We start from the raw sequence: 115,343 nt of genomic DNA, 5'->3' as shown, positions 1-115,343 counted from the left end.
AAGGCCGGCCCGACCGCGAGTGGTTCGCAGGCCGGCGGCATCGTGACGACCGAGGCCCCGGTCCACGTGAGCAACGTTCAGCTCGTCGTGGAGAAGGACGGCAACAAGGTCGTCACGCGTGTCGGTTACCGCTTCGACGACGAGGGCAACAAGATCCGCGTTGCCAAGCGGACGGGTGAGGACATCTGATGGCTACCACCACCACTCCGCGTCTCAAGACGAAGTACCGCGAGGAGATCGCGGGCAAGCTGCAGGAAGAGTTCTCCTACGAGAACGTCATGCAGACCCCGGGCCTCGTCAAGATCGTGGTCAACATGGGTGTCGGCGACGCCGCCCGTGACTCGAAGCTCATGGACGGTGCCGTCCGTGACCTGACCACGATCACCGGTCAGAAGCCGGCCATCACCAAGGCCCGCAAGTCCATCGCGCAGTTCAAGCTGCGCGAGGGTCAGCCGATCGGTGCCCACGTCACGCTCCGTGGCGACCGCATGTGGGAGTTCCTGGACCGCACCCTGTCGCTCGCGCTTCCGCGCATCCGCGACTTCCGTGGTCTGTCCCCCAAGCAGTTCGACGGCCGTGGCAACTACACCTTCGGTCTCACGGAGCAGGTCATGTTCCACGAGATCGACCAGGACAAGATCGACCGCACCCGGGGTATGGACATCACCGTGGTGACCACGGCGACCAACGACGCTGAGGGCCGTGCGCTCCTTCGTCACCTCGGCTTCCCCTTCAAGGAGGCGTAAGCGAGATGGCGAAGAAGGCTCTGATTGCCAAGGCTGCTCGTAAGCCCAAGTTCGGTGTGCGTGGCTACACGCGCTGCCAGCGCTGCGGTCGTCCGCACTCCGTGTACCGCAAGTTCGGCCTGTGCCGCGTCTGCCTTCGTGAGATGGCTCACCGTGGCGAGCTGCCGGGCGTGACCAAGAGCTCCTGGTAGTCCCTGTAGTTCAGGGATCCAGGACTCTCGGTAAGTAAAGGGCTCTGTCAGGTGCCCACCTCTCCATGGCTTAGGCTAGGAGGGTTGGGCGCCTGACGCTCAGACGACTTACTACGCCGTAGGTCCCCGCACCGCACCCGTCCCGCCCATGAGTGGGGAGAGGGATGGCGCATACAGGAAACCCCGGCGAGAGAGGCCGAAGGCCAATTCATGACCATGACTGATCCGATCGCAGACATGCTTACGCGTCTGCGTAACGCGAACTCGGCGTACCACGACACCGTGGGAATGCCGCACAGCAAGATCAAGTCGCACATCGCGGAGATCCTCCAGCAGGAGGGCTTCATCACGGGCTGGAAGGTCGAGGACGCCGAGGTCGGCAAGAACCTCGTTCTCGAGCTGAAGTTCGGCCCGAACCGTGAGCGCTCCATCGCGGGCATCAAGCGGATCTCCAAGCCCGGTCTCCGGGTGTACGCGAAGTCCACCAACCTGCCCAAGGTGCTGGGTGGCCTCGGCGTGGCGATCATCTCCACGTCCCACGGGCTCCTCACCGACAAGCAGGCCGGCAAGAAGGGCGTAGGCGGAGAAGTTCTCGCCTACGTCTGGTAGCGGAAGGGAACGGAGGAAACAGCTATGTCGCGCATTGGCAAGCTCCCCATCACGGTTCCCGCCGGCGTGGACGTCACCATCGATGGCCGTACGGTCCAGGTGAAGGGCCCCAAGGGCACCCTCTCCCACACCGTCGTCGCGCCGATCGAGATCGTCAAGGGTGAGGAAGGCGTTCTGAACGTCACCCGCCCCAACGACGAGCGTCAGAACAAGGCCCTGCACGGCCTGTCCCGCACGCTGGTGGCGAACATGATCACCGGCGTGACCCAGGGTTACGTGAAGAAGCTCGAGATCAGCGGTGTTGGTTACCGCGTCCTGGCGAAGGGCTCCAACCTGGAGTTCTCGCTCGGCTACAGCCACTCGATCACGGTCGAGGCGCCCGAGGGCATCTCGTTCAAGGTCGAGAACCCGACGCACTTCTCGGTCGAGGGCATCGACAAGCAGAAGGTCGGCGAGGTTGCGGCCAACATCCGCAAGCTGCGCAAGCCCGACCCGTACAAGGCCAAGGGCGTCAAGTACGAAGGCGAAGTCATCCGCCGCAAGGTCGGAAAGGCGGGTAAGTAAGCCATGGCATACGGTGTCAAGATTGCTAAGGGCGACGCTTACAAGCGTGCTGCCATCAAGCGTCGTCACATCCGGATCCGTAAGCACATCTCGGGTACGGCTGAGCGTCCGCGCCTGGTCGTGACGCGTTCCAACCGCCACATCGTGGCCCAGGTCATCGACGACGTTAAGGGTCACACCCTGGCGTCGGCGTCGACCCTGGACACCACGGTCCGTGGTGGCGAGGGCGACAAGTCGGCTCAGGCGAAGTCGGTCGGCGCTCTTGTCGCCGAGCGCGCCAAGGCCGCCGGTGTCGAGGCTGTCGTATTCGACCGTGGTGGAAACCAGTACGCCGGGCGCATCGCCGCCCTGGCGGACGCCGCCCGCGAAGCCGGACTCAAGTTCTGAGTCGGTTCCGTAGCTAGCGGAAACAGAGAGAGGTAATTCCAATGGCTGGACCCCAGCGCCGCGGTGGCGGTGCCGGTGGCGGCGAGCGGCGGGACCGGAAGGGCCGTGACGGCGGCGCAGCTGCCGCCGAGAAGACCGCGTACGTTGAGCGCGTTGTCGCGATCAACCGCGTCGCCAAGGTTGTGAAGGGTGGTCGTCGCTTCAGCTTCACCGCGCTGGTCGTGGTGGGCGATGGTGACGGCACCGTCGGTGTCGGTTACGGCAAGGCCAAGGAGGTGCCGGCCGCGATCGCCAAGGGTGTTGAAGAGGCCAAGAAGCACTTCTTCAAGGTCCCCCGTATCCAGGGCACCATCCCGCACCCGATCACGGGCGAGAAGGCCGCGGGCGTCGTCCTGCTCAAGCCTGCTTCCCCCGGTACCGGCGTCATCGCCGGTGGCCCGGTGCGTGCTGTGCTCGAGTGCGCCGGCGTTCACGACATCCTGTCGAAGTCGCTCGGCTCGTCCAACGCGATCAACATCGTGCACGCGACCGTGGCGGCCCTCAAGGGCCTGCAGCGTCCCGAGGAGATCGCGGCTCGCCGTGGTCTGCCCCTCGAGGACGTCGCCCCCGCGGCTCTGCTGCGTGCGCGTGCGGGAGCGGGTGCGTAATCATGGCTCAGCTCAGGATCACGCAGACGAAGTCGTACATCGGCAGCAAGCAGAACCACCGCGACACACTGCGTTCGCTCGGGCTCAAGCGCCTGAACGACGTGGTCGTCAAGGAGGACCGCCCCGAGTTCCGCGGAATGGTGCACACCGTCCGCCACCTCGTGACGGTTGAGGAGGTCGACTGATCATGGCGGAGAACAACCCGCTCAAGATCCACAACCTCCGTCCCGCCCCGGGCGCCAAGACCGCGAAGACCCGTGTGGGTCGTGGTGAGGCGTCGAAGGGTAAGACGGCCGGTCGTGGTACCAAGGGCACGAAGGCCCGCTACCAGGTTCCGGAGCGCTTCGAGGGCGGGCAGATGCCCCTCCACATGCGCCTCCCGAAGCTGAAGGGCTTCAAGAACCCGTTCAAGACCGAGTTCCAGGTCGTGAACCTCGACAAGCTGGCCGCGCTGTACCCGGAGGGTGGCGAGGTCACCGTCGAGGGTCTCGTCGCCAAGGGTGCCGTTCGCAAGAACAGCCTGGTCAAGGTCCTCGGCCAGGGCGAGGTCTCCGTGGCGCTGCAGGTGACGGTCGACGCCGTCTCCGGCTCCGCCAAGGAGAAGATCACCGCCGCCGGCGGTACCGTCACCGAGCTCGTCTGATCACTTCAGGCGCCTCGATGACTTGAGCGATCCCGACCGGGGATGCCCCAACAAATGGGGCATCCCCGGTTGGTCGTTCCAAGGGGGGCGGTGTCGCCGGTAAGGTGGCCTGCACTGCCGACTTTCGTCCGGTGTCCCGCTGGGCGGCAGTTGACCGATACCTATTCGTCGAACCTCAAGACCATCACCCTTGACGCAGTTGCGCGGGGGTCGCAGGAGGCACCGTGCTCACCGCGTTCGCCCGGGCGTTCAGGACGCCCGACCTGCGCAAGAAGCTGCTCTTCACGCTCGCCATCATCGTGGTCTACCGGGTCGGTACGCACATTCCGATCCCTGGCGTCGACTACAAGAACGTCCAGACCTGTATCGACGCGGCCTCGAAGGGCAACCAGGGGCTGTTCGGTCTCGTCAACCTGTTCAGTGGTGGCGCGCTGCTGCAGATCACGATCTTCGCGCTCGGCATCATGCCGTACATCACGGCGAGCATCATCCTGCAGCTGCTGACGGTGGTGATCCCGCGCCTCGAAGCCCTCAAGAAGGAGGGCTCGTCCGGCACCGCGAAGATCACGCAGTACACCCGTTATCTGACGGTGGCTCTCGCCATCCTGCAGGGCACCGGTCTGGTCGCGACCGCGCGCAGCGGCGCCCTGTTCAGCGGCTGCCAGGTGGCCAACCAGATCGTGCCGGACCAGTCGATCTTCCAGACCGTCGTCATGGTCGTCACCATGACCGCCGGTACCGGCGTCGTCATGTGGCTGGGCGAGCTCATCACGGACCGCGGCATCGGCAACGGCATGTCGATCCTGATGTTCATCTCGATCGCCGCCAGCTTCCCGTCCGCGCTGTGGGCCATCAAGAAGCAGGGCACGCTGGCCGGAGGCTGGATCGAGTTCGGCACGGTCATCCTCGTCGGCCTGGTCATGGTCGGCCTGGTGGTCTTCGTCGAGCAGGCCCAGCGGCGCGTTCCCGTCCAGTACGCGAAGCGCATGATCGGCCGCCGCTCCTACGGGGGTACGTCCACGTACATCCCGCTGAAGGTCAATCAGGCGGGTGTGATCCCCGTCATCTTCGCGTCGTCGCTGCTCTACATCCCGGCGCTGGTCGCCCAGTTCTCCAACGGAAACTCCGGCTGGAAGACCTGGATCACGCAGAACCTGACCAAGGGCGACCACCCGATCTACATCACGATGTACTTCCTCCTGATCGTTTTCTTCGCGTTCTTCTACGTGGCGATCTCCTTCAACCCCGAGGAAGTAGCCGACAACATGAAGAAGTATGGTGGCTTCATCCCGGGCATCCGGGCTGGCCGACCGACCGCTGAGTACCTCAGCTACGTACTCAACCGGATCACCTGGCCGGGGTCGCTGTATCTGGGTCTGATCGCTCTCGTACCGACGATGGCGTTGGTTGGCTTCGGGGCAAGCCAGAACTTCCCGTTCGGTGGTACCAGCATCCTGATCATCGTGGGTGTGGGTCTTGAGACGGTGAAGCAGATCGAGAGCCAGCTTCAGCAGCGCAATTACGAAGGGTTCCTCCGCTGATGCGAATCGTCCTCGTCGGGCCACCCGGTGCCGGGAAGGGAACGCAGGCCGCGTTCCTTGCCAAGAACCTGGGGATTCCGCACATCTCCACGGGCGACCTCTTCCGTGCCAACATCAGTCAGGGCACGGACCTCGGCAAGCAGGCGAAGGCGTACATGGACGCCGGCAACCTGGTGCCCGACGAGGTCACCATCGGGATGGCCAAGGACCGCATGGAGCAGGCCGACGCCGCGAACGGCTTCCTGCTGGACGGCTTCCCTCGTAACGTCTCGCAGGCCGAGGCGCTCGACGAGATGCTGAATGCCGAGAGCATGAAGCTGGACGCGGTGCTGGACCTGGAGGTCCCCGAGGACGAGGTGGTCAAGCGCATCGCGGGCCGCCGTATCTGCCGCAAGGACTCGAGCCACGTCTTCCACGTGGAGTACAAGAAGCCGCAGCAGGACGGTGTCTGCGACGTCTGCGGCGGTGAGCTGTACCAGCGCGACGACGACTCCGAGGAGACCGTCCGCACGCGGCTGGAGGTCTACCACACGCAGACCGAGCCGATCATCGACTACTACAAGGCCCAGGGCCTGGTCGTGACGATCTCGGCACTCGGCAAGGTGGAAGAGGTCACGGCGCGCGCCATGGAGGCGCTCAAGAGCAAGGCCGACGACAAGTAGTCGTCACGCTGCTTCGGCCGCGGTGCCCTCCGGGGTGTCGCGGCCGTAGTGTTGTACAGGTAGTCGTTCGTGTACGCAGTCGGTTGACGGAGAAGACGGAGAGCGCGGGCCGCCATGGTGCAGATCAAGACCCCCGAGCAGATCGCCAAGATGCGTGAGGCGGGCCTGGTCGTGGCCGCCGTGCACGCGGCCACACGCGAGGCGGCGGTGCCCGGCGCGACGACGCGGGACCTCGACGAGGTGGCGCGCAAGGTGCTCGCGGAGCACGGCGCGAAATCGAACTTCCTTGGGTACGGCGGTTTCCCCGCGACCATCTGCACCTCGGCCAACGAGGTCGTCGTGCACGGCATCCCGGACGACAAGACCGTCCTGAAGGACGGCGACGTCATCTCCATCGACGCGGGCGCGATCGTGGACGGCTGGCACGGGGACGCGGCGTACACCGCGTTCGTGGGATCCGGCCACGCTCCCGAGCTGATCGAGCTCTCCCGGGTGACCGAGGAGTCGATGTGGGCGGGCATCGCGGCGATGAGGTCGGGGAACCGGCTCGTCGACGTCTCCCGCGCGATCGAGACGTACATCCGCCGCCAGCCGAAGCCCGGCGGCGGCCGGTACGGGATCATCGAGGACTACGGCGGCCACGGCATCGGCACCGAGATGCACATGGACCCGCACCTGCTGAACTACGTGGAGCGCCGGCGCGGCAAGGGCCCGAAGCTCGTCCCCGGCATCTGCCTGGCCGTCGAGCCGATGGTGTCCCTCGGCACACCGAAGACCGAGGTGCTGGAGGACGACTGGACCGTCATCACGACGGACGGCACGTGGTCCTCGCACTGGGAGCACTCGGTGGCGGTGACGGAGGAGGGCCCGCTGGTCCTGACGGCTCCGGACTGCGGCAGGGCGAAGCTGGCGGAGTACGGAGTGACGGCGGCGCCGGACCCGCTGGCGTAGCCGGGCGGGCCGGGTGCCGGGAGAGCTCCGGTACCGGTTCCCGGCGGACCGGCGGCGTCGGCCCCGGCGCCTTCTCGTTCCACCTGTTCGCGTTCCGGCGGTTCGCTTCCGTCGCGCCGGCCGTTTTCGTGCCCAATCACCGGAGGGGTCCCGGTTAAGGATCTCCCTGATGGGGCATTCTTCCTCGATTCGTCTTTCCGGGTGCCCTGACGTAGACTGACTCGTCGGCTCTCGTGTACCCGCATGTCTGCATGCGCTTGGACGGAGTCGATCAAGGTAGTCGATTCGAAGGGCGAAGCGTGGCCAAGAAGCAAGGTGCCATCGAGATCGAGGGCACTGTCGTCGAGTCTCTTCCGAACGCAATGTTCAAGGTAGAGCTCCAGAACGGCCACCAGGTTCTGGCACACATCAGCGGCAAGATGCGTATGCACTACATCCGCATCCTCCCTGACGACCGGGTCGTGGTGGAGCTGTCTCCGTACGACCTGACGCGTGGCCGGATCGTCTACCGATACAAGTAGATCTTGCCTTTACTCCGTGTCCCCGGTTCCGGGGCGCGGGTGGTGGCACTGACCCGGAGAACCTCACCTAATGAAGGTCAAGCCGAGCGTCAAGAAGATCTGCGACAAGTGCAGGGTGATCCGCCGTCACGGCCGGGTCATGGTCATCTGCGAAAACCCGCGCCACAAGCAGCGCCAGGGCTGACGCACGACCGCACCTTCTGCACCCGCAGATACTTCGCGCGACGCAAGCAGTACATGTTCATACGCAGAATCCAGGGCTGAGTCTCATCAGGCCTGACACCCCCGGTCGGAGGCCGGGGACCCCTTCGTACCGAATCTTCATGAGAGAAGAGGACGGCGGGCGGGATCCGGTTCTGCGGAAGACCTCCGAACGACAACTGGAGCCATTGAATGGCACGCGTTTCCGGTGTTGACATCCCGCGCGAAAAGCGTGTGGAGGTCGCCCTGACCTACGTGTTCGGCATCGGCCGGACCCTTTCCCAGCAGACGCTGGCCGAGACCGGCGTGAACCCGAACACCCGCGTTCGTGACCTCTCCGAGGAGGAGCTGGTCAAGATCCGCGAGTACGTGGACGCCAACCTGAAGACCGAGGGTGACCTCCGTCGCGAGGTTCAGGCCGACATCCGCCGCAAGGTCGAGATCGGCTGCTACCAGGGTCTGCGCCACCGTCGTGGCCTGCCCGTCCACGGTCAGCGCACCAGCACGAACGCTCGTACCCGCAAGGGCCCGCGTCGCGCCATCGCCGGTAAGAAGAAGCCGGGCAAGAAGTAGTCCTCAGCGGACGCTTATCAGCGGTCTTCGCTGTAGGACCGACCACCTCCCGTAGGAGTAATAGATGCCCCCCAAGGGTCGTCAGGGCGCTGCCAAGAAGGTGCGCCGCAAGGAAAAGAAGAACGTCGCTCACGGGCACGCTCACATCAAGAGCACGTTCAACAACACGATCGTCTCGATCACGGACCCCTCGGGCAACGTGATCTCCTGGGCCTCCGCCGGCCACGTCGGCTTCAAGGGCTCGCGCAAGTCCACCCCCTTCGCCGCGCAGATGGCCGCCGAGTCGGCCGCCCGCCGCGCGCAGGAGCACGGCATGCGCAAGGTCGACGTCTTCGTCAAGGGCCCGGGCTCGGGCCGCGAGACGGCGATCCGTTCGCTGCAGGCGACCGGTCTCGAGGTCGGCTCCATCCAGGACGTCACGCCGACCCCGCACAACGGCTGCCGTCCGCCCAAGCGCCGCCGCGTCTGACGCACGGCCGCTTGTCGGCTTGAGGTTTCCGGGCGGTACGGCTCCGTAAAAGGGCCGTATCGCCCGTATCCTTGCAGTACCCGTACGGTGAAAACGTACGGTTCCGTCGGGCGTCAAATAGCGGGCGTCCACGAAAGAAGGATCTGATCCACACATGCTGATCGCTCAGCGTCCCTCGTTGACCGAAGAGGTCGTCGACGAATTCCGCTCCCGGTTCGTGATCGAGCCGCTGGAGCCGGGCTTCGGTTACACCCTCGGCAACTCCCTGCGTCGGACCCTCCTCTCCTCGATCCCGGGTGCGGCGGTCACGTCCATCCGCATCGACGGCGTTCTGCACGAGTTCACCACCGTGCCGGGCGTCAAGGAGGACGTCACCGACCTGATCCTCAACATCAAGCAGCTCGTCGTCTCCTCGGAGCACGACGAGCCGGTCGTGATGTACCTGCGCAAGCAGGGTCCGGGTCTGGTCACCGCCGCCGACATCGCGCCCCCGGCCGGTGTCGAGGTGCACAACCCCGACCTCGTCCTCGCCACGCTCAACGGCAAGGGCAAGCTGGAGATGGAGCTGACCGTCGAGCGCGGTCGCGGCTACGTCTCCGCCGTTCAGAACAAGCAGGTGGGCCAGGAGATCGGCCGTATCCCGGTCGACTCCATCTACTCGCCCGTTCTGAAGGTCACCTACAAGGTCGAGGCGACCCGTGTCGAGCAGCGCACCGACTTCGACAAGCTGATCGTCGACGTCGAGACCAAGCAGGCCATGCGTCCCCGTGACGCCATGGCGTCGGCCGGTAAGACCCTGGTCGAGCTGTTCGGTCTGGCCCGTGAGCTCAACATCGACGCCGAGGGCATCGACATGGGCCCGTCCCCCACGGACGCCGCCCTCGCCGCTGATCTCGCCCTGCCGATCGAGGAGCTCGAGCTCACCGTTCGGTCGTACAACTGCCTCAAGCGTGAGGGCATCCACTCCGTGGGTGAGCTCGTCGCCCGCTCCGAGGCCGACCTCCTGGACATCCGTAACTTCGGTGCGAAGTCCATCGACGAGGTCAAGGCGAAGCTGGCCGGCATGGGCCTGGCCCTCAAGGACAGCCCGCCCGGATTCGACCCGACCGCCGCCGCCGACGCCTTCGGCGCCGACGACGACGCGGACGCGGGCTTCGTGGAGACCGAGCAGTACTGAGCTCTCCGCGGAGAACACGGTTCTGCGGCCGCGGGCCCGCTTCGGCTGGTCCCGCGGCTTCCCGCGCCCCCTCGGGGGCTCGGACCCTCCGGACACCGCGAAAGAGGCGTCCGGATCTCCGACAGGCGACCGCCTGCTCGGATACTGACCCTGGTACCTGATACGGCCGGGGCAGACACCTAGGAGAAAGACCATGCCGAAGCCTGCCAAGGGTGCCCGTCTGGGCGGCAGCGCCGCGCACGAGAAGCTGCTCCTCGCGAACCTCGCGAAGTCGCTCTTCGAGCACGGCCGCATTACCACCACCGAGGCGAAGGCCCGTCGCCTGCGCCCGTACGCGGAGCGTCTGGTCACCAAGGCGAAGAAGGGTGACCTTCACAACCGCCGTCAGGTGCTCTCGGTGATCACGGACAAGAGCATCGTGCACACGCTCTTCACCGAGATCGGCCCGCGCTACGAGAACCGCCCGGGTGGCTACACCCGTATCACCAAGATCGGTAACCGCCGTGGCGACAACGCGCCCATGGCCGTCATCGAGCTGGTGGAGGCCCTGACCGTGGCCCAGCAGGCCACCGGTGAGGCCGAGGCGGCCACCAAGCGTGCCGTCAAGGAAGACACCCTCAAGAAGGACGAGGCCGTCGAGGCCAAGTCCGACGAGGTCGTCGAGGACGCCAAGCCGGCCGACGAGGCCGCCGCCGAGGAGTCCAAGGACGCCTGAGGCACTGCCTGGCTGTGAGAGCGGGTCCGTCCCTTCGGGGGCGGGCCCGCTTCCGCGTTCCTGGGAGTTTCCGGCCTTGAGAGGATCTGGGTGTGAGTGACGAAGCAGAAGACGGGTTCGTACGGGTGCGGCTCGACCTGTCGTACGACGGGAGCGAGTTCTCCGGATGGGCCAAGCAGGCCGGGGGCCGGCGGACCGTGCAGGGGGAGATCGAGGACGCGCTGCGTACGGTGACGCGCTCCCACGGGACCGGGTACGAGCTGACGGTCGCCGGGCGCACCGACGCCGGGGTGCACGCGCGCGGGCAGGTGGCGCACGTCGACCTGCCGGCGGAGCTGTGGGCCGAACACCGGGAGAAGCTGCTGAAGCGGCTGGCGGGGCGGCTGTCGAAGGACGTGCGGGTGTGGTCCCTGACCGAGGCGCCCGCCGGGTTCAACGCGCGTTTCTCGGCCGTCTGGCGGCGCTACGCGTACCGCGTCACCGACAACGCCGGAGGCGTGGATCCGCTGTTGCGCAATCACGTCCTGTGGCACGACTGGCCGTTGGACGTCGACGCGATGAACCAGGCCGCGGCCGGGCTCGTGGGCGAGCACGACTTCGCCGCCTACTGCAAGAAGCGCGAGGGCGCGACGACCATCCGCACGCTCCAGGAGCTGAGCCTGGTGCGCGGGGACGACGGGATCATCACCGCGACCGTCCGCGCGGACGCGTTCTGCCACAACATGGTGCGGTCGCTGATCGGGGCGCTGCTGTTCGTGGGGGACGGGCACCGCGGGCCCGAGTGGCCGGGCAAGGTGCTGGCCGCCGGCGTGCGGGACTCGGCCGTCCATGTCGTACGGCCGCACGGGCTGACGCTGGAGGAGGTCGGCTATCCCGCCGACGAGTTGCTGGCCGCGCGCAGCAAGGAGGCGCGCAACAAGCGCACCCTGCCCGGCGTGCCCGCGTGCGACACCTGCTGAGTGGCTCCCGCGCGCGAACGGCGCGGGGGAGGGGCGCCGGGTGCGCCTTTGGGCGCGGCCCCGGCGAGGAGCGTGGCCGGTGCGCCGCGCGGGCGTCCGGCCGCCGGTGCGCGGTGGCCGGGGGCGGCCCGGTCCACCCGCGCCGGCCGGTGACTACCGGTTGGCCGCCGACGACGCCTGCGCCTCGCCGCGGCGGCGGATCTGGCGGAAGGTGAACTCGCCCAGGTCGTCGCCGGCGGTGAAGACCTCGGCGCTCTTGGTCGTCGCGTCCTTGCCGTTGGTGAAGCCGGCCAGCGTGAAGTACACGTAGCGGCCGTAGAAGTTGGTGGTCGAGCGGCAGACCGACTTGCGGCAGAAGGTCGCGACGCCCTGGCCGGGCAGCGAGATGATGATGCTCTTGGTGTCCGCCTGGGCCCTGGCCTTGGCCGCCTGGGCCGAGGTGTCGAAGACCGCGACGCCCACGGTCACCGCGACGCCGTCCTTGCTGTACGTGACGCGCATCAGCCGGGTGCAGCCGTTGTCGGTGAGGGCCTTGGGGAGCGTCTTCTGCGCGCCCGTCGCGCATTTCGTCGTCGAGTCGGTCGGACCCTTGCGGTAGACGCGGTCACCCATGGTCAGCTGCGAACCGGGGAAGAGGATGTCCGGGCTGAGCGGAGCGGTGTCCTTCTTGGCGCTGGATATGAAGTCCTTCGGATCCAGCGGCGGGGGCGCCGACGTCGGCGCGAACGAGGGCGCCGACGCGCTGGTGTCGCTCGGGACGGCCGCGGTGCCGGGCCCCTTGCCGGACTGGTTCGACGCCGTGTTGCCGTTGTCGCCGTTCGCGGAGACGACGGCCATGGCGACGGCCGCGCCGACGGCGAGCGTCGCGATCGCCGAGCCGCCGATCACCAGCAGCCTGCGGCGCCTGTTGCGCGTCTCGGACGCCTCGGCGAGTGCCGCCCAGTCCGGAGTCCTGGTTCCGCTGCCCCAGTCGGGTTGCTGAGAACCAGGCTTCCACGGATCCCACGGGGGCTCCCCCTGCCCACCCTGCCCATAGCTCATGGGGCGCATCTTAGACGGGCGTTGGGGGGTGCCGTTCCGCACCGGGGGACAGCTGAGCCCCTAGCGTGACCTGACCGCGCACGGGCAAAAGTGACATCTCCGGGTGGTTGGTACGTCACGCCTCCCGGCGGGGCCGTCCGTTCTGTGGTGACATCCGCGCGGCTGTCATGGGGACGGTGACCTCGTGCGCGCGGGCGGCGGCGCACGGGGACGGGTGCGGCGCGCGGAGGCGGGATGCCGTGGGTTTCCTCACATGGGCGCCGGGCCGGCGATGCGGCATGTCTTTCGGGACTGGCTTACCCTGGTTCCGCAGGCTGCAGCGGCGGCCGTGCGGCCGGGAGCTGCCCCGGGGCGTTCGACGCCGAGGGGCGTGAGCCGTCCGTCCGGACGACTGCCCGCGGCGCCCGCCGCAAGAGCGCGTTTTGACCCGTCCGGGGAAGCGCGGGTACTCTTGCAGTTCGTTATGTGTATTGGCTTGCTCATTCTCACGTGAGGGGCCCTTACACCGGTCCACCGGGGCCGATGACCAGCGACCAGCACTCGGTATGCGTCACCGAGGTGCGGTCAGGGCTGTCGTGATCGTCCGTGGTGGCCATGTCAGGACCCACTCACTGAAGAAGCGAAGGCTACGACCGTGCGTACGTACAGCCCCAAGCCCGGCGACATCACTCGCCAGTGGTACGTCATCGACGCCCAGGATGTCGTCCTGGGTCGTCTGGCGACCACTGCTGCGAACATTCTGCGCGGCAAGCACAAGCCGATCTACGCCCCCCACGTCGACGCTGGTGACTTCGTCATCATCATCAACGCGGACAAGGTGCACCTCTCCGGCAACAAGAAGACCCAGAAGCTGGCGTACCGCCACTCGGGTTACCCGGGTGGTCTGCGCTCCGTCCGTTACGACGAGCTGCTGGCGAAGAACCCCGAGAAGGCCATCGAGAAGGCCATCAAGGGCATGGTTCCCAAGAACACCCTGGGCCGTCAGGTGCTCTCGAAGCTGAAGGTCTACGCGGGCGAGAACCACCCGCACGCTGCGCAGCAGCCGGTCCCGTTCGAGATCACCCAGGTCGCGCAGTAGTTCCGGCCACCCCCTAAGACGAAAAAGAATCTGAGGAGAATCGTGGCCGAGACCACCGTTGAGCAGCCGGTCGAAGAGACTGAGACCGAGCTTGTCGACATCGAGAGCTACACCAGCGAGTCCGAGGTCCCCGTCGAGGGCGAGTACACCTCCGAGTCGCTCGCGGGCCGCTTCGGCGACCCGCAGCCGGCCGCCGGCCTGGGCCGTCGCAAGAACGCCATCGCCCGCGTCCGTATCGTCCCGGGCACCGGTAAGTGGAAGATCAACGGTCGCACCCTTGAGGACTACTTCCCCAACAAGGTGCACCAGCAGGAAGTCAACGAGCCCTTCAAGGTGCTCGAGCTCGACAACCGCTACGACGTCATCGCCCGCATCTCGGGTGGCGGCGTCTCCGGTCAGGCCGGTGCGCTCCGTCTCGGTGTCGCCCGCGCGCTGAACGAGGCCGACGTCGACAACAACCGCCCGGCGCTGAAGAAGGCCGGCTTCCTCAAGCGCGACGACCGTGCGGTCGAGCGCAAGAAGGCCGGTCTCAAGAAGGCCCGTAAGGCCCCGCAGTACAGCAAGCGTTAATCACCGCCTGCTGGTAGTCGTACGACCGTTCGCCCCGGCGGCACGCTGTGTGCCGTCGGGGCGTTCGTTTATCACCAGCCCAGGGCGTATAACGGCACAAGGCGCTCAAAGGCTTGCATGATCGGATGACTTCCGAATACTGAGCATCATCAGGAGGACACCAGTGGGACGACTCTTCGGCACGGACGGCGTGCGCGGTGTCGCCAACGCGGATCTGACGGCCGAGCTGGCGCTCGGTCTCTCCGTAGCGGCGGCGCATGTGCTGGCCGAGGCGGGTACGTTCGAGGGCCACCGGCCGGTGGCAGTGGTCGGGCGGGACCCGCGCGCGTCCGGGGAGTTCCTGGAGGCCGCCGTGGTCGCCGGGCTGGCCAGCGCCGGCGTGGACGTCCTGCGCGTCGGTGTGCTGCCCACCCCCGCGGTGGCGTACCTCACCGGTGTGCTGGGTGCCGACCTCGGTGTGATGCTCTCGGCCAGTCACAACGCCATGCCGGACAACGGCGTCAAGTTCTTCGCCCGCGGCGGGCACAAGCTCGCCGACGAGCTGGAGGACCGGATCGAGGCCGTGTACGACGAGCACCGCACCGGCGCGCCGTGGGACCGGCCGACGGGTTCGGGCGTCGGGCGCGTGCGCTCGTACGACGAGGGCTTCGACCAGTACGTCGCCCATCTGATCGGTGTGCTCCCGAACCGTCTGGACGGTCTCAAGGTCGTCCTCGACGAGGCGCACGGCGCCGCCGCCCGGGTGTCCCCGGAGGCCTTCGCGCGGGCCGGCGCGGAGATCATCACGATCGGTACCGCCCCGAACGGCCTGAACATCAACGACGGTTGCGGTTCCACGCACCTCGACCTGCTCAAGGCCGCCGTGGTCGAGCACGGCGCCGATCTCGGCATCGCGCACGACGGTGACGCCGACCGCTGCCTCGCCGTGGACCACACGGGCGCCGAGGTGGACGGCGACCAGATCCTGGCCGTACTCGCGCTGGCGATGCGGGAGCGTTCCGCACTGCGCTCCGACACCGTTGTCGCGACGGTCATGTCCAATCTGGGCTTCAAGCTCGCCATGGAACGCGAGGGCGTCTCGCTCATCCAGACCGCGGTCGGTGACCGCTACGTCCTGGAGGAGATGAAGGAGCACGGCTACGCGCTCGGCGGCGAGCAGTCCGGCCACGTGATCATCCTCGACCACGCCACGACCGGCGACGGCACGCTGACCGGCCTGATGCTGGCCGCGCGCATCACCCAGACGGGCCGTACGCTCCAGGACCTCGCGTCCGTCATGGTGCGGCTGCCGCAGGTCCTCGTCAACGTCCCCGACGTCGACCGCTCACGGGTGAACAGCTCCGCCGAGCTGGCCGCCGCGGTCGTCGAGGCCGAGCGTGAACTCGGCACCACCGGCCGGGTGCTGCTGCGTCCGTCCGGCACCGAGCCGCTGGTCCGGGTCATGGTCGAGGCCGCCGACATCGACCACGCCCGGTCGGTGGCCGGGCGGCTCGCGGACGCCGTGAAGTCCGCGCTCGGCTAACCGGGAGCGGGTGTCACCCCACGCTGCCTCGCCCAGAACCACTTCTGGGCGAGCAGGGTGAGGGTCCCCGAGAGCACGATGCCGCCCAGGTTGGCGAGCAACTGCCAGGTGGAGCCCCAGGTCTGGGAGTAGTCCGTGTAACTGAGGGCGACCGCCGCGTTCGCCGCCGCCGGGACCGTGGTCACCGAGATCGCGACGCCGATCAGCGCGCCCGACTTCGCGGAGGTCAGGGACAGGGTGCCCGCGATCCCCGCGAGGAAGGCCACGACGAAGGACATCCAGTCGGGCTTCCAGATGAAGGCCGTGTTCGGGCGCGGTGCCTCCACCATCGCCCGCTCGAACAGGCCCAGGCCGTCGAGGAGCAGGCTGAAGCCAGCGGTCAGCACCATGGCGAGGGCGAATCCCGCGAGCAGCGCCCACAGTGACCGCCAGACCAGGTGCGGGGCGCGCCGCACCAGCGCCGTCGAGATCCCGGCGAGCGGTCCGAACTCCGGTCCCACGGCCATCGCGCCGACGATCAGGATCGCGTTGTCCAGCATCACACCGCAGGCCGCGAGCATCGTCGCGACCGCCAGCAGCGCCACGTAGGTGACACTGAGCGTCGACTCCTCGTGCGAGGCGTCCGCCAGTTGTTCCCACAGCACCGCGTCGGCGCCCTCGCCCGGCGCCGCCTCCTCGGCCCGGTCGGCGCGGCTGGAGAGCGACAGATCGATGTTCTCGACGGCGATCGAGCCGGTCCGGTCGAGGTCGAACTCCCGGAGCGCGCCGATCAGTTCGTCGCCCGCCTCGCGGGCGACGTCGCACATCACGACGTCGCCGGCGGGGTCGCGCGCGGCGCCCGGCAGCACGACGAGATGAGTGGTGCCGACCGTATCCCCGATCAGGCGCACCACCTCGTCGGTCCGTGCGGCCGGTGTGATCAGGCGAAGATGCAGCATGCCGGGCAGGGTAGCCCCACCGAACAGCCGCCGGTGGTACGGGACTACAGCTTGCGCAGGCTGAGACGCTGCACCTTGTGGTCCGGGCCCTTGCGGACGACGAGGGCTGCGCGGCCGCGGGTGGGGGCCACGTTCTCCATCAGGTTGGGCTTGTTGATGGTCCGCCAGGTCGTGCGGGCGTAGTCGAGCGCCTCCTCCTCGGAGACCTGGGTGTACTTGCGGAAGTACGAGGACGGGTTCTGGAAGGCGGTGGCGCGCAGCTTGCGGAAGCGGTTGAGGTACCAGGCCTCGATGTCCTCGGCGCGGGCGTCGACGTACACGCTGAAGTCGAAGTAGTCGGCGAGGCCGACGCGGGTGCGGCCGTCCTTGCCCGGCAGGGCGGGCTGCAGCACGTTCAGGCCTTCGACGATGAGGATGTCGGGGCGCCGGACCGTGAGCTTCTGGCCGGGGACGATGTCGTAGATGAGGTGGGAGTAGACGGGGGCGGTGACCTCGTCCTTGCCCGCCTTGATGTCGGCGACGAACCGGGTGAGCGCGCGGCGGTCGTACGACTCGGGGAAGCCCTTCCGCGACATCAGGCCGCGTGCCTCCAGCTCCTTGGTGGGGAGCAGGAAGCCGTCCGTGGTCACGAGTTCGACGTGCGGGTGTTCGGGCCAGCGTGAGAGCAGGGCCTGGAGGAGGCGGGCGACGGTGGACTTCCCGACGGCGACCGAACCCGCCACGCCTATCACGAACGGGGTGCCGGACTGTGAGCCCTTCTCGCCGAGGAAGGTGTTCAGCGCCCCTCTCAGCCCGTCCGTGGCACCGACGTACAGATTCAGCAGTCTGGACAGCGGCAGGTAGATGTCCCGCACCTCGTCGAGGTCGATGACATCGCCCAGACCGCGCAGCTTCTCGACCTCCTCGGCGTTCAGCGGCAGCGGCGTCTTTTCGCGCAGCGCGCTCCACTCGGCACGGGTGAGGTCGACGTAGGGAGTCGCCTCCGGCTTGTGCCGGTGGGCGCTCCGGGGCATCGGGGAGACCGGAGAGATCACAGTCCATTGTTACGGGAGTGTGGACGGGGTGGGGCGTGGGGTCCGTCACGCGGGGCCTGGTGACCTCGCCGGCGGGCCGCGGGGCCGTGGGGCCGGTGGGGAAGGCGGCTGGAATTTCCGATATCGGGCACGAGATGCCGAGATGCGGCGGGTGTCGGCCCTTAGGCTGCGCGCATGTGCGGAATCGTGGGATACGTGGGGTCGCAGTCGGCGCTTGACGTGGTGATGGCCGGACTGAAGCGACTGGAGTACCGGGGGTACGACTCGGCCGGCGTCGCCGTACCGGCGGACGGCGGACTGGCCGCGGCGAAAAGAGCCGGGAAACTGGTCAACCTGGAGAAGGAACTGGTCGACCGGCCGCTGCCGACCGGGACGACCGGGATCGGGCACACCCGCTGGGCCACCCATGGCGGCCCCACGGACGCGAACGCGCATCCGCACCTCGACAACGCGGGCCGGGTCGCCGTCGTCCACAACGGGATCATCGAGAACTTCGCCGAGCTCCGCGCCGAACTGGCCGAGCGCGGCCACGAGCTGGCCTCCGAGACCGACACCGAGGTGGTCGCGCACCTGCTCGCCGAGGAGTTCTCGGTCTGTGCCGACCTGGCGGAGGCGATGCGGCTGGTGTGCCGGCGCCTGGAGGGCGCGTTCACGCTGGTCGCGGTGCACGCCGACATGCCCGACGTGGTCGTGGGCGCGCGCCGCAACTCGCCGCTCGTGGTGGGCGTGGGCGAGGGCGAGGCCTTCCTCGCCTCGGACGTCACCGCGTTCATCGACCACACGCGCTCGGCCATCGAGCTGGGCCAGGACCAGGTGGTGGAGCTGCGCCGGGACGGGGTGACGGTCACCGGTTTCGACGGGCGGCCCGCCGACGTGCGCTCGTACCACGTGGACTGGGACGCGGCGGCGGCCGAGAAGGGCGGCTACGACTACTTCATGCTCAAGGAGATCGCCGAGCAGCCCAAGGCGGTCGCCGACACGCTGCTGGGCCGTATCGACGCGGGCGGCTCGCTCCGGCTGGACGAGGTGCGGATTCCCGTGCGCGAGCTGCGGGAGGTCGACAAGGTCGTCATCGTGGCCTGCGGTACGGCCTTCCACGCCGGGCTGATCGCCAAGTACGCGATCGAGCACTGGACGCGGATCCCGTGCGAGGTGGAGCTGGCCAGCGAGTTCCGCTACCGGGACCCCATCCTCGGCGCGCGTGCGCTGGTCATCGCGATCTCCCAGTCGGGCGAGACGATGGACACCCTGATGGCGCTGCGGCACGCGCGTGAACAGGGCTCGAAGGTGCTGGCGATCTGCAACACGAACGGCTCGACGATCCCGCGCGAGTCGGACGCGGTGCTCTACACGCACGCGGGCCCGGAGGTCGCGGTCGCCTCGACCAAGGCGTTCCTCACCCAGCTGGTCGCCTGCTACCTGGTCGCCCTCTACCTCGGCCAGGTGCGCGGCACCAAGTGGGGCGACGAGATCCAGGCCGTGATCCGGGACCTGTCCCACATCTCCGGCGAGGTCGAGCGGGTCCTGGAGACCATGGAACCGGTGCGGGAACTGGCACGGACGCTCGCGGACAAGCGGACCGTCCTGTTCCTCGGCCGGCATGTCGGCTACCCGGTCGCGCTGGAGGGCGCCCTCAAGCTCAAGGAGCTGGCGTACATGCACGCCGAGGGCTTCGCGGCGGGCGAGCTGAAACACGGGCCGATCGCGCTGATCGAGGAGGACCTGCCGGTCGTGGTGGTCGTGCCCTCGCCGCGCGGCCGGTCCGTCCTGCACGACAAGATCGTGTCCAACATCCAGGAGATCCGGGCCCGGGGCGCGCGCACGATCGTGATCGCGGAGGAGGGCGACGAGACGGTGGTGCCGTACGCCGACCACCTGATCCGCATTCCGGTGACCCCGACCCTGCTGCAACCGCTGGTGGCCACGGTTCCCCTCCAGGTGTTCGCCTGTGAACTGGCGACGGCGCGGGGCAACGAGGTGGACCAGCCGCGCAACCTGGCGAAGTCGGTGACGGTGGAGTAGAGCCCCCGGTGGTCGGGGCCCGGGGGGCACCCTGGTGAGGGTGCCCCCACGGGTCAGCCGCGGGCGCCTCTGTGGCGGGTGTACAGCCGGCGGGTGAAGTGGGTCAGCAGGAGGGCCGGCAGGAAGGCGCGGGCGATCCGGCTCCACTGGGGTTCGGCCGCGGTGGCCTCGTGGAAGACGGCGAACAGCACGCCCACGCCGAAGACCACGTCCACCGTCACCATCAGGACGAGCGGCAGGGGCAGGCCCCGTACCGCTGCCTTCCAGCCGCCCGCGTTCCCGGTCTCGCCGTCCAAGGCCTTCCGCTCGGACGGCCGTGGGATCTGTTCCGGGTCCCGGGCGGGCAGGCGCACCAGTGCGGAGGCGGGCACTCCCGCGTCCACCCTCGCGGTTTCCGCCGGTGTGACGCCGCGGTAGAGGGTCGGCTCGATCGACACCCGGAAGCCGTCGAGCCCGGTCAGGGTGCGCGCCCCGTCGGGCCGGACGGTCATCGCCGCGACCGCGTCGTAACGTACGGTCACCGGGCCGCCCGGTGTCCTCAGGCTCACCCCTTCGGCGCCGATGACCAGCGTGAACCGGTCGTCATCCAGGGACTGGTGCCGGGTGCCGGTGACGGCCGACGACGAATACCGCGGGGCCGGCGTGCACCCCGCCCAGTCGGCATCCCGGCCCGGCACCTGGAGCAGCCCGTCGGCCCAGGCCGCGCGGGCGACCTCGCGCAGGTCGGCGACCGTCACCGCGGCCAGCTCGGCCCGGTGCTCCTCGGGGGAGAGGAGTGGGTGGCCGGTCAGCAGGTTCAGCGCGTACGAGGGCAGCATGGCGGCGCCGAGGTCGGGGGCGTCGTACACCTTGAGCATCTTGCCGCGCGCGGAGTCGAGTTCGGCCTGTTCGATGCGGCCCGCGCGCAATCGGGCGAAGGCGTCGACGAATCCGCCGACCACGGCGTCCTGCTTCTTCGGCAGCGCGTCGGCGTACGCCGTGAGGGTGGCGAAGCCGGCGTCGCGCGGGGAGTAGTCGGCCTGCGCGGTGTACGAGTAGCCGCCCTCCTGCCGCAGATCCCGGAAGAGGGCGCGGCTGAGGACGTCGGCGAAGACGGCGGCGGCGGTGGAGCGGGGCAGGACCGCGTCGAAGACGACGTGGCCGTCGTCGCCCAGGATGAAGGCGGGCGTGACGGGCAGCGCGCTGGACGCGGCGGGTGCCGGGACGCGGGTACCGGCGGGCAGCGTGAGGTCCAGGCCGTCCGGCACACCGTCGCCGGTGATCCACAGCACGGCGTTGTCCCTGGTGAAGCGGGTCCTTGCCCAGTCGCGCACCTGGTCGGAGGTCAGGTTCCAGGTGCCGAGCTGGCTGTAGCTGGACAGGCCGTATCCCTGGGCGCCGTAGCGCCACAGCGGCAGCTGGGTGCCGGGGCCGTTCCCGCGGCCGGCCGCCTCCGTGCGCAGGATCTCCTTCTCCGTCTCCAGCCGCTCCAGCGGGAGATCGCGCAGGGCCGCGCAGACGGCGTTGAGGTAGGTGACGACCTCCGGCTGGGTGCCGGTGACGTGGAAGTGGGTGTACGTGTTCGACGTGGCGCCGTTGTAGTGCAGGTCGGACCGGCCCAGTTCGTGCAGTGCGAGGTGTTCGACGAGATGGGTGATCCCGGACGTCGTCAGCGTCTCGTCGGCGCGGCCCACCCGGAAGAAGAGACCGGCGGTGATCTCGCCCGGTCGGGGGGCGCAGAGGGTGGGGATGCCCTGGGTGGTGGTGTGGGAGATCAGGGGTGCCAGAGCGGTGAGGCCGGTTGCGTCGGCCGGCGGGGCGGGAGCCGGCGGCTTCGTGGTGCTGGCGGTGCTCGTGGTGCTCGTGGTCGTACCCGTGGCGTCGGCCTCGGTCTCGGGCTCCCGCACCGCGGGGGTGTCCCTCTCGCGTTCCGTGGTCATGGTGTCCCGGCCCCCTCAGAGCGTTTCGAGCGCGGACGCGCGGAAGGTCGTGAACAGGCCGCGCCAGTCCGCCAGGTACTCCCACGGGAACTCCGAGGCCCTGTCGCCCAGTACGGTGAAGTGCCGGGCGGCGTCCCCGTGGTGACCGCCGAGGGAGAACGCCATCGCGAAGGCGCTGTGCGCGGCGACCGAGTCCCAGCCGGGCCGGTGGGCGGGGTGCAGCACCGAGCGCTCGGCGGCGGCGCGCAGGTCGTTGCGGACCGATATGTTCCGCAGGTAGGTGTCGGCCTCGACGCCTTGCAGTTCCATCCGGTGTTCGATGTGGGCGAGGGCGACCAGCGAGCCGGCGTCGGAGCCGTCCGACGCGGCGCTCGCGCACTCCTGGGCGAAGCCGTGCGCGGCGTCCCAGGAACCGCCCCACTTGGGGCACAGCTGCTGGAGCAGCAGGGTCTGGGCGCGATGGGTGTGCGCGGTGCCGGCCGACATCCGGTCGTACCGGCGGCGGGCCTCGGACTGGCCCAGCTCCAGACCGCGGGCGGTGAGCAGGCGGGTGGTCCAGGCGGGGGCGTACGCGGGGTGCTCCGCGCACACCTCGATGAGGAGCCGCTCGGCCCTGCGGAGCCACTCGTGGAACTGGTCGAACCGGTCGCGCGAGACGTCCCTGGCCAGGGCTCTGCTGCGAATGGCCCAGCCGACGCGGACGTACCGCTCGGCGAGAAGGGTGCGGGGCAACGGGTCGGCGGGCCGGGCCGCCACGGCCCGTTCCAGACACTTCTCCACATCAGGGACATCGGCGAGGTGATGGGAGGCGAAACAGACCTCGTCGGCGGAGCCGAGCCCGGCGAAGAAGGCGAGGACCGCCGCACCGTCGCCCTCCCGGGCGGCGGTGCGCAGCGGGACGAGTTCCGGGAACGCGTCGAAGGGGTCGGTCACCGGCCCGGAGGCGGTGACGGGTCTTCCTCCGTCCCTGTCGGTGCCCTTGGTGGTGCTGCTCATGTGTCCGCCCCCTGGCGATGGCGATGTGGGGCGCGCCGGCTGGCCCCCCAGGGCGCGCGAGAACGTGTGATCGACGCGTGGTCAATGCGAGGTTGACGTGTGGCGTGATCGAGTTGCCGCAGGCTAACAGGGAGCTGTGACAGGACGGGAGCGAGATATCGGGGCGCAGCCCCGGTCGGGGGACCTGACCGGCCGCGGTTCGGTGGTACGCCGAGGGGGGCGGGCCGGTCGTAGGGTGCTCGGCATGAGCATCATCGGGGTCGGTATCGACGTGGCCGAGATCGACCGGTTCCGCGCGTCGCTGGAGCGAACGCCGGGGCTGGCCCAACGGCTCTTCCTGGAACAGGAGTTGCACCTGCCGAGCGGGGAGCGCCGGGGTATCGCGTCGCTCGCCGTGCGGTTCGCCGCGAAGGAGGCGGTCGCCAAGGCACTGGGCGCTCCGGCCGGAATGCACTGGACGGACGCCGAGGTCTATGTGGAGGACAGCGGCCGGCCGCGGCTGCGGGTGCGCGGGACCGTGGCGGCACGCGCGGCCGAACTGGGCGTCATGTCGTGGCACGTGTCGCTCAGCCATGACGCGGGGGTCGCCTCGGCGGTGGTGATCGCGGAAGGCTGAGGGCCGTCCCGCGACGTCCGGCGGGCTGGCGTCGGCAGCTACGGCCCTCGCCGCGTCGCCCGATCGACCGAACACGCCGTCTACGGGGGCGGCCCCGCGCGGTGCGACGCACGGCGTCCGAGGCCGCGCGCCGATCCACCGGGGACCACGCGACGGCCCGGGCCCCGCCGCCGAGGCCGGAGCGGCACGCAGGGGCTCCGTACGGGAGACTCGGTGCCATGCGTACTGCGTACAGCGTGGAGACCGTGAGGACCGCCGAACGGGAGCTGATGGCACGGCTCCCCGAGGGGGCGTTGATGCAGCGGGCGGCCGCCGGACTCGCCGCCGCCTGCGCGGACGTACTGGGGCGGGTGTACGGCAGCCGGGTCGTGCTGCTGGTCGGCAGCGGGGACAACGGCGGGGACGCGCTGTACGCGGGCGCGCGTCTGGCCCGGCGCGGCGCGGGTGTCACCGCGCTGCTGCTCGCGCCCGAACGCACCCATGCCGGGGGGCTGGCCGCGCTGCGGGGGGCGGGCGGGAACACGGTCACGGGCGGGGACGGCTTCCTGGGCACCGCGCAGGAATTGATCGGGCGGGCCGACCTCGTCGTCGACGGCATCGTGGGGATCGGGGGCAAGGGCGGTCTGCGGCCCGACGCGGCGACGCTGGCGGGGTTCGCGGCGGGATCCCGTGCGGTGGTGGTCGCCGTGGACCTGCCGAGCGGTGTCGAGGCGGACACCGGAGAGGTCCTCGGCCCGGCGGTCCACGCCGATCTGACGGTGACCTTCGGGACCCACAAGCCGGGGCTGCTGATCGATCCGGCGCGCGAGTACGCCGGTTCCGTGCGCCTGGTCGACATCGGGCTCGATCTGCCCGAACGGGCCGAACTGGAGGCCCTGCAGCACGCGGACGTGGCGGCGCGGCTGCCCGCGCCGGGGGCGGAGAGCGACAAGTACCGGCGGGGCGTGGTGGGGATCGCGGCCGGGTCCGCCCGGTATCCCGGGGCCGCCGTGCTGGCCGTTTCCGGGGCGCTGCGCGGCGGCGCGGGGGCGGTGCGCTACGTCGGGCCCGCGGCGGACGCCGTGATCTCCCGTTTTCCCGAGACGCTGGTGTCGGACCTGGGGCCCGCGCGGGCCGGTCGAGTGCAGGCGTGGGTGGTGGGGCCCGGTGCCGGGGACGACGCGTCGGCGGTGGCCGAGGTGCTGGAGGCGGAGGTGCCGGTGCTCGTCGACGCGGACGGGCTGCGGCTGGCGGATCGCGCGACGGTGCGCGGACGTACCGCGCCGACGCTGCTGACCCCGCACGCCGGTGAGGCGGCGGCGTTGCTCGGAGTGTCGCGGGAGTCGGTGGAGGGGGCCCGGCTGGCGTCCGTGCGGGAGCTGGCGGCGCGGTACGGGGCGACGGTGCTGCTGAAGGGGTCGACGACGCTGATCGCCGATCCGGGGGGCGGGGTCGTGCGGGTGAATCCGACGGGGACCGCGTGGCTGGCGACGGCGGGGAGCGGGGACGTGCTGTCGGGGCTGGCCGGGTCGTTGCTCGCGTCGGGGTTGTCGGCGTCGGACGCGGGGAGTGTGGGGGCGTATCTCCACGGGCTCGCGGGGCGGTTCGCGGCGGACGGGGCGCCGGTGGGGGCGCATGACGTGGCGGAGGCGGTACGGGACGCTTGGCGCGACGTGATGGGGTGACCCGGTGACCCGGTGACCCGGTGACGTGTTGACGCCGGGGGTGAAATCCCCGGGGGCGTTGCCCATTACGGGGGACACCTTCCGCGCGGCTCACCCCCTCCCGCCCCCACGTTGCGTATCGCTGAGCGCATGATGATGAGCAGACGAACGACCTGCCGAAGCGCGGCGGTGATGCTGGCGCTGCTGACCGTACTGCCCGCGCAGACAGCCCTGGCCGACACGCACGGCCCCTTGACCCCCGGCCCGGAAAGCCCGCTGCCCGCCTCGGCGCCCCGGTTGGTGCCCGCGGTGGGCGGCCTGGTGCCCGGTGTGGCGCCCGGCCCGCGCCAGTCGTGGCAGGTCCCGGCCGACATGCCGGACCTGATGCTCCCGCCGGTGGTGTACACCCCGAGCGCCCGCGAGGACGCCGTCGAGCCGCGGGACGCCACCGCCGGGGAGGACGCCCTGATCGAGTACGTTCCGCCGGGCGACGCCGCCGACAAGACCCTGTCGTGCAGCAGGCGTACCGGCCCCTATCAGCGCCAGGTCGAGCGCTGGCTGAAGCTGAGGGTGGACGGGAAGCAGTCCGGCGGCGACTGCCGCGCGATCCGGGCGTTCCAGACCCGGCACGCGATCAGGCCGGCCACCGGATTCGCGGGACCCGTGACCTGGGCCCACATGCGGTTGCTCTCCGCGCGCAAGAACCCGAACGCGGCCGGGAAGTGCCCCGTCCGGGCCTCCCGGGTGGCCTGCGTGGACCTGGCCCGCCAGCTCACCTGGGTGCAGAAGGGGAAGAAGGTGCTGTGGGGACCGGTGCCGATGCGCAGCGGACGGGCCGGGTACCGGACCAGGACCGGCCAGTTCAAGATCTACTGGAAGCACAAGAACCACTGGTCGACGCTGTACAACAGCCCCATGCCGTACAGCCAGTTCTTCAGCGGCGGCCAGGCCTTCCACGCCGTCTACGGCAGCGTCTACGACCCGCACGGCTCGTGGGGCTGCGTCAATCTGCGCCTCGCCGACGCCCGTACGCTCTGGAACGTGCTCAGGACGGGCGACCGGGTGTCCGTGTGGGGGCGCAGGGCCGGTACCTGACCGTCCGGCGTCGTCCGGGGCCGCCGGAGCCGGAGATCGTCCGAGACCGTCCGGGCCGCCCGAAGGGCACCGGCACAGGGGGGCGGTCGGACCCCTCTGAGACACTGGGGGCGCGATGAACGAGACAGCACCGCTGCGCGCCCGCGCAGAGATCGACCTGGCCGCCCTGCGGGCCAACGTGCGGACCCTGCGCGCCCACGCGCCGTCCGCGGCCCTGATGGCCGTGGTCAAGTCCGACGCGTACGGCCACGGAGCCGTCCCGTGCGCCCGCGCGGCGCTGGAGGCCGGCGCCACCTGGCTCGGCACCGCGACCCCCGAGGAAGCCCTCGCCCTGCGGGCGGCGGGCATCCCGGGGCGCGTCATGTGCTGGCTGTGGACCCCGGGCGGTCCCTGGCGTGAGGCCGTGGAGGCCGACCTCGACGTGTCGGTCAGCGGGATGTGGGCACTGCGGGAGGTCGTCGCGGCGGCCGCGGCCGCCGGTGTCCCGGCCCGCGTCCAGCTCAAGGCCGACACCGGACTCGGACGCAGCGGCTGCCAGCCCGCCGACTGGCCCGAGCTGGTCGCGGAGGCCCTGCGCGCCGAGGCCGGGGGCCGGATCCGGATCACCGGCCTCTGGTCGCACTTCGCCTGCGCCGACGAGCCCGGCCACCCTTCCGTGCGGGCCCAACTGACACTGTTCCGCGAGATGGTGGCGTACGCCGAGGAGCAGGGCGTGCGTCCCGAGGTGCGGCACATCGCCAACTCGCCGGCCACGCTGACCCTGCCCGAGAGCCACTTCGACCTCGTCCGTACGGGGATCGCCGTCTACGGCATCTCGCCCAGCCCCGAGATCGGCACCCCGGCCGACTTCGGACTGCGTCCGGTGATGACGCTGAGCGCGTCGCTGGCGCTGGTCAAGCACGTACCGGGCGGTCACGGCGTCAGTTACGGGCACCACTACGTCACTCCGGGCCCCACCACCCTCGGCCTGATCCCCGTCGGCTACGCGGACGGCATCCCCCGGCACGCCTCCGGGACCGGCCCGGTGCTGGTCGGCGGCAAATGGCGGACGGTCGCGGGCCGGGTCGCGATGGACCAGTTCGTCGTCGACCTCGGCGGGGACGAGCCGGCGCCCGGCTCGGAGGCGGTCCTCTTCGGTCCGGGCGATCGCGGTGAGCCGACCGCCGAGGACTGGGCGCGGGCGGCGGGCACGATCGCGTACGAAATCGTCACCCGGATCGGAACCCGGGTGCCGCGCGTACACGTGAACAGGGAACAGGACGGGTAACCGCACAGGGTGTCCCGGGCAGGACAACAGGACATGCCGACACGAGCGGCGGCGGCTTCAGCCGCACCAGCACCATCATCAGTACCACCAGTACCACCAGCGACACTGGCCATGACAGCACCACCGATACCAACGGACACATCAGTGGACGAGATCCCGGCGAAGAGGAGCGGTACGTGAGCGAGAGCAGCGCGGAGGCCGTGACGGATGTCGCCGCGGCGGCCGTCGCCTCCGCCGCCGGGAACTGGCGCAAGGCCGGTATCGCCGGTGTCGCCATAGGCGTGGTCGCCGCCGGCGCGGCGGCCGGAGTCGCCATAGAGAGGCTCACGGTCGGCCGCGGCATGCGGAGCAAGGCGCGCCTCGCGCTCGACTCGACCGGCCCGTACGGCTCACTGCGCGGCACCCCGGGCAAGGCGTACGCGGACGACGGCACCGAGCTGTACTACGAGGTGGACGACATCGAGCAGGACGTCACGTTCACCCCGCGCCGCCGCAGGCTCTTCGGCCGCAAGGCCCCGGCACCCGTCACCGTCGTCTTCAGCCACGGCTACTGCCTCAACCAGGACTCCTGGCACTTCCAGCGGGCCGCGCTGCGCGGCGTGGTGCGCACGGTGCACTGGGACCAGCGCAGTCACGGCCGCTCCGGGCGCGGGGTCGACCAGTCGAAGGACGGCACGCCGGTCACCATCGACCAGCTCGGCCGCGACCTGAAGGCCGTCATCGACGCCGCCGCGCCCGAGGGGTCGGTCGTGCTGGTCGGGCACTCCATGGGCGGCATGACCGTCATGGCCCTCGCTGACCAGTACCCCGAGCTGATCAGGGACCGGGTCGTCGCCGTCGCCCTCGTCGGCACCTCGTCGGGACGGCTCGGCGAGGTCAACTTCGGGCTGCCCGTCGCGGGCGTCAACGCGGTACGGCGGGTGCTGCCCGGGGTGCTGAAGGCGCTCGGTCAGCAGGCCGCCCTCGTGGAGCGCGGGCGGCGTGCCACGGCCGACCTGTTCGCGGGGATCATCAAGCGGTACTCGTTCGCCTCCCGGGACGTCGACCCGGCCATCGCGCGGTTCGCCGAGCGGATGATCGAGGGCACACCTATCGACGTGGTCGCGGAGTTCTACCCGGCCTTCACGGACCACGACAAGACGGAGGCGCTGGCGCGCTTCGCCGACCTGCCGGTGCTGGTGCTGGCCGGGGTCGGCGACATGGTGACGCCCAGCGAGCACAGCGAGGCGATCGCCGACCTGCTGCCCGACGCCGAACTGGTGCTCGTACCGGACGCCGGACACCTGGTCATGCTGGAGCGCCCCGAGGTGGTCATGGACCGCCTCGCCGACCTTCTGATGCGCGCGGGCGCCGTTCCCGCAGGGGCTACCGTGGGTGGCTATGGAAGCACCAGCAGCACCGCACAACCCGGCTGAGCCCGCCGCCGCGCGGGCCGGCACCGACGCCGGCGTGAACATCACCGTCAACTCGCCCGACCAGATGCGGGAGCTGGGCCTTCGGCTCGCCGAGCTGCTGCGCGCGGGTGATCTGGTGATGCTCAACGGTGAACTCGGCGCGGGCAAGACGACCCTGACCCGCGGACTCGGCGAGGGGCTGGGCGTACGGGGCGCCGTCACGTCGCCGACGTTCGTCATCGCCCGTGTGCACCCCTCCCTCGCCGACGGTCCGCCGCTCGTGCACGTGGACGCGTACCGGCTGGGCGGCGGGCTCGACGAGATGGAGGACCTCGACCTCGACGTGTCGCTCTCCGACTCGGTCATCGTCGTGGAGTGGGGCGAGGGCAAGGTCGAGGAGCTGACCGACGACCGCCTGCACGTCGTCATCCACCGGGCGGTGGGCGACACCACGGACGAGGTACGGCACGTCACGCTGACCGGACTGGGCGCGCGCTGGGCGAGTGCCGACCTGAACCTCCTCACGGCGTAGCCCCGGATCTCCTCACGGCGTAGCCCCGGGGCCCCGGGCTCCGCCACGGCGCCGCGCGTTCTCCGTCCGGGTTCCGACAAGTCGTCGGCAAGATGTTGCGTTCGGCGTCCCGGCCGTGGTCACATGGAGATCAGGCCGTAGTTAGGTGTACCTAACCACGCTAGCCCCCCGAGGCCCAGGAGGCGTCCATGTCGGCATCAGAACGTGACGTGCGCGACCTGCCGACGCAGCAGCCGCGAGCGGTGGCCGGGGTGTCGATGCGGGATCTGCTGGCGTCGTGCGCCGCGGCCGAGGCCGTGTCGAGGCCGCCGCGGGCGCCTCGGGCGCCGTTGTCGGAGGCCGGTCGGGGGGACGAGCGGTCCCGCGACGCGGCGTAGGGCTTCGCCGGGGCGGCGGTGGGAGTCGGTCCCGGGGTGGGTTTCCTCGGTTCCGTAGGTCTTCTTGATTCCCTCGGGTCCGTTGAATCCCTTGGTTCCGTGAGGCCCGGGTGGGTTCCGTGGGTTCTTCCGGTGCGGGTGGGGTGTGGCCGGGCGCGCAGTTCCCCGCGTCCCTGAGGGGCGCTCCTGCCGGGGCGGCGGGGCAGGTGCGGCGAGTCGGGCCTCGTGCGCGGGCGTTGCCGTCGCGCGGGGGATCGCTCGGTGTCGGCCGGACCGCGTCAGGTGTCGGCCGGCCCGTGTGAGGGAGTCGGCCCGAGTGGTCGTCGGGCGTCGGGCGGGGTGGTCACTGGATGACGACGACCTTGACGCCGACGGTCGCGAAGGTCCACATGGCGTCGCCGTCGGCGCGTGACTCCCGGATGCCGCCGAGTTTCTTCCCGGGGTCGGGGGCGGACGTGGAGCCGTCCCGCGCCGCGCTGAAGCCGATCACGATGCCGTCGACCACGGTGAACCGCACGACGTGCTCGATCTGCGCGCCGTCCGATCCGGTGACGATCCGGCCGCGTGAGGTGACGTCGTACGTACCCACGACCGGGTCCACCGTGCCGGGCGTGACCGCGAAGGTGCGCTGGGTCCTGTCGTCGTCCCCGACCAGCCACACGCGGTCGTCGTCGATCGAGTAGACGACCCGCTCGCCGTCGCCCGAGTCGCCGGGCAGCGCCGCCGGGTTCTTCCGGTCCCGGGGCGCCTTCGTGGTGGAGAGGTCGGTGGACGCGCCCACGCGGGGCCCGGCCAGCTGGTCCGGCGCGTTCGCCGACGCCTGGTAGGCGAGGAAGCCGACCACGGCGACGGCCGCGGCGGTCAGCCCGGCCACGAATCCCGAGCTGCTGCTGGCCACCCTGTGCCGCCTCTCGTACCTTGATCGCGTCCTGTATGTCCTGTGTGGTGACGGTAGCAGCACGGGTCCGGCGGACCATGGCGGCCGTGCTCCGGGCCGCCGGACACCCCCCGGGCGCCGTACGCTGTTTGCGTGCTCTTGCTCGCTCTGGATACCGCCACCCCCGCCGTGACCGTCGCCCTGCACGACGGCACGTCCGTCATCGCCTCGTCGAGCCAGGTGGACGCGCGCCGGCACGGAGAGCTGCTGCTGCCGGCTGTCGACCGTGTGCTCACCGAGGCCGGCCTGCGGCTCGACGCCGTCACCGGCATCGTCGTCGGCGTCGGCCCCGGCCCGTACACGGGGCTGCGCGTCGGCCTCATGACCGCCGACACCTTCGGTCTCGCGCTCGGCGTCCCGGTGCACGGCCTGTGCACCCTCGACGGGCTCGCCTACGCCGCCGACATCGACGGCCCCTTCGTCGTCGCGACGGACGCGCGGCGCAAGGAGGTGTACTGGGCCCGGTACACCGACTCGCGCACCCGCGTCTCCGAGCCCGCCGTCGACCGGCCCGGCGACCTCGCGCTGGACGGCCTGCCCGCCGTCGGCGCGGGCGCCCTGCTCTATCCGGACACCTTCCCGGACGCCCGCGCGCCCGAGCACGTGTCGGCGGCCGCCCTCGCGTCCCTGGCGGCCGAACGGCTGGCCGCGGGTGAGGAACTGGAGCCGGCCCGGCCGCTGTATCTGCGCCGCCCGGACGCCCAGGTGCCCAAGAACTACAAGGTGGTCACCCCCAAGTGACCGCCGTGCTGCGCGAGATGCGCTGGTGGGACATCGATCCCGTCCTGGAGCTGGAGAAGGACCTCTTCCCCGAGGACGCCTGGTCGCGGGGGATGTTCTGGTCCGAACTGGCCCACGCCCGCGGGTCGGAGGCGACGCGCCGGTACGTGGTCGCCCTCGACGGCGACCGGCTCGTCGGGTACGCGGGGCTCGCCGCCGCCGGTGACCTCGGCGACGTGCAGACGATCGCCGTCCGCCGTGACCAGTGGGGCACCGGCCTCGGCGCGCGGCTGCTGGCCGAGCTGTTGCGGGCGGCGACCGCGTTCGAGTGCGCGGAGGTGATGCTCGAGTGCCGCGTCGACAACGTACGGGCGCAGAAGCTGTACGAGCGCTTCGGCTTCGAACCCATCGGCTTCCGGCGCGGCTACTACCAGCCGGGGAACGTCGACGCCCTGGTGATGCGCCTCAACGACCCTTCCACCTCAGTAAACGGCGTACAAGGAACCGAGATCAATGGCTGACGAACCGCTCGTCCTCGGCATCGAGACCTCCTGCGACGAGACCGGCGTCGGCATCGTCCGCGGCACCACGCTGCTCGCGGACGCCATCGCCTCCAGCGTCGACGAGCACGCCCGCTTCGGCGGGGTCGTGCCGGAGGTCGCCTCCCGCGCGCACCTGGAGGCGATGGTGCCGACCATCGAACGCGCCCTGAAGGACGCGGGGGTGAGCGCCCGTGACCTCGACGGGATCGCGGTGACCGCCGGCCCCGGACTCGCCGGCGCGCTGCTCGTCGGGGTCTCGGCGGCGAAGGCGTACGCCTACGCCCTGGGCAAGCCGCTGTACGGCGTCAACCACCTCGCCTCGCACATCTGCGTGGACCAGCTGGAGCACGGCGCGCTGCCGGAGCCGACGATGGCGCTGCTGGTCTCGGGCGGCCACTCGTCACTGCTCCTGTCCACCGACATCACCTCGGACGTCCGTCCGCTGGGCGCGACCATCGACGACGCGGCGGGCGAGGCCTTCGACAAGATCGCACGTGTGCTGAACCTCGGCTTCCCCGGCGGTCCGGTCATCGACCGGTACGCCAAGGAGGGCGACCCGAGGGCCATCGCCTTCCCGCGCGGGCTCACCGGGCCGCGCGACCCGGCGTACGACTTCTCGTTCTCCGGCCTGAAGACCGCCGTGGCCCGCTGGATCGAGGCGAAGCGGGCGGCGGGTGAGGAGGTGCCCGTGCGCGACGTGTCCGCGTCCTTCCAGGAGGCGGTGGTGGACGTCCTGACCCGCAAGGCCGTACGGGCCTGCAAGGACGAGGGCGTCGACCATCTGATGATCGGCGGCGGTGTGGCGGCGAACTCCCGGCTGCGCGCCCTGGCCCAGGAGCGCTGCGAGGCCGCCGGGATCCGGCTGCGGGTGCCCCGGCCGAAGCTGTGCACGGACAACGGGGCGATGGTCGCGGCGCTGGGCGCGGAGATGGTCGCGCGGGGGCGCGCGGCCTCCGACTGGGACCTCTCCGCGGACTCGTCCCTCCCGGTGACCGACCCGCACGTGCCGGGCCGCTCGCACACGCACGATCACGTGCACGAGGTCAGCAAGGAGAACCTCTACTCGTGAGCGTCGCGCTGATGTGGGAGGCGCGGGCGGTCGACGGGCGGGGCGACGAGCTGCTCGCCTGGGTGCGCGAGCGGGAACGGGAGCTGCCGGACCGGCCGCTGCGCGGCGAGATCCTGCGGGCACCTCAGGACCGGGTCCTCGTCATCACCTGGTGGAACGCGGCCTACGACGCCGAGCTCCCGGAACTGCCCGAACCGGACGGCGAGTTGGTGACCCGGACGGTGCACCGGTGGCGGTTCGAGTCGGTCGGCGGGCTCTGACCGCCCCGCGCTTCCCGCGCCGTCGACCGGCGCTGGGACGGGCGGTGCTCCTGAGGCGGATGGTGCTCCTGTGGCGGACGACGGGACGGCGCCGCGGCCGGCCGTGCGCACCACGGGGGAGAGGGCCGGTACCGAGGTGAGTACGGCCTGAGAAAAGTGAGATTTTCCGAAAAAAACGCGAACAGGTGTTTCCGCTCGTAACAATTCGGACTTACGTTCTACACCGTGATCGGAGCAGACGGGCAGAGGGACGAGAACGAGGGGGCCCCGGGACCCGGTGGCCGTCGGCGGGGGCTGCTGAAGGCCGCGGGTGTAGCGCTCGCCGGCGTCCTCGTGCTCTCCGCGGTGGGGGCGGGCTGGGTCTACTGGCACCTGAACCACAACATCAAGAGCGTCGACATCAACGGCGCGCTCGGCGACGACCGCCCCCCGAAGCCCGTGGCGACCCCGTCCGCCTCCGCCTCCCCGCTGCCGAGCGGGTCCCTGAACATCCTGGTCCTCGGCTCCGACTCGCGCAGCGGGAAGGCGAACGCCGCACTCGGCGGCGGCGACAGCACGGGTGCCCGTTCGGACACGGCGATGGTCGTCCACATCGACGAGGGCCGCGCCGAGGCGACCGTGGTGAGCATCCCCCGGGACACCCTGGTGACCCGTCCGTCCTGCCCGACCCCGTCCGGCGGGACCAGCTCGGTGGCGTACGGCACGATGTTCAACAGCGCGTACTCGCTCGGCGGGCCGGTCTGCGCCGTGAAGACCGTCGAGTCCCTGACGGGTGTCCGCATGGACCACTACCTGGAGATCGACTTCTCGGGCTTCGCGAAACTGGTGAACGCGGTCGGCGGGGTCACGGTGACCACGGACGAGGACATCGACGACGACCAGAGCCATCTGCACCTGAAGGCCGGCACCCATCTCCTGGACGGCACCCACGCCCTGGCCCTGGCCCGTACCCGGCACGGCATAGGCGACGGCAGCGACCTCGGCCGCATCGGGCTCCAGCAGAAGCTGGTCAAGGCGCTGCTGGAACAGATCTCCTCGACGTCCCTGCTGACCAGCCCCGCCAAGCTCTACCAGGTCGCCGACGCGGTCACCGGCAGCCTCACCACGGACACCGGCCTCGACTCCCTCGGTGAACTGACGAAGCTCGGCCAGAGCCTCAGGTCCCTGTCCGCCGACCACGTCAGGACGGTCATGATGCCGGTGGTGACGGCTCCCTCGGACGCCAACCGGGTGGTGGCGCGCGAGCCGGCGGCGGGCGAGCTGTGGGCGTTGCTCAAGTGACCCTGTACGTCAGCAGATAACGCCAGTAGAGAAGCTGCCGGACGCGGGCGCCCGGCAGCAGACGGCTCGCCTCGCCACGGACGGCGGTCAGCGACATCCGCGGCGCGCGCACCGGGGCCGGGACCACCGTGGGCCCGCTCCCGCGCAGCCGTTCGCCCGCCGACACCCCGGCCCGTGCCACCGCGTTGGCGGGCACCGCCGCGAGATCCCACCAGGTGTGTCCCGCGTAGCAGCCCAGCACCAGCAGCGTCCCGCCGGGCGCCAGCGCGTCGCGGAACCTGGTCACCGTGCGGAAGGGCATGTGATGCAGGCTCGCGAGGCAGGTGATGACGTCGTAGTGCGCCTTCGGCAGCGCCGCGGAGGCGGCGTCCGTCCGCCGGAACCGGGGCCCGCCGCCGATCCGTTCGGCCTCGGCGATCACCTTCGCGGACGGGTCGACGGCGTCCACCGTGTAGCCGCGCGCGGCGAGCCGCCGCGCGAAGCGGCCGGTGCCGCAGCCGACGTCCAGCGCGGTCCGCCCGTGCGTGGGCAGTTTCCGCAGCAGGAGCCGGTGGTAGTGGTCGTTGTGGTCGAAGGGCATACGGGAAACCTCGCACACCGCCCCCAGGGGCGGTAGTGCTCCCCGGACAGCTGCCCTTCGGCCGTCCTCCGGCTGTCCGCTGTCCGCCGACCGTCGTTCAGTCGTCCGCCGGCCGCCCGGGAAGCCTTCGGGAAGCCGTCCGGCGGCACTCCGAAAGAATCTTCGAGGAATTCCGGGGACCGTGTCGAAACCGCCGCCGCCCGATCGACGCAGGGGTGAGAGGCGAGGAGAAGCCCCGCCCTCCGCACCGAAGGAGCCACGATGCCCCGCTACCTGTCCCTGGTCCGTATCGACGAGAACAACGCCCCCGCCGAGGGCCCGAGCCCCGAGCTGATGCAGCGGATGGGCGAGCTGATCGAGGAGATCACCAAGGCGGGGGTCATGCTCGACACCGCCGGACTGACGCCGTCCGCGCAGGGCAGGCGGGTGCACTGGGAGGGCGGACAGCTGTCCGTCACCGACGGGCCCTTCACCGAGTCCAAGGAGGTCGTCGGCGGCTACGCGCTCATGCAGTGCAAGGACATGGCCGAGGCGATCGAGTGGACCAAGCGGTTCCTGAAGACGCACGAGGAGCACTGGACGGTGACCTGCGAGGTGCGGGAGATCGCCGAGGGCTGAGCGGCGGCTTGGCCCGGCCGGTCCGCTGGTGTCTGATGGTGGGCTGTGGAACACCAGCCCGCCGTCACCCCGTCCGGCGCCGACGGGATCGTGGAGACGATCTTCCGGATCGAGTCGCCCCGGATCATCGCCGGCGTCACCCGAGTCGTCCGGGACGTCGGCATCGCCGAGGAACTGGCCCAGGACGCCCTGGTCGCGGCGCTGGAGCAGTGGCCGCGTGACGGGGTCCCGGACAACCCCGGCGCCTGGCTCATGGCCACGGCCAAGCACCGCGCGATCGACCTCGTACGCCGCCGCGAGCGATACGCGCGCAAACTGGAGGAGATCGGGCGCGATCTGGAGACGACCGTCCCCTTCGAGGAACCCTCCGACCCCGACGACATCGACGACGACCTGCTCCGGCTCGTGTTCACCGCCTGCCATCCCGTGCTGTCGGCGGAGGCCCGCATCGCCCTCACGCTGCGCCTGCTCGGCGGACTGACCACGCCGGAGATCGCCCGCGCCTTCCTCGCGCCGGAGCCGACGATCGCCCAGCGCATCGTGCGCGCCAAACGGACGCTGGCGACGAAGGGGGTCCCCTTCGAGGTCCCCTACGGCCCGGACCGCGAGGCCAGGCTCGGCTCGGTCCTGGAGGTCATCTACCTCGTCTTCAACGAGGGGTACGCGGCCACGGCGGGCGACGACCTGCTGCGCCCCGCGCTGTGCGAGGAAGCGCTCCGGCTGGGCCGCGTCCTCGCCGAGCTGATGCCCAAGGAGCCCGAGGTGCACGGGCTCGTCGCGCTGCTGGAGCTCCAGGAGTCCCGCGCGGCCGCCCGCACCGGCCCCTCGGGCGTGCCGGTCCTCCTCCGGGACCAGAACCGCCGCCGCTGGAACCGCCTGCTGATCCGCCGCGGTTTCGCCGCCCTGGCCCGCGCCAACGCCGTCAGCACCGGCGCCCCGGGCCCGTACGCCCTCCAGGCGGCCATCGCCGCCAGCCACGCCCAGGCGTACACGTACGAGGACACGGACTGGCGGCAGATCGCCACCCTGTACGGGCTCCTCGCGGCACGCTCCCCGTCGCCCGTCGTCGAACTCAACCGCGCCGTCGCCGTGTCGATGACGGACGGTCCGGGCCCCGCCCTGGCCATCGTGGACACGCTCGCGGCCGAACCCGCCCTGCGCGACTACCACCTGCTGCCCAGCGTCCGCGGGGACCTGCTGGCCCGGCTCGGGCGTACGCGGGAGGCGCGGGCGGAGTTCGAACGGGCCGCGGACCTGGCCCGCAACGAACGCGAGCGGGACCTGCTCCGGGCGCGCGCGGAAGAGTGCCGTTAGACGCCCGCGGTGCCGTCAGGCGTGTGTGGTGCCGTCGGACGCGTGCGGTGCCGTCAGGCGGGGTGCCGCGGGGCCGGGTGGCCGATCAGCATCGTGGGCGCTCCCGCGACCCTGGTCAGAAAGACGGTGGCCGCGTGCGGACCCTGTGGTTTGACCTTCCTGCGCAGTTCCTCCGGCTCGACCGCCGAGCCGCGCTTCTTCACCGTCAGCACCCCGACCTCCCGCTCCCTCAGCAGTGCCCGCAGCTTCTTCACGTTGAAGGGAAGCCGGTCGGTGATCTCGTACGCGGTGGCGTACGGGGTCGGGCGCAGCGAGTCCGCCGTGATGTACGCGATGGTCTCGTCGAGGAGCCCGCCGTCGAGTTCCGCGGCCGCCTCGGCGACCAGATGGGCGCGGATCACGGCGCCGTCGGGCTCGTAGAGATAGCGCCCCACCGGCCGCACCGGGGGATCGGGCAGACCGCGGCCGCGCAGGACGCGCGGGCCGGGCAGCAGGGTGGCCCGCACCAGACCCGGCTCCGTGCCGAACCACAGCACGGCCTCCTTCACGTCCCCGCCGTCCGAGATCCACTCGGCCTCCGCCTCGGCGGGGACCGTCTCGTGCGGGATGCCCGGAGCGATCTTCAGCGCGGCGACGGCCGCTTTCCGGGCGGCCCCGACCGCCCAGGAGAGCGGCGGTGAGTACGCCTCGGGGTCGAAGATCCTTCCGCCCGCCCTGCCGCCCCGCCGTGCCGGGTCCACGAAGACGGCGTCGTACGGGGCCGTGTCGATCTCCGTGACATCGGCCTCGCGCACCTCGATCAGACCGGAGAGTCCGAGCGCGTCGGCGTTCGCGCGGGCGGCGGCCGCCGTCAGGGGGTCCCGGTCGACGGCGAGGACGCGTATCCCGGCGCGGGCCAGCGCGATCGCGTCGCCGCCGATGCCGGAACAGAGGTCGGCGACCGAGCGCACACCGAGGGCACGCAGACGCTCCGCTCGGTGTGCGGCGACCGTCGTGCGGGTGGACTGCTCGACCCCGTTCGGAGTGAAGAACATCCGCTCCGCGTCCTCGGTGCCGAACTTCGCCGCCGCCCGCCGGCGCAGCCGCGCCTGCCCGAGCGCCGCCGAGACCAGCTCGGCCGGATGGGTGCGGCGCAACCGGGTGGCGACGGCCAGTTCCTGGGCCGGTTCGGTGCCGCGCACCTCGTCGAGCAGCGCGTGGCCCTCGGGGGTGAGCAGGGAGGCGAAGGAGACGTCGTTCACCGGCCCATTGTCGGTCAGTGTGGGCCAGTCGGTGGACGGTGCGCGTCCGGTCGCGGTGTCGGGGCCGCGCACGGGCCGTGGCCTGGGAGTATCCGACACCATGCGATCAGTACGACAAGCCGATAAAAATGACGCGAAGGGGACGGTTGCCCTGAGCGGGATCACCGCCCTCACCGTCATCGGACTCGTGTCCGGCCGTGCCGGCGGCGGGTCCGCGGAGGTGAGGCCCGCGCCCGGCCGGCAGCAGGGGCCGCACGCGCCCGCGGCCGGCCCCCTCGGCTCGTACGCCACCAGGCTCCTCATCCGCCTGCGGGGCACGAAGGACCGGCGGGCCGCCATGCCGGACATGATCCGCCGGTTCCTGGACGAGGTCACGGGCGAGGGCTACGCGGTCGCGCGGCTGGGGGACCACCTGTGAGAGGTGGTTCGCCCGCCGCGGGCACCCGGACGCGCGCGTGGGCGGGCGCCGCGCTGGCCGCGGTGCTCGCCACCGTCCTGCTGGCCGGCTGCGCGCAGTCCGTCGACCCGATCGAGCGCCTGGGCAAGAAGGCCGCGCAGGAGGTGCGCAGGACCCGCCCGCACGGCCCGGCGGCGGCGACGTACCGGCGCTGGGGGCTGTCCGCCCCGCTCGCGCCGGCACCGCGCCCGCCCGCCCGCAGCGGCGTCCGCCGCGACCGGACGGGACTGGTCCCGGTCGTCGGCCGTGTGCCCACCCACGACAAGGTGGTCTTCCTGACGTACGACGACGGCGCCGAGCGCGATCCGCGCTTCGTCGACATGGTCCGCGAACTCAGGCTGCCCGTCAGCATGTTCCTCACGGACAGTGTCGTCGGGCCCGGCTACGGGCACTTCGCGCGGCTGCGGGAGGTCGGCGCCAGCGTGCAGAACCACACCCTCGACCACGCCTCGCTGCGCGGACTGCCGTACGCGGGCCAGCGGGCCGAGATCTGCGGCCAGCAGGAGAAGCTCAAGGCCCGCTTCGGCATCCGCCCCCGGCTCTTCCGGCCCCCCTACGGCACCTACGACACCACCACCCTGCGCGCCGCCGCCGACTGCGGGGTCACGGCCGTCGTCCTGGGCAGGGAGGCCGACTCCCACCGGCTGCGCCCCGGCGACATCCTGTCCGGCTTCGAGGAGCCGAACCTCACCGCGGCGACCACCAGACTCCTGCGCCGCATCCAGGCGGAGGGCTTCACCCCGGCGCGCCTGGAGAACTACCTCTGACCCACGCCCCGACGCCCCGGCCCGGACCACCGCCTCCGGCCCGTCCGGCGCTCGGGGACGAGGCCGTTCGGGCCGGAACGGGGTCCGCGGGCGGAGCTTCCTGCGGCGCGCCGACACCGGCGAACGCCGACCCGAACCCCACGCCACGCCGACGGCCTTTGGCACTCCGCTTGACCGAGTGCTAATCGCGGTCATAGTGTCAGGCCTGGCACTCCCCACTGGAGAGTGCCAATAGCGACGGGCAGGTCCGGCACCCGCGACGACGGATCGACCTGGTCGCCACCTCAGACAGTTAACCCCGTGAGATCTCCGAAGGGGGAGGTCGGATCGTGACGACCACCAGCTCCAAGGTTGCCATCAAGCCGCTCGAGGACCGTGTCGTGGTCCAGCCGCTGGACGCCGAACAGACCACGGCCTCTGGCCTGGTCATCCCGGACACCGCGAAGGAGAAGCCCCAGGAGGGCGTCGTCCTCGCCGTGGGCCCGGGCCGCTTCGAGAACGGCGAGCGCCTGCCGCTCGACGTCAGCACCGGCGACATCGTGCTGTACAGCAAGTACGGCGGCACCGAGGTGAAGTACAACGGCGAGGAGTACCTCGTCCTCTCGGCCCGCGACGTGCTCGCGATCATCGAGAAGTAATTCACCACAGTTCTGCAGTGAACTGCGCCCCTGGCCCCCGCGACCTTATGAAGCCGGGCGCTGGGGGCGCGGTTCGTTTTCACCCACGTTTTCCGAGAGGGCTGAACCGCTCCCATGGCGAAGATCCTGAAGTTCGACGAGGACGCCCGTCGCGCCCTTGAGCGCGGCGTCAACAAGCTTGCCGACACCGTCAAGGTGACGATCGGCCCCAAGGGCCGCAACGTCGTCATCGACAAGAAGTTCGGCGCCCCCACCATCACCAACGACGGCGTCACCATCGCCCGCGAGGTCGAGCTCGACGACCCGTACGAGAACCTCGGCGCCCAGCTGGTGAAGGAGGTGGCGACCAAGACCAACGACATCGCGGGTGACGGTACGACCACCGCCACCGTGCTGGCCCAGGCGCTCGTCCGCGAGGGCCTGAAGAACGTCGCCGCGGGTGCTTCCCCGGCGCTGCTCAAGAAGGGCATCGACGCCGCGGTCAAGGCCGTGTGCGAGGAGCTCCTCGCGACCGCCCGACCGATCGACGAGAAGTCCGACATCGCCGCCGTCGCCGCCCTGTCCGCGCAGGACAGCCAGGTCGGCGAGCTCATCGCCGAGGCGATGGACAAGGTCGGCAAGGACGGTGTCATCACCGTCGAGGAGTCCAACACCTTCGGTCTGGAGCTGGACTTCACCGAGGGCATGGCCTTCGACAAGGGCTACCTGTCGCCGTACTTCGTGACGGACCAGGAGCGCATGGAGGCCGTCCTCGAGGACCCGTACATCCTCATCCACCAGGGCAAGATCTCCTCCATCCAGGACCTGCTGCCGCTGCTGGAGAAGGTCATCCAGGCCAACGCCTCCAAGCCGCTGCTGATCATCGCCGAGGACGTCGACGGCGAGGCGCTGTCGACCCTGGTCGTCAACAAGATCCGCGGCACGTTCAACGCCGTCGCCGTGAAGGCCCCCGGCTTCGGTGACCGCCGCAAGGCCATGCTGGGCGACCTCGCCACCCTCACCGGCGGTCAGGTCATCGCCGAGGAGGTCGGCCTCAAGCTCGACCAGGTCGGTCTGGACGTGCTGGGCACCGCCCGCCGCGTGACGGTCACCAAGGACGACACCACCGTCGTCGACGGTGGCGGCGACCACGACGCCGTCGTGGGCCGCGTCAACCAGATCAAGGCCGAGATCGAGAACACGGACTCCGACTGGGACCGCGAGAAGCTCCAGGAGCGCCTCGCGAAGCTGGCCGGCGGCGTGTGCGTGATCAAGGTCGGCGCCGCCACCGAGGTGGAGCTCAAGGAGAAGAAGCACCGTCTGGAGGACGCCATCTCCGCGACCCGCGCCGCGGTCGAGGAGGGCATCGTCTCCGGTGGTGGCTCCGCGCTCGTCCACGCCGTGAAGGTCCTCGAGGGCAACCTCGGCAAGACCGGCGACGAGGCCACGGGTGTCGCGGTCGTCCGCCGCGCCGCCGTCGAGCCGCTGCGCTGGATCGCCGAGAACGCCGGCCTGGAGGGCTACGTCATCACCTCCAAGGTCGCCGAGCTCGACAAGGGCCAGGGCTTCAACGCCGCGACCGGCGAGTACGGCGACCTGGTCAAGTCCGGTGTCATCGACCCGGTCAAGGTCACCCGCTCCGCTCTGGAGAACGCCGCCTCCATCGCCTCCCTGCTCCTCACGACCGAGACCCTGGTCGTCGAGAAGCCGGCCGAGGAAGAGGCCGACGCGGGCCACGGCCACGGCCACGGGCACTCCCACTGAGACACGTCGTGGGACGTCCGCACCGGTAGACGTCCGCATCGACAGGCAGTACTGAGGCCCAGCTCCCCCCGGGGACGCTGGGCCTCAGTACTGCGGGCGCCGCGGCGGGCCCGTACCGCTGCCCCCGCCCCGCCGCCGTGCCGCTCCAGTGCCCTGCCGCCGTGCCGTTCTGCCGTTCTGCCGTTCTGCCGTCGTGCGGTTCTGCCGCTCGGCCGGCTCTGTCGCCGCGTGCCGTTCTACTGCGGCCCGTACTTGCGCCCCGTCTTCGACGTGATCCCGCCCAGCAGCCCGCGCGGCGCCACCTTCACCACACCCATGAGCGCCTTGTACCGCGGGTCGGGGATCGACAGCGTCTTGCCGCGGGCCAGGTCCGCGAGTGCCGCCGCGACCAGCTTGTCCGCGTCGAGCCACATCCAGTTCGGGATGTTGTCCGTGCCCATCCCGGCGCGCTGGTGGAACTCGGTGCGCACGAAGCCCGGGGCCAGCGCCATCAGCCGTACGCCGCTGCCCGCCAGGTCCTTCGCCGCGCCCTGCGTGAACTGCACGACCCACGCCTTGGACGCCCCGTACGTACCCCGCGGGACGAACGCGGCCACCGACGCCACATTGACGACCCCGCCCCGGCCGCGCTCGCGCATGGCCGCGGTCGCGGCCGACGTCAGCCGCAGCACCGCCTCGCAGTGCACCTTGAGCATGGTCAGCTCGTCGGCCATCGACACTTCCAGATAGCGGCCCTTGTTGCCGAACCCGGCGTTGTTGATCAGCAGGTCGACCGGGTTCCTGCGGTCGCTCAGGCGCCTGGCCACCGTCTCGATGCCGTCGTCCGTCGCCAGGTCCGCCGTCAGCACCTCCGCCTCGATGCCGTGCCGGTCGTGCAGTTCCGTCGCCTGTTCGGCCAGCCGCTCGGTGTCGCGCGCCACCAGCACGAGGTTGTGGCCGTCAGCCGCGAGGCGGCGCGCGAAGGCGGCGCCGATGCCCGCGGTCGATCCCGTAATCAGAGCCGTTGTCATGGCCCAAGGCTAGTGACCTGACCAGGTGCGCCGCGCCCCCCGCCGTCAGGTCCCCGGTGCCGTTACACGCGTCCCGCGCCCGCGGTGCCGACGTTGTCGCCGGCCGCGCCCCCCGCGTGCTGTGCCGACAACTGTCCGCCCTGTCGCGCCACGTACTTCTCGGCCGCCGCCGACGCCTCCGGATGCAGCGCCGGGCCCGCGGCCAACAGCCTTGGCAACAGCTCGCGTTCGGTCGTCATGGCGCGGAACTCGACCGCGACCGTCACCTCGTGCTCAGGCCGGTGCACGACCTCGATCGGGTCGCCCGCGCGGATCTCGCCCGGCTCGATCACCCGCAGATACGCGCCGGGCGCGGCCTTGCGGGTGAAACGCTTCACCCAGCCCCGCTCCCCGAGGTGCTCCTGGAACGTACGGCAGGGGATGCGTCCGGAGGTGACCTCCAGGACCAGCTCGGAACCGACGCGCCAGCGCTCACCGATCCGCGCGCCGGACACGTCGAGCCCCCGCGTCGTGAGGTTCTCGCCGAAGGCGCCGTTCACCAGCGGCCGGCCGAGCTCGCGCTCCCAGTCGTCGAGATCCTCGCGGGCGACCGCGTAGACCGCCTGGTCGTCCCCGCCGTGGTGGCGCAGGTCGCACACGGTGTCCCCGGCCAGACCGCTCGCACCGACCCCCTTGGGGCCGGGCGCCGTCACCCGCACCGGCCCGGCCACCGGCCGCTTGTCGATACCGGTCACCCCCACGGCCGGGTCCGTGTGAGGGACGGCGAGCGGACGGCCCACGTTCAGAGACAGAAGCTGCATGACAGCACGCTAAGGGCTGTCCGGTGATCCCCGGCGTGCGCGCGACGACCGTCACAGCACCTCGCCGCGTCGTCGGATCGACCGGACACGCCGCGTACGAGGGGAAGCCTCCGCCTCGCGGCGCACCCCGCCCGGCACCGCGCCGCCGGTCCACCGGGGATCAGGGGACGGCCCCGGGGCGATGCGGGCCAAAGCACCGACGCGATATTCGCCACCGTACCCAAGTAGCGCTTATGCTCGAACGGTGATCGAGGCTCGTCATCTCCGTGTACTGCGCGCCGTCGCCGCCACCGGTTCCTTCTCCGCGGCGGGACGCGAACTGGGCTGCACCCAGCCGGCCGTCAGTCAGCAGATGAAGGCGCTCGAATCGTCCGTCGGCACGCCGCTGCTGATCCGCACGGGCCGTGAGATGCGCCTGACCCAGGCGGGCGAGGCGCTGGCCCGGCACGCCGCCGGCATCATCGCGGGGCTGACCGCCGCCGAGGAGGAGGTCGCCGCGATCGCGGGCCTGCGCGCGGGCCGGGTCCGGCTCGTCTCCTTCCCCAGCGGCAGTTCGACCCTCGTCCCCACGGCCCTGGCCGCCCTGCGCGCCGCGCATCCCGGCACCCGGGTCTCCCTGGAGGAGGCCGAGCCGCCCGAGTCCGTCGACAAGCTGCGCGACGGCGACTGCGACATCGCGCTCGCGTTCCGCTACGAGGGGGCGGCGGGCGTCGAGGAGTGGGACGACCTGGTCGTACGGCCGCTGCTGCGCGACCGGCTGGTCGGGCTGGTCCCGGAGGGGCACCGGCTCGCCCGCGCGGGGTCGGTCACGATAGGCGAACTCGCCGGGGAGCCGTGGATCGCGGGCTGCCCGCGGTGCCGGGGTCAACTCGTGGAGGTCTGCCGCCGCGAGGGCTTCGTGCCCCGCATCGACTTCGCCACCGACGACTATCCCGCGGTGGTCGGGCTGGTCGGCGCGGGTCTCGGCGTCGCGGTGCTGCCGGAGCTCGCGATCGAGTCCGTACGCCCCAAGGGCGCCTGCGCCGTGACCGTGGAGCCGGCGGTACGGCGGGAGATCGTCGCGCTGACGCTGCCGGACCTCGCCCAGGTACCGGCGGTGGCGGCGACGCTGGACCAGTTGGCCCGGGCCGCGGCCCGCTGACGGCGGCGGAGGGCCACAGGCGGCCGCGCACACGTCAGGGACGCGCGTGCGCGCGCCCGTTCGAGGGCATGCCAACGCGCGCCCGAGTCAGAGGCACGCCTGTGCGCCCGGCTGCGGACTCATCAATGCAGAAACGTTCCTTCAAGTGTTCGAAGCGGAGCCGCTCCCGGTGGCCGACGCCGTCACCAGGCGATTCCGTGCCCGTCCCATGAGTTCTTCGCGCTCGTCCTCGGTCAGGCCGCCCCACACCCCGTACGGCTCGCGCACCGCCAGCGCGTGAGCGGCGCACTGAGCGCGTACCGGGCATCGCATACAGACCTCTTTGGCCGAGTTCTCGCGAGCGCTCCGTGCCGCACCGCGCTCGCCCTCCGGATGGAAGAAGAGCGAGCTGTCGACCCCACGGCATGCCGCGAGGAGCTGCCAGTCCCAGAGATCCGCGTTCGGACCGGGAAGGCGGGAGAAATCTGCCATTGCGTGTCCCCTTGTTGCCGTTCTGGGATGCTCTGTGCCCACCGACCGTACATCTACGATCTAAGGAGATGAAAATATGACTCATTGCGAATCTAGCCGCAGACACCAGTAAATGGGAAGAAAACAGGCTGAATGGGGCATAGGTTGTGTTGAAAGATTGAGGGTCCGTTGCGCATGTCTGCACCGTGTCCGTGCCCTCACGTAGAGTGCCGAAGATGACCGGCTGCCCCGTAACTCTTTCGAGTGACCATCGTTGAGAGTGACGAGGCGGTTGAAGGAACAAGCGCTCGGGCAGACGGCAGTTTCCGTCGGCGAGTGTCGACCGCACAGGTGACGATTCGTACCAGCCTGGAGGCTCAAGGTGACGCGCATCAGCTGCGGAGGGCGGCCATGACATCCGTCCTCGTCTGCGACGACTCCCCGCTTGCCCGAGAGGCGCTCCGCCGTGCGGTGGCGACCGTGCCCGGCGTCGAGCGCGTGACGACTGCGGCCAACGGAGAAGAGGTGCTCCGCCGATGGGGCGCCGACCGTTCGGACCTGATTCTGATGGACGTACGCATGCCCGGTCTGGGCGGCGTCGAGACCGTTCGGCGGCTGCTGTCCGCCGACCCCGGTGCGCGCATCATCATGCTCACCGTGGCCGAGGACCTGGACGGTGTGGCGCTCGCCGTCGCCGCCGGGGCCCGCGGCTATCTGCACAAGGACGCCTCCCGGGCGGAGCTGCGCGCGACCGTGACCCAGGCGCTCGCCGACCCGACCTGGCGGCTCGCCCCGCGCAGACTGCGCTCGGCCGAGATGGGTGCCGCGCCCACGCTCACCGCGCGTGAGATCCAGGTGCTCGAAGGCATGAGTCACGGCCGCTCCAACGCGGAGATCGGCCGCGAGCTGTTCCTCTCCGAGGACACCGTGAAGACGCACGCCCGGCGGCTCTTCAAGAAGCTCGGCGCCTCGGACCGCGCGCACGCCGTGGCGCTCGGTTTCCGGTGGGGTCTGGTCCGCTAGGTGAGCCGTCCCGGGGGTACGACGCACCCCGCCTGCCGTGTGGCGGGCGGGGCCGACAAGGGGGCGCGCCGGGTGCCCGCTGCTCGTTTCGCCGCCGATGCCGCATCCTTGAGGTGTGGAGTTCCTCGGGGACGAGTCGGTCGAGCGGAAGGGGAGGGCGCAGGAGATGAGTTCCGGCGCACCTGCTCATAACGCTTCGGTGCACAACTACGGACGCGGTGCCACGGACAGAACGACGCCAAGGCACCATGGACCGATGCGTGACGACGAGACGACGGTGATCGGTGCGCTCGTCCATCGCGCGGTCGACGGCGACGAGCAGGCCACACACGACCTGCTCGCTCATGTTCATCCTCTGGCATTGCGCTACTGCCGCACGCGTCTGTCCCGGCTGCCGGGCGACGCGCGGCACTTCGTGGAGGACCTGGCGCAGGAGGTCTGCGTCGCGGTGCTCCTCGCCCTGCCGCGTTACAAGGACACCGGGCGGCCCTTCGAAGCCTTCGTCTTCGCCATCGCCGCGCACAAGGTCGCTGACCTGCAGCGCGCCGCGATGCGTCATCCCGGGTCGACGGCGGTTCCCTCGGACGAGATGCCCGAGCGCCCCGACGACTCCCTCGGTCCCGAGGAGCGCGCGCTGCTCAGCAGCGACGCCGAATGGGCCAAGAAACTGATGGCCAACCTCCCCGAGAACCAGCGCGAGCTGCTTCTGCTGCGTATCGCGGTGGGCCTCACGGCCGAGGAGACGGGCCAGATGCTGGGGATGTCCCCGGGAGCGGTCCGGGTGGCTCAGCACCGGGCGCTGAGCCGGCTGCGGGCGCTGGCGGAGCAGTAGACACGGTCGCCGGAGGGTGCGCCGTGTGCCGGCGCGCGCGAGGGCGGCCGAAGGCGCGGAGGTGCGGGCCGGAGCGCGGCTGCGAACGGGCGCTCCGTGACGTTCCGCCGCGTCGGGGCTCCGTCACGTCGATGTCGCGCCGAGCCGAGCCCGGTGTCGCGCCGGTGCGGTGTCGCGTCGCGCGCGGTGTCACGCCGTGTGGTGCCCGGTGTTCAGCTGTGCCGCTGCCGCTGCCGCTGTGCCGTTCGGCCGGTGCCGGTTTCTTGCCGCAAAGGTGAGAACGGACACGGTGGGGTCCGCAATCGTCGGGAGAAACCCCGTCCGGGAGCCCCGCGGCACCGCGGCGCCGGGGAGCCGGACCCCGGGGACCAGGCTGCCGGACCGGCGGATGAACGGTCCCGGCCCGCCACCCGTACGAACCTACGAAGCCCGAGGGCGATCCGAACCGTGGAATGGGAGACCCTTGCTTCCCGTTAGCATGGACATCCGCACCGATCAAGGCCATTTGGGGAAGGTGTCATGACTGCCAACGTCGACGGAGTGCCCGCCAAATTCGCGACACTCGGGCTGACCTACGACGACGTGCTGCTGCTGCCGGGCGCGTCGGACATGGCGCCCGACGAGATCGACACCGCCTCGCACATCTCGAAGAACGTGCGGGTCAACATCCCGCTGCTCTCCGCGGCCATGGACAAGGTGACCGAGTCCCGCATGGCCATCGCGATGGCCCGCCAGGGCGGTGTCGGCGTGCTGCACCGCAACCTGTCCATCGAGGACCAGGCCAACCAGGTCGACCTGGTGAAGCGCTCCGAGTCCGGCATGGTGACCGACCCGATCACGGTCCACCCGGACGCGACGCTCGGCGAGGCCGACGCGATCTGCGCCAAGTTCCGCATCTCCGGCGTGCCGGTGACCGACGGCGGCGGCAAGCTCCTCGGCATCGTCACCAACCGCGACATGGCCTTCGAGACCGACCGTTCGCGCCAGGTGCGCGAGGTCATGACGCCGATGCCGCTGGTCACCGGCAAGGTCGGCATCTCCGGCTCCGACGCCATGGAGCTGCTGCGCCGCCACAAGATCGAGAAGCTTCCGCTGGTCGACGACGCGGGTGTTCTCAAGGGCCTCATCACGGTCAAGGACTTCGTGAAGGCCGAGAAGTACCCGAACGCCGCGAAGGACGCCGAGGGGCGCCTGCTGGTCGGCGCGGCCGTCGGTGTGGCCGGGGACGCTTTCGAGCGCGCCCAGGCCCTCATCGAGGCGGGCGTCGACTTCATCGTCGTCGACACCGCGCACGGCCACTCCCGCCTGGTCGGCGACATGGTCGCCAAGATCAAGTCGAACTCCGCGGGCGTCGACGTCATCGGCGGCAACATCGCCACCCGTGACGGCGCGCAGGCCCTCATCGACGCGGGCGTCGACGGCATCAAGGTCGGTGTCGGCCCCGGCTCCATCTGCACGACCCGCGTGGTCGCCGGCATCGGCGTACCGCAGGTCACCGCCATCTACGAAGCCTCCCTCGCCGCCAAGGCGGCCGGTGTGCCGGTCATCGGCGACGGCGGCCTGCAGTACTCCGGCGACATCGCCAAGGCCCTGGTCGCCGGCGCCGACACGGTGATGCTGGGTTCGCTCCTGGCGGGCTGCGAGGAGTCCCCGGGCGAGCTGCTCTTCATCAACGGCAAGCAGTTCAAGTCGTACCGCGGCATGGGCTCCCTGGGTGCCATGCAGTCCCGTGGTGAGCAGCGTTCCTTCTCCAAGGACCGCTACTTCCAGGAGGGCGTCGCCTCCGACGAGAAGCTGGTGCCCGAGGGCATCGAGGGCCAGGTGCCCTACCGCGGTCCGCTGTCCGCGGTCGTGCACCAGCTGGTCGGCGGTCTGCGCCAGTCGATGTTCTACGTCGGCGGACGTACGGTTCCCGAGCTCCAGGACAACGGCCGGTTCGTCCGGATCACCTCGGCGGGCCTCAAGGAGAGCCACCCGCACGACATCCAGATGACGGTCGAGGCACCGAACTACAGCCGCAACAAGTAGCGGTCACCAAGCAGCCGTACAGAGCTCCACGCGTGCGTGAAGCCCGAACAAGGGCGGTCCCGGAGGTTCCGGGACCGCTCTCGTCGTAGGCGTCGGGGATACTGGAAGGCGCAGAACCGAAGAGGGAAAGGCCACACACGTGACTGAGATCGAGATCGGGCGCGGCAAGCGCGGCCGGCGGGCGTACGCCTTCGACGACATCGCCGTCGTCCCGAGCCGCCGTACGCGGGACCCGAAGGAGGTCTCGATCGCCTGGCAGATCGACGCCTACCGCTTCGAGCTGCCGTTCCTGGCCGCCCCGATGGACTCGGTCGTCTCCCCGGCCACCGCGATCCGTATCGGCGAGCTGGGCGGCCTGGGCGTCCTCAACCTCGAAGGCCTGTGGACGAGGTACGAGGACCCGCAGCCGCTGCTCGACGAGATCGCCGCGCTGGACGCGGAGACCGCGACCCGTCGTCTGCAGGAGATCTACGCGGCTCCCATCAAGGAGGAGCTGATCGGGCAGCGCATCAAGGAGGTGCGCGACTCGGGAGTCGTCACCGCCGCCGCGCTGTCCCCGCAGCGCACGGCGCAGTTCTCCAAGGCCGTCGTCGACGCGGGTGTGGACATCTTCGTCATCCGCGGTACGACCGTGTCGGCGGAGCACGTCTCGGGCGCCGCCGAGCCGCTGAACCTCAAGCAGTTCATCTACGAGCTGGATGTCCCCGTCATCGTCGGCGGCTGCGCCACGTACACCGCGGCCCTGCACCTGATGCGCACCGGCGCGGCGGGTGTCCTGGTGGGCTTCGGCGGCGGCGCGGCGCACACCACGCGCAACGTGCTGGGCATCCAGGTCCCGATGGCCACCGCCGTCGCCGACGTGGCCGCGGCCCGCCGCGACTACATGGACGAGTCCGGCGGCCGGTACGTGCACGTGATCGCCGACGGCGGCGTCGGCTGGTCCGGCGACCTCCCCAAGGCCATCGCGTGCGGCGCCGACTCGGTGATGATGGGCTCCCCGCTCGCCCGTGCCACGGACGCGCCCGGCAAGGGCCACCACTGGGGCATGGAGGCGGTCAACGAGGAGCTGCCGCGCGGCAAGAAGGTCGACCTCGGCACCGTCGGCACCATCGAGGAGATCCTCACCGGCCCGTCGCACATCCCGGACGGCTCCATGAACATCTTCGGTGCCCTGCGCCGTGCCATGGCCACCACCGGCTACAGCGAGCTCAAGGAGTTCCAGCGCGTCGAGGTGACGGTCGCGGACTCGCAGCACAAGCGGTAGCCGGGCGGGCCCGCCGGGCCCGCACCGGTCTGTACGGGTGAAGGGGCCGTCCACCAGCTGGTGGACGGCCCCTTCACCCGTACAGACCGGTGCGTCAGCCGGCTGACGGCAGCTCGGCGACGCCCACGGGGACCAGACCGTGCCGGCGGGACCGGTGACGGCTCGGGACGCCCAGAAACCGGAGGCGGTGACCCAGTCGCCCGGGGGTGTGAGGCCGTCGGCCGCGGCGGCGCGCGGGCCGTGGCCGAGTCGCTGGGAGGCCCGCGCCGCCGTGGTGGCGCCCCGGGCGCCGAAGGCCGTCCAGGCCCTCCCCGCGCGGCGCGGACGGCAGGCCCGGCGGCATCGGGAAGAGGCGGACGGGCAGTGTCAGAGTCCGGCCTTGCGGGCGGACTGGAACGCCACGTACGCCGCGACCGCGAAGAAGACGAAGGTCAGCGGGTCCGCGTCGGCCTTCCAGGAGTCCTGGACGAAGCCGAGGTGGTCGAAGAAGACCTCGTTGAAGCCGACGCCGACCTGTTTGGCGATGATCATGGCCTCGCCGATCAGCTGGCCGAGATAGATCGCGGCGACGGAGAAGATCACTCCGGCGACCGGCAGGCTCTGGCTGCGGCCGCCGGCGCGGCCCGCGGCGATGCCGACGAGGAAGCCGACACCGACGGCGGCATAGCCGATCTCGTGCTTGGTCAGGCCGATGACGATGCCGTACAGGACGGCGGAGACCAGGCCGGCACCGAGGGCGGCGGCGAGACCGAGCGCGAAGTTGCCGCGCGCCGGGGCGGCCGGGGCGAAGGGTGCGACAGGGAAGCCCGGCTGGGGCGCGCCCTGCGGGGCGGCCGGGGCATCTTGCTGCGGGACGCCCTGCTGCGGGACGGGCGGCCGGTCGGCGGGCTCGCCCGCGTACGGGTTGCCGGCCGGTGGGACGGGCGGCGGTGTCGGCTGACTCATGTGGTTCCCCCCGGGGACGTGAGCGCACACCTGAGAGCGCCCGGGACGCGGGCGTACGTGTGTGCGAGAGCTGACGCACATTAACAGGGGGCACTGACATCTCGTCGGGGATTTCGGCCGGGTCAGAGTCGGTGCGCCGCCCCCGTGGGAGTCGCACCGCGCGTGTCCAGGAGGAGCTGGGCCTTCACGGACAGGCCCTGGAGGTCGTACGTCCGGTGCTGCTGGAGCAGGATCGTGAGGTCGGCGTCGGCGGCGGCCTCGTAGAGCGAGTCGGCGCGGGGGACGGGGTGGCCGAGGACGCTCCAGGCGGGGACGAGCGGGTCGTGGTAACTGACGGACGCGCCGAGTTCCATCAGGCGCAGGGCGATCTCGTGGGCGGGCGTGCCCTGTTGGTCCGCGAGATCGGCCTTGTAGGTGACCCCGAGCAGGAGCACGCGTGCGGCACGGGCCGATTTGCCGTGCTCGTTGAGGAGGGCGGCGGCGCGCTGGATGACGTACTGCGGCATGTGGCTGTTGACCTGCTGGGCCAGTTCGACCATGCGCAGGGAGCGGGGCGCGCGGCCGGTCAGGTCCTGGGGGATGCCGTGCCCGCCGACGCCGGGGCCCGGCCGGAACGCCTGGAAGCCGAACGGCTTGGTCTCGGCGCAGCGGATGACGTCCCACAGGTCGACGCCCAGGTCGTGGCAGAGCACGGCCATCTCGTTGACCAGGGCGATGTTCACGTGCCGGTAGTTGGTCTCCAGAAGCTGCACGGTCTCCGCCTCGCGTGGTCCCCGCGCGCGGACGACCTTGTCCGTGAGGCGGCCGTAGAAGGCGGCGGCCGACTCGGTGCAGGCCGGAGTGAGGCCGCCGATGATCTTGGGGGTGTTCGCCGGGCCGAAGTCACGGTTGCCGGGGTCGACCCGGCTGGGCGAGTACGCGAGGTGGAAGTCGCGTCCCGCGCGCAGCCCCGAGCCGTCTTCGAGGAGGGGGAGCAGGAAGTCGTCCGTGGTCCCGGGGTGCACCGGCGACTCCAGGATCACCGTGGTGTGCGGCCGCAGGTGCGCGGCCAGGGTGCGGGCGGCGGAGGCCACCTGGGCCAGGTCGTGCGCGCCGTCGGGTCCCGGTGGGGTCGGGGCGCAGATGACGGCGGTGCGGACACGGCCGAGTTCGGCCGCGTCGGTGGTCGGCCGGAAGCCCCCCGAGAGCATCCGGCGCAGTTCGGCGGGGGTGAGTGAGCCGCCTTCCGGCCCGGTCTTGTAGCCGAGTGTGGAGACGCCGGCGGCGACGGCGGCCTGGGCCAGGGGCAGGCCGAGATGACCGAGTCCGATGACGGCGAGATCTGCGGGCATGGCGTGGGCCGTCCTTCCCAGTAACCGAAGCGGGACAGGTGCGCAAGTCCTGTGGACAGGATGGACGAGCGCAATGTCAGACTAGGAGTAAATATGACCGATTTGTGGGATTGGTCGGGCGAGTTTCCGCGAGTGTTGTCCACAGGCTGGGGGTGCGTGGTGGCCGAAGAAGGGCAAGACGGTCAGACTTTGGGCAGGGGGCATGTGAGCAGGGCGTCGCCGGACAGGTGCGGCCAGCGCGACAGACAGCGGGAGGCAGCGGTGAGGACAGCGAGACTGGGGCCGGCGGAGCGTGTCGAGTCCCTGGCGGGAATGGCCGAGCGCGAGCTGGACGTGCTGGTCGTGGGCGCGGGCGTGGTCGGTGCGGGCACCGCGCTCGACGCCGTGACACGCGGGCTGTCCACGGGGCTGGTCGAGGCCCGTGACTGGGCGTCGGGCACGTCGAGCAGGTCCAGCAAGCTGATCCACGGCGGTCTGCGCTACCTGGAGATGCTCGACTTCGCCCTGGTGCGCGAAGCCCTGAAGGAGCGCGGGCTCCTGCTGGAGCGGCTCGCACCGCACCTGGTGAAGCCCGTGCCCTTCCTCTACCCCCTCCAGCACAAGGGCTGGGAGCGGCTGTACGCGGGATCGGGCGTCGCCCTCTACGACGCCATGTCGATGACGAGCGGCCACGGACGCGGACTGCCCACCCACCGCCATCTGAGCCGCGGCAAGGCGCTGCGTGTCGCCCCCGCGTTGAAGAAGGACGCGCTGGTGGGCGCGCTGCAGTACTACGACGCGCAGATGGACGACGCCCGCTATGTGGCGACCCTGGTGCGCACGGCGGCGGCGTACGGGGCGAAGGTCGCCAACCGCGCCCGCGTGACCGGCTTCCTGCGCGAGGGCGAGCGCGTGGTCGGCGCCCGGGTGCGGGACGTCGAGGGCGGCGGGGAGTACGAGATCCACGCCAAGCAGGTCGTCAACGCCACGGGAGTGTGGACCGACGACACCCAGGCCATGGTCGGCGAGAGGGGCCAGTTCCACGTACGGGCCTCCAAGGGCATCCACCTGGTCGTCCCCAAGGACCGGATCCACTCCTCGACCGGCCTGATCCTGCGCACCGAGAAGTCCGTCCTCTTCGTCATCCCCTGGGGGCGGCACTGGATCATCGGCACCACGGACACCGACTGGGACCTCGACAAGGCCCACCCGGCGGCGTCCAGCGCGGACATCGACTATCTGCTGGAGCACGTGAACTCGGTGCTCTCGGTACCGCTGACCCGCGACGACGTCCAGGGGGTGTACGCGGGACTGCGGCCGCTGCTCGCCGGTGAGTCGGACGCCACCAGCAAGCTGTCGCGCGAGCACACCGTGGCCCATCCGGTGCCGGGACTCGTGGTCGTCGCGGGCGGCAAGTACACGACCTACCGGGTGATGGCGAAGGACGCGGTCGACGAGGCGGTGCACGGACTCGACCAGCGCGTCGCCGAGTGCGTCACCGAGGACACCCCGCTGCTGGGCGCCGAGGGGTACCGGGCGCTGTGGAACGCGCGGGCGCGCATCGCGCAGCGCACCGGGCTCCATGTGGTGCGCGTGGAACACCTGTTGAACCGCTACGGCGTGCTCGCCGAGGAGGTCATGGACCTCATCGCCACCGACCCGGCGCTGGGTGAGCCGCTGCCGGCGGCGGAGGACTATCTCAAGGCCGAGATCGTCTACGCGGCCTCGCACGAGGGCGCCCGGCACCTGGACGACGTGCTGACCCGGCGGACCCGCATCTCGATAGAGACCTTCGACCGCGGTACGCGCAGCGCCCGCGAGGCCGCCGAGTTGATGGCGCCGGTCCTCGGCTGGGACAAGGACCAGATCGAGCGCGAGGTGGAGCACTACGAGAAGCGGGTCGAGGCCGAGCGGGAGTCCCAGCGCCAGCCGGACGACCTGACGGCCGACGCGGCGCGGCTCGGGGCCCCGGACATCGTGCCCCTCTGACCTGCGGTTCCCGGCACATCACTCGAACGGGTGTAGTGATCCGGGATCTCTGCCCGGGTCCGCTCCGTTCCACCAGGTGCGGGGGCAGAACTCGGTTCGGGGCGGGGCGGGTTCGAGACCGGGTCGGAAGATGGGCGTCGAGGGAGCCGGACGGTGACAGCCGCTGCCCGGCGGCCAGTTGAAGCACCACGGTCGCGATGGACGCCCTGGTGACGCGGTCCGCGCGGAAGCGGTCGGTACGGGCGATTGCCCGGCCGGCGGCCGCGGAGCGCGAGCCGGTGCCGTTGGAGGGGAGCAGGGCGGCGGCCGGTGACGAGACGGGCGAGGGCGGCACCGGTGGTCGGGGAGACGGAGGTTGACGAGTCGGCGGGTGCGACGGAGCGGAGGGGGCGGGAGGTGACCGGCGTCGAAGACCCGGGGGTCCGCGAGGCGTTCGGCTTCGCGGGGCGGGTGACGGCGAGTCCGTCGTCGAGGGCGGCGGACATGTTCCCGGCACCCCCGGACGGGGCGTTTTCGGAGGCCGGGAGTCCGCCGAAGGCGGGGAGAGGGAAGACCGGGAGAGGGGCGGATTCAGGCCGGACAGGCCGACCGAGGCCAGTACCACGAGCGTCAGGGACAGTGGTATGACCAGGAGTGTCCGAGGTGTCCGGCGCGATGGCACCGGCGGTCCCTCCTTCGTGCCGTCCATCATGCGGGACGCCGCGGCTCCGGCACCGGGCGGACCTCTTCCGTGAGGCACCCTGGGCGCTGAGCGCTTGTCGGGTGAGGGACAATGAAGGCTCTGTCAGGGCGGGTTGCATGAGGGGACGCATGTCGGACGCGGAGCGGGCGGGAGCATCCCGTCAGGACAAGAGCGAACGTCTCCTCGCCGGGCGGTACCGGCTGGGGGATGTTCTCGGCCGCGGCGGCATGGGCACGGTCTGGCGGGCCCAGGACGAAACGCTGGGCCGCACGGTCGCCGTCAAGGAGCTGAGGTTCCCATCGAGCATCGACGAGGACGAGAAGCGGCGGCTGATCACGCGCACCCTGCGTGAGGCCAAGGCGATCGCGCGTATTCGCAACAACGGCGCGGTGACGGTCTTCGACGTGGTCGACGAGGACAACAGGCCGTGGATCGTGATGGAACTCGTCGAGGGCAAGTCGCTCGCCGAGGTCATCCGTGAGGACGGCGTCCTCACACCGAAGCGCGCCGCCGAGGTGGGGCTCGCGATACTCGACGTCCTGCGGTCGGCGCACCGCGAGGGCATCCTGCACCGCGACGTGAAGCCGTCGAACGTGCTGATCTCCGACGACGGCCGGGTCGTGCTGACCGACTTCGGCATCGCCCAGGTGGAGGGCGACCCGTCGATCACCTCGACCGGCATGCTCGTCGGCGCGCCCTCCTACATCTCCCCCGAGCGGGCGCGCGGCCACAAGCCCGGCCCCGCGGCCGACCTCTGGTCGCTGGGCGGACTGCTGTACGCGTCGGTCGAGGGCGTCCCGCCGTACGACCGGGGCTCCGCGATCGCGACGCTCACCGCGGTCATGACCGAACCGGTGGAACAGCCGAAGAACGCGGGTCCGCTGGAGAACGTGATCTACGGGCTGCTCGCCAAGGATCCCGAACAGCGGCTCGACAACGAACGTGCGCGCGCGATGCTCAGCGAGGTGGTCCGCGCCCCCGAGCCCCGGGCGGCCGTGCCCGAGCCGGTGGACGCGACGAAAGTCGTGTCGCTGCCGCCGCTGCCGGACGACGAGTCCCGCGGGGGGCGTTCGGGCGGCAGCGGTGCCAAGCGGGGCGAGGAGGCCGGGGAGCGGTTCCGCGGTGCGCTGCGTTCCGTGCGCAAGGCCGCTTCCGCGGCCGGCGCGGCCACCGCGGCGGCGACGGCGCGCGCCAAGTCCACCGGTACGGCGGGCACGGGCGCGGTGGGCGCCGAGGGCGCGGCCGCCAAGACGCCCACGGTCCCCGGACCGGCGGCTCCGGCGGGCACGACCCCGTCGAAGCCCGCGGACGGGAAGGCCGCGGCGGCCGGAGCGGGCGCGGTCACGCCGGGCCCGCGCACCGCAGGGGCGGACGTCTCCCGCGAGCCGGGCGCCCGCGGCGGCGCGACGGTGGGGCTGAACTCCGGCCCGGTCGGCGGACCCGGTGCCAAGGACACGGCGGGCTCGGCGGATTCGACACGCGTGGTGGAGGCGGCCGGCTCGACGGGTTCGACCGGTGCGGGTGGGGCCGCGGGCGGCTCGGGCGCGGGGCGTTCCCCGGGTTCGGGATGGCCGGTGGCCCCCGAGCGGCCGGCGCGGCCCGCGCCGAGGGCGTCGCTCACCGATGTGGTGCCGCGGCGCACCCTGGTCGTCATCGCGGTGGTCCTGGCGCTCGTCGTGATCGGGACGGTACTGGCGCTCACGCTCGGCGGCGGTGACGACAGCGACGCGAAGGGCGGCAAGAGCGGCGACACCAAGACGTCCGCGTCCAGCGGGGCGAACGCCGGCAGCGGCGGCAAGGACGCGAACAAGGGCGCGCAGACCGACAACGGCGGCAAGAAGGACGACTCCTCCGCACCGGACGGCGGCGGCACGGCGGGCGCCACGCCCGGCACGGACGCCTCGGGTGACGCGAGCGGCTCGGACGACGCCGGCGGTTCGGGCGGCGGCGGCAAGGAGTCCGGCTCCGAGGGCTCGGCCGTGGAGTCGACGTACCACGGAGACCAGGGGTTCTCGATCGGACTGCCCAAGGGCTGGAAGTACCTGTCCACGGACTTGGCGGGCGCCCGGTTCACCGGCCCCGACGGACAGAAGCTGCTCGTCGGCTGGACGACGACGCCCAAGAACGACCCGGTGGCGGACTGGAAGAACCAGGAGCGGGACATGGTGCGCTCGCAGTACCAGAAGGTCCGCATAGAGAAGGTGGACTACCGCGGCTGGAACACCGCCGACTGGGAGTTCACCTACCAGGAAGGGGGCACGAAGTTCCGGTCGATCGACCGCGGATTCGTTGTCAACGACCATCAGGGGTACGCGTTGATGTACACGGCGAAGGCCTCCGCCTGGGACAGCGATCTGCGCAAGGACACCTGGCAGACGCTGACGAAGACGTTCCAGCCGAAGCCGTGAGACGCGGGTCCGAGCCCGAGTCGTGAGGTTCGGGCCGGTTCGCCCGGGGTGTCTGATGTAGGGCTCGGTCACGGGCTGGTGACATCTCGCATCCTCACATTGCGGGTTGCCTCCGGCACGTATCGTGAGTGGTTGCGGACCGTACCAAGCCGTAACGGGGCGCAAGGCGAACGGAATTGACCACCGGGCGGCCGGGGGAGGCATCGTGGACGAGTACGCGGGTCGGGTACTGGCCGACCGCTATCGCCTGCCGCTGCCGCCCCCCGATGAGGACGAGTTCGCCGAGAGCCGCGCCTTCGACACCTACAGCGGACAGGAAGTGCATGTCCGGCAGGTGCCGTTGCCGGAGGTCGTCGAGGCCGAGGTGCTCGACGCGGACGGGCTGCCCGAGGGTTTCGTGGCGCGGGACGGCGGGGTGCGCCGCGCCACCGCGCGCACCACACGCCGGCCCGCCGAACCCGCGGTGCGCCGGGCGATCGAGGCCGCGCAGGCCGCCGCCCAGATTCCCGACCATCCCCGGCTCGACCAGGTCTTCGACGTGTTCGCCGAAGGCGGGTCCCTGTGGATAGTGAGCGAACTGGTGCCGGCGAAGCCGCTGGCCGCGCTGCTCGCCGAGAAACCGCTGAGCCCCTATCGCGCCGCCGAGGTCGCCGCCGACGTCCTCACCGCGCTGCGGGTGCTGCACGCGCACGGGTGGGTGCACCGCAACATCACCGAGCGCACGGTGCTCGTCTGCGACGACGGCCGGGTGATGCTGACCGGGCTGGCCGTCGGCGCCGCGGAGGAGGCGCTGTGCGGGTACGACCCGGTGCCGGTGAGGGACTTCGAGGGTCCGGCGGGTGCGGAGGGTGCGCCCGGAGGACCGGGTGCGCCCGGAGCACCGGGGGCCCCGGGGCCGGCCGGGACGCGGACTTCCCGGGTGGCGCGGGCCCCTCAGGCCCCGCAGATTCCGCGGGGTTCGTGGGCTTCCGGGGGTGAGAGCGCCGGGCAGCCGCGGAACGCCGGTTCGCCCGGCGCGGATTCCGGCACGGGTCACGGGCCGGGCGTCTCGCGCGGCGTGGGCGGAGCTCCGGGGGCCACGAGTCCGGGCGGCACGTTCGGTGCCGTGGTCGCCGGCGCCCAGGGGAGCGACGCGGAAGCCGCGCGGCGGGCCGCGATAGAGGCACGCGCCGAGAACGGTACGCCCGTGGCGGAACCGCCCGCCGCGGGCAGCGCGGCCCTGGCCCGGAGGGCGCTGGAGGCCGGCGGCGACGCCCGGGCGGCGCGGGCCGGAGCCATCGCCGCGTACCGTGCCGGAGCGCGCGCCGCCGCCCGCGTGCACGAGCAGCAGCGAGGCGGCCCCGCCGCGCTGCCCGCGCCCCGCCCCGCCTCGCCCGCCGACTCCTCCGCACCGCCCGCCCAGGCCTCCGGGCACATCGTCGAACAGCGGCCGGAGACACCGCCGCCCGGTCAGATCGCCGACCCGTACGGAGTGGCGCACACCCGGGCCTGGCACGGCGCCCAACCCCGCCCCGGCACCGTGGGACCCGGCCAGGGTGTCGCCCCCGACACCGGCCAGGGTTCTGGCCAGAGCCAAGGCCACGACACCGGCCATGGCTTCGGTCAGGGCAGGGACACCGGCGACCGCTTCGGTCAAGGCACCGACACCGGCCGTGGCTTTGCTCAAGACGCCGATCGCGGCCGGGGTTTCGGCCAGGGCACCGATCCCGGCGGCACCCGGGGTCACGGCCACGACATCGGTCAGACGGCCGGAAACCCCATCGCACAAGGACCGGGACAAGGACCGGGACAAGGACAGGGGCAGGGACAAGGACTCGGCCGGGGCGGCGACCAGGCGCGCACGGCACTCCCGGGCGGCGCGGCCGGACACGGCCCCCCTGAGCTTTCCCGCGCCGGCGCGTCCGCGCTGGTGCCCGGACAGCAGCGGTCCGCGGTTCCCGTCCCCCCGAGCGGCCGTTGGGACGAGCTCGTCGCCGGTACGCCGCCGCGCCGCGGACCCGCCACGGCGCTCGCCGCGGAGCGGGCCCGGCAGGCGCGGATGGCGGTCGTCGGCCCGGTGACCGAACGCTGGGCGCCCGAGCAGGCCGGCCCGGTGCACGAGAACTGGCAGCTGGCGGCCCCGATCGGTCCCGCGACCGACCTGTGGGCCCTGGGCGCGCTCCTCTTCCGGGCCGTGCAGGGCCACGCGCCCTACCCGGAGGAGAACACCGCCGAGCTGGTGCAGCTGGTGTGCGCCGAGCCGCCCGCGTACGCGGAGGAGTGCGGTCCGCTGCGGCCCGTCGTGGAGTCGCTGCTGCGTCAGGACCCGACGGAGCGGCTCGACTTCGAGGAGCTGCGCGGCTGGCTGCGCTCGCTGGTACGGTCCGCGCCCGAGCCCGAGGCGGGCGCGCACGTCGTCGCGGCGCCCCCGGTCGACCCCAGGCGGCTCCCGATCGTGCGCAGGAGGGGCGAACTGGTCCGCCGGCGCCGCGCCGGGCTGCCCGCGACCAGCCCGCACGCCCGTCACAAACGGGCCAGGAACGACCGCCCGGTCCGCCCGGCGGGCCGGGCCGTGCGGGAAGGGCCCCGACGCCTCGGACGGAACCTGGTCCTGCTGGTCCTGCTTCTGCTGGCCGCGGCGGTCGCGTACGCGATGGTCTTCATGCCGAAGAACGACCGGACGAACGGTTCCGACGGCAGTCCGGCCGACTCCGCGGGACAGCTGAGCCCCGCACCGCGCAACTCCTCGGGCACCGGCGCCGACGGAAGCGCGAGCAGCGAGCCGCGGCCCGACCAGACCTCCCCGGGCGATGACAGGAGTCCCTCCGGACAGGCCGGTTCGCCGGGCACCGGGAGCAAGGCCCCGGGCGTCCCGGCGGGCTTCACGCTGCGCAAGGACTCCGCGGGCTTCCAGGTCGCGGTGGCCGACGGCTGGGACCGCTCGCCCAAGAACGGCCGCGGGCAGGTCGTCTACTCCCACGGCGACTTCGAACTCATCGTCGTACCCGGGCGGGACAGCACCGCGACCTACGGCAGTGATCCGCTGACGTACCAGCGCGAACGGGAGAGCGAGTTGCAGCCGTTCCGCGACTCGACCTGGGCGACGTCCAGCGGGATGCGACGGATCGACGTCGGCGGACGGACCATGGCCGAGGGGCAGTTCACCTGGCAGAACTCCGCTGGTCAGGAGCTGTACGTCCGCAACCTCGTGATCGTCTCGGGTGGGCGTTACCACATCGTCCAGGTGCGTGGCCCGGAGGCCGAGACGGACGAGGTGACCCGGCTGTACGAACAGGCGTCGGCGACGTACCAAGTCACCGGTTGAGCGGGCCGCCTGGCGACGGCGCACGCTGAACGCGCGATGGTTGCCTCCCGTACCGGGAAGGGAGAACCGTCACAGTGGTGTCTCCGTACGACCCCGCCGGTTCCCTGCGGCGTGACCGCTCTTTAGTCTGACCCTGTCAAGACCATTGCGGGGAAACGTGAATCAGATGCAGGGCCTGCTCCTCGCGGGCCGCTACCGACTTGTCGAATCCATCGGCAGCGGTGGCATGGGCCGCGTGTGGCGCGCGCACGACGAGGTGTTGCACCGCGCGGTCGCGGTCAAGGAGCTGACGGCCGCGCTGTACGTCACGGAGAGCGACCGGGCGGTGCTTCTGGCCCGTACCCACGCGGAGGCGCGGGCCGCGGCCCGGATCAACCACTCGGCCGTCGTCACCGTGCACGACGTGCTGGACCACGACAGCCGGCCGTGGATCGTCATGGAGCTGGTCGAGGGCAACTCGCTGGCCGACGCGGTCAACGAGCAGGGGCGGATCGAGTCGGCCGAGGCGGCGCGGATAGGTCTGTGGGTGCTGCGCGCCCTGCGCGCCGCGCACGAGGCCGGGGTGCTGCACCGGGACGTGAAGCCGGGCAATGTCCTGCTGTCCTCCGACCGGCGCGTGCTGCTCACGGACTTCGGGATCGCGCAGGTCGAGGGCGACACGACCATCACGCGCACGGGTGAGATAGTCGGCTCGGTCGACTACCTCGCCCCGGAGCGGGTGCGCGGCCACGACCCGGGCCCGGCGTCCGACCTGTGGGCGCTCGGCGCCACGCTGTACACGGCGGTGGAGGGCAGGTCGCCGTTCCGCCGCACCTCGCCCATCGGCACCATGCAGGCCGTCGTCGAGGAGGAACCCGCCGAACCGGTCAACGCGGGTGCGCTGGGACCCGTCCTCGCCGCGCTGCTGCGCAAGGATCCGGCCGACCGGCCCAGCGCGGCGCAGGCCGAGCAGATGCTGGCCGAGGCGGCGGGAGGACCGCCGGACACGACGCGGTCCCATGGGCAGACGGGGCAGACGGGGTACGACACCACGAGGACGGGCACCGGCAGCGGTACCCGCGCGCAGACGGCCCCCGCCACGCCGTTTCCGGCGGTGACGAACGAGACCGTCCCCGCGCCGCCGAAGCGGCACCGGCTGCGTACGGTCGCTCTGGTCGTCGCCCTCGCGGCGATCGTCGGTGGGGGTGGCGCGGTCGCGGTGCAGCACTTCGGGAAGGGCGGACCCGGCGGCTCAGCCTCCGGGCCGTCGGCTCCAGGTGCCAGTACCCGTACGAGTGCCACGCCGAGCGACAAGGGTGGTCAGGCGGATGGTCCCACCGGTTGGGAGCGGCGTCACGACCCGGTCGGCTTCAGCGTCTCCCTGCCCAAGGGGTGGCAGCGGTCCGTCTCCATAGACGAGGACGGCCTGCGGCAGGTCGACTACACGCCCGACAAGGGCAAGCACCTCGTGCGGGTCGCCGTCGACACCGCGCCGGACTTCAGCACCTCGTACGACCACATGAAGTACCTGGATCGGCGGATCTCGGGGCGGCTGCAGAACTACGAGCAACTGCGCCTCAAGGAAGAGCTGTTCCGCGACCAGCCGGGTGTCCGCTGGGAGTACACGTGGAACGCGCTGGCCAAGGACGCCCCGCACCACTTCCCGGGGCCCTACCACGCGATCGACGTCGGGTACATGGCCAGTGACGGCATCGAGTACGCCATCTACGAGGCCTCCCCGGCCGACGACTGGGACACCACCAAAAAGGAGTTCGACCGGATCCTGCGGAGCTTCCAGGAGGGTTGATCCCTGCTGGAGCAGAAGGTTCCGCTGCCGGGTGGTCGCGGTCGTCGTCCCGGAGCGGGGGGCGGGGGAAGCGGCCGGCGCCGGGGCGGTGGAAAACTCGGCCGATCGCCGCCACGGAAGGCGTCCATCCGGTGCGGCATGATGGGGCGTATGGGGACCCAGGGGGAGAACGTCCGCGTGATCGCCGGCCGTTACCGGCTGGAGGCCAGGATCGGGCGGGGCGGCATGGGTGTCGTCTGGCGGGCCGCCGACCAACTGCTCGGCCGTCAGGTCGCGGTGAAGGAGGTCGCCCTCGACGACTCGCTCTCCGCGGACGAGGCCCGGCAGCAGCGCGATCGCACCCTGCGCGAGGCCCGCGCGGTCGCCCAGCTCCACCACCCGCACATCATCGTCGTGCACGACGTGGTGGAGGAGGCCGAACGCCCTTACATCGTCATGGAGTTGATCGACGGCGGCTCGCTCGCCGAGCGGATCTCGGCGGACGGCCCGGTCGACGCCCGCGAGGCCGCCCGGATCGGTATCGCCCTCCTCGGCGCGCTGCGCCGCGCGCACGACGCGGGGATCCTGCACCGTGACCTCAAGCCCGCGAACGTCCTGATGGAGGCGGGCACCGACCGGGTCGTCCTCACCGACTTCGGCATCGCCCAGGTCGCGGGGGCGACGACGCTCACCGAGAGCGGCTCCTTCGTCGGCTCGCCCGAGTACACCGCGCCCGAGCGGATGTCCGGCGCCCGTACCGGCCCGGAGTCCGACCTGTGGTCGCTCGGCGCGCTGCTGTGCACGGTGCTGAGCGGCGAGTCGCCGTTCCGCCGCGACTCCCTGGGCGGCATCCTCCACGCGGTCGTCATGGACGAGATCAGACCGCCGGCCCAGGCCGCGCCGTTGCTGCCCGTCGTCCGGGGTCTGCTGGAGCGCGATCCGGACCGGCGGCTCGACGCGGTGGAGGCGGAGCGGCTGCTGCTGGCGTTCCGGCAGACCGGCCGCACACCGCGCCCAGCGCCGCCCGGGTACACGCCCACGCAGCGCAACGTACCCAGGCGCAGGCCCGTGCCGCCGGACGCCGCGCCTCCGGTGCCGTCCGCCGGCACACCCGTCACTGCCGTGTCGGAGCGCTCCACGAAAGGCTCCGCGCGGGGCCTGCTCGTCGCCGCGCTGGTCGCCGCGCTGGTGGGTGCGGGGGTGTCGGCGGCCGCACTGCTGGCGCACGACGGCGGGGACAGGGGCGGCGGGGGAGGCAGGGCCGGTACGCCTGCCGCGTCGACGAGTCCGGCACGGGGGGCCTCGGCGAGCGCGTCGGCGTCCGTGAGCCACGAGGTGTCCCCGGCGACTGCGCACCCCACGGTCACCGTCACCCGGGAGCGGACACCGAGCGCCGCCGGCCGCACCGCGCCGGCCGGCTACCGGACGGTGCACGATCCGGACGGGTACGCGCTCGCCGTTCCCGACGGCTTCACCCGTGATCCGCAGGGCGAGCGGATCTTCTACATGTCGCCGGGACAGACCTTCCGGATCGGCATCAAGGTGTCGGATCCCGTGGTGGGCGGCCCGCTCGTGGTGATGCGGAGCGCGGACGCCGACGGTCCGTCCACGAACCCGGGGTACCACGACGGCACGGTCACCCCCACCACACACGCCGGACGGTCCGCCGCGCTGTGGGAGTTCACCTGGGAGGGCTTCACCGAGGCGGAGGGGGCGCGGCACACGTACGACCTGTGCTGGGAGGAGGGCGGCCGGATGTACGACGTGTGGGTCTCGGCGCCGGTCGGCAGGGTGACGGAGGCGAAGAAGTACTTCGACGTGGCGGTGGACACCTTCGCCGCCTCGTGAACCGCGCACGGGCGGTGGATGTCGCGCCGGCGTTGGATATGCGGCATTTCGGCGGTGCGGTGCGTCACGGGTCTGTGACCGGTACGCGACGGGTCTGGATGCCGGTGCGTGGGCCGCGATAGGGATGGACCCATGAGCAGCGACGGGGGAGTCACGCAAGGCGCCGACGAGCCGACCAGTTTCGCCCTGCGACCACCGCGGCCGGTCACGCCCGCGGAGCAGCAGGGCGTTCCCCACCCGGGCAATCCGTACGCCGACCCGGCCAGGTCCGCCCCACGGACGCAGGCCGGCCCGCCACCGCCGGCGCAGTCCGCACAGCCGCAGCCGCAGCCGGGGCCGCGGTCCGGGCCGCCACAGCCGCATCCACATGCACAGTCGGAGCCGCACGCGCAGTCCGCGCACGCGCAGTCCGCGCACGCCGAGTCCGCGCACCAGCCCTCCCAGCACCCTCCCCGTTCCGGGACCGCGCATCCGCGGCCGCCCCGGCCCCCGGAGTCCGCGCCTCCACGCTCCCCGCAGGGCTCGCCCGCTCAGGACCCCGGCACCGGGCGGCTGGTCGCGGGCCGCTACCGGCTGCTGGCCAAGCTGGGCCACGGCGGCATGGGGACGGTCTGGCGGGCCGAGGACGAGACGGTGGACCGCGAGGTCGCCGTCAAGGAACCCAGGCTCCCGGACCACCTGCCCGAACGTGAACGCGCCAACGCCTTCGAGCGGATGCGCCGTGAGGCGCGTGCCGCGGCCCGGCTCGACCACCCGGCGGTGGTGAACGTCCACGACGTCGCGGTCGTGGACGGCCGGCCCTGGATCGTCATGGAGCTGGTGCGGGGCCGTTCGCTGGGCGCCGCCCTCGAAGAGGGCACGCTCGGTGCGCGGGAGGCGGCGCGGATCGGTCTGGAGGTGCTCGGCGCTCTGGAGGCCGCGCACGCGGCGGGCATCCTGCACCGTGACGTCAAGCCCGACAACGTCCTGCTCGGCCCGCACGGGCGGGTGGTTCTGACCGACTTCGGCATCGCCCGGATCGAGGGTGAGACCAGTCTGACGGACACCGGCGGCTTCGTCGGCTCGCCCGAGTACATCGCTCCCGAACGGGTGCTGGGTCAGCGCCCCGGCCCGTCCTGCGACCTGTGGTCGCTCGGCGTCGTCCTCTACGCGGCGACGGAGGGCGTGTCGCCCTTCCGCCGCAGCAACACCCCGGCCACCCTGCAGTCCGTGCTCAACTCCACGCCGGCGGCGCCCGCTTCGGCGAAGGGGCCGCTGGCGGAGGCGATCAACGGGCTGCTGGACAAGGACCCGTCCCGCCGCCTGCGGGCCGACCGGGTGCGCCGGCTCCTGACGGAGGCCGCCGAGCCGCCGGCCCGGACGCCCACGGAGACCGCCCGGACGCCCACGGAGACCGTGCGGGTTCCCGAGGACGGGGGGACCGGCGGGGCGACGCGGACCGGCGGGACGGGGCGCGGCGGTGTCCGGGTTCCCCGCGCGGCCCTGTTCGGGCTGGGCGCGGCCGTCGTCGCGGCGGCCGTGGCGGCGTACCTGGTGATCGCGAATCCGTTCGCGGGGCCGCTGCCCGACGGCTGGGGGAAGCACCACGAGAAGGACATCACCGCGACGCTGGCGGTGCCCGCCGGCTACCAGAGATCGACGCCGGACCGGACGTCGGACAAGGGCCACTGGGTCACGTACACCGACTGGAGCGGCGGGATCTGGATCGGCCTCGGCGTCTCCCGCGCGTCCGAGGACGCGTCCCATCAGATCAAGGACTCCTCGGCCGCCCAGATGTACGCCGACAACGGCGACTTCAAGCAGAGCGGCGCGTACGCCCTCGACATGCCCGAGGGGCCGAGGACGGTGCCGAGGGAGACCACGTACCGCGGCGGGCGGTCCGCGGAGAACACGGTGGTCTACATGACGAACGACAGCCAGGACCCGCGCCCGCGCGAGCTGCGCATGTTCTATTACAAGTCGTCCGCGGGGGACATGTACAAGCTCACGGTCAGCTATCCGGGCAAGGGTGACTTCACGGCCCGCGGCCGTGAGGTCGCGCGAGCGGCGATCGCGAACCTGGACATCGACAAGCGGTAGAGAACAGACGAGCCGTCAGAAAGACCTCACCGGCCGCGCTTTCGCCCGTCCGCGGGGACGCTCCGGTCCCGGCGGTCGGACCCCTGACGGCCGTGATCGCCGGCGGGTCACGGCCTGACGCGGCCCGCGACCGTCTTGACGAGGCCGGTCTTCCCCACCCGCAGGGCGAACCGCTCGGACCCGCCGGACAGCGGCTTGGCGTACCAGGGCGTGCCCCGGCGGCGCCACTTGGCCGCGGTCAGGTTCTCCGGGAGCGGCGGAAGGGTCACGGACCAGCCGGAGAGCCGCAGTTCGCCGCTCCAGACTCCGGCCGGCAGGTCGGCGGCCGGCACCCGGGCGGTGAAGGTGTCGCCGTGCGGGGTGCGGGTGGCGGGGAAGACGGCCGTCGCACCGCCGTCGCCGCTGAGCACCAGTTCCAGCGGGCCGTCCGGGTAGGCGCCCAGCGTCCACCGGCCGGAGACCAGCAGCTCGGTGGGGGTACTGGCGTTCCAGCGGGCCGGGGCGAGCTTCAGGTGCGACAGTACCCGGTGCTTCCTCTCGCCCAGGTCCAGCGTGAAGTTGCCGTGCGGCTTGGTGGTGTAGAGAGTGACGGCGCGGACGTCGCGCGGGGTGTCCACGACCCGGGTGTCGGCCACGCCGGACACGTCCTCGCCCCGCTTGCCGCCGATCCGTACCTCACGCGAGAGGCCCTGGGCCCCGACCGCCAGGGAGATGTCCCACAGTCCGTCGTCGAGCGGTGCCGCGCCCGCGGCGGTCTCGATGTCGACGCGGGCCTCGAACCCCGCCGTGTCGTACGTGTACCGGCCCTCGTCCTCGTACGCGCCGAGCCCCGGGGTGGCGGTGTGCGTCACCGGGAGGCGGTGCTCGGTCCCGCTCTCCCGTTCGCGCAGCACCAGTTCGGTGGTGACGTCCTGCGTCGCCACACGGTGCAGGTACGCGTAGCCGGCCAGGCGCAGTACGGTGCCGCGCAGTTCGGCGCGGGAGACGTGGTGGCGGGTGCCGACCTGGCCGGTGACGTCGTAGCAGTCGTCGGGGACGGCGCGCGCCGGGTCCCGGAAGAAGGGGTAGCGCGCGTAGGCGCGGCCCCTGTCGACGACCAGCGGGGTGGCCACGCCCGACTCCTTCGACTCGTCCTCGAAACGGTCGAGTTCGAGGAGTTCCCCGGGCATGTCGTGACGTACGAGGTGAAGGCGCAGCCACGCCATCGCGGAGAGTTCCCCGCGCAGGCCGTCGTGGAGCAGCGGGGTGATGACGCGGGTGAGACGGGCCAGGGTCTCGCGCTGCCGCTCGCGGGTCTCCAGTGCGAGGTGGCTGTGGACGAGCGACCGCACCTCGACCGTGAGGTGCCGGTGCGCCAGGCGGTCGCGGCCGGGGCCGGGCGGAACGTTGTCGGTGATGAGGTCGACCATGCGGGCGAGGTAGCGCAGGCGGGGCTCGGAACCCGAGGTGGTCGCCGTGATGTTGGTGCCGTCGTCGCGCAGGACCCAGTGGACGCAGTCGTAGTCGGCGACCACGGAGATCCCCGACGCGTGCAGGTAGGCGGAGGCCACGAACGGCTGGTCCTCGCCGGTGGGCAGGTCGGTGGGGAAGCGCAGTCCGTGCCGTTCCAGCAGGTCGCGGCGGAACAGCTTCATCGGGCTGAGGGTCCAGTAGACGCGGGAGGTGAACACGTCGGTCTTCGGTTCGTTGCGCCGGAACATCGACGTGGGTGCCTCGCGTCCGCCGCCGCCGACCATCTTGCCGAGGACGACATCGGTGCCGTTCTCCTCGGCCATGGCGACCATCCGTTCCAGGGCCTCGGGTCCCAGGCGGTCGTCGGCGTCCAGGAAGAAGACGAACTCGCCGCGGGCGAGGTCGAGTCCGGCGTTTCGGGGTGCCGCGGGGCCGCCGGAGTTCTCCTGGCGGACGACGCGCAGCAGGCCGGGGTGCACGTCCGTCAGGCGGTCGAGTTCGGCCGCGGTGCCGTCGGTCGAACCGTCGTCGACGACGATGACCTCCAGCCGTTCCGTGCCGATGGTCTGCTCGGCGACCGAGGAAATGGTGCGCGTCACGTAGGGCATCGCGTTGTATGCCGCAATGATCACCGAAACGGTGGGCGTGGCCATCTTCGCGCTCTCCAAGCAGGGCGGGGCACCCCCGTTCCGTCTGGCATGGCGTTCGCCATATGCGGAGGTGCGCGCCATTTTCGGGAATATGTGCCGACTGTCCCGTGAAGATACCGTGAGCCGCCTATGCCTTCAAGGCAAGAGCAAGGTCAGGGAATGGCTCGCCGGGCGCGACGAATAATGCCCCGATGTCTATTTTGCAATCCGATCCGCCGAGGTGGGGCATTTCTCTTCGCCGGTGGAGGAAAGGGCGGAGGGGCCGGCCGTCGCGGGAATGTCCGGGACGTGCGCGGCTCCTGGTCGGAGGCCGCGCATCCTTCTCCCGGCGGGCAACCGGTATGAAGCGGGCGCGCCCCCGAACAACGCCCTGATCAGCGCATTCGCTGCCAGTGCTCACTGGCGCGGTGTGTGCACCCCGTGAAAGCGGGTTACCAACGGGTACCCAAAGCTCTCGCGCCGTCATACCCTGCGCTTCATGACGGACTCGCAGGCCCCGGAAATCATCGGTACGGACCAGCCGGAAAAGACCGGCACCAACCCTTTCGCCCCCGCCCCCGCGGGCGCCCGCACCGCTGCCGACGTGGTCACGCCCGAGCTGGTCGCGCAGCTCACCAAGGGCGTCGTCGGCTCCGGACGGACGGCCAACCACACGCCGTTCACCGGCGAGAAGCTGGCCGACCTGCCCGAGTCCACCCCCGAGGACGTCGCCACGGCCTTCGAGCGGGCCCGCGTGGCGCAGACGGTCTGGGGTGCCACCCCGGTACGGCGGCGCGCCGCCGTCCTGCTGCGCTTCCACGACCTGGTGCTCGCGCGGCAGGCGGAGGTGCTGGACCTCATCCAGCTGGAGACGGGCAAGGCCCGCCTGCACGCGCACGAGGAGGTGCAGGCCGTCGTCGTGGCCGCGCGCCACTACGGCCGCAAGGCCCCGGCGTACCTCAGTCCCAAGCGGCACGCCGGCGCGATGCCCACCCTCACCAAGGTCACCGAACTGCGCCACCCGCGCGGTGTCGTCGGCCAGATCGCGCCCTGGAACTACCCGCTCGAACTCTCCGTCGGCGACGCGCTTCCCGCGTTCGTCGCGGGCAACGCGGTCGTCATGAAGCCCGACACCGAGACCTGCCTCACCGCGCTCTGGGCGCGCGACCTGCTGATCGAGGCGGGACTGCCCGCCGAGGTCTTCCAGGTGGTCATCGGGGACGGCCCGGTCGTCGGTCCCGAGGTCGTCAAGCACGCCGACTACGTCTCCTTCACCGGGTCCACCCGCACCGGCCGCGAGGTCGCCCAGGGCGCCGCGGCCCGTCTCGTGGGCGTCTCGCTCGAACTCGGCGGCAAGAACGCCATGGTGGTCCTGGAGGACGCCGACATCGACAAGGCCGCCGCGGGTGCCGTCCGCGCCTGCTTCTCCTCCGCCGGCCAACTCTGCATCTCCATCGAGCGGTTGTACGTCCATGAGTCCGTCGCCGACGCGTTCGCGGAGCGCTTCGCCGCCCGCACCAGGGCCATGCGGCTCGGTACCTCCCTCGCCTACGGGGCCGACATGGGCTCGCTGGTCGGGGAGCGGCAGCTGGAGACCGTGACGCGGCACGTGGAGGAGGCGGTCGCGAAGGGGGCGAGGGTCCTCGCCGGAGGCGTCGCCCGTCCCGACATCGGCCCCTACTTCTACGAGCCGACCATCCTCGACGGCGTCGAGGCGCCCATGGCCGTCTGCAACGAGGAGACCTTCGGACCGGTGGTCTCGCTGTACCGCTTCAGGACGGAGGACGAGGTGGTCGAACTCGCCAACTCCACCGCGTACGGCCTCAACTCCTCCGTCTGGACGAAGGACGGGCGGCGCGGACGCGCGGTCGCGGCCCGGCTGCGCACCGGCACCGTGAACGTCAACGAGGGCTACGCGCCCGCGTACGGCAGTGTCCAGTCGCCGATGGGCGGGATGAAGGACTCGGGACTCGGCCGGCGCCACGGCTCCGAGGGCATCCTCAAGTACACCGAGGCGCAGACCGTCGCCCAGCAGCGACTGCTGCCGATGGCACCGTCGCTCGGCATGGACGACGAGAAGTACGCGGCGTTCATGAGCCGGAGCCTTCAGGTCATGAAGGCGCTGCGGCTGCGCTAGGGCCTGCCGCGACAGGCACCGGCCCAGGCGTTCTTGCAGGCCCGCACCCGTTCTCGACGAGGAGAGCAGCACGTGTCACAGGAGAACTCCGTCCAGGAGCAGCACGACGACTCCGCGTACGACTACGACGTCCTGGTGGTCGGCTCCGGCTTCGGCGGTTCCGTCACGGCCCTGCGCCTGACGGAGAAGGGCTACCGCGTGGGGGTGCTGGAGGCCGGCCGCCGTTTCACCCGCGACACGCTGCCGAAGAACTCCTGGGACATCAAGAACTACCTGTGGGCCCCACCGCTCGGCATGTACGGCATCCAGCGCATCCATCTGCTGGGCAACGTCATGGTGCTGGCGGGCGCGGGGGTCGGCGGCGGCTCCCTCAACTACGCCAACACCCTCTACGTACCGCCGAAGGCGTTCTTCGACGACCCGCAGTGGAAGGACATCACCGACTGGCAGGAGGAGTTGGAGCCGTACTACGACCAGGCCCGGCGCATGCTCGGCGTACGGCTCAACCCGACGATGACCCCGTCCGACGTCCACCTCAAGGCCGCCGCGCAGCGGATGGGTGTCGGCGACACCTTCCACATGGCGCCGGTCGGTGTCTTCTTCGGGGACGGGCGGGACGCGGACGGCGCGGCCGAGGCCGGGCCCGGCGGCGAGGTGGCGGACCCCTACTTCGGCGGCGCCGGACCCGGCCGCAAGGCGTGCACGGAGTGCGGTGAGTGCATGACGGGCTGCCGGCACGGCGCGAAGAACACCCTCAACGAGAACTACCTGTACCTGGCCGAGAAGGCGGGCGCGGCCGTGCACCCGATGACGACCGTCGTGTCCGTCACCGACGACTCGCGTGGCGGGTACGCCGTCGCCACCCTGCCCACGGACCGGAAACGCAAGGGCGCCGGGCGGATGTTCACGGCGCGCCGGGTCGTGATCGCCGCCGGTACGTACGGCACGCAGACCCTGCTGCACCGTATGAAGGCGGGCGGTCAACTGCCCCGCCTCTCGCCGAGGCTGGGCGAGCTGACGCGCACCAACTCCGAGGCGCTGGTGGGCGCGCAGACGGACAACCGCCGGTACCGCAGGGCGACCGGGGAGCCGAAGGTCGACTTCACCCGGGGCGTCGCCATCACGTCCTCGATCCATCCCGACGAGAACACCCACATCGAACCGGTCCGCTACGGCCGGGGGTCGAACTCGATGGGCAGCCTCTCCATCCTCCAGGTCCCGTACGCGGAGGGCTCGTCGAGGGCTCTGGGCTGGCTGGCCAACGCCGTGCGGCACCCGCTGCTGGTGGCCCGCTCGCTCTCCAACCGGCACTGGTCGGAGCGGACCATCATCGGTCTGGTGATGCAGTCGCTCGACAACTCGCTGACCACCTACCTGAAGCCGAAGGGCGCGGGCAAGGGACTGCTGACCGCCCGTCAGGGGCACGGGGCGCCCAACCCCAAGCAGATCAGGGCGGCTTCGCAGGCCGCCTCCACCCTCGCCGCCGAGATCAACGGCTTCGCCGGCAGCAATGTGGGCGAGCTGATGGGCACACCGCTCACCGCGCACTTCCTCGGTGGCTGCCCGATCGGCGCGAGCGCCGACGAAGGCGTCATCGACCCCTACCACCGGCTGTACGGCCACCCGGGGATCTCGGTGGTGGACGGCGCCGCCGTCTCCGCGAACCTGGGCGTCAACCCGTCGCTCACCATCACGGCCCAGGCCGAGCGCGCGATGTCGTACTGGCCCAACAGGGGCGAGGCGGACCCGCGCCCGGCGCCGGGCGCCGCGTACGAGCGGCTGACGCCGGTCGAGCCCCTCCGGCCCGCCGTCCCCGCGGACGCCTTCGGCGCACTGAGGCTGCCGTTCCTCGGGATGCCGACGGTGCCGCCGAAGAAGTAGGCCGGAGCCGGCGGGCGCGGGTGGCGCACAGCGGCGGCGCGAGGCGGGCCGGCCCGGGGGCGCGCAGGCCCGCGCGCCGGCCCGGGTGGGAGGACACCGAACGTGAAGAGGGACCTGTGCCCCCCTCCGAGCTCAGGTCCCTCTTCTTGCACGTGTACGAGTTCTTGTACGAGTTCCTGTACCGAGTTCTTGTACGTGTACGGCTACGGGACGGGCCGCCAGGCGGGCCCGTCCCGGGCGCGACGCCTTACGCGGCCGCGCCACCCGACTTGCGGCGACGCACCGTGAACACCGCACCGGCGCCCGCGACGACGGCGATACCGCCCACGAGGGCGATCGTCGGCAGGGCGGACGAGGAACCGGTCGAGGCGAGGCTGCCGGTGGCCGGGATCTCGTCGGCGCCACCCTGCGGCTTCGTGCCGCCGGACGGCGTGTCGCCCTTGCCCGGCGTGGCCTCGCCCGGGTCTTCGTTGCTGCTGCCGGCCGCGAGGACGGTGAGCTCGTAGAACGCGAAGGAGCTGTGGACGCAGTCCTTCTCCTGGTCGACGTAACCGCCCAGGCCGAGGGCGTAGCCGTCTCCGGCGGGCGCCTTCGAGCCGATGTTGACGCGCAGCTTGATGGCGACCGTCTGCTTGCCGCCCAGCGTGGTCTCACCGAAGTAGATGCCGTTGCCGACCTCGTCCGCGATGGACTCCCACGACTTGGTCGTGGGGTTGAAGTACTCGAGCTGGGCGTACGTGCTCAGCCAGTCGCCCTCGTCGTCGCTGTCCGAGTAGTTGTCGACCGTGGCGAGCCACTGGACCTGGCCGAGGTCCTGGTCGCTGTGGTTGGCGGCGGAGAGCGTGAAGTTGTGCCAGCCGCTGCCCGCGACGATCTTGCCGGGCAGTCCGGAGACGGCCAGCGACAGCTGGGAACCGGCGTCCACACCGTCGTCGTCGACGGGGCAGTCCTCCGTCGGCCACGCCGACGGCTCCGAGGACTGCGACGGGCTGGCGGACGTCGACGGCTTTCCGGACGCGCTGGCGCTGGCACTGGCGCTGGTGCTCGCGCTGCCGCTCGGAGCCGGCGCGGATTCGCTCGCGGACCCGGAGGCGCTCGGCGCGGGAGCGGAGTCGCTCGGCGACGCGGACGTCGGCTCGCCGGCGGACTCGGACGCTGACGCTGACGCGGCCGGGGGAGTGGTGTTGTCGTCCGACGCGAACGCGGCCGGCGCCGAAAGCAGCGCCAGTGGGGCTATGGCTGCCGTCGCGGCCGCGACGGCCATGGCACGGCGAAGCTTCATGAAGACCTCGGAGAGTCCGGTGCACCGCGTGACCGCGGTACGCGAATGGGTGAGGCCTCCGCGTGTGGGGCGCGGGTGTGGCCGTTGGTTCAGCAGGTGTGACCCGTGGACCTCATCAAGGGTTGTGCGGTCCTTCACGTAATTCTTATGTGTGCTGGGTCACACACGGATACGACTTGTGGATGCCTGTTCCATCCGCCTAGAACTGACCCTCGTGTCTGAGAAGCAGCCCGGAAGGGCAGGTGGGGAGCGGCCGGAGGAACCCTCCGTTCCCGACGAGGTGTGGGACCGGTTCATCCGCGACTCCGAGCGGGACATCCGGGCCTCGGCCCCCAAGGAGCCCTCCGCGCGCGCCCGCATGGTGACCGAACGGCTGCGGCAGCAGGAGGCCCGGGGCATCGAACCGGAGGGGTGGCGGACCGGGCCCGCGTGGCAGGAGATGCGGAAGGCGGAGAACCGCACGGCCCGGCGCCGGCGGCTGTGGGCGATCATCGGCGTCCCCCTGGCGGCCGCCGTCGCGCTGGTGGCCGTACGGCCGTCGCTGCTGCCCGGCGATCTCCTCGGCACGTCTTCCGGGAGCTCCTCCGCGGGCGGCGCGTCGCCCGGCGACGTGAGGTCCGCCGCTCCCTTGCCCGCCGAGACCGCGGCCCCGACCGCGGCACCCTCGGCGGCGCCCGGTACCCCCACCCTCGACCGGCCGTTCGCCGGCTCACCCGCCGAGCGGTACGCCGACGGCGCGGCCGGCATCGTCGTGCCGGAGGCGAAGCCCGTCGGTCCGCTCGGCAAGGAGCAGGTCGCCCGGGCACTGCGGCTGACCAGGAAACTGCTCGTCGGCGCGAACATCGACCGAGGGACCCTGCTCGGCGGCCGTCCGAAGAGCGCGCTCGCCCTCCTCGACCCCCAGCAGCCGAAGATGCTCGACGACGTGAACAGCTGGCTGCGCGAACCGGACGCGAAGCACGATCCGCTCCGGCTCTTCAGCCGGTTCGACCCGCACGAGGTGCGGCTCGTCGGGGACGTGGTGAAGACCCGCGGCCGGATGACGTTCAAGGCGGGCACCCGCGCGTCCGTCGTCATCCACGCCGACTACACCTTCGTCTACCCGCTGGCACGGGCGGACGGGAAGTCGGACGAGGTGGCCCGCACCATCGTGCGCCGGGTCCTCGACGTCGAGGTCTCCGACCCCACGAAGTACCGGGTCACGCCCGGCAGGCTGGCGCTCCTCGCGTACGACGAGAACCTCTCCAACTCCGCCTGTTTCGTCTACGACGGTTTCCTGCACCCACGGTTCGACTCGGCGGCCCCGACCGCCTCGGCCGGGGCGACGCCCAGCGGACCCGCGATCGATCCGTACGACCGGAGCCGGGGGCTCCATCACTCCGACGGCGAGTCCTGCGGATCGGTCTCCAGGACCTGAGCCGGAGGACACGCGGACGTGCGCGAAGGGCCCCGCGGGACGGAGACCGCGAGGCCCTTCTGCGTCAGCACCGACGTCAGGGCGGCGCCGGTGCCGGGTGCGCGGCGCCGGAGGGGGTGCGCCGCGGGTCATGAAGTGGTGGTTCGTCCACGGGGACGTGGAGCCGGGGCCGCGGCGGGAGCCGGGACCACGGGACGTACGGGGTGGGGAGCTTCTACGGGTGGGGCCCGTCGAAGGAGTTCGGTTCCGCCGGCCGGTCGGAGGACTGCGCCGGCCGGCCCCGGGCGTCCCCGGAGCCGACCGTTCTCTTGAGTGACCGGGCCGCTGTCCCCTGCCGTCCGGTCACACCTCTGGGGCGAGGTCCCACGACGCACGGCACGATCCGTACGTCTCATCGCCCCAGCGGAGCCACGCGTGGTTGTTTCGGGCCCGCCCCTGGCTGGCACGGACACCGGGACCAACGAAGCCCGTCGCGGCCCGGTCACGCGCCGTACGGGTGAGACGGCACGCGTATGTGCGTACGTGGCGTCCCCGACGTGACGGAGGCGCGGGACGAAGAGGGCGCGCGGGATGCGGGTGGCGCGCGGGACTCAGATGCGGCCGCGGCACAGCTCCAGCAGGGTCATGGCCAGCGACGTGCCCGGCTTGCCCAGCGCGTCCCGGTAGCGGCCGAGGACCTCCATCTCCCGGGAGAGGTTCACGCGCCGGCCGCCGGACTCGATCCGGGCCTTCTGGATCACCGCCGAGACGGCCATGCGTTCCTGGACGAGACCGATGATCCGGTCGTCGAGGGCGTCGACGCGGTCGCGGGCGCCGGTGATCACGTCGGCGGCCTCGTCGGTGCGGGCGCCGGTCTTGTCGAGTACGTCGGTCACGTCGGCCATGGTGGGGCTCCTTCTGCTCGGTGGAAGGGGCACCCCGGGGCTGCCGGGCCCGGAAACGGCAGACGCCCCGGGCCTTGTCGGCCCGGGGCGCCTGGGGAGTCGCTTGTCAGTTGCTCAAGCAGCACGACCATGGCAGCCGGTGGGCCGGTTGCCATAGGTAAACGCGAAGGTCTGGTGCGTGAGCATGCGACCAGTATGCCCGCGCGTCCGGAACGGTCCAAGCGGGTTCGCATACTGAGACGTTCTCGCGCCCCCGCCGCCCCTACCCGTGCCACCCCGGGGCTCTCCCTCCGGTCCCCTGCCAGGGGGCGCCGCGCCCCTTGGACCCCCGCATCGCCCGAAGGGCTCGTCCTCAAGCGCCGGACGGGCTGAGAAGCATGACCTCGACGCCCGCCTTCCAGCGCGAACCCCGCATCCCCAGCCCACCCGCAACCCTCCCGCACAGGCCCGTGCTCCAGCCCGCCCGGAACACCTCTCAGCGCGAGCCGACACCCCCAACCCTCCAGCCCAGGCCCGCACCATCAGCCCGTCCGGCGTTCGAGGACGAGGCCGTTCAGGCCGATGCGGGGGTCCGGGGGGCAGCCCCCAGGTTCGGGATGGGTCGGGTAGCGGCGGCGGGGGCGGCAGGGGCGAAGACGGCGGGACGGCACCCCCACGCGGACCCCCGGTAGACTCGACACCCCACACCCCTTGCTCACCGCCGGAAGGCAAACCGTGCCAGAAGCGTCCCCCGCCGCCCCCGACACCGTCCTGGTCGTCGACTTCGGTGCGCAGTACGCCCAGCTCATCGCCCGTCGCGTCCGCGAGGCCCGGGTCTACAGCGAGATCGTGCCGAGCACCATGCCGGTCCAGGAGATGCTCGCCAAGAACCCGGCGGCGATCATCCTCTCCGGCGGCCCCTCGTCGGTGTACGCGGAGAGCGCGCCGCGCCTCGACCGCGAGCTCTTCGAGGCCGGCGTCCCCGTCTTCGGCATGTGCTACGGCTTCCAGCTGATGGCGACGGCCCTCGGCGGCACCGTCGACAACACGGGCGCCCGCGAGTACGGCCGTACGCCCCTGCACGTCTCGAAGTCGGGCTCCACCCTGTTCGAGGGCACCCCGGACGAGCAGTCGGTGTGGATGTCGCACGGCGACGCGTGCAGCGCCGCCCCCGAGGGCTTCACGGTGACGGCCGCCACGGACGTCGTCCCGGTCGCGGCCTTCGAGAACGACGAGAAGAAGCTGTACGGCGTGCAGTACCACCCCGAGGTCATGCACTCCACGCACGGTCAGCAGGTGCTGGAGCACTTCCTGTACCGCGGTGCCGGCCTCCGGCCGGACTGGACGACCGGCAACGTCATCGAGGAGCAGGTCGCCCTCATCCGCGAGCAGGTCGGCGGCAAGCGCGCCATCTGCGGCCTGTCCGGCGGTGTGGACTCCGCCGTCGCCGCCGCCCTCGTACAGAAGGCCATCGGCTCCCAGCTGACCTGCGTGTACGTCGACCACGGTCTGATGCGCAAGGGCGAGACGGAGCAGGTCGAGAAGGACTTCGTGGCCGCGACCGGCGTGCAGCTGAAGGTCGTGGACGCGCAGGAGCGGTTCCTCGACGCGCTCAAGGGCGTCTCGGACCCCGAGGAGAAGCGGAAGATCATCGGCCGCGAGTTCATCCGGGTCTTCGAGCAGGCCCAGGCGGAGATCGTCGCCGAGGCCGCGGAGGGCGAGGACGTCGCCTTCCTGGTGCAGGGGACCCTCTACCCGGACGTCGTCGAGTCCGGCGGCGGCACCGGCACCGCCAACATCAAGTCCCACCACAACGTGGGCGGCCTCCCCGAGGACCTGGAGTTCGAGCTCGTCGAGCCGCTGCGCAAGCTCTTCAAGGACGAGGTCCGGATGGTCGGCCAGCAGCTCGGCCTGCCGGACGAGATCGTCCAGCGGCAGCCCTTCCCGGGTCCCGGCCTCGGCATCCGTATCGTCGGCGAGGTCACCAAGGACCGCCTCGACCTGCTGCGCGAGGCCGACGCCATCGCCCGCGAGGAGCTGACGGCGGCCGGCCTGGACCGCGACATCTGGCAGTGCCCGGTGGTCCTGCTCGCCGACGTCCGCAGCGTGGGCGTCCAGGGTGACGGCCGTACGTACGGCCACCCGATCGTGCTCCGCCCGGTGTCGAGCGAGGACGCGATGACGGCCGACTGGTCGCGCCTCCCGTACGACGTCCTCGCCAAGATCTCGACCCGGATCACCAACGAGGTCGCCGACGTGAACCGCGTCGTCCTCGACGTGACGAGCAAGCCCCCGGGCACGATCGAGTGGGAGTAGCCCCTCCCGTCAGGTCCGCCTGAGGGTCCGCACCGGCTCCGAGGGCTTCCAGACCTGGACGACCAGATACGTGTCGTCCTCGACGAAGGTCCGTACGACCTCCGTCAGTTCGGTGCGGAAGAGGTGGAACGGCTCCGGCGGTTCCACCTCTTCCACGTACGCCCGTTTCGCGTCGCCGTCGGTGACCTCCACCGCCCGGCCGCTGATCCGTACGTCGCCCCCGCCCATGGTGGTACCCGGCCCCGGGTTCGCCTGGAGCGCGAAGCGCGGGTCGCGGCGCAGGTCGGACGCCTTGAGCGAGTCCGGCATCATGCCGAGCCACAGCTCGCCGAGCAGGAAACGCGCCTCGATGCCGCTGGTGCGGGGTGTGCCGTCCTTGCGGAGGGTCGCCAGGACGTGGTGGGTGAAGGCCCCGAATCGTTCCTCCGCCGACCGGGCGAGCTCGGGTGCGGAGACGGTGAAGGCGGCCCAGTTCGTACGACTCATGCAGGCAGTTTCGCGCCGATACCCGACATCTTCTGTCGCGTATGGGCGAGTTTTTCGGGTGCGCTCCCCGCGGACCCCCGCATGCGGGGGTGGGCCGGACGGCTCCCCACGGCGCTCCCGCGTAACGGTTGCGCACTCTCTTCACCGAACGGCCCTGTTCTCCTACGGCGCCCGGAGGTAACTTCCGCTCCGTATCGGACACGCCAGTGCTGGAGGACATATGCAAGGGCCCACGCCGCCCCTGCCCCTACCGACCGACCAGCTCCAGTTCGCCATGCCGCCGATGTACGACTCGCCGGACGACGAGCGGCGCCACCGCAAGGAGCGGCTGGCCGGAGCGCTGCGGATCTTCGGGCGGCTCGGATTCGAGGACGGGGTCTCCGGCCACATCACGGCGCGCGACCCGGAGTACAGCGACTGCTTCTGGGTGAACCCCTTCGGGATGCCCTTCAAGCACGTCACCGTGAGCGACCTGGTCATGGCCAACCAGGACGGGCAGGTGGTCGAGGGCCGCTACCACGTGAACCAGGCGGCGTTCACCGTGCACGCGCAGGTCCACGCCGCCCGCCCCGACGTCGTCGCCGTCGCCCACTGCCACTCGGTGCACGGCCGCGCGCTCTCCGCCCTCGGCGACCTCCTCGACCCGATCAGCCAGGAGAGCTGTGCCTTCTACGAGGACCACGCGCTCTACGACACCTACAGCGGTGTCGCCGTGGACACCGAGGAGGGCCGCCGGATCGCCGGCGCGCTCGGCACCCGCAAGGCCCTGGTGCTGCGCAACCACGGACTGCTCACCGTCGGCGACTCGGTGGACGCGGCGGCCTGGTGGTTCCTGTCGATGGAACGCTCCAGCCAGGTCCAGCTCACCGCGCAGGCCGCGGGCCGCCCGGTCCTCATCGACCACAAGCAGGCGGTCGCGACCCGGGAGCAGCTCGGGGGCGACCTGGTCGCGTGGATCAACTACCAGCCCCTGTGGCAGGACATCAGCCGGAGCGAACCCGATCTCCTCAGCTGAAGCCCTTCAGGACCGCCGCCTTCGTCGCCGCGAACTCCTCGTCCGTGAGCACTCCGTCCCGGTGCAGCTCGCCCAGCTCGCGCAGCCGGCGCAGCAGTACGTCGTGATGGTCGGCCTGGGCCGGTACCCGCGCGGCGGCGGGGGACTGCGGGGGCCGGTCGGTGAACTCGCCGGCGCGGACCGACGGATGCGGCAGACGGGCCGTCACCGCGGCGGCGACGAGCGCCGTGAGCAGGTCACGGCGCGCGCTGCCCCACAGGTCGAGCGCGAACGGGTCCTTCTCGGGCGGCAGTTTGGAGAACGCGGTCTCGCGCGTCACGAAGCGCAGGAACCCGTTCTCGTAACCGGAGTTGGGCAGCCACTCCACCTGCACCAGGTCCCCGACGGCGATGATCCGCGGGCCCGTCGCCCGCTTGACCCGGTCGGAGGTGTCCGCCCAGTCGATGCGCACGCGCGCGCCGTCGAAGGAGACGGTGCCGTCGCTGGACCGCACGGAGACGGGCACCGGCGGCCCCGCGAGCAGATAGGCCGTCGCCGGTTCCTTGGGGACCTGGTCCAGGAGCAGCGCACGGCGGATCTCCTCGGCGACGTACTCGGCGACCCCGGACCGGTCGACGTCGACCGTCAGCCGGTACGGATCGGCCGCGTCCGGAAGCCGTCCCCCGGTCGCCTGGAGCAGCGGATCGGCGCCCTCACGCAGTCTCAGGCGCAGCCGGCCGCGCTTGCGTTCGGGCTCGTGGACGATGCCGGACACCGCTTCCAGGGGCACCGTGATCTCCCCGTATGTCTGCCGGAACAGGGGCACGGAACGGTGCAGCCCCGGCGTGATCCTGACCGTGCTGCCGTCGAAGGCCCAGGTCCCGTCGCGCTGGATGATCTCGGCCATGGGGGAATTCTCGCAGCCGGGTCAACACGGGGTCCGGCACTTCACCCGCGCTGACCAGACCTGCCGGACGCGGGCGCTGTTGCGTACGGCACAATTCGCTGTCATCGCGGGGCAGTTGTAAGGCAGTTGTACGGAAGTCAGGCGTGCGGAGCGGTACGGAGACGTACGGCGCCGCACGAGGACGTACGCAGGCGCACGCAGACGTACGAGGATCTGGCCGCACGGGAGTTCCCGGTGCGGGGAAGGCGGCAACGGGCGTGGCGGTGCAGGAGGCGAGACACGGCGCGGAGCGCGGTGCGGGGCGCGGTGGCGGGCTCGGTGCCGGGCAGGGCGCGCATGGTGGCGGCTGCACCTGCGGGGACTGTCCGCACGGGGCGCGCGAGGGACACCGGCGGGCCGTCGCCGCGTTCCTCGCCAAGCGCGACGAACTGGCGTCGGGACAGGGTCTGCCGGCCGGCGTCGCCCACTCGGCGTCCGCGTCCCGGCAGTGGGTGTCGGACGAACTCACCCAGTCCGCGGACCTCGTCGCGGAACGCGGGCGCGTCGACGGCGAGGCCTGGCTGGGACGACTGTGGCGGCGTACGGCGTTCGCGGTGTGGGGAACCGTCGTGGCGCTGCTGCTGGTGCAGGCGCTCACCGCGATCGGCGCGGGGTGGTCCGCGGCGCGGACGGCGGGGCTGGTCGCCGCCGTCCTGGTGGCGGCCCTGCTGACCGGAGCGGGCTATCTGCACCGGGCGCGCGGCGGTGCCCTCGCGCCGGTCATCGGTGAGGACAACCGTCTCTCCACCTCGCGCGCGATGGCCGCCGCGTGGGTGCTGTTCGTGGTGTACGCGGTGCTCGTCCTGGTGGGTCAGCTGGCGGCCGCCTCCGCCCACGGCAGGCGCGACGACCTGATCGCCGGGCTCGAACTCGCCCGGGGCGCCGGTGTCGTGACCGTCGTCGCGGTGGTGTGCGGGATCGCGGTGCTGGTGCGCCGCGTGGTGGGCGTGCGGGTGCTCGGGCAACGGCTGCAGAAGGTACGGGCCGACCGGCCGCGTGCCGCCGACCTGCTGACGGACGACTCCGGCAAGGGAAGCTTCGCCGACATCCAGTACGTCGTCGTCGGCGCCGTCGCCCTGGTGTTCGCCGCGGTCCGGCTGGCCCGGCGGCCGGAACAGCTGCCCGACCTGCCCTGGGGGCTGGCACTGCTCGTCCTGGTCTCTGCCGCCACCTACCTCTCCGGCAAGTACGCCGAGGGCGGCCGGCCCGTGATCCTCTCCGTCGTCCGCTCCCGCGAGGCCGGTGACCTCGACGCCCCGATCCGCACCGGGGACGACATCGAGATCCGGGGGGCCGGTTTCGTCCCTCCGGGCGCCCAGACCGCGGACCGGCTCTCCCGCATGGTCGTCCGCATCGGCGCGGTCCATGTGCACGTGCCGCTGGTCCCGGTGCCGGGCGGCTTCAGCAACCCCACGGACGCCGTGCTCACCGTGCCGGTACCGGTCGACGTGGAGCCGGGGCGGGTGGAGGTCCAGGTGGTGACGGCGGCCGGTGTGGAGACCAACCGCTGCGTGATCGACGTGACGGACTGAGGGAGCTACGGCCCAGGGAGTGACGGGCCCACCCGGGGGTGACGGGCCTGGGCCTGGGGCGCGACCGGGCCGGGGAGCCGAGACGCCGGAGTGCTTCGGGGCCGGGGCGCAGGGACGCCGGAGTGCTTCGGGGCCGGGTCACCGGGTCACCGCGTCACCGGTTCGGCGGTGGGGGCATCGGCGCGATCCCGGCCAGGCCGACCCGGCGCCCGCGGCCTGAAGACGGCGGCGATGTGTCTCCGGGCAAGAAATCCGCTCCCGGCCATTGAGCGGGGACCCGCTTCCGTACGTATGGTCTGTTGAGGGGTCAACGGAATACGGGTGAGAGGCGGCGGAGAGCGATGACTCACGGTATGCGAACGGACACCCAAAGCTCCTATGTCGACGGCGGCGGGCGAGACGGGTGGCGCGAGACGGCCACGCGCTACGCCCTGCTGCCCCTGCGCATCTTCCTGGGCGTCACCTTCATCTACGCGGGGATCGACAAGCTCACCAACAGCGCCTTCCTTTCCGACTCCGGCTCCGGCTCGATCGGCGACCTGATGCGCTCGGTGCGTGACTCCTCGGCGATCCCGGCCCTGGTCGACCTCGCGCTGAAGAGTCCGGTCGGCTTCGGCTACGCCATCGCCCTGGGCGAACTGGCCGTCGGCATCGGCACCCTCATCGGACTGCTGGGCCGTCTCGCGGCGCTGGGCGGCGCGCTGATCTCGCTCAGCCTGTGGCTGACGGTCAGCTGGGCCTCCGACCCGTACTACTACGGCAACGACCTCATCTACTTGATGGCCTGGCTGCCCCTGGTCCTCGCCGGCGCCTCGGTCTTCTCGCTCGACGCGCTCTGGCGCGCGCGACGCGGGCAGCGGGGCGCGCAGCGGGGCGGGGAGTACCGCTACTAGCCACGACGGACCGAGGCCGCCTGCCGGGTCGACCGACCGTGGGCCGGCCCGACGGGCTTCTTGCCGCCCGGATGGACCGACCGTCTGCCGTCCGCCTCGACTGCCCGCCCCGGCCGCCTGCGTGCCGGGTGGGGCGGACGACTGACTGCCCCGGCTGCCGGATGGGGCCACCGACCGACCGACTGCCGGCCTGCCCGGTGGGGCGACCGTCCGCCAGGCCGCCGCGGGTCCGGTCCACCCGGTCCCCCGGGCCCGTACGCGGGACCCGCCCGCCTCACCACCCGCCCACCGAGCATCCACGGGACCGCGGGACCGAGGCGTGAGCGCCGCCGGTCGAGCGGTCCGTCCGTGTGCCGTGTCCCCGCCCGTCCCGTCCCGGTCAGCCCGGTACGTGCGAGTCCTCGGGGCCCCTGTCCGCCGCCCTCGCGGCCGCCCGTCGTGAGCCCGCCCGGCGCCGCCGTACGCCGAGGGCCACGAGCGCCACCACTCCGGCCAGGCACAGGCCGCCCGTGAGGAGCGGGATCATCACGAACCACGGGGTGTCCCACCAGCCGCCCGCGTCACCGGCGTACACGACGCCCGCGGTGGCGAGGAAGAAGCCCGCGACCAGCTTTCCCGGCTGGAACTCATGACGTGCCACGGGTCACCTCCGCCTGGCCGACGCCGACGTGCAGGTCGAGGTCGAGGATTCCGCCGTGCCCGGTGCCGGCCGCGGGGGCCAGCGTCACCTGCTTGACCTTGCCCGGCTCCACGTCCACGTCCTTCTTGCCGTCGCCGGGCAACTGGATGTCCCCGAGCCCCACGTCGATGTTCAGCCTTACGATCGCGTCCTTCGGGAGCACCACTTCGAGCCGGCCCGCCCCCACCTCCGCGCGCGTCGTCACCGTCTGTCCCGCGGCGACGTCGAGCCGGCTCAGGTCGAGGGTGCCGACACCGGTGCCGAGTTCGTAGTTCTTCTGTACGTCGGTGACGGCGGCCGGTGTCCAGCCGGTGCGTCTCCAGTGGGTGCTGATGTCCTTCGGCAGGGCCACCGAGCCGGCCAGCAGGGCGGCCGTGAGCACGGCCAGGAAGAGCGAGCCCGCTCCCGTACGGCCGACGAACGCGCTGAGCGCGATGCCCAGACCGAAGACGACGAGGGCGCAGGACAGACCGATCTGAAGGCTCGAACCGAGCGGCCGGTCGTGCCACGTCAGGCCCGAGCCGAGGCCGCCCGCGACGAGCGCGAGCAGGAACACCCAACCGCCGATCCAGCGCGGCCCGCGCGGCAGCGGCTCCCGCGGGGCGCGCGGGCCCGGGCGGGGCGTGCCGCGGGCGATGTCGACCGCTGCCGCGACGTCCCGGTCCCGGGCGTCCTGCGGGCCCCAGAGATAGCCCGTGCCGCCGACGTGCGAACCGTCCTTGACGATCGGGTCGCGCCACCATGACGGGTAGGAGGCGGGCACGGGTGGAGCCTGTGCCTCGGGCGGGGCGTCGGCCACGGCCTGGGCGGCGAGCGGGTCGGGGTCCGGGGCGTCGCGCTGCTGCGACCAGTACCCCGCGCCCGCGAGGAGCAGGGTGAGGACCACGGCGAAGGTGAGCACCCCGCCGTTGTTGAGCATCGAGAGGAAGACTCCGCAGCCGACGAGGGCGAAGAGCACGGCCGTCAGCGCCTGGCCGTCCACCCGGCCGGTGAGGAGCTTGCGCACCTCGTTCTCGTCCTCGTCCTCGTACGGGACGAACAGCCAGAAGAAGCCGTACAGGATGAGGCCGATGCCGCCGGTCGCGGAGAGCACCGCGAGCACGATCCGGAAGATCACCGGGTCCATGTCGCACTGCCGCCCGAGCCCGGCGCACACCCCGCCCAGCATCCTGTGCCGCCGGTCGCGCCGGAACCTGTGCGGGGCTTCGGGCGCCACCACGCCGTCGTGCGCGCGCGGCTCCCCACCCGTGGCGGTGCCCGGGGACGGGGCGCCGGAGCCGCGGGGCGGCTCCGCTGCCGCGTGCTGCTGATCTGTCATGTGTCCATGGTGACGGGCGAGAAGGCGCGACGGGAGTCGGGACGACCCTGGCCGAACCCTGATATCGGCCCTGACGGGTGCGCGGGGAGCCGTTCGAGCACCGGCCCGTCGAAGATCAGGGGAGTCTCGGGGGTCGACCCTGATGCTCCGGCCGTCCGGCCGTGTGAACATCGTTGGCATGCCGGAAGCCGCAGCAGTGCCTCTCGACGACCCGCGGCCCCCGCGCAAGCTCTACCGCAGCAGTGACGGACGCTGGCTCGGCGGTGTGGCGCGAGGGCTCGCGGGGCATCTCGGGCTGCCCGTGATCTGGGTGCGACTGGTGTTCGTCGGCCTGTTCATGGCGGACGGCCTCGGCGCGCTGCTCTACGCCGCCTTCTGGTTCTTCGTGCCGCTGGGCGTCGGCGGGGTCGACTCCGAGCGCGCGCCCGCCTTCACCACCGAGACCGCTCCCGACGGCCGCCGCAGACTCGTCGCCCGCAAGCCGGACCGGGGCCAGATCGTCGCCCTGCTCCTCATGGTCGTCGTGGCCATGGTCTTCGTCGGCAACGTGAACCTCGGAGGCGGAGCCAAGGCGTATCTCTGGCCCACCGTCCTCGTCGGCGCGGGCGTCGCCCTGGTCTGGCGCCAGGCGGACAACGCGCGGCGGGCCCGCTGGGTGGAGGTCGGCCGCCGTCGCCGGACGCTCACGCTGCTGCGGTCCGCGGCCGGCGTGCTGCTCGTCACCGCGGGCGTCACCGGGATATTCGTCCTCCAGGGCTCCGCGGCCCACCTGGGCTCCGTCCTGCAGGCCGCGCTCGCCGTCCTCGTCGGCACCGCGCTCCTGGCCGGCCCCTATCTCGTCCGCATGACGCAGGACCTCTCCGAGGAGCGCCTGATGCGTATCCGGGCCCAGGAGCGGGCCGAGGTGGCCGCCCACGTCCACGACTCGGTGCTGCACACCCTGACCCTGATCCAGCGCAACGCGGAGAACGCGAACGAGGTGCGCCGGCTCGCCCGGGCCCAGGAGCGCGACCTGCGCGCCTGGCTCTACAAACCGGAGGGCACCGGCAAGGACGAGGCCGACGAACCCGCCACCCTCGCCGAGGCGGTCCGCCGCAACGCGGCCGAGGTCGAGGACAAGCACGGCGTCCCGCTCGAGGTCGTCGTGGTCGGCGACTGCCCGCTCGACGAGGGCCTGACCGCGCAGATGCAGGCCGCACGGGAAGCCATGGTGAACGCCGCCAAGTACGGTGGCGAGGGCGGCGCCGTACAGGTCTACGCCGAAGTCGAGGGAAAGAGGGTCTTCGTGTCCGTCCGCGACCGCGGCCCGGGCTTCGACATCGACGCGATACCCGCCGACCGCATGGGCGTCAGAGAATCGATCATCGGCCGGATGGAGCGCAACGGCGGCACGGCGCGGCTGCGCGCGGTGCCGGACGGCGGCACGGAGGTCGAGCTGGAAATGGAGAGGGCGGAGAAGACGTCATGAGCGACGCGAACGGGCCGACCGGACAGACGGCCGGTGTGCCCGCGCACACCGGCCCGAACGAGCAGAGCGACACCGCGACCGGAGCGGGGGCGGCCACCGGGTCCCCGGCGGCGGGCGGGCCGGGTGCCGCGGACGGCGTCGAGCCGTCCGGAGCCCCGGGCGGACGCACTGTGCGCGTCGTCCTCGTCGACGACCACCGCATGTTCCGTACGGGAGTGCAGGCCGAGATCGGACAGACCGAGCGGACCGGCGTGCAGGTGGTCGGCGAGGCCGCGGACGTCGACCAGGCGGTCACGGTCATCACGGCCGCCCGGCCCGAGGTCGTGCTGCTCGACGTCCATCTGCCGGGCGGCGGCGGTGTCGAAGTGCTGCGCCGCTGCGCCCCGTTGATGGGGGACGCCGAGCGGCCGGTCCGATTCCTCGCGCTGTCCGTGTCGGACGCCGCGGAGGACGTCATCGGCGTGATCCGCGGTGGTGCCCGGGGTTACGTCACCAAGACGATCACCGGAACCGACCTGGTGAACTCCATCTTCCGTGTCCAGGAGGGCGACGCGGTCTTCTCGCCCCGCCTGGCCGGATTCGTCCTGGACGCCTTCGCCTCCACCGACGCCCCGCCGGTCGACGAGGACCTCGACCGGCTCACCCAGCGAGAGCGCGAGGTCCTGCGCCTCATCGCCCGCGGCTACGCGTACAAGGAGATCGCCAAGCAACTGTTCATCTCCGTCAAGACGGTCGAGTCGCACGTCTCGGCGGTCCTCAGGAAACTCCAGCTCTCCAACCGGCACGAGCTGACACGCTGGGCGACGGCGCGACGTCTGGTGTGACACGCGGTCCGCGGAGCCGCGCGGACGCCGGACCTCCGTCGGACGCGCACCGGTGTTCCGCGGCGGGTGCCTACCGGTGTTCCGCGGCGGGCGCCGGGCTCAGGATCCGCAGCGCCCAGCGGTAGTGGCGGACGGCCTTCGCGATCCCGATGAGACCGGTCGTCCACAGGATCAGGCCGATCCCGACGCCCTGGACGACATCGCTGTACAGACCCCGGCCGGACTCGACCGGTGCCGCCGCCGCGTAGGACGTCCAGACGCCGATCGCGCAGACGCCGAGCGAGGAGAGGAGCCAGAAGAGGCTGAGCCCGGGGGAGCGGAGCCGGGAGTCGGTCGCGGGATGGCGGTCCAACGCGGTCCAGGCCTCCAGCAGTTCGTGCAGGCGGCGGTCGCTGCGCACGGACAGGGTGACGGCGAGGACCGTCGGGGCGAGCGCGGCCAGACCCAGCAGGGCGAACAGCGGACCCAGGACGACACCGGTGGGATCGCGCTGCTCGATCTGCTGCAACGGCAGTACCAGCAGGGCCCAGCCGACGATCGCCGCGAGCGCCAGCAGCCAGAGCAGCAGCACCCGATGCACCCCGAGGCTCCGTCCGCGCAGTTCCTCCAGTACCCGCCCCCGGTCGGCCAGCAGCGCCGCCCGGTCCGGCCAGGAGCGGATGTGCGCGGGCGGCGGAGGCGGCGGCAACAGGAAGCCGGGCATCAGGACCTCTCGGACGACGGGACGGAGTCCGCGTCGACGCTACCGCGATCCACCCCCCGCGCCCCCACTGCGCCGATCCGCCCCGGTGTCTTCGCGCCACCCGGGTGGACCCGTGCGCTCAGGCCACCCGGGCGGCACCCGCGAACGGCATCTCGTCGACCGGCGCGAGACGCACCGGCGCGGTGGGGTTCGGGGCGTGGATCATCATCCCGTTGCCCACGTAGATCCCCACATGGCTGATGCCCGAGTAGAAGAACACCAGGTCACCGGGGGCGAGTTCGGAGCGCGACACCCGTCGGCCCGCGTTGATCTGGGCGTACGTCGTGCGCGGCAGCTGGACGCCCGCCGAGCGGTACGCGGCCTGGGCGAGGCCCGAGCAGTCGAAGGCGTCGGGCCCGGTGGCACCCCAGACGTAGGGGCTGCCGAGCTTCCCGTAGGCGTACGAGACGGCGGCGGCCGCACGGGAGTTGGGGGCCGCGACGGAGCCTGCCGAGGGCGACGAGGGCGCCGGGCCCAGATCCCGCGCGGCGGAGCGCGAGGCGTGCCGCACCGCGCCCGCGGCACCGCCGGCCGCCCCGAGGTCCCCGAGCCGCGACCGCTGCTCGTCGGTGAGCCGCGACAACAACTGCCGCGCGGAGTCCAGTTTGCCGGTGATCGTCCTCTTGGCCCGCTTCAGCTCCGCCTGCCGCGAGGTGAGCGCGGTCAGCTCGATGTGCGCGGCCCCGCGCAGCTGCTCGATCTCCCGCAGCTGCTTGCGTACCCGGGCCACCGCCCCCGCCTGCCGGTCACCGACCCGCTCGGCGAACGCGGCCCCGTCCAGGTACTGGTCGGGGCGATCGGAGAGCGCGAGCTGCAGGGCGGGGTCGAGGCCGCCGCTGCGGTACTGCGCCGCGGCGATCGAACCCAGCGCGTCCCGTGCAGCGTTGAGCCGGTCCTCCTTGCGCGCCGTCTCGTCGCGCAGGTCGTGCAGCCGCCGGGACGCCTGGTCGGCCTTCTCCTTCGCCCCGTCGTACTTCTCCGTGGCGACCTCGGCCTCTTCGTACAGCTTGTCGACCCTGGCCTTCACCTGCGCCGGGGACAGCCGCGGCTCCGCGTGCCCGGTGCCCTCGAATCCGGCCGTCGTCGCCGCGCCGGCGAGGGCGATGGTCGCGGCCGTGCGGACCGTATGGCCGCCGAGTGAGCGCTGTCTGGGCTTGCGGTGTGCTGCCACGAGGGCCCACATCCTTCCCGGGGGACGTGACCGCCTCGGAGGGCGCGGTCATCGGTGACGCGTCCGGCGACGGCCCACACAGGGGGAGCGAGTCGCCGCCGGACCTTTCTCGGCGGTGGTGTCCGGCTGCCGCCCCTGGCCCGGGCGGCGGTGGGGAGCCGGGCACCTGGTGGAGGACGCTAAACCTGAGTGCGAGGGCTCGGTAACACCATGTTCGGAACTGGCGTAACTGGATCGCCGGGTGACCGTATGTGACTGTGATCCCGGTCCGGCGTCGGCGACTTCACACAGGGTGATGACCGATGGGGCGGTTCCGGGACGTTCGGGGGTTCTCAGGTGCTACGGGTCCTCATGGGGTGGGGCGGTGCCAAGAGGGGCACACACCTCCGATTAGGCTCCGGCCCCATGGACGTACTCATCCATCTCTTCGTGGGCCTGCACATCATCGGCATCGCCTCGCTGCTCGGCGGCTTCCTCACCCAGATGAAGGCGATGGGCCGGGGCACCGCCCGGTTCGTCCCCGCCATGCTGCACGGCGCGCTGACCATGCTGGTCACGGGTGTCGTCCTGGTCGGTCTCAACCAGGCCGACGACCACTCGGTCAACACCGTCAAGATCGGCGTGAAGCTGGCCCTGCTGATCGTGATCCTCGGGCTGGTCTATGTGAAGCGGGACGACGAGAAGGTCGACAAGGGCCTGTTCGGGCTGGTCGGGCTGCTGACGACCGCGAACATCTTCATCGCGGTGCTGTGGACCTGACGGTTCCGGCCGCCACCAGCAGCCAGGCGGCCACCGAGATCCACAGCAGTACCTGCCCGACCCCCCTGAGCCACGCGAAGCCGACGGCGTCCGCGACCGACAGGGCCGCCGCCGCCGTCATGGCCATCGGGAACACGGTCGCCCAGCGCCGCACGTCGTAACGCGGACGGCGCCACAGCAGCTCCGCGACGGCCAGCACGGCGTACCAGGCGAGCGTCACCATGATCAGCGCCTGGGTCACCCAGCGCATCACGCCGTTGTCGTCGTAGTTCCACAGGTAGATGTCCGCCTGGTACGCGAGGACCAGCTTCGACGCGGCCAGCGCGGAGATCGCGAGCGCGCCGCCCGCGATCCAGTGGTCGCCGCGCCCGTTGGCCGTCTCCCGGAAGTCGAAGCACGTCAGCGCCACCACGTACAGCACCAGGAACCCCAGCCAGAACAGGACCAGCGCCGCGTACGCGAGCCAGTCCGCGCGCGTGGCCCCGGCGAGCGACGCGGCGAGCACCGCGAGTCCCTGCGTGGCCACGCATCCGAGGAACACGCTTCCGGGCATACGGAGCCGCAGGCCCCGTACGAGCAGGTAGAGCAGCCCCGGCCACAGCACCGCGGCGAGCGCGAGCAGCACCTCGGCGACCCCGAGCCATCCCAGGTCGGTCAGCCGGGTGCCGAGCACGGCGGTCGCGGCGACCCCGGTGAGCGCGCTCGGCGTGCCGGCCTCCTCCAGCCACCGCTCCCGATCGCGCAGCAGGCGGACCGTGAAGTCCACGGCGAACCCGAGCCAGATGACGGCCGCCAGGACCAGCGCGATCCGGGACAGGACCTCGTCACCGGCCTCGTGCAGCCCGACGGAGAGGATGCCGGTGGCCAGAACGGCGGCCGCGGCGGCGGGCGGGCTCTCCGCCCACCAGGAACGGAGTCGGACCCACGGGCTGCGGGGCGGCGAGGTGGCTGGCATGGCCCCGATGCTAGGGACCTTCGGGCGGGTTGCCCGCGGGGCGCGCGCGTACATCACGCATGCGGGGTCGGCCGGACGGGTGCGGGGGCGCGGGGCGCCGGGGGGAGGAGTGCGCGGGCGGTACGGGCGTACCGGCGTACGGCGACAAGGGGGCCGCGCGTACGGGCGTACGGGCGTACCGGCGTACGGCGACAAGGGGCGTGGACGGCACGGGTGACGAGGGCGCGGCGGTACAGGCGTACGGCGGGTACGGGCGTACGGCGGGTACGGGGGCGCGGGCACGAGCGAGCGGCGCGGGCCGGGCGCGTGGAGCCCGGGGGGCCTCACGCGCGCGTGCCCGCGCCGGGGCTCAGGCCGGGCGCACCACGCTGTGGATGATCGACTCGCCGCCGTAGAAGATCGACTCCTCGCGGACGTACGCACCCGGCTTGGGGGCGTGGATCATCATCCCGTCGCCGACGTAGAGGCCCACGTGGCTGATGTCGCCGTAGAAGAAGACGAGGTCTCCGGGCTCGATGGCGGAGAGGGGGACCGTGGTGCCCGCGTTCACCTGGTCGTAGGTGGTACGCGGGAGGGTGACGCCGGCGGCCTTCCACACGGCCTGGGTGAGACCGGAGCAGTCGTACGAGCCGGGTCCGGTCGCGCCCCACACGTACGGCTTGCCGACCTGGGCACGCGCGAAGGCGATGGCCTTGCCGGCCTTGGCGGTGTACGAGGAGTCGGTGGCCGTGGTCCCGGACGTCCCCGTGGTCCCGGACGACGTGCCCGGCGGTGGGGCCGTGTCCCGGGCCTTCTTCTCCGACGCGGCCCGCTCGGCCGCGAGTCGGGCCGCCTCGCGGTCGGCCTCCTCCCGCTTCTTCTTCGCGATCGCGGCGAGCCGTGCCTTCTCGTCGGCGGTCAGCTTCGACAGCAGGTCGCGCGCCGCGGCGAGCTTGCCCTGGACGTCGGCCTTGGAGGTCTTGAGCGCGTCCTGCGAGGTGGTGAGCGTCCGCAGGCTCCGGGAGGCCTCCTCGCGTTTCTTCGAGGTCGAGGCCTGCTCGGTGACGTAGTCGTCGACGGCCGCCTTCTGGCGGGTGGTCAGACGGTTCATCAACTGGGTCTGGTCGAAGTAGTCCTGCGGGGTGTCGGCCAGCAGCAGGCTCGCGCTGCCGGGTGCGGACGCCCCGGTGCGGTACTGGGCCGCGGCGAACGAACCGAGCTCCTCGCGCGCGGTGTTGAGTTTCTCGGTGCGCCGGGCCACGTCGTCGAGGAGGGAGCCGACGCGCTCGCGCTGCTTGGCGGTCTTCTCCCTGGTCGCGTTGTACTTCTCGGTGGCGGTCTCGGCCTGGTGGTAGAGGTCGTCGACCTTCTTCTCGACCTCTTCGAGGCTCGGTCGGGGCTCGGCCGGGGGCGCGGCGTTCGCCGTCTGGGAGAGCAGGGCCACGGAGGTCAGGGCGGCCGTGGCGAGGACGGGGGTCCGTAGGCCCGTCCGGCGTGTGCCCGGAGGACTCCACTTGCGGTGCGACGCCAAGAGAGGCGACTCCTTCCGTCATCCGCCTACCGGGTTAGCTGTCGGGTTCGGGCGGGTACTTCCGGAAGGTTTGCCCTACGGTCCTTGCCCCACGGGCGGTCGGACCGATTCACCCCAGAGTCGGTTGGGTCCCCGGCTCCGGTCGCCGCGCGGGCGCGCCGGACTCGGCGGAGGCCGCTCGGCCCGGCGACGTTCGCCGGTTGCCGTCGAGCGGTCTGCCGGGCACGCTAGCCAACGCGTGAGCGGTCTGTGAAGTTTGATGTGCGATATGCCCGATACGTTTTCGTGACCTGGGCCGCCTGGACGCCCGGAGCGGCGGATCGGTGGCCGACCGTAGCGGGGCGCTGCCGGAAGGTGAGGGTGTTTCGGTGTGGGCGGGGACCGGTTTTCGCGGCACTCCGGCCCGGTTCCCCGGCAGGTGCTGTGCACCGGCGCGGACACGGTGGGGGTCCTTGCCGGGAACCCTGTGCGCCGCCGGGAACCCCGTGCGGTGTCCGTACGAGTCCTGGTCCGGTTTCCGTATGCGTCCCGGCCCGGTTTCCGTGCGAGTCCCGGCCCGGCTTTCGTGCGAGTCCGGTCCGGCCACAGCCCCGGTCCGGACCCTGTGGGACCCCCGTGCGGCGTTCGTGCGCACCCCGGCCCGGCGTCCGTGGCGGTCCTGGTCCGGCGTCCGTGGCCGTCCTGCCCCGGCTCCAGCGGGAATTCGGGTCCGGACTCCGCGGGAATTCCGGCCCAGTTTCCGGGGTGGCGGCGGGTTGTCAGTGGGGCCGCCTAGACTCGGAGAGCGATGAGCAGCCTCTTTGATGACAGCTTCCTGGCGGACCTCAAGCCTTCCGGGGCCCATGAGGAAGAGCCTCCGCCGCCGCCCGAGGACGAGGTGGCGGAGCCGCTTCCGGACGACCTGTTCGGCGGCCGCTTCGACGTGCCCCCGGACCGCGACGCGTACTACCGCGACGGCGCCCACCGGCCCGCCGTGGACCCGGCGGCCCTGCTGGACGGGCTCAACGAGAACCAGCGCGCGGCCGTGGTGCACTCCGGCTCCCCGCTGCTCATCGTGGCCGGCGCCGGCTCCGGCAAGACCCGGGTGCTCACGCACCGGATCGCGCACCTGCTGGGCGAGCGCCATGTCCACCCCGGCCAGATCCTCGCGATCACCTTCACGAACAAGGCCGCGGGCGAGATGAAGGAGCGCGTCGAGCAGCTCGTCGGCCCGCGCGCCCACGCGATGTGGGTGATGACCTTCCACAGCGCGTGCGTACGCATCCTGCGCCGCGAGTCGAAGAGGCTCGGCTTCACGTCCTCCTTCTCGATCTACGACGCCGCCGACAGCAAGCGCCTGATGGCCCTGGTCTGCCGGGACCTGGACCTCGACCCGAAGCGCTTTCCGCCGAAGTCGTTCAGCGCGAAGATCTCCAACCTGAAGAACGAGCTGATCGACGAGGAGGACTTCGCCGGCCAGGCGGCGGACGGTTTCGAGAAGACCCTCGCGCAGGCCTACGCGATGTACCAGTCGCGGCTGCGCGAGGCCAACGCGCTCGACTTCGACGACCTGATCATGACGACGGTCAACCTGCTGCGCGCCTTCCCGGACGTCGCCGAGCACTACCGCCGCCGCTTCCGCCACGTCCTGGTCGACGAGTACCAGGACACGAACCACGCGCAGTACGCCCTGGTCAGGGAGCTCGTGGGACCGGCGAGCGGCGACCGCCCCGAGGGCCTGCCGCCGGCCGAGGGCGACCTCGGGCCCGCCGAGCTGTGCGTCGTGGGTGACGCCGACCAGTCGATCTACGCCTTCCGCGGCGCGACCATCCGCAACATCCTCCAGTTCGAGGAGGACTACCCGGACGCGACGACCATCCTGCTGGAGCAGAACTACCGCTCCACCCAGACGATCCTCACCGCGGCGAACGCGGTCATCGAGCGCAACGAGTCGCGCCGCCCCAAGAACCTGTGGACCAACGCGGGCGCCGGGTCGAACATCACGGGCTATGTCGCCGACACCGAGCACGACGAGGCACAGTTCGTCGCCGACGAGATAGACCGTCTCACCGACGCGGGCGACGCGAAGGCGGGCGATGTCGCGGTCTTCTACCGGACGAACGCCCAGTCCCGTGTGTTCGAGGAGATCTTCATCCGCGTCGGCCTGCCCTACAAGGTCGTCGGCGGTGTCCGCTTCTACGAGCGCAAGGAGGTCCGGGACGTCCTGGCCTACCTGCGCGTCCTGTCCAACCCCGAGGACTCCGTCCCGCTGCGCCGGATCCTGAACGTCCCCAAGCGCGGGATCGGTGACCGCGCCGAGGCGATGATCGACGCCCTCTCGCAGCGGGAGCGGATCAGCTTCCCGCAGGCGCTGCGCCGCGTCGACGAGGCGTACGGCATGGCGGCGCGGTCGACGAACGCCGTGAAGCGGTTCAACGCGCTCATGGAGGACCTCCGTACGATCGTCGAGTCCGGCGCGGGCCCGGCGACGGTCCTGGAGGCGGTCCTCGAACGCACCGGCTATCTCGCCGAGCTGCAGGCCTCGACGGACCCACAGGACGAGACCCGGATCGAGAACCTCCAGGAACTCGCGGCCGTGGCGCTTGAGTTCGAGCAGGAGTCCGGCGGGGGCGAGGACGGGACCGGGGCGGCCGGCGATGCCGCAGGGGCGACCGATGCCGCAGGGGCGACCGGTGCCGCTGGGGCGACCGATGCCGCTGGGACGACCGATGCCGCTGAGGGGGTCGCGGTGGCCGGCGGGCTCTCCGGGTTCCTGGAGCGGGTCGCGCTCGTCGCCGACTCCGACCAGATCCCCGACGAGGACGACGGCAACGGCGTCATCACCCTGATGACCCTGCACACCGCCAAGGGCCTGGAGTTCCCGGTCGTGTTCCTCACCGGCATGGAGGACGGCGTCTTCCCGCACATGCGCGCGCTGGGGCAGGTCAAGGAGCTGGAGGAGGAGCGGCGTCTCGCGTACGTCGGCATCACGCGCGCGCGTGAGCGCCTCTACCTCACCCGCTCGTCCATGCGCAGCGCGTGGGGCCAGCCCTCGTACAACCCGCCCTCCCGCTTCCTGGAGGAGATCCCGGACACGCATCTGGAGTGGAAGCGCACGGGCGCCATGGCCCCGGTGTCCTCGGGGCCCGTCTCGGGTGTGGCGGCCTCGCTGTCGTCCTCGCGCTCACGGTCCGCGGCGTCCGGTGCCTCCGGCTTCGCGACGCGCCGCGGGGCCTCCGAGAAGCCGGTCGTCTCGCTGGCGGTGGGCGACCGGGTCACCCACGACCAGTTCGGGCTCGGCACGGTGGTCGGGGTGAAGGGCACGGGGGCGAACGCGGAGGCCACGGTCGACTTCGGCGAGCCCAAGCCGAAGCGGCTGCTGCTGCGGTACGCGCCGGTGGAGAAGCTCTAGCCCGCAGGGCGTCGGGGCCGGGCGGGGGGCCCGTCCGGCCGTGAAAACCCCAGGCTGGATTACGGCGATCGGCCTACGGCGATCGGCCTACGGCGTGCTCACGTCGGGTCCAGACCGTGGCTGCGCAGCCACGGCAGGGGGTCGATGGCCGAACCGCCCGCGGGCCGGACCTCGAAGTGCAGGTGCGGCCCGGTCGAGTTCCCGGAGTTTCCGGAGAACGCGATCTGGTCACCGGCCTTCACGACGGTTCCCGACGGCACCTTGTAGCTGGAGAGGTGGCAGTACCAGGTCTCCGTGCCGTCCTTCGCGGTGAGGATCGCCATGTTCCCGTACGCGCTGTTCCACTGCGTCCGCAGGGTGCCGTCCGTCGCGGCCATGACCGTCGTGCCGTACGACACCGGGAAGTCGATGCCCGTGTGCACGGACATCCAGTTGACCCCCGCCTGACCGAAGTAGGCGCTGAGTCCTCTCTGGGTGACCGGCAGGACGAACTTGGGCCGCAGCCGCTCCTTGCGGGCCGCCGCGGCCGCCGCCTTCTGCTGCTCGGCGGCCTGCTGGGCCTTGAGGTCGATGCGTTCCTGGGTCCGGCTGGCCCGGTCGGCGAAGTCGTCCGCACCCGCCGACAGGCTCTGGAGCTGGGTGTCCAGCTTGTTGTTGGCGGTGGACGGCTTCACCGCGGCCGCGTCGGGCGCGCTGGCCGTCGTGTTCTTGGTGTCGTCCCCGCCGATGGTGCCCACGGAGGCCGCCGCGATACCCGCGACGCCCATCACGCAGGCCGAGGGCACGGCGACGGTGAGCAGCGCGGAACGCTTGGCCGGGGAGCGGCGACGGGAGCGGGAGGCCGGCCTGTTCGCGGTACGGGAGGCCGGAGTGACCTCTTCCATGTCGTCGAGCAGCGGCGTCTCGTGCGCGGGATCGGCGTCCTCGAAGTCGTACTCGTCCCGCGCTGCGGCGGGCTCCTCGTACGGCAGTTGCTCGAAGGCCGAGGTCGCCTGCTGCTCGAAGGGCTCGTGCTCGCCCTGCTGCTCGTACGGGTCGGCCGAAGCATGCTGTCCGTACGGGTCCGCCGCGACCTGGTGTTCGTACGGGTCCGCCACGGCCTGGTGTTCGTACGGGTCCGCCACGGCCTGGTGTTCGTACGGGTCCGCCACGGCCTGGTGCTCGTACGGATCGGTGGCCTGGTGGTCGTGCGATTCGCCCACCTGGGGGTGCTCGTAGGCCTCGTACGGGTCGTGTTCACCGACGGTGTTCCACTGGGTGGCGTCGTACGCACCCGTTTCCTGGGTGGGCGCACTCCACTGCTGGGTCTGGCCGGCCGGTTCGGCCTGGAGCCAGGCGGCCGCGTCCCACTGGCCCGTGGCGTCGGGGCCCGGATGCTGTGCGGGGATGTCGGCGAGCTGCTGATAGCCGGTCGCCCACGCGGTGGTGTCGTAGCCGCCGGTGTCGTACGCGGTCTGGTGCTGCGCGGCGTAAGGGTCGTAGGCCGGCGTCTGGTGGTCGCCGGTGTTCCACTGCGTCGCGTCGTACGAGCCCGTCCCGTCGCCGCCCGACATGTTGCCGAAGAGGGGATCGGTCTCGAAACTCGCGGTCGCGTAGGCGCCGGTTCCGTTGTGGCCGTCGTACGTGGTGAAGTCGCCGTACTGGACTTCCTGGCCGCCGTAGGACGCGTAGTGCGCCGAGACGGCATCGGAAGCCGGGGCCGGGGAGGTCACGGTCCCCGACGGGTGACGGTCGTTCACCAACTTCTCTTTCGCCTCGACAACAGGGGCTGGCAGAGCAGTGCGGCGACTGTACCCGGCGGTATGCGGGCGCGACAATCTTCGGCAGGTTTCCTCTTCCCGGGAAACGGGCATTCGGCCGTCTTTCGGCGGAGTGCGGGCACGGGCTTGGCCTGGCGTTCGACGAGTGTTCGAAATTGAGACACCGTCAGGACGCTCTCCGACCCCTCTCCGGCCCCTCTCCGACCGGGTCCCATCCCTCTCCGGCTCCTCTCCGGCTCGTCTTCCGCGGGGAGGAGGGGAGCCGGACGGCGGTCGCCGGACGGGTGTCACGCCACGGTGAGCCCCCCGGCCTCGGCCACGGCCTCCACGGGGGTGGTGCGGACGGCCTTCTCCTCGCTGTCGAGCGCCTGACGTATCCCGGTGGCGACCGCGGGGTGGACCGGCAGGGCGAGATGCCCGATACCGCTCACCTGGACGCTCTGCGCGAGCAGGTCCGGGTGGTCGATGGCGGCGGTCTCCAGGGGGTCCATCAGATGGTCGAGGTCGCTCCAGAAACTCACGAAACGCGTACGGCAGTCGGGCGCGGGCTCGCGCAGCTCCTGGATCACGTCCGAGCCCGGGCGCATCTGACGGACGATCGGGTGCGCGTTCATCAACGGGACCACCCGGGTGCCCGAGTGCGGTGTGCCGAGTGTGATCAGCGTGCGGACGCGCAGGTCGCCGCCGAGGCGCTGCACGTAGTACCGCGCGATCAGTCCGCCGAGGCTGTGCCCGACGATGTCCACCCGGTCGCGCCCCGTGCGCTCGCAGATGTCCTCTATGTGCCGGCCGAGCAGCTCCGCGGCGGTGCGGATGTCGTAGGTCAGCGGTGAGTAGTTGAGCGATTCGATGTGCTGCCTGCCGTGCTGCGCGAGGTTGCGGCGCAGGAGGACGAAGACCGAGCGGTTGTCGATGAAGCCGTGCAGCAGGACGACCGGGGGCTTGGCCTCGGTGGGCAGCCGGGTGGCGTCGGACGGGGGGAGCGCGGGGGAGGTGCGGCGCTCCTGCACGATGCCGGACGGGTAGAGGAGGAGGTGCCCGGCGAGGATCGCGAGCTCCAGGGCCGTCGCCTTCAGCAGGGCCACCGAGAGCCCTGTCAGCCTGCCTGGCAGCAGGCGCTGACGGAACGGGAGAACGGGCGGCTCTGTCCCGGTGACCTTCATGGCCGACCTCCAGTCGACACGCGAAGGGACAGCTCCGTCCCCCGTGTGCCCTTGTGGAGAGCGCCGGTGGCGGAGGGCGACGGTGCGTCCGCGGCGTGTGGTGCGCCGGTGGCGCGGCGGGAGTCCCTGCCGTCGTGCTCCCGCCGGTGTGCCGCACCGTCGCCGCGCCTCGTCGGCGCGGTGCCGGTGCCGCCACCTGTCGGCGGCTCTCCTTGCGCAGGCTCCGGTCGTGGCCCGCGCGTCGCAGGTTCCTGCGGCGCGGGTGCCGCTGAAGCGCGGAGCGATGCGCGGCGAATGTGTCCCACCGTGTGATTTCCCCCTCGCTCTTCAGCGGGAAACTGCGGTTTGCACGGATCTGACGATAACGTTCGTTCACTTCCCCGGCCGGTGCGGTGCGGGGTGCCTGTGCCGCAGAGGTACGTCCGGTGCGGTGAGCGGCGGAATGTTCGATATGTGTCGGTACAGGTCGTTGTAGTCGGTTCATGGAGGCAGTGATGGGTGTGGCAGCCGGTCCGATCCGCGTGGTGGTGGCCAAGCCGGGGCTCGACGGCCACGATCGGGGGGCCAAGGTGATCGCGCGGGCGCTGCGCGACGCCGGCATGGAGGTCATCTACACCGGGCTCCATCAGACCCCCGAGCAGATCGTCGACACCGCGATCCAGGAGGACGCCGACGCGATCGGTCTCTCCATCCTCTCCGGCGCGCACAACACGCTGTTCGCGGCCGTGATCGATCTCCTCAAGGAACGCGAGGCGGAGGACATCAAGGTCTTCGGCGGCGGGATCATCCCGGAGGCGGACATCGCTCCGCTCAAGGAGAAGGGCGTCGCCGAGATCTTCACGCCGGGCGCGACGACCGGGTCGATCGTGGAGTGGGTACGGGCGAACGTGCGGCAGCCCGCGGGGGCGTAGCGCCTGGCCGGCGGAGGCCGGCGCGGGCGGGCTTCCGCCCTGGTCGCCCCTGCCCGTCCCCGGGTGGGGGTTCTTCGGATGCGGGCGGCCGGGGGCCGGTCGCACGGCTCCCCGTGCCCCCGACCGGGCGGCGCCGCGGACCGTCCGGGGTTCGGGGGCGAGGCCGCGGGGAGGATCTCCGGCCCCGGTGCTCAGGGCATCGCCGGACTCCGCTCGGGTTCCGGCACCGCCAGCTCCGCGGTCATCTCCGCGCGCAGCCGCAAGGTGGTGACGAGACGCTGGAAGGCCTCCGACCAGTAGCCGCCGGCCCCCGGCGCCGCGTTCTCCGTCTCGTCGGGAATCGCCGTGAGCGCGTCGAGCCGCCCCGCCTCCAGCGGATCCAGACACCGCTCCGCCAGCCCCATCACCCCACTGAAACTCCATGGATAACTCCCCGCGTCGCGCGCGATGTCGAGCGCGTCGACCACCGCACGCCCCAGGGGCTCCGCCCACGGCACCGCGCAGACCCCCAGCAGCTGAAACGCCTCGGACAGGCCGTGGGTGGCGATGAACCCCGCCACCCACTCGGCCCGTTCGGCCGGACCCAGCGTGGCGAGCAGCTTCGAACGCTCCGCCGGCGACACCGCCCCCGGCCCGCCGGCCTCCGCGGCGGAGGGTGCGCCGAGGAGCGCTCTGGACCAGCCCGGGTCCCGCTGCCGTACCGCCGCCCGGCACCACGCGGCGTGCAGTTCGTTCCGCCAGTCGTCCGTCACGGGAAGCGCGACGATCTCCACCGGTGTGCGTCCCCCCAGCCGCCGCGGCCATGCCCCGAGCGGCGCTGCTTCGACCAACTGGCCCAGCCACCACGACCGTTCCCCTCGTCCCGCCGGAGCTTTCGGTACCACACCGTCCCGCTCCATGCTCGCGTCGCACTCGTGCGGCGCCTCGACGACGATCGAGGGCGCCCCCTGGGTGCGGTCGACGGCCACGCACGAACCGGCCCGCGCCGCCATCCGGGCGGCGAGCGCCGAACCGGGCAGCGCGGACAGCAGCTCCGCCGCCGTGGCCCGCACATTGCGGCTCCGGTCGGTGAGCGCCCGCTCCAGGAACGGCTCGTCGGCCGGCTCCAGTCCTGACCGCAGCGAGTCGAGGAACATCAGGCGGTCCTCGGCCCGCTCCGTCCCCCAGGTGGTGGCGAGCAGTTCGCGCGCGGTCGCCGGACGCCGGGCCCGCAGCGCCGTGAGCAGTGCGACCCGCTCGGCGAACAGGCCCTCCTGCCAGAGCCGTTGGGTGCGCTCGGGCTCGTCGGGGCCGGGCAGCGCGGCGCCGCCGCCCGGCATGGAACGCAGCGCGAACCGCCAGTCCGGGTTCAGCCGGGCCAGCCACAGGGCGCGCGGTCCGGCGAAGGCCAGCGCGGCGGGCCGCAGATCCGTGCGGCCCCGGGCGGCGTCGAGGAGCGCGGGCAGTGTTTCCGGCGGAGCCGCGAAACCCTGCGCGTCGGCCAGCGCGAGCCACTGGGGCAGCAGTTCCATGAGGTCGGGGGCCGTGCCACGGCGGCCGCCTCCGGCGCCGGGCCGGTCGGCCAGCAGCACCGCCAGCCGCCGGGCGGCGGCGGGTGGCAGAGGGCGTCGCGGGTCCGGCGCCGCGGGCTCGGGCCGGACGGCCGCCCGGCCCGGCCGCATCCCGGCCCGCCGCCGCAGGGTCGCCACGGCGGCCGCGTCCAGGACGGCCACCGGCACCTCACGCCCGGCCGCCCACACGGGCGGCGTACGCCGCTCGGTCCCGAGCAGCGCCACGGTGACGAGCTCCTCCCAGGAACTCTCGACGGGCACGCCCGCCGAAGCCGGGGTCGCGTTCATGAACGTCCTTTCCGTACGGAGGCACACGGGCAGGGGAAACGGGCGGGGAACGGGGGCGGGAAGCCGCCGGTGGACGGGACGCCGCGGGTCAGCACAGCCGTACCGCCTCGCCCGCCTCCGCCGGCCAGGCCGTCAGCGGAACGAAGCCACGGTGACCGCACTCGCCGAAGACCGTGACGGGGGCGCCGCCGGAGAGGGCGGCCAGCCGCCACAGCCCGGGGCCGGAGAGCGCCGAGGGCGCGAGTGGGAGCGCGAAATCCCCCTCCTCGTCGGCGAGTTGCCAGGAGTCCCCGTCGGGGGTGGGTATGACCCGGTCCAGCGTGACCGGGCAGGAGTCGAGCCAGGGGTCGTCGCGCAGCGCCTCGCCGTAACGGGCCGCCGCGCGGGATGTGCCCACTCCCGGCGGCCGGCTGCGCGTGGGGGCCGGGAGGGTGAACCGCTCGCCCAGGGCCACCCGCAGCCGGCCCGAGCCCGGGTACGCGGTCACCTCCGCCTCGAAGGCCAGGCCGACCGGCAGGGCCTGCTCCGGCGCGCGGCCGGCCGCTCCGTAGGAGAGGACCTGGACCGTGCGGCCGGACTCCGCGCCGTACAACCAGATCCTGCGGGTGATGAGCCGGCTGTCCGCCGTGTCGTACTGGGCGAGGACCAGCCAGCGGTCCCGCAGCGGCGGGCCGGCTGCGGAGCCGGACAGGCCGACCCGGGAGCGGACCGTCGCGGCCAGCCCGTCCGGCAGCGCCTCCCGGCGCAGCCAGCCCCGGTCGAGGAGATGGAGCATCGCGCACTCCTCCAGCAGCCGCACGGGCCAGCCCGCACCGGAGGCGGGGATCGCCCCCAACTCCCGCACCCGCGCCGCCAGTCCGGGCGCCTGCGCGTCGACCATGCGGGCCGCCGTCTCCTCCCACATCCCGTACCCCGCCTGCTCGGCCGTCGCGAGGCCGCCCCGCAACAGGTCGGCCAGCCGCCGCTCCAACTCCCCGGCCCCCGCGGTGATCCGAGCGGCCCGGCGCTCCGCCCTGCGCCGGGCCGCCTCCGGGTCAGCCGGTGACGCCGTCCCAGATGCCCCGCCCGTCGTCGGACTCGCCGCCGCTCGCTCCCTTCTCCCCTCCGTCCATCGCTCCGCCCAGTCCGGCACGGGCCCCCGCGGCACCACACCGTCCTCGCCCGCCCAGAGCAGCAGCAGTCCCAGCGTGTGCTTGCACGGGAACTTCCGGCTCGGACAACTGCACGTGTACGCGGGCCCGGTGGAGTCCGCGATGTCTATGACCGTCTGATAAGGCGTGCTGCCGCTTCCTCTGCACAGTCCCCATAGCGTCCCCTCGTCAGAACTGCCTGTCTCCGACCACGGTCCGGCGGTGCCGAGCTCGCTGCCCGCTCTGCGTGACGCCGTGTCAGGCGCCAGTGCCAGCACCTGGTCCGCCGTCCAGCGCACCCCCTGCTGAGTCATGTCATCGAAGGTAGATCCCACCACTGACAATCGACCTCCGCGAACGCGTTTGTGCAGGTCAGAGCCGATTGTCAGTGGTGTGGTGCACGGTGGAACCAGATCCGAACCGGCCGAGCTGGAGGGGGGACACGCGCCATGACCGTGTCCATCGAGTCCGTGGAACCGACGTCCGTCGACACGCCCGCGGGACAGGCCCGGGGAGCGGCCCCGGGCGCCGGCGCGAGCGCGGTGAGCGCGGACGGTCACGCGGACGAGGTGCTGCGACAGCACGCCGAGCACGCCTTCGCCGCCGAACTCGCCGCGCTGGCCGCGCAGGACGACCGGCCCCGCCCGGCCCGCTGGCGGCTGTCGCCGTGGGCCGTGGCGACCTATCTGCTGGGCGGCACCCTGCCGGACGGCACGGAGATCACACCGAAGTACGTGGGCCCGCGCCGCATCGTCGAGGTCGCGGTCACCACCCTCGCCACCGACCGCGCCCTGCTGCTCCTCGGCGTGCCCGGCACCGCGAAGACCTGGGTGTCCGAACACCTGGCCGCGGCGGTCAGCGGCGACTCGACCCTGCTGGTGCAGGGCACCGCCGGCACACCGGAGGAGGCGATCCGGTACGGGTGGAACTACGCACAGCTGCTCGCCCACGGCCCGAGCCGGGAGGCGCTCGTGCCGAGCCCGGTCATGCGCGCCATGGCCGAGGGCATGACGGTCCGCGTCGAGGAGCTGACCCGTGTCCCGGCGGACGTACAGGACACGCTGATCACGATCCTGTCGGAGAAGACCCTGCCCATACCGGAGCTGGGCCAGGAGACGCAGGCCGTCCGCGGGTTCAACCTGATCGCCACGGCCAACGACCGCGACCGCGGGGTGAACGAGCTGTCCAGCGCCCTGCGCCGGCGCTTCAACACGGTGGTGCTGCCGCTGCCGGAGAGCGCCGAGGCGGAGGTGGACATCGTCGCGCGCCGCGTCGACCAGATCGGCCGCTCCCTCGACCTCCCGTCCGTCCCGGACGGCGTCGACGAGATCCGCCGTGTCGTCACCGTCTTCCGTGAGCTGCGCGACGGCGTGACGGCGGACGGGCGTACGAAGCTCAAGTCGCCCAGCGGCACGCTGTCCACCGCCGAGGCGATCTCCGTCGTCACCGGCGGGCTGGCACTGGCCGCCCACTTCGGCGACGGCGTCCTGCGCGCCTCGGACGTGGCGGCGGGCGTCCTCGGCGCCGTCGTGCGCGATCAGGCGGCCGACCGGGTCGTCTGGCAGGAGTACCTGGAGGCGGTCGTCCGCGAGCGCGAGGGCTGGAAGGACTTCTACCGGGCCTGCCGGGAGGCGGGCGCGTGACCGGACCGGGGGAGGGGACGGGGGAGGAACGCGGCCTCGGCGCGGCAGGAGGGGCGGAGAGGGCGGAACCCCGCGAACGGGAGGGGACGCGGAGCGCGGTCGGGGCGGGGTCGGGGGCGGAACGGGTGCCGGCGGCGCGGGCGGGCGGGCCGTTGCTGCTCGGGGTCCGGCACCACGGACCCGGCTCGGCCCGTGCGGTACGGGCCGCGCTGGACGCCGCGGCACCACGGACCGTCCTGATCGAGGGGCCCCCGGAGGCCGACACGCTCATTCCGCTCGCCGCCGATCCGGACATGCGTCCTCCGGTCGCGCTCCTGGCCCATGTGGTGGACGAGCCGGGCCGCTCCGCCTTCTGGCCGCTGGCCGAGTTCTCCCCGGAGTGGGTGGCGATCCGGTGGGCGCTGGACCGTGGGGTCCCGGCCCGCTTCATCGACCTGCCGGCGACGCACACCCTGGCCCGGGAGAAGGAGGAACCGGCCCGGTCACCCGCCGTACCAGCCGAACCCGCGGTACCGGCCGAACTCACCGACGACGCCGTGCGGATCGATCCGCTCGCCGTGCTCGCGCGGACGGCCGGTCACGACGATCCCGAGCGCTGGTGGGAGGACGCGGTCGAGCACCGGAGCGGGACCCGCACCGATCCGTTCGCGCCGTTCGCCGCGCTGGAGGAGGCGATGGGAGTACTGCGGGGGGCGTACGGGGGCGGCGGACACGCCCGGGATCCGGAGCGGGAGGCGTACATGCGGCTCCAGGTGCGCGCGGCACGACGGGAGTTCGGGGACGACGTGGCCGTGGTGTGCGGGGCCTGGCACGTGCCCGCGCTGCGCCGCAGGACCACGGTCGCCGCCGACCGGGCGCTGCTCAAGGGACTGCCCAGGGTCAGGACCGACATGACGTGGGTGCCGTGGACGCACCGCAGGCTGTCCCGGGCCGGCGGGTACGGCGCGGGCATCGACTCGCCGGGCTGGTACGGGCATCTCTTCGACGCCCCCGACCGTCCGGTCGAGCGGTGGATGACGAAGGTGGCCCGGCTGCTGCGCGACGAGGACCGCATGGTCTCGTCCGCGCACGTCATCGAGGCGGTCCGGCTGGCGGACACGCTCGCCGCCGTACGGGGCCGCCCGCTGGCCGGGCTGACCGAGACCACCGATGCCGTACGGGCCGTGATGTGCGAGGGCTCGGACGTGCCGCTGGCGCTCGTGCACGACCGGCTCGTGGTCGGCGACGTGCTGGGCGAGGTGCCGCCGTCCGCTCCCGCCGTGCCGCTCCAGCGCGACCTCGCCCGGCTCCAGAAGCGGCTGCGGATCAAACCGGAGCCGCAGGAGCGGGAGTTGGAGCTCGACCTGCGGGGCGAGACCGACGCGGGGCGCAGCCGGCTCCTGCACCGGCTGCGGCTGCTCGGCATCGGGTGGGGCGAGCCCGTCGCGTCCCGCGGCAGCACCGGCACCTTCCGGGAGACCTGGCGGCTGCGCTGGGAACCGGAGCTGTCCGTACGGGTCGCCGAGGCCGGGGTGTGGGGCACGACCGTGCTCTCCGCGGCGACCGCCAGGACGGAGGCGGACGCCGTCGCCGCACCCGCCCTGGCCGAGGTCACGGCACTCGCCGAACGCTGTCTGCTAGCCCGGCTCACGGACGCGCTGCCCGTGGTGATGCGGGTCCTCGCCGACCGGGCGGCACTGGACACGGACGTCGGCCACCTCGCCCAGGCGCTGCCCGCGCTGGTCCGCTCGTTGCGTTACGGCGACGTCCGCGGCACGGACACCCGCGCTCTCGCCGAGGTGGCCGCGGGTCTCGCCGAGCGGATCTTCGTCGGTCTCCCGCCTGCCTGCGCGGCCCTCGACGCCGAGGCCGCCGAGGAGATGCGGCGCCATGTGGACGCGGTGCACGGCGCGGTGGGACTGCTGGGAGAGACAGGGCTGCTGGGGGAGACGGGGCTGCGGAGAGGGGCAGGGCCGTCGGGGGAGACGGGACTGCCGGGAGGGGCAGGGCCGTTGGGGGAGACGGTCACGGCCTCGCCGTCCGCCGGTGGACGGCGAGGCACGGGGATGCGCGGTCGCTGGCACTCCGTGCTGCGTGTGCTGACCGGCCGGGACACCGTCCCCGGCGTCCTCCGCGGCCGGGCCGTGCGACTGCTGCTGGACGACGGAGAGCTGGGACAGGAGGAGGCCGCCCGGCTCATGGGCCTCGTGCTGTCGCCGGGCACGGAGCCGGGTGACGCGGCCGCGTGGATCGAGGGGTTCGTCGGCGGCGGCTCCGGGGGAGGCATGCTGCTCGTGCACGACGAGCGGCTGCTCGGACTGGTCGACGCGTGGCTGACGGGGGTGCCGGCGGAGGCGTTCACCGACGTGCTCCCGCTGCTGCGGCGCACGTTCTCGGCGTACGAGGCCGGGGTGCGCAGAACGCTGGGGGAACTGGTCCGACGCGGCTCGCGGGCGCGGGGGAGTGTCGCGACGGCCGTCTCCGGCATACCCGGGTTCGCCCCCGAACCGGACGCCGCACGGGCGGACGCCGTCCTGCCGGTACTGCGTCTGCTGCTCGGGCCGGAGATCGGCCCAGCCGCCGAGCCCGACGGATCCGCCGGCGCCGAAGAATCCGCCGACGGTGACGACACCGTCGACGCCGACGACCTTGTGGGGGTGGACCGATGACCTCAGTACCAGTGGACCCGACCGCCGCGCCCCGAGCCACCGCCGCACCGCGACCGGCCGCCGCACCGCGGTCGGTCGGCGCACCGCGGTCGGTCGCCGAGGGGCGGCCGACCGGCGACGTGCCGCCGGTCGGTTCCGCGCGCCGTGCGGACGCCTCGGCCGACGAGCGGCTGCGGCGCTGGCGGCTCGTGCTCGGGGGCGACGAGGCGGACGGCACCGGACACGCGCTCGCCGGGCAGGACGCGGCGATGGACGGCGCGCTCACCGCGTTGTACGGAAAGGGGAGCGGGGAGCGGCCGGGGCGGGACCGTTCGGCGGGGCTCGGGGCGTCCGCACCGTCGGTCGCCCGCTGGCTCGGGGACATCCGGACGTACTTCCCGTCGTCCGTCGTGCAGATCATGCAGAGGGACGCGATCGACCGGCTCGGTCTGTCCGCCCTGCTCCTGGAGCCGGAGATGCTGGAGGCGGTGGAAGCCGACGTGCACCTGGTGGGCACCCTCCTCTCCCTCAACAAGGTCATGCCGGAGACGACGAAGGAGACCGCGCGGGCCGTCGTGCGCAAGGTCGTCGAGGACCTGGAGAAGCGGCTCGCCACCCGCACCCGGGCGTCGCTCTCCGGCGCCCTCGACCGCAGCGCCCGCGTCAACCGCCCCCGCCACCACGACATCGACTGGAACCGCACGATCGCGGCCAACCTGAAGCACTACCTGCCCGAACACCGCACGGTCGTTCCCGAACGGCTGATCGGTCACGGACGCGCCTCGCAGTCCGTGAAGAAGGAGGTCGTCCTGTGCGTCGACCAGTCGGGCTCGATGGCCGCGTCCGTCGTCCACGCGTCCGTCTTCGGGGCCGTCCTCGCGTCGATGCGGTCCATCGCCACCCGGCTCGTCGTCTTCGACACGGCCGTCGTGGACCTCACCGACCAGCTGGACGACCCGGTCGACGTCCTCTTCGGCACCCAGCTGGGGGGCGGGACGGACATCAACCGGGCGCTCGCGTACTGCCAGTCGCGCATCACCCGGCCCGCCGACACCGTGGTCGTGCTCATCAGCGACCTCTACGAAGGGGGCATACGCGACGAGATGCTGAAGCGGGTGGCGGCGATGAAGGCGTCGGGAGTGCAGTTCGTGGCGCTGCTGGCGCTGTCCGACGAGGGGACGCCGGCCTACGACCGTGAGCACGCGGCGGCACTCGCGGCGCTGGGCGCACCGGCGTTCGCCTGCACACCCGATCTGTTTCCCGACGTGATGGCGGCGGCGATCGAGAAGCGCCCGCTTCCCGTTCCCGACGCCGTGTGAGGAGAGCCGAAATACCGGACATGCCTACCCATCGGTAACAGGGGGCTTGCGCAACCTCGGGAGTCCCGTGCGAGGATCAGCGCCTCTTCGAATCGAACGGTGCGCCGGGTTCCGACCCGTACCGTCCGGCCCCGTCGTACGGAGGCACTTCCCGTCGTGATCCCGACCGCCGCACCGCCTGCCGCCGGTGCCGCTCCGCGTGTGCTGCGCAGGGCGGCCGGGCGGCGTGCGCTGCAAGCGTCGTTGCTGATGGCCGGGTTGTCCGCCCTCGGCTTCCTCTGCGGGGGACAGGCGCACGCGGCGGACGGCGGCACGCCCACGGCCTTGACGACGCCGGTGGCGTCGGCGGCGGAGCGGGCCGCGCGACCGGTGCTCACCGATACCGCCGGGGTACTGACCGGACCGCGCGCGGACAACTCGGCCGGGCGGAAGCGGGAGCCTCAGTCGAAGCGGGCGTCGCAGAGAAACCAGGAGCCGCAATCGCCCCGCAGGCCGCAGCCGAATCAGGAGTCGCAGCCGAACCACGCGCCGCACCTGAAACAGAAGCCGCAGTCGCAGTCGGAGTCGTTCCGGAAGCCTCAGGAGTTGGGGAAGCCGCCGCGGGAGCGACCCACGCCATCGGCGGAGGCACCCCGGGTGCCGACGTCGGCCGGCCGTGCCGACTCCCTGGGCACCGGGACCCTCGGCAACGTCGTACGACGGGTTGCCGACAGCGTCGTACGGCCGGTAGGCGGTCTCGCGAAGACGCTCACCGGGGGGCCGGCCACGACCCTGCCGGTGACCCTTCCCGGACTCCCCGCCCTCCCCGGACTTCCCGCACTTCCCGCACCCCCGGCGGTCCCATCGCTTCCGTCCGTGCCGTCGCCGCCGGGTCCGCTCACGCCTCCCGTCGCGGGGAACGGGAAGCCGGTTCCCCGCGCGGATCCGGCGCACCCGATACGGCCGGGCACGGTGGGCGCGCCGGCCCCGGACCCGGCGGCACCCCATGCCGCAGGTTGGGAACCGGGTTCCGAAGCCGTCCCCGCGTACGGTCCCGTGGGCCCCGGTGCGGACGTCCGGGCGGGGGCCGCACACCACGGACACGGCCATCCTGGCCACCGGGGTCCGACGGCGGGACCGGCTCCCGCGCGTAGGGCACCGGTCGGTGATTCCTCGGGTGCGCCGGGCGACCGGCCGGCGGTCGACGGGGGTGTGTCGCGGCACGGCGACGCGTACGCCGTAGCCCTGGACCGCCGCGCGCCCCTGGTGCTCGTGTCCACCACGTCCGAGTCCGTGACCGCGGCCGGGACCCGGGACAGGTACCGGGACGTACCGCTCTTCCCCGGCTAGGGCTTCCGGTCCCCGGCAAGGGCTTCCCCTTCCCTCGTCGGTGACCCGCCCGCGCGAGGACGGCACGCGTCCCACCCGGCGCCCGCGCGAGCGGCGGCGCCCGGGACATGACCGAGCCGGCCGTCCCGCGCACTCGGCACAGCCGGCTCATCCGTACACACCTCAGACTCCGCGGGGCCGCAGCCCCGGACGGCCGAAACCCGTCGGATCCGTCCGGCCGCATCCCCGCGGGCGGGACAGGTGTTCCCCATTGGGGTGGGGAACACCCGTTCCGGGCCCGTCACGGGCCTGTTCAAGGGGCCTCACCGGGTCAACCCCAGCCCGGTGAGGCCCTGCCCTGTCACGGGGCGGGACGGATCTGTGACAGGTATCACCGCTCAGGTGTGATCTGCGATTTAGGGACCCGCGTCCAGCGGCGATAACCTGCGGGACGGACATGCCGCGCGCTCGGACATCGTGTGCGCCACCCTTGTGACAAGCGGACGTCACGTTGCCCTTCGCGGCACGCCCACGCAGACAACGAACCGCGAGATCACTGATAGGGACGGACGCGCGTGGACCTGTTCGAGTACCAGGCGAGGGACCTCTTCGCCAAGCACGGTGTACCGGTGCTGGCCGGTGAAGTCATCGACACGCCTGAGGCAGCCCGCGAGGCGACCGAGCGTCTTGGTGGCAAGTCCGTCATCAAGGCGCAGGTGAAGGTCGGTGGCCGTGGAAAGGCCGGCGGCGTCAAGCTCGCCGCCACCCCGGACGAGGCCGTCGCCCGCGCGACGGACATTCTCGGCATGGACATCAAGGGCCACACGGTCCACAAGGTGATGATCGCCGAGACCGCGCCCGAGATCGTCGAGGAGTACTACGTCTCGTACCTCCTCGACCGCACGAACCGCACCTTCCTCGCCATGGCGTCCGTGCAGGGCGGCGTGGAGATCGAGGTCGTCGCGGAGGAGAACCCCGAGGCCCTCGCGAAGGTCCCGGTCGACGCCAACGAGGGCGTCTCGATCGAGAAGGCCCGCGAGATCGTCGCCCAGGCGAAGTTCCCGGCCGAGGTCGCCGAGCAGGTCGCCGAGATCCTGGTGACGCTGTGGGACACCTTCATCAAGGAGGACGCCCTCCTCGTCGAGGTGAACCCGCTCGCCAAGGTCGCCTCCGGCAAGGTCATCGCCCTCGACGGCAAGGTGTCGCTGGACGAGAACGCCGAGTTCCGTCAGCCCGACCACGAGGCGCTGGTCGACCACGCCTCCGCCAACCCGCTCGAGGCCGCCGCCAAGGCGAAGAACCTCAACTACGTCAAGCTCGACGGCGAGGTCGGCATCATCGGCAACGGCGCGGGTCTCGTCATGAGCACCCTGGACGTCGTCGCGTACGCCGGTGAGAAGCACGGCGGCGTGAAGCCCGCCAACTTCCTCGACATCGGCGGCGGCGCCTCCGCCGCGGTCATGGCGAACGGCCTGGAGATCATCCTCGGCGACCCGGACGTCAAGTCCGTCTTCGTCAACGTCTTCGGTGGCATCACCGCCTGTGACGAGGTCGCCAACGGCATCGTCCAGGCGCTCCAGCTGCTCGCCGACAAGGGCGAGGAAGTCACCAAGCCGCTGGTCGTGCGCCTCGACGGCAACAACGCCGAACTGGGTCGCAAGATCCTGTCGGACGCCAACCACCCGCTGGTCCAGCGTGTGGACACCATGGACGGCGCGGCCGACAAGGCCGCCGAGCTCGCGGCTGCGAAGTAAGGGACGAGGGACTAAACAGCCATGGCTATCTTCCTGAACAAGGACAGCAAGGTCATCGTCCAGGGCATGACCGGTGCCACGGGCATGAAGCACACCAAGCTCATGCTCGCGGACGGGACGAACATCGTCGGCGGCGTGAACCCGCGCAAGGCCGGCACCTCCGTCGACTTCGACGGCACCGAGATCCCCGTCTTCGGCACGGTCGCCGAGGCCATGGAGAAGACCGGCGCCAACGTGTCCGTCCTCTTCGTGCCGCCGGCCTTCGCCAAGGCCGCCGTCGTCGAGGCGATCGACGCGGAGATCCCCCTCGCGGTCGTCATCACCGAGGGCATCGCGGTCCACGACTCCGCCGCCTTCTGGGCGTACGCGAAGGCCAAGGGCAACAAGACCCGCATCATCGGCCCGAACTGCCCCGGTCTCATCACCCCGGGCCAGTCCAACGCCGGCATCATCCCGGGCGACATCACGAAGCCGGGCCGCATCGGCCTGGTCTCGAAGTCCGGCACGCTGACGTACCAGATGATGTACGAGCTGCGTGACATCGGCTTCTCGTCCGCCGTCGGCATCGGTGGCGACCCGGTCATCGGTACGACGCACATCGACGCGCTCGCCGCGTTCGAGGCCGACCCCGACACCGACCTGATCGTCATGATCGGCGAGATCGGCGGCGACGCCGAGGAGCGTGCGGCGGACTTCATCGCGAAGAACGTGACGAAGCCGGTCGTCGGCTACGTCGCGGGCTTCACCGCGCCCGAGGGCAAGACCATGGGCCACGCCGGCGCCATCGTCTCCGGCTCCTCCGGCACCGCCGCCGCCAAGAAGGAGGCCCTGGAGGCCGCCGGCGTCAAGGTCGGCAAGACGCCGACCGAGACGGCGAAGCTGGCGCGCGAGCTGCTCGCGGGCTGACACGGAACAGTGAGACGGGCCCGCACCCCCCGGGGGGTGCGGGCCCGTCCGTGTTCTCAGCGCGGATCCGGGACCAGCCGCTCCGGACCGCTCGCCGCGGCCGCTCTGAGCCGGGCGCGCAGGGCCAGCTCCTCGTGGGACAGCGGCCCGGGAGCGACCCGCGGCGGCAGGCCGTTCACCGTCGCCCCCGGGGCCAGCGGCGGTTCGTAGTGGTCGGGGGCGGCCCTGAGGGTCAGCGAGGTGATGCCGATGAAGACGGCGGTGAAGGCCATCGCGGCACGGGTCCAGTGCAGGGCGCGGCGCTCGCTGCCCCAGCGGACCATGAAGGGTTTCCCGGCCCGCAGCCGCTCCGTACCGGCGATCTCGGCGAGCCGCCGGTGCAGGTTCTCGGGCGCGGCGAGCTCCGGCAGTCGCGTGGCCACCGTCTCGCGCGCGTGCAGCAGCCGGTTGGCCGCCGCCGGCGTGCTCGCCTCCGTCTCGGCAGCGGTCTCCGGCAGGTCGAGCCCGACACCGTCGTAGAGCAGCAGGGTCCGCCGGTGCATCGGTGGCAGTTCGAGGAGTACGGAGAGCAGCACGGCGTCGTCGGCGTCGGCGGGCGGCGGCTCCGCGTGCCGGTACCGCGGGCGGATCCGGTGCCAGGGCGAGAGGGCGTACTCGTACGCGACCGCCCGCACCCACCCCGCCGGATCCCGGTCCACGGCCACCTCGGGCCACCGCTGCCAGGCCGACTGGAAGGCCCGCTCCACGGACTCGCGCGCCAGTTCGCGCCGCCCGGTGAGCAGATAGGTCTGCCGCAGCAGGGCGGGGGCGCAGAACCCGTAGAGCGCGTCGAAGGCCTCCGCGGGCGTCAGGCCGACCGGGACGGGCTCGTACCCGGGACCCCATCCGCGCTCGGGCCGGGGCTTCCCCCCGGGACCGGTGGGAGCCGACGGCGGGCGTGTCGGTCGCGGGGGCGCCTGTACGGGACCGGCGGCGACGCCGGCCGGTACGCGGGCGGCCTCGTCCTGGCCGGCGTCGCCGTCCGGACACGCGTCCCGTCCGCCGCCGCGACGGCCGAGGCCCCAGCTCTTCCGGCGTCCGCTCCGGCCGTCGACGGGATCGTCGGCGGGGGCGTCGCGGACTTCCTCCCCTTGATGGCGGGCCACCTCGGTGGAGGTCAGCAGCCGTGCGTACGCGTCCCGTTCGCGGCCGCACGGTGTCGTACGACCGGACTCCCACGAGCGCACGACCGCGGCGGTGACACCCACCTCGGCCGCGATGTCGGCATGGCTCAGCGACTTGGCCTCACGCAGCCGGCGGCGCTCCTCACGGCCGGGCAGGGGGGTCGAGGGGTCTTGCGTCATCGTGGACCCCACAGGGCGCCCCTCCGTACGAAAAAGTACATAGCTGCATATTGGGCGACACATCCAAGCTTTGCCTGTTACGACGAGAAAGCGCGTGTCGTTGGGAGCATGGCGGGGTGACACAGATGACCGACCACAGGCTTTCGATGTCGCTCCTGATCACCCGGATGCGGCACCGATCACCCGGACTGGCCGCCGGATTCCTGGGCGGTGTGCTCGCCGCGGGACTCGGGCTCGGCTCGCTCGCCGTCCTCGTCATGATGCTGTGGATCAGCTCGCCGTACCCGGACAGCGGGCCCGGCGGCGCGCTGCACGTCGCCGCCGCGCTGTGGCTGCTGGCCCACGGGGTGGAGCTGGCTCGCACGGACACCCTCTCGGGACTGCCGATGCCGGTGGGGCTCACCCCGCTGCTCCTGACGCTGTTGCCCGCGTGGCTGTTGCACCGCGCGGCACGGGACGCGGCGGACGCCGACGCGGGGGCCTCGGGGCGCACGGTGTGGGCCGGGACCGTCGCGGGCTATCTGACCTTGAGCGCGGTGGTGTTGCTGTACACCTCGGGCGGGGAGCTGCGGCCGTCCTGGGCATGGTCGGGGCTGTGCCTGCCGCTGCTCACCGCGGGCGCGGCGGCGGCCGGGGTGTGGACGGCGTACGGGCACCCGCGCGGGCCGGTGCCGTTCTGGGTGGGCCGGGCTCTCGCCCGCCGCCCGCTGCCCGCCGGGGTACGCCGCTGGGCGACCGGCGAACCGCCGGCGCCGTGGGTCGGGCGGTGGCTCGGCGCCTCGGCACGGGCGGCGCTGGCCGGGGCGGCGGTGCTCGTCGGGGGCGGGGCGCTGCTGGTGGGGGTGTCGCTGGTGTGGCACGGCGATCTCGCGCGGGAGTCCTTCCAGCAGCTCACCGAGGTGTGGTCGGGGCGGTTCGCCGTACTCCTGCTCTGTCTGGCACTGGTGCCGAACGCGGCGGTGTGGGGGGCCGCGTACGGGCTCGGGCCCGGCGTGGTGCTGGGGGCCGGGCAGGTCGCGGGGCCGTTGTCCGCGGCCGGGCCGGAGCCGTTGCTGCCGGCGTTTCCGCTGCTGGCGGCGGTGCCGGGGGCCGGGGGGCCGTGGAGTTGGGCCGGGGCGGCGGTGCCGGTGGCGGCCGGGGTGACGGTGGTGTGGTTCCTGCGGAAGGCGGCCGGGGCCGGAGAAGGGGGCGAGGCCTGGTCCCGGGGGCGGGTCCTCGCGGGGGTGGGGGTCGCGGGTGTCCTGTGCGGTCTGGTGATGGCGTTGCTCGCCGGGCTGGCGGGTGGGCCGCTGGGGGTGGGCGCGCTGGCTCACTTCGGGCCGGTGTGGTGGCAGGTGGGGGGTGCGGTGAT

General features: G+C 71.9%; 99 protein-coding genes and 1 riboswitch (2 of these 100 running past the window's edge). Of the genes, 70 read left to right on the top strand and 29 right to left on the bottom strand.

The window, feature by feature from the left end:
• The 19 genes from rplX to truA form a co-directional block, all read left to right on the top strand.
• Positions 1–189, top strand: the 3' portion of a protein-coding gene (gene rplX, locus GFH48_RS17160; protein ID WP_153289113.1) for a 50S ribosomal protein L24. It extends 135 nt beyond the left edge of the window; 189 of the gene's 324 nt are visible here — the last part of the coding sequence; its start codon lies off the left edge, out of view; it ends in the stop codon at positions 187–189.
• Positions 189–746, top strand: a complete 558-nt coding sequence (rplE, locus tag GFH48_RS17155; protein WP_153289112.1) for a 50S ribosomal protein L5 — start codon at positions 189–191, stop codon at positions 744–746. Before rplX ends, rplE begins: the two co-directional genes overlap by 1 nt.
• 5 nt (positions 747–751) lie before the next feature.
• Positions 752–937 carry a type Z 30S ribosomal protein S14 gene (locus GFH48_RS17150; protein WP_003948630.1) on the top strand — a complete coding sequence of 62 codons (186 nt, stop codon included), beginning with the start codon at positions 752–754 and terminating at the stop codon, positions 935–937.
• Between the two features lie 210 nt (positions 938–1,147).
• On the top strand, positions 1,148–1,546 hold the full coding sequence (rpsH, locus tag GFH48_RS17140) for a 30S ribosomal protein S8 (RefSeq protein WP_010986352.1): 399 nt from the start codon (positions 1,148–1,150) through the stop codon (positions 1,544–1,546).
• Between the two features lie 24 nt (positions 1,547–1,570).
• A complete protein-coding gene (gene rplF / locus GFH48_RS17135; protein WP_153289111.1) occupies positions 1,571–2,110 on the top strand; it encodes a 50S ribosomal protein L6 in 540 nt (179 codons plus the stop codon).
• Positions 2,111–2,113: 3 nt separating this feature from the next.
• Positions 2,114–2,497, top strand: a complete 384-nt coding sequence (rplR, locus tag GFH48_RS17130) for a 50S ribosomal protein L18 (RefSeq protein ID WP_067367094.1) — start codon at positions 2,114–2,116, stop codon at positions 2,495–2,497.
• A gap of 41 nt (positions 2,498–2,538) precedes the next feature.
• Entirely contained in the window at positions 2,539–3,144 is a 606-nt protein-coding gene (gene rpsE / locus GFH48_RS17125) for a 30S ribosomal protein S5 (RefSeq protein WP_037694140.1), read from the top strand.
• A gap of 2 nt (positions 3,145–3,146) precedes the next feature.
• Positions 3,147–3,329: a 50S ribosomal protein L30 gene (gene rpmD / locus GFH48_RS17120; RefSeq protein ID WP_060901490.1), complete on the top strand. Its 183-nt coding sequence runs from the start codon at positions 3,147–3,149 to the stop codon at positions 3,327–3,329.
• A gap of 2 nt (positions 3,330–3,331) precedes the next feature.
• Entirely contained in the window at positions 3,332–3,787 is a 456-nt protein-coding gene (gene rplO / locus GFH48_RS17115; protein WP_007443991.1) for a 50S ribosomal protein L15, read from the top strand.
• A gap of 224 nt (positions 3,788–4,011) precedes the next feature.
• Positions 4,012–5,328 carry a preprotein translocase subunit SecY gene (secY, locus tag GFH48_RS17110; RefSeq protein ID WP_148010030.1) on the top strand — a complete coding sequence of 439 codons (1,317 nt, stop codon included), beginning with the start codon at positions 4,012–4,014 and terminating at the stop codon, positions 5,326–5,328.
• Positions 5,328–5,990: an adenylate kinase gene (locus GFH48_RS17105; protein WP_153289110.1), complete on the top strand. Its 663-nt coding sequence runs from the start codon at positions 5,328–5,330 to the stop codon at positions 5,988–5,990. Before secY ends, GFH48_RS17105 begins: the two co-directional genes overlap by 1 nt.
• A 114-nt stretch (positions 5,991–6,104) precedes the next feature.
• Positions 6,105–6,941 carry a type I methionyl aminopeptidase gene (map, locus tag GFH48_RS17100; RefSeq protein WP_153289109.1) on the top strand — a complete coding sequence of 279 codons (837 nt, stop codon included), beginning with the start codon at positions 6,105–6,107 and terminating at the stop codon, positions 6,939–6,941.
• Positions 6,942–7,240: 299 nt separating this feature from the next.
• The gene (gene infA, locus GFH48_RS17095) at positions 7,241–7,462 is read left to right on the top strand and encodes a translation initiation factor IF-1 (RefSeq protein ID WP_003948620.1); all 222 of its coding nucleotides are present in this window, start codon (positions 7,241–7,243) and stop codon (positions 7,460–7,462) included.
• A 70-nt stretch (positions 7,463–7,532) separates the two neighbouring features.
• Complete coding sequence (gene rpmJ / locus GFH48_RS17090) at positions 7,533–7,646, top strand: 50S ribosomal protein L36 (protein ID WP_003998809.1); 114 nt, start codon at positions 7,533–7,535, stop codon at positions 7,644–7,646.
• A 209-nt stretch (positions 7,647–7,855) separates the two neighbouring features.
• On the top strand, positions 7,856–8,236 hold the full coding sequence (rpsM, locus tag GFH48_RS17085; RefSeq protein WP_153289108.1) for a 30S ribosomal protein S13: 381 nt from the start codon (positions 7,856–7,858) through the stop codon (positions 8,234–8,236).
• A gap of 64 nt (positions 8,237–8,300) precedes the next feature.
• The gene (rpsK, locus tag GFH48_RS17080) at positions 8,301–8,705 is read left to right on the top strand and encodes a 30S ribosomal protein S11 (protein ID WP_003956432.1); all 405 of its coding nucleotides are present in this window, start codon (positions 8,301–8,303) and stop codon (positions 8,703–8,705) included.
• A gap of 154 nt (positions 8,706–8,859) precedes the next feature.
• On the top strand, positions 8,860–9,882 hold the full coding sequence (locus tag GFH48_RS17075) for a DNA-directed RNA polymerase subunit alpha (RefSeq protein WP_003966937.1): 1,023 nt from the start codon (positions 8,860–8,862) through the stop codon (positions 9,880–9,882).
• 193 nt (positions 9,883–10,075) lie between these two features.
• A complete protein-coding gene (gene rplQ, locus GFH48_RS17070; protein WP_153289107.1) occupies positions 10,076–10,597 on the top strand; it encodes a 50S ribosomal protein L17 in 522 nt (173 codons plus the stop codon).
• Between the two features lie 92 nt (positions 10,598–10,689).
• A complete protein-coding gene (truA, locus tag GFH48_RS17065; RefSeq protein WP_153289106.1) occupies positions 10,690–11,556 on the top strand; it encodes a tRNA pseudouridine(38-40) synthase TruA in 867 nt (288 codons plus the stop codon).
• A 153-nt stretch (positions 11,557–11,709) separates the two neighbouring features.
• On the opposite strand, the gene GFH48_RS17060 is transcribed toward truA, so the two are convergent.
• Positions 11,710–12,597 (bottom strand): hypothetical protein, encoded by an 888-nt coding sequence (locus GFH48_RS17060; RefSeq protein ID WP_153289105.1) that lies wholly within the window; start codon positions 12,595–12,597, stop codon positions 11,710–11,712.
• A gap of 634 nt (positions 12,598–13,231) precedes the next feature.
• Between GFH48_RS17060 and rplM the strand changes: the two genes are divergently transcribed.
• From rplM to glmM, 3 genes are all read left to right on the top strand, one after another.
• Positions 13,232–13,675, top strand: coding sequence for a 50S ribosomal protein L13 (gene rplM / locus GFH48_RS17055; protein WP_153289104.1), 444 nt, complete (start codon positions 13,232–13,234; stop codon positions 13,673–13,675).
• 42 nt (positions 13,676–13,717) lie between these two features.
• Complete coding sequence (rpsI, locus tag GFH48_RS17050; RefSeq protein ID WP_153289103.1) at positions 13,718–14,245, top strand: 30S ribosomal protein S9; 528 nt, start codon at positions 13,718–13,720, stop codon at positions 14,243–14,245.
• Positions 14,246–14,408: 163 nt separating this feature from the next.
• Positions 14,409–15,767, top strand: coding sequence for a phosphoglucosamine mutase (gene glmM, locus GFH48_RS17045; RefSeq protein WP_153289102.1), 1,359 nt, complete (start codon positions 14,409–14,411; stop codon positions 15,765–15,767).
• Here the strand turns inward: glmM and GFH48_RS17040 are convergent.
• Positions 15,764–16,705: a DUF389 domain-containing protein gene (locus GFH48_RS17040; RefSeq protein WP_153289101.1), complete on the bottom strand. Its 942-nt coding sequence runs from the start codon at positions 16,703–16,705 to the stop codon at positions 15,764–15,766. The genes glmM and GFH48_RS17040 overlap by 4 nt on opposite strands.
• A gap of 44 nt (positions 16,706–16,749) precedes the next feature.
• On the bottom strand, positions 16,750–17,718 hold the full coding sequence (gene coaA / locus GFH48_RS17035; protein WP_194280861.1) for a type I pantothenate kinase: 969 nt from the start codon (positions 17,716–17,718) through the stop codon (positions 16,750–16,752).
• 195 nt (positions 17,719–17,913) lie between these two features.
• Between coaA and glmS the strand changes: the two genes are divergently transcribed.
• Positions 17,914–19,761 (top strand): glutamine--fructose-6-phosphate transaminase (isomerizing), encoded by a 1,848-nt coding sequence (gene glmS / locus GFH48_RS17030; protein ID WP_153289099.1) that lies wholly within the window; start codon positions 17,914–17,916, stop codon positions 19,759–19,761.
• Between the two features lie 53 nt (positions 19,762–19,814).
• Here glmS and GFH48_RS17025 read toward each other — a convergent pair whose 3' ends face one another.
• Both GFH48_RS17025 and GFH48_RS17020 read right to left on the bottom strand, forming a co-directional pair.
• Positions 19,815–21,680 carry a M16 family metallopeptidase gene (locus GFH48_RS17025; protein WP_228120648.1) on the bottom strand — a complete coding sequence of 622 codons (1,866 nt, stop codon included), beginning with the start codon at positions 21,678–21,680 and terminating at the stop codon, positions 19,815–19,817.
• A 15-nt stretch (positions 21,681–21,695) separates the two neighbouring features.
• On the bottom strand, positions 21,696–22,676 hold the full coding sequence (locus GFH48_RS17020) for a hypothetical protein (protein ID WP_228120645.1): 981 nt from the start codon (positions 22,674–22,676) through the stop codon (positions 21,696–21,698).
• A gap of 244 nt (positions 22,677–22,920) precedes the next feature.
• Between GFH48_RS17020 and GFH48_RS17015 the strand changes: the two genes are divergently transcribed.
• From GFH48_RS17015 to GFH48_RS16985, 7 genes are all read left to right on the top strand, one after another.
• Positions 22,921–23,292, top strand: coding sequence for a holo-ACP synthase (locus GFH48_RS17015; protein WP_153289098.1), 372 nt, complete (start codon positions 22,921–22,923; stop codon positions 23,290–23,292).
• A gap of 218 nt (positions 23,293–23,510) precedes the next feature.
• On the top strand, positions 23,511–24,956 hold the full coding sequence (locus GFH48_RS17010; protein ID WP_153289097.1) for an NAD(P)H-hydrate dehydratase: 1,446 nt from the start codon (positions 23,511–23,513) through the stop codon (positions 24,954–24,956).
• Positions 24,957–25,088: 132 nt separating this feature from the next.
• Positions 25,089–26,030, top strand: coding sequence for a L,D-transpeptidase family protein (locus GFH48_RS17005; protein WP_407698714.1), 942 nt, complete (start codon positions 25,089–25,091; stop codon positions 26,028–26,030).
• Between the two features lie 115 nt (positions 26,031–26,145).
• On the top strand, positions 26,146–27,297 hold the full coding sequence (gene alr / locus GFH48_RS17000) for an alanine racemase (protein ID WP_153289095.1): 1,152 nt from the start codon (positions 26,146–26,148) through the stop codon (positions 27,295–27,297).
• 176 nt (positions 27,298–27,473) lie between these two features.
• Complete coding sequence (locus tag GFH48_RS16995; RefSeq protein ID WP_153289094.1) at positions 27,474–28,712, top strand: alpha/beta fold hydrolase; 1,239 nt, start codon at positions 27,474–27,476, stop codon at positions 28,710–28,712.
• Positions 28,678–29,223: a tRNA (adenosine(37)-N6)-threonylcarbamoyltransferase complex ATPase subunit type 1 TsaE gene (gene tsaE, locus GFH48_RS16990; RefSeq protein ID WP_153289093.1), complete on the top strand. Its 546-nt coding sequence runs from the start codon at positions 28,678–28,680 to the stop codon at positions 29,221–29,223. Before GFH48_RS16995 ends, tsaE begins: the two co-directional genes overlap by 35 nt.
• Before the next feature lie 188 nt (positions 29,224–29,411).
• Positions 29,412–29,600, top strand: coding sequence for a hypothetical protein (locus GFH48_RS16985; protein WP_153289092.1), 189 nt, complete (start codon positions 29,412–29,414; stop codon positions 29,598–29,600).
• A gap of 343 nt (positions 29,601–29,943) precedes the next feature.
• Here the strand turns inward: GFH48_RS16985 and GFH48_RS16980 are convergent, their stop codons facing one another.
• Entirely contained in the window at positions 29,944–30,498 is a 555-nt protein-coding gene (locus GFH48_RS16980) for a hypothetical protein (RefSeq protein ID WP_153289091.1), read from the bottom strand.
• A 132-nt stretch (positions 30,499–30,630) separates the two neighbouring features.
• Here GFH48_RS16980 and tsaB point away from each other — a divergent pair, with 132 nt between their 5' ends.
• The 5 genes from tsaB to GFH48_RS16955 all read left to right on the top strand — a co-directional run bounded on the left by tsaB (position 30,631) and on the right by GFH48_RS16955 (position 34,409).
• Positions 30,631–31,278, top strand: coding sequence for a tRNA (adenosine(37)-N6)-threonylcarbamoyltransferase complex dimerization subunit type 1 TsaB (gene tsaB / locus GFH48_RS16975; protein WP_153289090.1), 648 nt, complete (start codon positions 30,631–30,633; stop codon positions 31,276–31,278).
• Between the two features lie 17 nt (positions 31,279–31,295).
• A complete protein-coding gene (rimI, locus tag GFH48_RS16970; RefSeq protein ID WP_153292957.1) occupies positions 31,296–31,778 on the top strand; it encodes a ribosomal protein S18-alanine N-acetyltransferase in 483 nt (160 codons plus the stop codon).
• Entirely contained in the window at positions 31,771–32,868 is a 1,098-nt protein-coding gene (gene tsaD, locus GFH48_RS16965) for a tRNA (adenosine(37)-N6)-threonylcarbamoyltransferase complex transferase subunit TsaD (RefSeq protein WP_153289089.1), read from the top strand. Before rimI ends, tsaD begins: the two co-directional genes overlap by 8 nt.
• Positions 32,865–33,128 (top strand): hypothetical protein, encoded by a 264-nt coding sequence (locus GFH48_RS16960; protein ID WP_153289088.1) that lies wholly within the window; start codon positions 32,865–32,867, stop codon positions 33,126–33,128. Before tsaD ends, GFH48_RS16960 begins: the two co-directional genes overlap by 4 nt.
• A 294-nt stretch (positions 33,129–33,422) precedes the next feature.
• Complete coding sequence (locus tag GFH48_RS16955) at positions 33,423–34,409, top strand: LCP family protein (RefSeq protein ID WP_153292956.1); 987 nt, start codon at positions 33,423–33,425, stop codon at positions 34,407–34,409.
• Here GFH48_RS16955 and GFH48_RS16950 read toward each other — a convergent pair.
• Positions 34,402–34,989, bottom strand: coding sequence for a class I SAM-dependent methyltransferase (locus GFH48_RS16950; RefSeq protein ID WP_153289087.1), 588 nt, complete (start codon positions 34,987–34,989; stop codon positions 34,402–34,404). The genes GFH48_RS16955 and GFH48_RS16950 overlap by 8 nt on opposite strands.
• A gap of 261 nt (positions 34,990–35,250) precedes the next feature.
• On the opposite strand from GFH48_RS16950, the gene GFH48_RS16945 reads away from it, so the two are divergent.
• Both GFH48_RS16945 and GFH48_RS16940 read left to right on the top strand, forming a co-directional pair.
• Entirely contained in the window at positions 35,251–35,607 is a 357-nt protein-coding gene (locus GFH48_RS16945) for a YciI family protein (protein ID WP_153289086.1), read from the top strand.
• Positions 35,608–35,652: 45 nt separating this feature from the next.
• Complete coding sequence (locus tag GFH48_RS16940; protein ID WP_153289085.1) at positions 35,653–36,921, top strand: RNA polymerase sigma factor; 1,269 nt, start codon at positions 35,653–35,655, stop codon at positions 36,919–36,921.
• A gap of 53 nt (positions 36,922–36,974) precedes the next feature.
• Here GFH48_RS16940 and GFH48_RS16935 read toward each other — a convergent pair whose 3' ends face one another.
• Positions 36,975–38,162, bottom strand: a complete 1,188-nt coding sequence (locus tag GFH48_RS16935; protein ID WP_228120639.1) for a class I SAM-dependent methyltransferase — start codon at positions 38,160–38,162, stop codon at positions 36,975–36,977.
• Positions 38,163–38,262: 100 nt separating this feature from the next.
• Here GFH48_RS16935 and GFH48_RS16930 point away from each other — a divergent pair, with 100 nt between their 5' ends.
• From GFH48_RS16930 to groL, 4 genes are all read left to right on the top strand, one after another.
• Positions 38,263–38,580 (top strand): hypothetical protein, encoded by a 318-nt coding sequence (locus GFH48_RS16930; RefSeq protein WP_153289083.1) that lies wholly within the window; start codon positions 38,263–38,265, stop codon positions 38,578–38,580.
• A complete protein-coding gene (locus GFH48_RS16925; protein ID WP_407698643.1) occupies positions 38,577–39,386 on the top strand; it encodes a polysaccharide deacetylase family protein in 810 nt (269 codons plus the stop codon). Before GFH48_RS16930 ends, GFH48_RS16925 begins: the two co-directional genes overlap by 4 nt.
• Positions 39,387–39,715: 329 nt before the next feature.
• Positions 39,716–40,024 carry a co-chaperone GroES gene (gene groES, locus GFH48_RS16920; protein ID WP_060901476.1) on the top strand — a complete coding sequence of 103 codons (309 nt, stop codon included), beginning with the start codon at positions 39,716–39,718 and terminating at the stop codon, positions 40,022–40,024.
• A gap of 114 nt (positions 40,025–40,138) precedes the next feature.
• Complete coding sequence (gene groL, locus GFH48_RS16915) at positions 40,139–41,767, top strand: chaperonin GroEL (RefSeq protein WP_153289082.1); 1,629 nt, start codon at positions 40,139–40,141, stop codon at positions 41,765–41,767.
• Positions 41,768–42,003: 236 nt separating this feature from the next.
• On the opposite strand, the gene GFH48_RS16910 is transcribed toward groL, so the two are convergent.
• Together GFH48_RS16910 and GFH48_RS16905 are read right to left on the bottom strand one after the other, a co-directional pair.
• Complete coding sequence (locus GFH48_RS16910; protein ID WP_153289081.1) at positions 42,004–42,777, bottom strand: SDR family NAD(P)-dependent oxidoreductase; 774 nt, start codon at positions 42,775–42,777, stop codon at positions 42,004–42,006.
• Positions 42,778–42,839: 62 nt separating this feature from the next.
• Positions 42,840–43,577 (bottom strand): MOSC domain-containing protein, encoded by a 738-nt coding sequence (locus GFH48_RS16905; RefSeq protein ID WP_153289080.1) that lies wholly within the window; start codon positions 43,575–43,577, stop codon positions 42,840–42,842.
• Between the two features lie 244 nt (positions 43,578–43,821).
• Here GFH48_RS16905 and GFH48_RS16900 point away from each other — a divergent pair, with 244 nt between their 5' ends.
• Positions 43,822–44,718 (top strand): LysR family transcriptional regulator, encoded by an 897-nt coding sequence (locus GFH48_RS16900; protein ID WP_153289079.1) that lies wholly within the window; start codon positions 43,822–43,824, stop codon positions 44,716–44,718.
• 141 nt (positions 44,719–44,859) lie between these two features.
• Here the strand turns inward: GFH48_RS16900 and GFH48_RS16895 are convergent, their stop codons facing one another.
• Positions 44,860–45,189, bottom strand: coding sequence for a WhiB family transcriptional regulator (locus GFH48_RS16895; RefSeq protein WP_153289078.1), 330 nt, complete (start codon positions 45,187–45,189; stop codon positions 44,860–44,862).
• 390 nt (positions 45,190–45,579) lie between these two features.
• On the opposite strand from GFH48_RS16895, the gene GFH48_RS16890 reads away from it, so the two are divergent.
• The 4 genes from GFH48_RS16890 to GFH48_RS16875 all read left to right on the top strand — a co-directional run bounded on the left by GFH48_RS16890 (position 45,580) and on the right by GFH48_RS16875 (position 50,315).
• Entirely contained in the window at positions 45,580–46,191 is a 612-nt protein-coding gene (locus GFH48_RS16890) for a response regulator transcription factor (RefSeq protein WP_003948568.1), read from the top strand.
• A gap of 256 nt (positions 46,192–46,447) precedes the next feature.
• Entirely contained in the window at positions 46,448–47,023 is a 576-nt protein-coding gene (locus tag GFH48_RS16885; RefSeq protein ID WP_148010063.1) for a sigma-70 family RNA polymerase sigma factor, read from the top strand.
• 519 nt (positions 47,024–47,542) lie between these two features.
• Positions 47,543–49,051 carry an IMP dehydrogenase gene (guaB, locus tag GFH48_RS16880; RefSeq protein WP_153289077.1) on the top strand — a complete coding sequence of 503 codons (1,509 nt, stop codon included), beginning with the start codon at positions 47,543–47,545 and terminating at the stop codon, positions 49,049–49,051.
• Between the two features lie 139 nt (positions 49,052–49,190).
• The gene (locus GFH48_RS16875) at positions 49,191–50,315 is read left to right on the top strand and encodes a GuaB3 family IMP dehydrogenase-related protein (RefSeq protein ID WP_153289076.1); all 1,125 of its coding nucleotides are present in this window, start codon (positions 49,191–49,193) and stop codon (positions 50,313–50,315) included.
• A 366-nt stretch (positions 50,316–50,681) separates the two neighbouring features.
• Here GFH48_RS16875 and GFH48_RS16870 read toward each other — a convergent pair whose 3' ends face one another.
• Both GFH48_RS16870 and GFH48_RS16865 read right to left on the bottom strand, forming a co-directional pair.
• Positions 50,682–51,260 (bottom strand): hypothetical protein, encoded by a 579-nt coding sequence (locus GFH48_RS16870; protein ID WP_153289075.1) that lies wholly within the window; start codon positions 51,258–51,260, stop codon positions 50,682–50,684.
• Between the two features lie 122 nt (positions 51,261–51,382).
• Positions 51,383–52,591: a nucleotide sugar dehydrogenase gene (locus GFH48_RS16865; protein ID WP_153289074.1), complete on the bottom strand. Its 1,209-nt coding sequence runs from the start codon at positions 52,589–52,591 to the stop codon at positions 51,383–51,385.
• A 261-nt stretch (positions 52,592–52,852) separates the two neighbouring features.
• Here GFH48_RS16865 and GFH48_RS16860 point away from each other — a divergent pair, with 261 nt between their 5' ends.
• The 6 genes from GFH48_RS16860 to GFH48_RS16835 all read left to right on the top strand — a co-directional run bounded on the left by GFH48_RS16860 (position 52,853) and on the right by GFH48_RS16835 (position 66,645).
• Positions 52,853–54,559, top strand: a complete 1,707-nt coding sequence (locus GFH48_RS16860; RefSeq protein WP_153289073.1) for a glycerol-3-phosphate dehydrogenase/oxidase — start codon at positions 52,853–52,855, stop codon at positions 54,557–54,559.
• Between the two features lie 810 nt (positions 54,560–55,369).
• Positions 55,370–57,649, top strand: coding sequence for a serine/threonine-protein kinase (locus GFH48_RS16855; RefSeq protein ID WP_153292954.1), 2,280 nt, complete (start codon positions 55,370–55,372; stop codon positions 57,647–57,649).
• A 205-nt stretch (positions 57,650–57,854) separates the two neighbouring features.
• Positions 57,855–60,953, top strand: coding sequence for a protein kinase (locus tag GFH48_RS16850; RefSeq protein ID WP_153289072.1), 3,099 nt, complete (start codon positions 57,855–57,857; stop codon positions 60,951–60,953).
• A gap of 166 nt (positions 60,954–61,119) precedes the next feature.
• Complete coding sequence (locus GFH48_RS16845) at positions 61,120–62,739, top strand: serine/threonine-protein kinase (protein WP_153292953.1); 1,620 nt, start codon at positions 61,120–61,122, stop codon at positions 62,737–62,739.
• 150 nt (positions 62,740–62,889) lie between these two features.
• A complete protein-coding gene (locus GFH48_RS16840; protein WP_153289071.1) occupies positions 62,890–64,566 on the top strand; it encodes a serine/threonine-protein kinase in 1,677 nt (558 codons plus the stop codon).
• Positions 64,567–64,698: 132 nt separating this feature from the next.
• The gene (locus tag GFH48_RS16835) at positions 64,699–66,645 is read left to right on the top strand and encodes a serine/threonine-protein kinase (protein WP_153289070.1); all 1,947 of its coding nucleotides are present in this window, start codon (positions 64,699–64,701) and stop codon (positions 66,643–66,645) included.
• 107 nt (positions 66,646–66,752) lie between these two features.
• On the opposite strand, the gene GFH48_RS16830 is transcribed toward GFH48_RS16835, so the two are convergent.
• Positions 66,753–68,729, bottom strand: coding sequence for a glycosyltransferase family 2 protein (locus GFH48_RS16830; RefSeq protein WP_265590174.1), 1,977 nt, complete (start codon positions 68,727–68,729; stop codon positions 66,753–66,755).
• A gap of 496 nt (positions 68,730–69,225) precedes the next feature.
• Between GFH48_RS16830 and GFH48_RS16825 the strand changes: the two genes are divergently transcribed.
• The gene (locus GFH48_RS16825) at positions 69,226–70,863 is read left to right on the top strand and encodes a succinic semialdehyde dehydrogenase (protein ID WP_153289068.1); all 1,638 of its coding nucleotides are present in this window, start codon (positions 69,226–69,228) and stop codon (positions 70,861–70,863) included.
• 72 nt (positions 70,864–70,935) lie between these two features.
• Positions 70,936–72,744 carry a GMC oxidoreductase gene (locus tag GFH48_RS16820; RefSeq protein WP_153289067.1) on the top strand — a complete coding sequence of 603 codons (1,809 nt, stop codon included), beginning with the start codon at positions 70,936–70,938 and terminating at the stop codon, positions 72,742–72,744.
• 247 nt (positions 72,745–72,991) lie between these two features.
• On the opposite strand, the gene GFH48_RS16815 is transcribed toward GFH48_RS16820, so the two are convergent.
• Entirely contained in the window at positions 72,992–74,026 is a 1,035-nt protein-coding gene (locus GFH48_RS16815; RefSeq protein ID WP_228120632.1) for an LPXTG cell wall anchor domain-containing protein, read from the bottom strand.
• A 214-nt stretch (positions 74,027–74,240) separates the two neighbouring features.
• On the opposite strand from GFH48_RS16815, the gene GFH48_RS16810 reads away from it, so the two are divergent.
• The gene (locus GFH48_RS16810) at positions 74,241–75,443 is read left to right on the top strand and encodes a hypothetical protein (protein ID WP_153289066.1); all 1,203 of its coding nucleotides are present in this window, start codon (positions 74,241–74,243) and stop codon (positions 75,441–75,443) included.
• Positions 75,444–76,033: 590 nt separating this feature from the next.
• Here the strand turns inward: GFH48_RS16810 and GFH48_RS16805 are convergent.
• Entirely contained in the window at positions 76,034–76,327 is a 294-nt protein-coding gene (locus GFH48_RS16805) for a chorismate mutase (protein WP_153289065.1), read from the bottom strand.
• 714 nt (positions 76,328–77,041) lie between these two features.
• On the opposite strand from GFH48_RS16805, the gene guaA reads away from it, so the two are divergent.
• The gene (gene guaA, locus GFH48_RS16800; RefSeq protein ID WP_153289064.1) at positions 77,042–78,622 is read left to right on the top strand and encodes a glutamine-hydrolyzing GMP synthase; all 1,581 of its coding nucleotides are present in this window, start codon (positions 77,042–77,044) and stop codon (positions 78,620–78,622) included.
• A 9-nt stretch (positions 78,623–78,631) separates the two neighbouring features.
• On the opposite strand, the gene GFH48_RS16795 is transcribed toward guaA, so the two are convergent.
• Positions 78,632–79,108, bottom strand: coding sequence for a pyridoxamine 5'-phosphate oxidase family protein (locus tag GFH48_RS16795; protein ID WP_153289063.1), 477 nt, complete (start codon positions 79,106–79,108; stop codon positions 78,632–78,634).
• A 220-nt stretch (positions 79,109–79,328) separates the two neighbouring features.
• On the opposite strand from GFH48_RS16795, the gene GFH48_RS16790 reads away from it, so the two are divergent.
• Positions 79,329–80,123 carry a class II aldolase/adducin family protein gene (locus GFH48_RS16790; protein ID WP_153289062.1) on the top strand — a complete coding sequence of 265 codons (795 nt, stop codon included), beginning with the start codon at positions 79,329–79,331 and terminating at the stop codon, positions 80,121–80,123.
• On the opposite strand, the gene GFH48_RS16785 is transcribed toward GFH48_RS16790, so the two are convergent.
• Positions 80,116–81,009 (bottom strand): DUF4429 domain-containing protein, encoded by an 894-nt coding sequence (locus tag GFH48_RS16785; RefSeq protein WP_153289061.1) that lies wholly within the window; start codon positions 81,007–81,009, stop codon positions 80,116–80,118. The two genes, GFH48_RS16790 and GFH48_RS16785, sit on opposite strands and share 8 nt — an antisense overlap.
• A 257-nt stretch (positions 81,010–81,266) precedes the next feature.
• On the opposite strand from GFH48_RS16785, the gene GFH48_RS16780 reads away from it, so the two are divergent.
• Positions 81,267–82,580, top strand: a complete 1,314-nt coding sequence (locus GFH48_RS16780; RefSeq protein ID WP_153289060.1) for a hypothetical protein — start codon at positions 81,267–81,269, stop codon at positions 82,578–82,580.
• Positions 82,581–82,921: 341 nt separating this feature from the next.
• Complete coding sequence (locus GFH48_RS16775; RefSeq protein ID WP_153289059.1) at positions 82,922–83,473, top strand: DoxX family protein; 552 nt, start codon at positions 82,922–82,924, stop codon at positions 83,471–83,473.
• A 379-nt stretch (positions 83,474–83,852) separates the two neighbouring features.
• Here GFH48_RS16775 and GFH48_RS16770 read toward each other — a convergent pair whose 3' ends face one another.
• Both GFH48_RS16770 and GFH48_RS16765 read right to left on the bottom strand, forming a co-directional pair.
• Entirely contained in the window at positions 83,853–84,113 is a 261-nt protein-coding gene (locus tag GFH48_RS16770) for a hypothetical protein (protein ID WP_153289058.1), read from the bottom strand.
• Positions 84,100–85,470, bottom strand: coding sequence for a PspC domain-containing protein (locus tag GFH48_RS16765; protein ID WP_153289057.1), 1,371 nt, complete (start codon positions 85,468–85,470; stop codon positions 84,100–84,102). The genes GFH48_RS16770 and GFH48_RS16765 overlap by 14 nt, the downstream gene beginning before the upstream one ends.
• A gap of 142 nt (positions 85,471–85,612) precedes the next feature.
• Here GFH48_RS16765 and GFH48_RS16760 point away from each other — a divergent pair, with 142 nt between their 5' ends.
• Together GFH48_RS16760 and GFH48_RS16755 are read left to right on the top strand one after the other, a co-directional pair.
• A complete protein-coding gene (locus tag GFH48_RS16760) occupies positions 85,613–86,938 on the top strand; it encodes an ATP-binding protein (protein ID WP_153289056.1) in 1,326 nt (441 codons plus the stop codon).
• Positions 86,935–87,762: a LuxR C-terminal-related transcriptional regulator gene (locus tag GFH48_RS16755; RefSeq protein ID WP_153289055.1), complete on the top strand. Its 828-nt coding sequence runs from the start codon at positions 86,935–86,937 to the stop codon at positions 87,760–87,762. Before GFH48_RS16760 ends, GFH48_RS16755 begins: the two co-directional genes overlap by 4 nt.
• Positions 87,763–87,832: 70 nt before the next feature.
• On the opposite strand, the gene GFH48_RS16750 is transcribed toward GFH48_RS16755, so the two are convergent.
• Both GFH48_RS16750 and GFH48_RS16745 read right to left on the bottom strand, forming a co-directional pair.
• Positions 87,833–88,465: a hypothetical protein gene (locus GFH48_RS16750; protein ID WP_153289054.1), complete on the bottom strand. Its 633-nt coding sequence runs from the start codon at positions 88,463–88,465 to the stop codon at positions 87,833–87,835.
• 118 nt (positions 88,466–88,583) lie between these two features.
• Entirely contained in the window at positions 88,584–89,675 is a 1,092-nt protein-coding gene (locus tag GFH48_RS16745) for a C40 family peptidase (protein WP_153289053.1), read from the bottom strand.
• A 405-nt stretch (positions 89,676–90,080) separates the two neighbouring features.
• Between GFH48_RS16745 and GFH48_RS16740 the strand changes: the two genes are divergently transcribed.
• Entirely contained in the window at positions 90,081–90,434 is a 354-nt protein-coding gene (locus GFH48_RS16740; RefSeq protein WP_148010087.1) for a hypothetical protein, read from the top strand.
• Here GFH48_RS16740 and GFH48_RS16735 read toward each other — a convergent pair.
• The gene (locus GFH48_RS16735) at positions 90,412–91,389 is read right to left on the bottom strand and encodes a tellurite resistance/C4-dicarboxylate transporter family protein (protein WP_153289052.1); all 978 of its coding nucleotides are present in this window, start codon (positions 91,387–91,389) and stop codon (positions 90,412–90,414) included. The two genes, GFH48_RS16740 and GFH48_RS16735, sit on opposite strands and share 23 nt — an antisense overlap.
• Positions 91,390–91,738: 349 nt before the next feature.
• Entirely contained in the window at positions 91,739–92,899 is a 1,161-nt protein-coding gene (locus GFH48_RS16730; protein WP_153289051.1) for a C40 family peptidase, read from the bottom strand.
• A gap of 8 nt (positions 92,900–92,907) precedes the next feature.
• A riboswitch (cyclic di-AMP (ydaO/yuaA leader) is annotated at positions 92,908–93,079 on the bottom strand.
• Positions 93,080–93,686: 607 nt separating this feature from the next.
• Between GFH48_RS16730 and GFH48_RS16725 the strand changes: the two genes are divergently transcribed.
• A complete protein-coding gene (locus GFH48_RS16725; RefSeq protein WP_153289050.1) occupies positions 93,687–96,290 on the top strand; it encodes an ATP-dependent DNA helicase in 2,604 nt (867 codons plus the stop codon).
• 98 nt (positions 96,291–96,388) lie between these two features.
• Here the strand turns inward: GFH48_RS16725 and GFH48_RS16720 are convergent, their stop codons facing one another.
• On the bottom strand, positions 96,389–98,143 hold the full coding sequence (locus tag GFH48_RS16720) for a M23 family metallopeptidase (protein ID WP_153289049.1): 1,755 nt from the start codon (positions 98,141–98,143) through the stop codon (positions 96,389–96,391).
• Between the two features lie 194 nt (positions 98,144–98,337).
• A complete protein-coding gene (locus tag GFH48_RS16715; RefSeq protein ID WP_153289048.1) occupies positions 98,338–99,213 on the bottom strand; it encodes an esterase/lipase family protein in 876 nt (291 codons plus the stop codon).
• A gap of 494 nt (positions 99,214–99,707) precedes the next feature.
• Between GFH48_RS16715 and GFH48_RS16710 the strand changes: the two genes are divergently transcribed.
• Positions 99,708–100,124 (top strand): cobalamin B12-binding domain-containing protein, encoded by a 417-nt coding sequence (locus GFH48_RS16710; protein ID WP_153289047.1) that lies wholly within the window; start codon positions 99,708–99,710, stop codon positions 100,122–100,124.
• A 191-nt stretch (positions 100,125–100,315) separates the two neighbouring features.
• Here the strand turns inward: GFH48_RS16710 and GFH48_RS16705 are convergent, their stop codons facing one another.
• Both GFH48_RS16705 and GFH48_RS16700 read right to left on the bottom strand, forming a co-directional pair.
• Positions 100,316–101,962, bottom strand: a complete 1,647-nt coding sequence (locus GFH48_RS16705; RefSeq protein ID WP_153289046.1) for a DUF5691 domain-containing protein — start codon at positions 101,960–101,962, stop codon at positions 100,316–100,318.
• Positions 101,963–102,050: 88 nt separating this feature from the next.
• Positions 102,051–103,406 carry an SWIM zinc finger family protein gene (locus GFH48_RS16700; RefSeq protein ID WP_153289045.1) on the bottom strand — a complete coding sequence of 452 codons (1,356 nt, stop codon included), beginning with the start codon at positions 103,404–103,406 and terminating at the stop codon, positions 102,051–102,053.
• 135 nt (positions 103,407–103,541) lie between these two features.
• On the opposite strand from GFH48_RS16700, the gene GFH48_RS16695 reads away from it, so the two are divergent.
• The 5 genes from GFH48_RS16695 (at position 103,542) to sucD (ending at position 112,649) form a co-directional block, all read left to right on the top strand.
• Complete coding sequence (locus tag GFH48_RS16695) at positions 103,542–104,735, top strand: ATP-binding protein (RefSeq protein ID WP_153289044.1); 1,194 nt, start codon at positions 103,542–103,544, stop codon at positions 104,733–104,735.
• A 125-nt stretch (positions 104,736–104,860) separates the two neighbouring features.
• Positions 104,861–107,383, top strand: a complete 2,523-nt coding sequence (locus tag GFH48_RS16690; protein ID WP_153292951.1) for a DUF5682 family protein — start codon at positions 104,861–104,863, stop codon at positions 107,381–107,383.
• The gene (locus GFH48_RS16685; protein WP_228120631.1) at positions 107,380–108,681 is read left to right on the top strand and encodes a VWA domain-containing protein; all 1,302 of its coding nucleotides are present in this window, start codon (positions 107,380–107,382) and stop codon (positions 108,679–108,681) included. Before GFH48_RS16690 ends, GFH48_RS16685 begins: the two co-directional genes overlap by 4 nt.
• A gap of 1,883 nt (positions 108,682–110,564) precedes the next feature.
• Positions 110,565–111,743, top strand: coding sequence for an ADP-forming succinate--CoA ligase subunit beta (gene sucC / locus GFH48_RS16680; protein WP_153289043.1), 1,179 nt, complete (start codon positions 110,565–110,567; stop codon positions 111,741–111,743).
• A 21-nt stretch (positions 111,744–111,764) separates the two neighbouring features.
• Complete coding sequence (gene sucD / locus GFH48_RS16675; protein WP_153289042.1) at positions 111,765–112,649, top strand: succinate--CoA ligase subunit alpha; 885 nt, start codon at positions 111,765–111,767, stop codon at positions 112,647–112,649.
• A gap of 56 nt (positions 112,650–112,705) precedes the next feature.
• Here the strand turns inward: sucD and GFH48_RS16670 are convergent, their stop codons facing one another.
• The gene (locus GFH48_RS16670; RefSeq protein ID WP_153289041.1) at positions 112,706–113,992 is read right to left on the bottom strand and encodes a helix-turn-helix domain-containing protein; all 1,287 of its coding nucleotides are present in this window, start codon (positions 113,990–113,992) and stop codon (positions 112,706–112,708) included.
• 125 nt (positions 113,993–114,117) lie between these two features.
• On the opposite strand from GFH48_RS16670, the gene GFH48_RS16665 reads away from it, so the two are divergent.
• Positions 114,118–115,343, top strand: the 5' portion of a protein-coding gene (locus GFH48_RS16665) for a cell division protein PerM (protein ID WP_153289040.1). It continues 448 nt past the right edge of the window; 1,226 of the gene's 1,674 nt are visible here — the first part of the coding sequence; its start codon is at positions 114,118–114,120; its stop codon lies beyond the right edge, outside the window.

The sequence above is a fragment of the Streptomyces fagopyri genome (assembly GCF_009498275.1).
Lineage (GTDB): Bacteria > Actinomycetota > Actinomycetes > Streptomycetales > Streptomycetaceae > Streptomyces > Streptomyces fagopyri.
This window is presented reverse-complemented; position numbering and strand designations above follow the sequence as displayed.

Coding starts and splice junctions, on each gene's coding strand:
- rplE (WP_153289112.1), top strand. CDS start 189: ATGGCTACCACCACCACTCCGCGTCTCAAGACGAAGTACCGCGAGGAG.
- GFH48_RS17150 (WP_003948630.1), top strand. CDS start 752: ATGGCGAAGAAGGCTCTGATTGCCAAGGCTGCTCGTAAGCCCAAGTTC.
- rpsH (WP_010986352.1), top strand. CDS start 1,148: ATGACCATGACTGATCCGATCGCAGACATGCTTACGCGTCTGCGTAAC.
- rplF (WP_153289111.1), top strand. CDS start 1,571: ATGTCGCGCATTGGCAAGCTCCCCATCACGGTTCCCGCCGGCGTGGAC.
- rplR (WP_067367094.1), top strand. CDS start 2,114: ATGGCATACGGTGTCAAGATTGCTAAGGGCGACGCTTACAAGCGTGCT.
- rpsE (WP_037694140.1), top strand. CDS start 2,539: ATGGCTGGACCCCAGCGCCGCGGTGGCGGTGCCGGTGGCGGCGAGCGG.
- rpmD (WP_060901490.1), top strand. CDS start 3,147: ATGGCTCAGCTCAGGATCACGCAGACGAAGTCGTACATCGGCAGCAAG.
- rplO (WP_007443991.1), top strand. CDS start 3,332: ATGGCGGAGAACAACCCGCTCAAGATCCACAACCTCCGTCCCGCCCCG.
- GFH48_RS17105 (WP_153289110.1), top strand. CDS start 5,328: ATGCGAATCGTCCTCGTCGGGCCACCCGGTGCCGGGAAGGGAACGCAG.
- map (WP_153289109.1), top strand. CDS start 6,105: ATGGTGCAGATCAAGACCCCCGAGCAGATCGCCAAGATGCGTGAGGCG.
- rpmJ (WP_003998809.1), top strand. CDS start 7,533: ATGAAGGTCAAGCCGAGCGTCAAGAAGATCTGCGACAAGTGCAGGGTG.
- rpsM (WP_153289108.1), top strand. CDS start 7,856: ATGGCACGCGTTTCCGGTGTTGACATCCCGCGCGAAAAGCGTGTGGAG.
- rpsK (WP_003956432.1), top strand. CDS start 8,301: ATGCCCCCCAAGGGTCGTCAGGGCGCTGCCAAGAAGGTGCGCCGCAAG.
- GFH48_RS17075 (WP_003966937.1), top strand. CDS start 8,860: ATGCTGATCGCTCAGCGTCCCTCGTTGACCGAAGAGGTCGTCGACGAA.
- rplQ (WP_153289107.1), top strand. CDS start 10,076: ATGCCGAAGCCTGCCAAGGGTGCCCGTCTGGGCGGCAGCGCCGCGCAC.
- GFH48_RS17060 (WP_153289105.1), bottom strand. CDS start 12,597: ATGAGCTATGGGCAGGGTGGGCAGGGGGAGCCCCCGTGGGATCCGTGG.
- GFH48_RS17040 (WP_153289101.1), bottom strand. CDS start 16,705: ATGCTGCATCTTCGCCTGATCACACCGGCCGCACGGACCGACGAGGTG.
- coaA (WP_194280861.1), bottom strand. CDS start 17,718: ATGCCCCGGAGCGCCCACCGGCACAAGCCGGAGGCGACTCCCTACGTC.
- glmS (WP_153289099.1), top strand. CDS start 17,914: ATGTGCGGAATCGTGGGATACGTGGGGTCGCAGTCGGCGCTTGACGTG.
- GFH48_RS17025 (WP_228120648.1), bottom strand. CDS start 21,680: ATGACCACGGAACGCGAGAGGGACACCCCCGCGGTGCGGGAGCCCGAG.
- GFH48_RS17020 (WP_228120645.1), bottom strand. CDS start 22,676: ATGAGCAGCACCACCAAGGGCACCGACAGGGACGGAGGAAGACCCGTC.
- GFH48_RS17015 (WP_153289098.1), top strand. CDS start 22,921: ATGAGCATCATCGGGGTCGGTATCGACGTGGCCGAGATCGACCGGTTC.
- GFH48_RS17010 (WP_153289097.1), top strand. CDS start 23,511: ATGCGTACTGCGTACAGCGTGGAGACCGTGAGGACCGCCGAACGGGAG.
- GFH48_RS17005 (WP_407698714.1), top strand. CDS start 25,089: ATGATGAGCAGACGAACGACCTGCCGAAGCGCGGCGGTGATGCTGGCG.
- alr (WP_153289095.1), top strand. CDS start 26,146: ATGAACGAGACAGCACCGCTGCGCGCCCGCGCAGAGATCGACCTGGCC.
- tsaE (WP_153289093.1), top strand. CDS start 28,678: ATGGAAGCACCAGCAGCACCGCACAACCCGGCTGAGCCCGCCGCCGCG.
- GFH48_RS16985 (WP_153289092.1), top strand. CDS start 29,412: ATGTCGGCATCAGAACGTGACGTGCGCGACCTGCCGACGCAGCAGCCG.
- rimI (WP_153292957.1), top strand. CDS start 31,296: ATGCGCTGGTGGGACATCGATCCCGTCCTGGAGCTGGAGAAGGACCTC.
- tsaD (WP_153289089.1), top strand. CDS start 31,771: ATGGCTGACGAACCGCTCGTCCTCGGCATCGAGACCTCCTGCGACGAG.
- GFH48_RS16950 (WP_153289087.1), bottom strand. CDS start 34,989: ATGCCCTTCGACCACAACGACCACTACCACCGGCTCCTGCTGCGGAAA.
- GFH48_RS16945 (WP_153289086.1), top strand. CDS start 35,251: ATGCCCCGCTACCTGTCCCTGGTCCGTATCGACGAGAACAACGCCCCC.
- GFH48_RS16930 (WP_153289083.1), top strand. CDS start 38,263: ATGCGATCAGTACGACAAGCCGATAAAAATGACGCGAAGGGGACGGTT.
- groL (WP_153289082.1), top strand. CDS start 40,139: ATGGCGAAGATCCTGAAGTTCGACGAGGACGCCCGTCGCGCCCTTGAG.
- GFH48_RS16910 (WP_153289081.1), bottom strand. CDS start 42,777: ATGACAACGGCTCTGATTACGGGATCGACCGCGGGCATCGGCGCCGCC.
- GFH48_RS16905 (WP_153289080.1), bottom strand. CDS start 43,577: ATGCAGCTTCTGTCTCTGAACGTGGGCCGTCCGCTCGCCGTCCCTCAC.
- GFH48_RS16895 (WP_153289078.1), bottom strand. CDS start 45,189: ATGGCAGATTTCTCCCGCCTTCCCGGTCCGAACGCGGATCTCTGGGAC.
- GFH48_RS16890 (WP_003948568.1), top strand. CDS start 45,580: ATGACATCCGTCCTCGTCTGCGACGACTCCCCGCTTGCCCGAGAGGCG.
- GFH48_RS16885 (WP_148010063.1), top strand. CDS start 46,448: ATGCGTGACGACGAGACGACGGTGATCGGTGCGCTCGTCCATCGCGCG.
- guaB (WP_153289077.1), top strand. CDS start 47,543: ATGACTGCCAACGTCGACGGAGTGCCCGCCAAATTCGCGACACTCGGG.
- GFH48_RS16870 (WP_153289075.1), bottom strand. CDS start 51,260: ATGAGTCAGCCGACACCGCCGCCCGTCCCACCGGCCGGCAACCCGTAC.
- GFH48_RS16865 (WP_153289074.1), bottom strand. CDS start 52,591: ATGCCCGCAGATCTCGCCGTCATCGGACTCGGTCATCTCGGCCTGCCC.
- GFH48_RS16855 (WP_153292954.1), top strand. CDS start 55,370: ATGTCGGACGCGGAGCGGGCGGGAGCATCCCGTCAGGACAAGAGCGAA.
- GFH48_RS16845 (WP_153292953.1), top strand. CDS start 61,120: ATGCAGGGCCTGCTCCTCGCGGGCCGCTACCGACTTGTCGAATCCATC.
- GFH48_RS16840 (WP_153289071.1), top strand. CDS start 62,890: ATGGGGACCCAGGGGGAGAACGTCCGCGTGATCGCCGGCCGTTACCGG.
- GFH48_RS16835 (WP_153289070.1), top strand. CDS start 64,699: ATGAGCAGCGACGGGGGAGTCACGCAAGGCGCCGACGAGCCGACCAGT.
- GFH48_RS16825 (WP_153289068.1), top strand. CDS start 69,226: ATGACGGACTCGCAGGCCCCGGAAATCATCGGTACGGACCAGCCGGAA.
- GFH48_RS16815 (WP_228120632.1), bottom strand. CDS start 74,026: ATGAAGCTTCGCCGTGCCATGGCCGTCGCGGCCGCGACGGCAGCCATA.
- GFH48_RS16805 (WP_153289065.1), bottom strand. CDS start 76,327: ATGGCCGACGTGACCGACGTACTCGACAAGACCGGCGCCCGCACCGAC.
- GFH48_RS16795 (WP_153289063.1), bottom strand. CDS start 79,108: ATGAGTCGTACGAACTGGGCCGCCTTCACCGTCTCCGCACCCGAGCTC.
- GFH48_RS16790 (WP_153289062.1), top strand. CDS start 79,329: ATGCAAGGGCCCACGCCGCCCCTGCCCCTACCGACCGACCAGCTCCAG.
- GFH48_RS16785 (WP_153289061.1), bottom strand. CDS start 81,009: ATGGCCGAGATCATCCAGCGCGACGGGACCTGGGCCTTCGACGGCAGC.
- GFH48_RS16775 (WP_153289059.1), top strand. CDS start 82,922: ATGACTCACGGTATGCGAACGGACACCCAAAGCTCCTATGTCGACGGC.
- GFH48_RS16765 (WP_153289057.1), bottom strand. CDS start 85,470: ATGACAGATCAGCAGCACGCGGCAGCGGAGCCGCCCCGCGGCTCCGGC.
- GFH48_RS16760 (WP_153289056.1), top strand. CDS start 85,613: ATGCTCCGGCCGTCCGGCCGTGTGAACATCGTTGGCATGCCGGAAGCC.
- GFH48_RS16755 (WP_153289055.1), top strand. CDS start 86,935: ATGAGCGACGCGAACGGGCCGACCGGACAGACGGCCGGTGTGCCCGCG.
- GFH48_RS16750 (WP_153289054.1), bottom strand. CDS start 88,465: ATGCCCGGCTTCCTGTTGCCGCCGCCTCCGCCGCCCGCGCACATCCGC.
- GFH48_RS16740 (WP_148010087.1), top strand. CDS start 90,081: ATGGACGTACTCATCCATCTCTTCGTGGGCCTGCACATCATCGGCATC.
- GFH48_RS16735 (WP_153289052.1), bottom strand. CDS start 91,389: ATGCCAGCCACCTCGCCGCCCCGCAGCCCGTGGGTCCGACTCCGTTCC.
- GFH48_RS16725 (WP_153289050.1), top strand. CDS start 93,687: ATGAGCAGCCTCTTTGATGACAGCTTCCTGGCGGACCTCAAGCCTTCC.
- GFH48_RS16720 (WP_153289049.1), bottom strand. CDS start 98,143: ATGCCCGTTTCCCGGGAAGAGGAAACCTGCCGAAGATTGTCGCGCCCG.
- GFH48_RS16715 (WP_153289048.1), bottom strand. CDS start 99,213: ATGAAGGTCACCGGGACAGAGCCGCCCGTTCTCCCGTTCCGTCAGCGC.
- GFH48_RS16710 (WP_153289047.1), top strand. CDS start 99,708: ATGGGTGTGGCAGCCGGTCCGATCCGCGTGGTGGTGGCCAAGCCGGGG.
- GFH48_RS16705 (WP_153289046.1), bottom strand. CDS start 101,962: ATGAACGCGACCCCGGCTTCGGCGGGCGTGCCCGTCGAGAGTTCCTGG.
- GFH48_RS16700 (WP_153289045.1), bottom strand. CDS start 103,406: ATGACTCAGCAGGGGGTGCGCTGGACGGCGGACCAGGTGCTGGCACTG.
- GFH48_RS16695 (WP_153289044.1), top strand. CDS start 103,542: ATGACCGTGTCCATCGAGTCCGTGGAACCGACGTCCGTCGACACGCCC.
- GFH48_RS16685 (WP_228120631.1), top strand. CDS start 107,380: ATGACCTCAGTACCAGTGGACCCGACCGCCGCGCCCCGAGCCACCGCC.
- sucD (WP_153289042.1), top strand. CDS start 111,765: ATGGCTATCTTCCTGAACAAGGACAGCAAGGTCATCGTCCAGGGCATG.
- GFH48_RS16670 (WP_153289041.1), bottom strand. CDS start 113,992: ATGACGCAAGACCCCTCGACCCCCCTGCCCGGCCGTGAGGAGCGCCGC.